Consider the following 115,343-nt stretch of genomic DNA (forward strand, 5'->3'; position numbering starts at 1 on the left):
TCAAGCGGCGCAAGCGCCGGGCCTGGCGGGCCGCGGTCGTCCTGCTGCCGGCCGGCGCCGTGTCGCAGTTCGTCTACCGGCACTCCGTCATCGGCGTGCTCATCTCGCTGGCGCTCTTCGTGCCCCTCGTGATCCACCGCGACGAGTTCAGGGCGCTGCCCGACCCGCGCAGCCGGTGGCGGGCGCTCGCCAACTTCGTCCTGATGGGCGCGGGCTCGCTCGCGCTCGGCCTGGTCATCGTCAGCGCCCACCCCAAGCGCACGATCGGTGACCCGAGCCTGGCCGACCGCCTCACGCACGTCCTGTACGGCCTGTTCGGCTTCGAGGGCCCCGTCGACTACGAGGGCTCCACCTCCTGGACGGTCGCCTTCTCGCTCGGCGCGCTCGGCCTGATCACCGCGGTCACCACCATCTACCTGGCGTTCCGCCCCGAACACCCGGCCGCACACCTCACCGAGCAGGACGAGACCCAGCTGCGCGCCCTCCTGGAGAAGCACGGCGCCCGCGACTCCCTCGGCCACTTCGCGCTCCGCCGCGACAAGGCGGTCGTCTTCTCGCCCAGCGGCAAGGCGGCGGTCACCTACCGCGTGGTCTCCGGCGTGATGCTCGCCAGTGGCGACCCGATCGGCGACGTCGAGGCCTGGCCCGGCGCCATCGAACGCTTCATGGACGAGGCCAAGGCCCACTCCTGGACCCCCGCCGTCATGGGCTGCTCGGAGACGGGCGGCGAGGTGTGGACCCGCGAGACCGGCCTTGACGCCCTCGAACTGGGCGACGAGGCGGTGGTCGACGTGGCGGATTTCTCACTCGCCGGACGCGCGATGCGCAACGTGCGCCAGATGGTCAAGCGCATCGAGCGAGCCGGCTACGAAACCCGGGTACGGCGTATCCGTGACCTCGGCGACGCCGAACTGGAGCGCATCCGCCGGGCCGCGGAGGACTGGCGGGGCACCGACACCGAACGCGGCTTCTCGATGGCCCTCGGACGCATCGGCGACCCCTCCGACGGCGACTGCCTGATCGCCACCGCCCACAAGACCGACGAGGAGCCCGGCCCCTACGGCGACCTCAAGGCGATCCTGCACTTCGTCCCCTGGGGCACCGACGGCGTCTCCCTCGACCTGATGCGCCGCGACCGCTCGGCCGACCCCGGCATGAACGAACTGCTCATCGTGGCCGCCCTCCAGGCGGCCCCGAAACTCGGCGTCACCCGGATCTCGCTCAACTTCGCGATGTTCCGCTCGGCGCTCGCCCGCGGCGAGAAGATCGGCGCGGGACCGGTGCTGCGCGCCTGGCGGGGCCTGCTGGTCTTCCTCTCCCGCTGGTTCCAGATCGAGTCGCTGTACAAGTTCAACGCGAAGTTCCAGCCGCGCTGGGAGCCGCGCTTCGTGGTCTACCGGGCCCCCGGCGACCTCCCGCGCATCGGCTTCGCCGCCATGCAGGCCGAGGGCTTCGTCAACCTCGCCCTCCCGCTCCCGCGTTTCCTGCGCCGCACCACCGCGCCGGCCCGCCCGTGCACGCACCAGGCCACCGAACGCGACGTCCGCGCGGCCTGACCCCGTGACCGGCCCGACCCCGTGACCGGCCCGACCCCGTGACCGGCCCGTGCGGAGCCCCTCCCCCTCCAGCCCGGAGGGGCTCCGCCCGGGCCACCGGGGCTGCCGGGCCCGGCCTGGGCCTACGCTGAACGTATGAACAACCACAGCGGACGTGGCCAGGTGACAGGGCTTCCGGCATGGGACCGGTGCGCGGTCATGGGTGTCGTGAACGTGACCCCCGACTCCTTCTCCGACGGCGGCCGCTGGTTCGACACGACGGCCGCCGTCAAGCACGGCCTCGCCCTCGTGGACGAGGGCGCCGACCTGGTCGACGTCGGCGGCGAGTCCACCCGCCCCGGAGCCACCCGGGTCGACGAGGACGAGGAACTGCGCCGGGTCGTCCCCGTCGTCCGCGGCCTCGCCGCCGAAGGCGTCGTCGTGTCCGTCGACACCATGCGCGCCTCCGTCGCCCGGCAGGCCCTGGCCGTCGGCGCCGCCCTCGTCAACGACGTCAGCGGCGGGCTCGCCGACCCCGGCATGATCCCCGTCGTCGCCGAGTCCGGCGCCCCCTTCGTCGTCATGCACTGGCGCGGCTTCCTGGAGGGCGGCAACGTCAAGGGGGTGTACGACGACGTCGTCATCGAGGTCCTCGACGAACTGCACGCGCGCGTGGACGCCGTGCTCGCCGGCGGCGTCTCCCCGGACCGGATCGTCGTCGACCCGGGTCTGGGCTTCTCCAAGGACTCCGAGCACGACCTGGTCCTGCTCGCCCACCTCGACCGGCTGCACGCCCTGGGCCACCCCCTGCTCGTCGCCGCCTCCCGCAAGCGGTTCCTCGGCCGGGTCCTCGCCGGACCCGAGGGGGCGCCCCCGCCGGCCCGGGAGCGCGACGCGGCCACGGCCGCCGTCTCCGCGCTCGCGGCGCAGGCCGGCGCGTGGGCGGTGCGCGTGCACGAGGTCCGTGCCACGGCCGACGCGGTACGCGTCACACGCGCCATAGAGGGAGCGCGCGCGGCAACCTCCGCGCCCGGCGTGCAGAACCCTCCCCACCGCGCAGAGGGAGCCCGGTGAGCGCCCCCCACACCGACGTCGAGCACGTCGAGGCCGCCAACACCGCCTTCTACGAGGCACTGGAGCGCGGTGACTTCGAGACCGTCTCCGGCCTCTGGCTCACCCCCGCCGACCTGGGCGTCGACGAGGAGTACCACGACCCCGCCGACACCGGCGTGATCTCCTGCGTACACCCCGGCTGGCCGGTGCTGACCGGCCGCGGCGAGGTCCTGCGGTCGTACGCGCTGATCATGGCGAACACCGACTACATCCAGTTCTTCCTCACCGACGTGCACGTCTCCGTCACCGGCGACACCGCCCTGGTCACCTGCACCGAGAACATCCTCAGCGGCGGCCCGGCGCCCGAGGGCAGCCACGAACTCGGACCCCTGGTCGGTCAGCTGGTCGTCGCCACGAACGTGTTCCGGCGCACCGACGACGGCTGGAAGCTCTGGTCCCACCACGCCTCCCCGGTGCTCTCCGAGACCGACGAGGACGAGGAGGAGGACACGCCCTCCTGACCCCGGCGCGCCCGGCGACGCGCCCGTGGACCGACCCCTGCGGCCCATCCGCGCCGAGAAGTGGCTGGAATCACGAACTCGCCGGTAGCCACGGCGACCGGCCCGTGAGCCGCCGGGTTCTCCAGGGAGAACACCCGGTGAACCCTGCCCCACCCGGCGCACGCGCCCGCTCCGTACCCCGGTGCTGACGGTGCCCGCAGGTAGATTCGTGTGTGGCCGGTCCGTCGCCCGCACGCGACGCGACCTCGCCGTCACCGACGATTGCAGGAGTGATTCGCGTGGATCGTGTCGCGCTGCGCGGCCTGAGGGCCCGTGGGCACCACGGTGTCTTCCCCAAGGAGCGCGAGGAGGGCCAGACCTTCCTCGTGGACCTCGTCCTGGGCCTGGACACCCGGCCCGCGGCGGCCGACGACGACCTGGCGAAGACCGTGCACTACGGCATCGTGGCCGAGGAGGTCGTCGCCGTGGTCGAGGGGGAGCCGGTGAACCTGATCGAGACGCTCGCCGAGCGGATCGCCCAGGCCTGCCTGAAGCACGAAGGGGTAAGAGAGGTCGAGGTCTGCGTCCACAAGCCCGACGCGCCCATCACCGTCCCCTTCGACGACGTCACCGTCACCATCACCCGGAGCCGAGTATGACCGCATCCTCCCTGCGCGGGCCCAGCGACCCGACCGTACAGCCGGTGCCCGCCTCCGTCGTCGAACAGGTCGACGCCGCCGACACCACCCTGTCCAACCCCAAACGCGCCGTGGTCGCCCTCGGCTCCAACCTCGGCAACCGCCTGGAGACCCTCCAGGGCGCCGTCGACGCCCTGGAGGACACCCCGGGCGTCCGCATCAAGGCGGTGTCCCCGGTGTACGAGACGGAGCCGTGGGGCGTCGCGCCCGGCAGCCAGCCGTCGTACTACAACGCGGTCGTCATGCTGAAGACCACCCTCCCGCCGTCCTCCCTGCTGGAGCGGGCGCACGCGATCGAGGAGGCGTTCAACCGGGTGCGGGACGAGCACTGGGGTCCGCGCACCCTCGACGTCGACATCGTCGCGTACGCCGACGTCGTCTCCGACGACCCGCGGCTCACCCTCCCCCACCCGCGCGCCCACGAACGCGCCTTCGTGCTCGCGCCCTGGTTCGACGTGGACCCCGAGGCCCAGCTGCCCGGCCGCGGCTCGGTCGCCGACCTCCTGACGGCGGTCACCCGGCACGGCGTGGCAGCGCGCGAGGACCTGGAACTCCGACTGCCCGAGTAGTCGTTAAGGTCGAGACGACCACATCGCTGCGGGGGAGCTGAAGGAAAACAGTGAAAGAGCTGCGGATCAGGGTGCTGGCCGGCGTCTTCGTCGTGGCGGCGGTGCTGTCCTGGGCGGGCGCCCGCCTGTGGAACTCGGTGGGGACCCTGCCCAGCGTGCCGGTGGCCGCCCCGATCGTGCTGGCGCTGATCGCGGTGGTCCTGCTCTCCACGGCGCTCTCGCTGCGCGCCCGGCTCAGGGCCCAGCGCGAGCGCCGCCCCGGCGCCAAGGGCGTCGACCCCCTGATGGCCGCCCGCGCGGTCGTCTTCGGCCAGGCCAGCGCCCTGGTCGCGGCCCTGGTCGCCGGCATGTACGGCGGCACGGGCCTCTTCCTCCTGGAACTCCTGGACATCCCCACCCGCCGCGACCAGGCCCTCTACGCCGCCTTCTCGGTCGTCGCGGGCATCGCCGTCATAGCGTCGGCCCTCTTCCTGGAGCGCGTCTGCAGACTCCCGGAGGACGACGACAACCACCACGGCGGAGCCGAGCCGGTGGCCTGACCCGGCCCGGGGTCAGCGGGCCATGATGAGGCTCATCGCCTCGTTGCGCGTGGCCGCGTCCCGGAGCTGGCCGCGCACGGCCGACGTTATGGTCTTCGCGCCGGGCTTGCGGATCCCCCGCATCGACATGCACATGTGCTCGCACTCGATGACCACGATCACGCCTCGCGGCTCGAGGATCTTCATGAGGGAGTCGGCGATCTGCGTGGTGAGACGTTCCTGCACCTGAGGACGGCGCGCGTAGACGTCGACCAGCCGGGCCAGCTTGGACAGCCCCGTGATCTTCCCGCTCTCCGCCGGGATGTACCCCACATGGGCGACGCCCCGGAACGGGACCAGGTGATGCTCGCAGGTGCTGTAGACCTCGATGTCCTTCACCAGCACCATTTCGTCGTGGCCGATGTCGAACGTGGTGGTCAGGACGTCCTCGGGCTTCTGCCACAGCCCCGCGAAGATCTCCCGGTACGCCCGAGCCACCCGCGTCGGCGTCTCCCTCAGACCCTCTCGGTCCGGGTCCTCGCCGACCGCGATCAGGAGTTCGCGTACGGCGTTCTCGGCGCGTTTCTCGTCGAACTCGCCGATGGTTCCCTCGCCGTCCAGCGTCACGGGGTCGGTCATCTGATGCCTCGTTCCTCAACCGTACGCGTGTGGATCACGCGCCTCATGTGCAGGCATTACCGAAATGCCGCGCCCCCAGGCTAGATCCTGGGGGGCGCGGCATCCATTCCGGGCCGGGTGGGCCGGTGGGGTCAGCTCTCGGGCCGGTCCTCCGGCGCCTGCTCGGTCGCCGGGGCGGACTCGGCCGCCGTGGACTTCACCGTGCTGATCGCCGGCGTCGAGCCGTTCGCCCCGTTGGTCAGTGCGAGCTCCTTGGGGGAGAGCACCGGCGGGCGGGTGGACGGCGTACGGCGGGAGGAACCGGTCCAGGCGGGCCGGGCCGGGCGCTTGACGATGGCGGAGAAGATCTCGGCGATCTCCTCCTTGCCCAGGGTCTCCTTCTCCAGGAGCTGGAGAACGAGGTTGTCGAGGACGTCGCGGTTCTCGACCAGGATCTCCCAGGCCTCGTTGTGCGCGTTCTCGATGAGCTTCTTGACTTCCTCGTCCACCAGGGCGGCGACCTCTTCCGAGTAGTCGCGCTGGTGGGACATCTCACGTCCGAGGAAGGGCTCGGTGTTGTCGCCGCCGAACTTGATCGCGCCGAGGCGCTCGGTCATGCCGTACTGCGTGACCATCGCGCGAGCGGTGGACGTGGCCTTCTCGATGTCGTTCGCGGCGCCCGTGGTCGGGTCGTGGAAGACCAGTTCCTCGGCCGCGCGGCCGCCCAGCATGTAGGCGAGCTGGTCGAGCATCTCGTTGCGCGTGGTCGAGTACTTGTCCTCGTCCGGCAGGACCATCGTGTAGCCGAGGGCGCGCCCGCGGGACAGGATGGTGATCTTGTGGACCGGGTCGGAGTTGGGGGAGGCCGCCGCGACCAGGGCGTGTCCGCCCTCGTGGTACGCGGTGATCTTCTTCTCCTTGTCCGACATGATCCGGGTCCGCTTCTGCGGGCCCGCGACCACCCGGTCGATCGCCTCGTCGAGCATCTGGTTGTCGATGAGCTTGCGGTCGCTGCGGGCCGTGAGCAGGGCCGCCTCGTTCAGCACGTTCGACAGGTCCGCGCCGGTGAAGCCCGGCGTGCGGCGGGCGACCGCCGCGAGGTCGACGTCGGGCGCGACCGGCTTGCCCTTCTGGTGGACCTTGAGGATCTCCAGACGGCCCTGCAGGTCCGGCGGGTCGACCGCGATCTGGCGGTCGAAGCGGCCCGGGCGCAGCAGCGCCGGGTCGAGGATGTCGGGCCGGTTCGTCGCGGCGATGAGGATCACACCGCCCTTGACGTCGAAGCCGTCCATCTCGACGAGCAGCTGGTTCAGGGTCTGCTCGCGCTCGTCGTGACCACCGCCGAGGCCGGCGCCGCGGTGGCGGCCGACCGCGTCGATCTCGTCGACGAAGACGATCGCCGGGGCGTTCGCCTTGGCCTGCTCGAAGAGGTCACGCACTCGGGAGGCACCGACACCGACGAACATCTCGACGAAGTCGGAACCGGAGATCGAGTAGAAGGGCACTCCGGCCTCGCCGGCGACGGCACGCGCGAGCAGCGTCTTGCCGGTGCCGGGGCGGCCGTAGAGGAGTACGCCCTTGGGGATCTTGGCGCCGACGGCCTGGAACTTGGCCGGCTCCTGGAGGAACTCCTTGATCTCGTGGAGTTCCTCGACGGCCTCGTCGCAGCCCGCGACGTCCGCGAAGGTCGTCTTCGGGGTGTCCTTGGTGATGAGCTTCGCCTTGGACTTGCCGAAGTTCATGACCCGGGAGCCGCCGCCCTGCATCTGGTTCATCAGGAACAGGAAGACGACCACGATGAGGACGAAGGGGAGCAGGGAGAGCAGGACGCCGACGAAGGCGTTCTGCTTGGTCGGCGAGACGGTGTAACCGTCGGGGATCTGCTTGTCCTGGTACTTGGTCTGCAGCGTGTTGGCGATGGTCACGCCCTGGTCGCCGATGTAGCTCGCCTGGATCTTCGAGCTGCCGTCGACCTTCTCGCCGTTCTTGAGCGTGACCTTGACGGTCTGCTCGTCACCGGTGGTCAGCTTCGCCGATGCCACCCTGTTGTCGTTGATCGCCGCCACGACCTGGCCGGTGTCCACCGTCTTGTAGCCGCCGGACGAGCCGACGACCTGCATCAACACGACCACGGCAAGGACGGCCAGCACGATCCACATGACCGGCCCACGGAAGTATCGCTTCACGTCCATCCATACGGAGCGGTGTCGCCCCGTCCCTCCTGCCATAGTGAGTTTGATAAGACAGTTCTTCTGACGGTACCCCAGCATGGTGGCCCGAAGCCGCACGAAGCTGCTTCCGACGGCTGGTGAACCCGTCTCTGCATGCTCCAACGGCGCGAAACCCGCTGGGGTTCCCGATCGTCTTACGCAAGTGGACCCTCCGGCGTATCAGCCGGGGTTCAGCCGCCGTAGACGTGGGGCGCGAGCGTACCGACGAACGGGAGGTTGCGGTACTTCTCGGCGTAGTCGAGGCCGTAGCCGACGACGAACTCGTTGGGGATGTCGAAGCCGACCCACTCGACGTCGATGGCGACCTTGGCCGCGTCGGGCTTGCGCAGCAGGGTGCAGATCTTCAGGGTCTCGGGCTCCCGGGAGCCGAGGTTGTTGATCAGCCAGGAGAGGGTCAGCCCGGAGTCGATGATGTCCTCGACGATCAGGACGTGCTTGCCCTTGATGTCGGTGTCGAGGTCCTTGAGGATCCGCACCACGCCGGAGGACTGGGTGCCCGCGCCGTACGAGGACACGGCCATCCAGTCCATGGTGACGGGGGTGGACAGCGCCCGGGCGAGGTCCGCCATGACCATCACGGCGCCCTTGAGGACGCCGACGATGAGCAGGTCCTTGCCCGCGTACTCCGCGTCGATCTTCGCGGCCAGCTCGGCCAGCTTCGCGTCGATCTCTTCTTTGGTGATGAGCACCTGCTGGAGGTCGGCACCCATGTCTTTCGCGTCCACCCGCATCACTTTCGGTCGGTCGTCCCACCGGCCTACCCACCCGCCGGAGGAGCTCTCCGGGAGGTCGGGATTCAGCCTTGCCGAATCACCAGTCTGCCACCCTGCCGCCGGGCGACGACTTTGCCGGGGAGATTGATGGCCCCCTGGCCGCGCCAGCCGGTGATGAGGCGGTCGACTTCCTCGATGTGCCGGGCGAACAGGGAACCGGCCGGGGCGCCCGCCTCGATGGCCGCGCGGCGCAGGATGCGGCGCCGGACGGCGGGCGGCAGGGCGTAGAGCTTCGCGCACTCCAGCATGCCCGTGGCGTCCCGTACGGAGGCCTCGGCCTGGCTGGCCCAGGTGTCGAGGGCGTCGGCGTCGTCGCGGGAGAGCTGGGCGGTGCGGGCGAGGGCCTCGACGACTCCCTTGCCGAGCGCCTTCTCCAGCGCGGGAAGCCCCTCGTGGCGGAGCCGGGAGCGGGTGTACGCCGGGTCCGCGTTGTGAGGATCGTCCCAGACGGGCAGGGCCTGGACCATGCAGGCCTTGCGGGCGGTCTGCCGGTCCAGCTGGAGGAAGGGGCGCCGGTAACGGCCGTCGGCCCCCGAGACCGCGGCCATCCCGGACAGCGAGCGGATGCCGGAGCCGCGGGCGAGGCCCAGCAGGACGGTCTCGGCCTGGTCGTCCCTGGTGTGGCCGAGCAGGATCGCGGTGCCGCCGTGGCGCTCCAGGGCGGCGTCCAGGGCCGCGTAGCGGGCGTCGCGGGCGGCGGCCTCGGGTCCGCCGTCGCGGCCGACGGTCACGGTGATGGCCTCGACCGGGTCGAGGCCCAGCTCGCGCAGTCTCAGGACGACTTCCTCGGCCCGCAGGTCGGAGCCGGGCTGCAGCCCGTGGTCGACGGTGATGCCGCCCGCGCGGACGCCGAGTTTGGGGGCCTCGAAGGCGAGGGCGGAGGCGAGCGCCATGGAGTCGGCCCCGCCGGAACATGCCACGAGGACGAGCGGGGAGGGGGTCCGCTCGTTCGGTGTCTGCTCCGGGATGTCGCCGTAGGGGCGGGCGAGGCGCGCGGTGATGCGCCCGCCGGTGCGTTCGCCGGCGGTACGGCTGAGGCGGCTCTGGTCGGTGAGGATGTCGTGGAGGACGCGGCGGACCGCCAGGCGTATCGCCGCGACCGCAGGATGGGGACCCATGTCCGGTTCCCTTCATGAAGTTTTCGGGGGGTGAGCCCGAGATCGGTCACTCAGAGTGTGTAGATGGTGACAGAAACAGGGCGTTCCCCGAGCATCGCACGCCTACCCATCGCTCACGGTCCCTCGGACGGGTGATTGAAGGGGCGTTCGCCTGCCGGATCCGGCTCACCGGACGCCCCCCGGTTCACGAGTCGGCCTTGCGGTGCACCCGCGCGACCCAGTCCGCCGGTTTGGCGATCTCCGCCTTGGTCGGCAGCGTGTTCGGGGAGGTCCACACCCGGTTGAAGCCGTCCATGCCGACCTGGTCGACGACGCCCCGCACGAAGCGCTCGCCGTCCCGGTACTGGCGGAGCTTGGCGTCCAGGCCGAGCAGCTTGCGCAGGGTCATGTCGAGCCGGGAGGCGCCCTTGGCGCGCCGCTGCTGGAACTTCTCGCGGATCTCCGCGACGGTCGGCACGACGGCCGGTCCGACGCCGTCCATGACGAAGTCGGCGTGCCCTTCGAGCAGGGACATGACGGCGGTGAGCCGGCCGAGGATCTCACGCTGGGCCGGGGTCTGCACCAGTTCGACGAACGACCGTCCGCCGTCGTCCTCCTCGGCCTCGGGCCGCCCGCCCGCCAGCGACTGGGCGGCGTCCCGGACGCGTTCGAGGACGGTCATCGGGTCGACGTCGGTCTCCGACAGGAACGCCTGGATCTCACCTTCCAGGTGGGCCCGCAGCCAGGGCACGGCCGTGAACTGGGTGCGGTGGGTCTCCTCGTGCAGGCACACCCACAGGCGGAAGTCGTGGGGCTGGACGTCGAGTTCGCGCTCCACGTGGACGATGTTCGGGGCGACGAGCAGCAGCCGGCCGCCGCCGTTCTCGTCCGCCGGGAGGTCGCGGGAGGCGGGGGCGAAGGTCTCGTACTGGCCGAGGACCCGGGAGGACAGGAACGACAGCAGCATGCCGAGTTCCACGCCGGTGACCTTGCCGCCGACGGCGCCGAGGACCGCGCCGCCCGGGGTGCCGGAGCGGCGCTCCTGCATCTTGTCGAGCAGGGGTTTGAGCAGTTCGCGGAAGCCGGCGACGTTCGCCTTGACCCAGCCGGGCCGGTCCACCACCAGGACGGGGGTGTCGTGGACGTCGTCGGTCCCCATACGAGTGAAGCCCCGGACGTGTTCCTCCGAGGCTTTCGCGTGTCGTCGCAGCTCCGCGACGATGGCCCGGGCCTCGTCGCGGCTCACCTCGGGTCCCGGCCGCACGAGCCGGGTCGCGGTCGCCACCGCGAGATTCCAGTCGACCATCCCAGAAGAAGCAGCGCCACCGATGCTCGTCATGCGTCAACCGTACGTTAGCGCTCCCCCTTGGGGCAGGCCGTGCGACCGCCGGGACCGGAGCCGGCGGTGCGGGGGCCCTACAGCCCGGCCAGGGCGGTGGCCGTGCGGTCCAGGGCCGCCTGGGCCTCGTGCGGATTCGTCGTGTCCGCGGTCAGGAAGGCGAAGGCCAGCAGCCGGCCGTCCCGGTCGACGAGGGTGCCCGCCAGCGTGTTGACGCCGGTCAGGGTGCCGGTCTTGGCGCGTACGACGCCTGCCGCGCCGTCCGTGTAGCGGCTGGTCAGGGTGCCCGTGAAGTGGGCCACGGGCAGGCCGGTGAGGACCGCGCGCAAGCCCGGCTGGTCGGCGTCGGCGGCCTTGGCGAGCAGCGCGGTGAGGAGGTCCGCGGTCAGCCGGTCGTCCCGGTTCAGGCCGCTGCCGTCGTGGAAGGAGGCGCCGGTCATCGGCAGGCCCAGCCGGGTCAGCCGGGCTTCGACGGCCGCCGCTCCGCCGTCGAAGCCGGCCGGTTTGCCGACGGCCAGGGCGGTCTGGCGGGCCAGGGCCTCGGCGATGTCGTTGTCGCTGTAGGTGAGCATGCGCTCGACGACCGCGGACAGCGGCGGCGAGGCGACGGTGGCGAGGGTGGCGGCCCGGCGGCTCGCCTTGGCCGTGCCGGGGCCCGAGGTCCTGATACCGGCGTCGGCCAGGAATCCGGCGAACTTCTGTGCCGCGTCGGCCGCCGGGTCGGCCGCCCGGCGCGCGGGGCCGCTGGTGGAGCCGTCGGTGCGGGCCTGGTCGGCCATGAGGGGGCTCACGCGCGCGAGGTTCTCGTTGACGCCGATGGGGTGCAGGTCGGGGCCGGTGTAGAGCGAGGTGTCGTAGGACAGCGTGACCTGTTCGATGCCTCGCGCGGACAGGGATTTCGCCGTCTCGGTGGCGAGGGTGCGCAGGCTGGCCCAGTCGCCGGGGTCCCGGCGGGCGGTGAGGGTCGGGTCGCCGCCGCCGATCAGGACGACCTGCCTGGTGCCGGGTTCGAGGACCGCGCGGGTGGTGAAGCGGTGGTCGGGGCCGAGGGCGGACAGGGCGGCGACCGCCGTGGCGATCTTCGTGGTGGAGGCGGGGGTCATCCCCGTGTCGGCGCCTTCGGCGTAGAGGCGTTTCCCAGTGGCCACGTCGAGGACGACGGCGGTGCGGGTGCTGCCGAGCTCAGGGGCGTCCAGGAGGGGCCCCAGGACGCCCTTGAGGGCCGCCGGGGAGATCCCGGCGGGGTTCTGGGTGGAGCCCGCGGTGGGCGCCGACTTCACGGTGTCGGTGCCGCCGCCCAGTCCCGTCAGGACGGGACCGGCACTCGGGGCGGCCCCGGGGTCCGAGCCGGCGGTGCCGGATCCGGTGCCGTGATCTGCGCCACCCGGCCGCTGGAGGGCGGCCGCCCGGTCCCGCTCGGCCGTACGCTGACCGTTGGCGTCCCAGGGGCCCGCCGCGGTCGCCACACCGGCGGCCAGCGCGAGCCCGGCCGTGGTGGCGCCCGCGGTGTACTGCCAGGTCCTGAGGGTCCGAGGACGAGGGGGGCGGACCAGACCGGCCGGCCGGGGTCCGGTCGCGCGCTTGAGCCGGGCGAGCTGTGGTTCCACGGCCTGCCTCAGGCGTGTGACCTGCGGCTTCGTGGCGGCCGTCCAGCGTTGCAGACCCGGTCGCACAGCGGCCGCGAGCCTGCGCACCCGCGGTTTCGCGGCCTGCCAAGGCCTCAGCTCTGGCACGACCACCAGCCCCTTTCGCGATCACACACCAGCGTGAGGGACACTTAATCACCAGAACTATGTGTTGATCATGGAGGAGCCACCGGTGGAGTTCGACGTCACGATCGAGATCCCGAAGGGTTCGCGGAACAAGTACGAGGTGGACCACGAGACCGGTCGGATCCGCCTGGACCGTCGTCTCTTCACCTCGACCGCCTACCCGACCGACTACGGCTTCGTCGAGAACACCCTCGGCGAGGACGGCGACCCGCTGGACGCGCTGGTCATCCTGGACGAGCCCACGTTCCCGGGCTGCCTCATCAAGTGCCGCACGATCGGCATGTTCCGGATGACGGACGAGGCCGGCGGCGACGACAAGCTGCTGTGCGTCCCGGCCACCGACCCGCGTGTGGAGCACCTGCGCGACATCCACCACGTGTCGGAGTTCGACCGCCTGGAGATCCAGCACTTCTTCGAGGTCTACAAGGACCTGGAGCCCGGCAAGTCCGTCGAGGGCGCCAACTGGGTCGGCCGCGCCGACGCCGAGGTCGAGATCGAGCGGTCCTACAAGCGCTTCAAGGAGCAGGGCGGTCACTGAGACTCCCCCGCATCCCAGCTGGGAGAACGGGCCGCACACGCGCGTGTGCGGCCCGTTTTTCGTGCCTCCTGGGGGGCAGTGCGCATACTGAGGCGTAGGTAGCGATGTCGTTCAGGGAGCAATACGGCAGTGACGGAGGCGGAGGACCGCAAGCCCAGGTCGGACGAGGCGCGGTACGACCCGGAGATCACGTCGGAGTTCGCCGTCCCGGCGGGCATCGCGGTCCCGGAAACCGGCACCGAGCCGGAGACGACGTCCGAGTTCGCGGTGCCGGAGGGCTTCCAGGCGCCGCATCCTGCGGCCGGCGAGCCGGAGGGCTCGGCGTTCAGCGTGCCGAGCACCTACAGCGCCTACGACGCCCCGGCCGCCTTCACCCCCGCCTCCGGTTTTCCCGCGGTCAGCCTGGTGAAGGACGCGCCCTGGCAGGACCGGATGCGCACGATGCTGCGCATGCCGGTGGCCGAGCGGCCGGCGCCGGAGCCGGTGCAGAAGGTCGAGGACGGCGGTCCCGCCGTCCCGCGCGTGCTCGACCTGACGCTGCGTATCGGGGAGCTGCTGCTGGCGGGCGGTGAGGGCGCGGAGGACGTGGAGGCGGCGATGTTCGCGGTCTGCCGCTCCTACGGCCTCGACCGGTGCGAGCCGAACGTGACGTTCACCCTGCTGGCGATCTCCTACCAGCCCTCGCTCGTCGACGACCCGGTGACCGCCTCCCGGACCGTACGGCGGCGCGGGACGGACTACACGCGCCTGGCGGCCGTCTTCCGGCTCGTGGACGACCTCACCGACCCCGAGACCCATGTGTCCCTGGAGGAGGCCTACCGGCGGCTCGCGGAGATCCGCCGCAACCGGCACCCGTACCCCGGCTGGGCACTGACCGGCGCGAGCGGGCTGCTCGCCGGGGCCGCCTCCGTGCTGGTCGGCGGCGACCTCCTGGTGTTCGTGGCCGCCGCGGTGGGCGCGATGCTCGGCGACCGGCTGGCGTGGCTGTGCGCGGGGCGGGGGCTGCCGGAGTTCTACCAGTTCATGATCGCGGCGATGCCGCCGGCCGCGATCGGGATCGCGTTCTCGCTCGCCCACGTGGACGTCGCGGCGTCCGCGGTGGTCACCGGTGGGCTGTTCGCGCTGCTGCCCGGGCGGGCGCTGGTCGCGGGCGTCCAGGACGGGCTGACCGGCTTCTACATCACCGCCTCGGCGCGGCTGCTGGAGGTCATGTACTTCTTCGTCGGCATCGTCACCGGGGTGCTGACCGTGCTGTACTTCGGCGTGAAGCTGGGCGGCCGGCTCAATCCGGACGCGACGCTGATCGGCTCCGAACGGCCGTACGTGCAGATCGCCGCGTCGATGGTGCTGTCGCTGACCTTCGCCGTCCTGCTCCAGCAGGAACGGTCCACCGTGCTGGCGGTGACCCTCAACGGCGGTGTGGCCTGGTCCGTCTACGGCGCGATGCACGACACCGGCAAGATCTCGCCGGTCGCCTCCACGGCCGTCGCGGCCGGGCTCGTGGGCCTGTTCGGGCAATTGCTGTCGCGGTACCGGTTCGCGTCCGCGCTGCCGTACACGACGGCGGCGATCGGGCCGCTGCTGCCGGGGTCGGCCACGTACTTCGGGCTGCTGTCGATGGCCCAGAACCACGTCGACAAGGGGCTGGTGTCGCTGGCCAAGGCGGCGTCGCTCGCCATGGCCATCGCCATCGGGGTCAATCTGGGGTCGGAGATCTCGCGGCTGGGGCTGCGGCTGGGGTTCGCGGGGAAGCGGCGGGCCGCCAAGCGGACCAGGGGGTTCTGACGCCGTCGGTGGGGTCGATGGGGTGCGTCGGCGGTGGGCGGGTACGGGTGCGGGTGCGTCGTGGCTTGTCGCGCAGTTCCCAGCGCCTCTACGGGGCGCTTCAGCTCACGGGGCCCGGTACTGCTGTTCCTCGGTGTACGGGTACTGCTGCTGCTCGTTGTAGTAGCCGTTCTGGTCGTAGTACTGCTGCTGCCCGTACTGGGGCTGCTGCTGCGGCCGGCCGTACTGCGGCTGCTCGTACGTCGGCTCGATCCTGCGGAGGCGGGTGGTGGCGTCGTCCATCACCGGGGCCTGCGGGTACTGCTGCTGGAAGGGCTGGAACTGGTGCTCCGGCGGAGCGGGCGGGGCCGCCGCCTCCTTCTTCCCCTTGGAGCGGGCCCGCAGGAACTCGATGACGATCGGGACCACCGAGATGAGGACGATCAGGATCAGGATCGCCTCGATGTTGTTCTTGACGACGTCGATCTTGCCGAGCCAGGAGCCGAGCAGGGTGACGCCGGCGCCCCACAGGACGCCACCGATGACGTTGAACGTCAGGAACGAGCGGTACGCCATGCCGCTGACGCCGGCGATGATCGGCGTGAACGTGCGGATCACCGGCACGAAGCGGGCCAGGATCAGGGACTTCGGGCCGTGCTTCTCGAAGAACTCGTGCGCCTTCGCGACGTTCTCCTGCTTGAACAGGCGGGAGTCAGGGCGGTTGAAGAGCGACGGGCCGACCTTCTTGCCGAACATGTAACCCGCCTGGTCACCGAGGACGGCGGCCAGGCAGATCAGCGCGATGGCACCCCACAGCGGGAAGTGCAGCTGGTGCGAGGTGATCAGCAGGCCGCAGGTGAACAGCAGGGAGTCGCCCGGCAGGAAGAAACCGATCAGCAGCCCGGACTCGGCGAAGACGACCAGGAGCAGGCCCCAGATGCCGAACGAGTCGAGCAGGGTGTTCGGATCCAGCCAACTCGGGCCGAGGGCGAGCGTCATAACGTTCCGGGCTCCTGTGGGATGAGGACACGTCGAGATCCGTGTGCGGGCGCACAAACCTATCAACGTAATGTGTCCGCCCCAGGTTCCACCGGTGGAACCTGGATGCACTGTGCGCCGACCAGCAAGAAGCTGTGGGCCGCCGTCGGCGGCCCCCGGGATCACGCCGCGTGCCGGGTCGCGTTCGCCTCGATCGCCTCCTTCAGGTGTGCGGCGAGGCCCGGGGCCATCGCGTCGTAGAACGCCTTGAAGCGTTCGTCGGCGACGTACATCCCGGCCAGGCAGCGGTGCATGGCGTACGGGCAGTCGTAGAACCACCGCGAGATGTGCAGGCGGTGTTCCTCGGCCATGTCCATGGCCCGTTCGCCGGCCGCCGGCTCGGCCGCGGTCACCAGGGCGGCGTAACGCGCGCCCCAGTCGTCGGCCTCGGCCTTCATCCGCTGCCAGTCGGCCTTGGTGTAGCGGGCCGCGCGGCGCTGCGACTCGGCGTAGGCCTCGGTGCCGCCCCAGCGCTGTTCGGCCTCCTCGGCGTACTGCCCGGGGTCCTTGTCGCCGAAGACCTCGAAGCGTTCCTCGGGGGTGAGGTTGATGCCCATTCTGCGTGCCTCCATGGCGTGTTCCACGGCCTCGGCCATCTTCCGCAGCTTCTCGATCCGGGCGGTCAGCAGGTCGTGCTGGCGGCGCAGCTGCGCGCGCGGGTCCGTGTCCGGGTCGTCGAGCAGGGCCGCGACCTCGTCGAGCGGGAAGCCGAGCTCCCGGTAGAACAGGATCCGCTGCAGCCGGTCGAGGTCGGCGTCGCCGTAGCGCCGGTGTCCGGCGGGGCTGCGTTCGCCCGGGACCAGCAGGCCGATCTCGTCGTAGTGGTGCAGGGTGCGCACGGTGACGCCGGTGAACCCGGCGACCTGTCCGACGGAGTAGCTCACGTCCGCTCCTTTCCGTGCTCCACCCTGGATCCTCACGCCACGTGAGGTGCAAGCCCGTTTCCGTTCCGGATGTTGTGTCGGTTTTGCCCGCTTATGGTGGGCGCGTGGCCCAGGACACCGCGCAGCAGGCGCTCCCCACCCCGCCCTCGGCCCCCGCGCGCGCCCTGCTGCCGCTGATCCTGCCCTCACTCGCCGTCGGGGTCGGCAGCAGCCTGCTGTTCCTGCTGGTGAGCTCACTGGCCGACCGGCTGCAGCACGTGCTGTGGAACAACCTCCCGGACGCGCTCGGCATCGGACGGTACTCGGTGCTGTGGGTGCTGGTGATGCTGACCGCCACCGGGATCGCGGTGGGACTGGTGGTGTGGAAAGTGCCCGGGCACGCGGGGCCCGATCCGGCCACCCTCGGCCTGGAGGCGGTGGCGCTGCCGCCCGCCGTGCTGCCGGGGCTGGTGCTGGCGACCGCGCTGATGCTGGCGGGCGGGCCGAGCCTCGGTCCGGAGAACCCGCTCATCGCCGTCAACGTCGGGCTCGCGCTGTGGCTGGGGCGGCTCGCGATGCCCCGGCTGCCGGGGTCCCTGTGGCCCGCGCTGGCCGACGCGGCGACGCTCGGCGCGCTGTTCGGGACACCGGTGGGGGCGGCCCTGGTGATCTCCGAGGCGCTGGCCGGCAGGCCCCTGAAGGGCGCGCTGTGGGACAACCTCTTCGGGCCGCTGCTGGCCGCCGCGGCGGGCGCGATGACGACCGACCTGCTGGCCCGTCCGACCCTGGACCTCGGGCTGCCCGCGCTCGGCAGGACGCGCTGGCCCGATCTGCTGGCGGCCCTGGTGATCGCCCCCGCGGCGGCGCTGCTCGGCATGTGCGCCGTCCGCGCCTTCCCGTACGTCCACGGCGCCTTCCGGCGCCTCGGGCACCCCATGGTGGCGCTCCCGGCCGGCGGGCTCGTACTGGGCCTGCTGGGGGCGCTGGGCGGTCAGCTGACGCTCTTCAAGGGGCTGGACCAGGTGGCGGTGCTGGCGAAGGACCCGGAGGGCTGGTCGGCGGGGCAGTTCGCCGTGATGACGGTCGTCAAGCTGGCCGCGCTGACCGTGGCCGCCTCCTGCGGTTTCCGCGGTGGCCGGATCTTCCCGTCGGTGTTCATCGGCTCGGCCCTCGGGCTGTGCGCCCACGCCCTGGTGTCCGCCGTCCAGCCGTCGGTGGGCGTGGCGGCGGGTGTCCTGGGCATGCTGTTGGCGATCACCCGGCAGGGCTGGGTGAGTCTGTTCACGGCCGCGGTACTCGTGGCCTCGCCGAGCATCATCGTGTTGCTCTGCATCGCGTCGCTGCCCGCGTGGCTGCTGGTGACCGGGCGGCCGAGAATGCAGTTGCGGGCGGACGGCACCGCCCTGCGCTGATCACGCGCAGCGAACCCAAGTGAACTCTCCCAGGAGGCACCACTCATGCCGCTCCACAAAGGCCCCGAGAAGCACCAAGAGCGAGCGATGTCCGTCAACCCGTTCTTCGGGGAGGCGAACCCGGTCGGCGGCATGACCGAGGCCCCACCCACACACCGGCTGCCGGACGCCCCGCTGCCGCCGAACACGGCGTACCAGCTGGTCCACGACGAGCTGATGCTGGACGGCAACGCCCGGCTGAACCTGGCCACTTTCGTGACCACCTGGATGGAACCCCAGGCCGGCGTCCTGATGCAGGAGTGCCGGGACAAGAACATGATCGACAAGGACGAGTACCCGCGCACCGCCGAACTGGAGCGGCGCTGTGTGGCGATGCTCGCCGACCTGTGGAACGCGCCGGACCCGTCGGCCGCCGTCGGCTGTTCGACGACCGGGTCGAGCGAGGCCTGCATGCTGGCCGGGATGGCGCTCAAGCGCCGCTGGATGCAGCGCAACGCCGACCGCTACCCGGGCAGCGCCCGGCCGAACCTGATCATGGGCATCAACGTCCAGGTCTGCTGGGAGAAGTTCTGCAACTTCTGGGAGGTGGAGGCCCGGTACGTGCCCATGGACGGCGACCGCTACCACCTGGACCCGCAGGCCGCCGCAGACCTCTGCGACGAGAACACCATCGGGGTCGTCGCCGTCCTCGGCTCCACCTTCGACGGGTCCTACGAGCCGGTCGCCGACCTGTGCGCCGCCCTGGACGCCCTCCAGGAGCGCACCGGGTTCGACGTCCCGGTGCACGTGGACGGCGCCTCCGGCGGGATGGTCGCGCCCTTCCTCGACGAGGACCTGGTGTGGGACTTCCGGCTTCCGCGCGTGGCCTCGATCAACACCTCGGGCCACAAGTACGGCCTGGTCTACCCGGGCGTCGGCTGGGCGCTGTGGCGGGACAAGGAGGCGCTGCCCGAGGAGCTGGTCTTCCGCGTCAACTACCTGGGCGGCGACATGCCGACCTTCGCCCTCAACTTCTCCCGCCCCGGCGCCCAGGTGGTGGCGCAGTACTACACGTTCCTGCGGCTCGGCCGGGAGGGCTACCGCGCGGTGCAGCAGACATCCCGGGACGTGGCCACGGGGCTGGCCCGGCGGATCGGGGAGCTGGGCGACTTCCGGCTGCTGACCCACGGCGACGAACTGCCCGTGTTCGCCTTCACCACCGCCGACCACGTGACGGCGTACGACGTCTTCGACGTGTCCCGGCGGATGCGCGAGGGCGGCTGGCTGGTGCCGGCCTACACCTTCCCGGCGAACCGGGAGGACCTGTCGGTGCTGCGGGTGGTGTGCCGCAACGGCTTCTCCAAGGACCTGGCCGACCTGTTCGTCGAGGACCTGACCCGGCTGCTGCCGGAACTGCGCCGCCAGCCGCATCCGTCGACCAGGGACAAGGACGCGGCCACCAGCTTCCACCACTAGCCGCTACGAGCCCTGTCCCTGCCCCTGTTCCAGTGCCACGAGCTCGAAGGCCGTCTTCCCGTCCAGGGACTCGCGGACGAGGTCCGCGTGGCCCGCGTGGCGGGCGGTCTCGCGGATCAGGTGGAGGCAGACCCAGCGCATGGAGACGCTGCCCTTCGGGAACCAGGGGGCCTCGGGGAGCGGGAAGGTGTCGTCGAGGCTGGGGACGGAACGGATGAACTTCTCGGTCTCGGCGGCGACCTGCTCCCAGTACGCCAGCTGCGAGGCCACCGTCTCCTCGCCGACCAGCTGGAAGGTCTCGTGCCAGTTGGACTCGTCGCGCTGGATCGCCGGCGGCTCCTGCTTCGCACGGGCGATCCAGCTCTGCTCGACCTCGGCACAGTGCTTGAGCAGGCCCGCGAGGGACAGCTCGCTCACGCTGGGCTTGCTCGCCGCCTGCTCGTCCGTGAGTCCGAGCAGCGCCCGGCGGATGCCGCCGCGCTGTTCCTCGATGAAGGAGAGCAGTGCTCCGCGCTCGTCGCCCTGTGCTTCCGCGGGAACGTGGGTGACCATGGCCGGCCGCCTTTCCTCGGTGGTGTTTCCCCGACACGACCGAAGCTACGGGCCCTCTAGGACAGATCGCGTCCTAAAGGGCCCGGGTGGCCGGACTCCGGGACCGGAACCGGCTAGAAGGGGAAGCCGCTGCGGCCGTGCTGCACCGAGATCCACTTCAGGGTGGTGAAGGCCTCCAGCGTCGTCTCGCCGTTCAGGCGCCCGATGCCGGAGTTCTTCTCGCCGCCGAAGGGGACCAGCGGCTCGTCGTGCACGGTGCCGTCGTTCACGTGGAACATCCCGGTGTCGATCTTCCGGGCGAAGGCCACGCCCCGCTCGACGTCCCCGGTGTGCACGGCGCCGCTGAGGCCGTAGGGGGTGTCGTTGACGAGCCGTACCGCCTCCTCCTCGCCGTCGAAGGGGATGAGGAAGGCGACCGGGCCGAAGACCTCCTGGCGCAGCAGCGCGGAGTCGGCGGGCACGTCGGTGAGGACCGAGGGTTCGACCAGGTTGTCGGTGGTCGCGCCGCGCACCAGGGCGGTGGCGCCCTCCGCGATCGCCTGCTCGACGGTGGCCGAGATCGACTCCGCCTGCCGCGAGTTGATCACCGGGCCGATGACGGTCCCCGGGTCGCGCGGGTCGCCGGCCTTGAGGGACTTCACCTTGGCGACGAACTTCTCGGTGAACACGTCCGCGATCGAGCGGTCGACCAGCACACGGTTGGCGGCCATGCAGACCTGGCCCTGGTGGACGTACCGGCTGAAGACCGCCGCGTCGACCGCGTAGTCCACGTCGGCGTCGTCGAGGATCACGATGGCGCTGTTGCCGCCCAGTTCGAGCACCGAGCGCTTGAAGAGCCCGGCGCAGACGGTGGCCACGTGCCGGCCGACCTTGTCGGAGCCGGTGAACGAGATGACCTTGGGGATCGGGTGCTCGATGAAGGCGTCGCCGATCTCGGCGATGTCGGTCACGACGACGTTGAGCAGGCCGCCCGGCAGGCCGGCGTCCTCGAAGATCTTCGCGACCAGGGTGCCGCCGACGATCGGGGTGTTCTGGTGCGGCTTGAGCACCACGCCGTTGCCCAGCGCGAGCGCCGGCGCGACCGACTTGAGGGCCAGCAGGAAGGGGAAGTTGAAGGGGCTGATCACGCCCACGACGCCGACCGGTTCGCGGTAGAGGCGGTTCTCCTTGCCGTCCACCGGGGAGGGCAGGATCTTGCCCTCGGGGCGCAGCGCCAGGTGGACCGACTCGCGCAGGAACTCCTTGGCGAGGTGGAGTTCGAAGCCGGCCTTCAGGTGCGTGCCGCCGAGTTCGGCGATGATCGCCTCGGTGATCTCGCCCTCGCGCTCCTCGACGAGGCGCAGCGCCTTCTCGAAGACCGCGCGCCGGGCGTAGGGGTTGAGAACGGCCCACTGCTGCTGGGCGCGCGCGGCGGCCCGGTAGGCCTGATCGATCTCGTCGACCGCGGCTATCGTGATCGAGGCGAGCTTCTCCCCGTCGTACGGGTTGAAGTCGATGATGTCCCAGGAACCGGTCCCCGGGCGCCACTCACCGTCGATGTACTGCTGTGCCAGGTCGGTGAAGTACGACGACATGTGATCCCCAAATCACTAGCAGACGCATGAGCGACATCACGGTCTGATCACGCGTCATCGTACTTGCGTGACCTGCCAGTTGGGGACGGAGAGCGAACTTCTGGGGAGAGCCCTAGGAGAGCTGGAGGAGGCCCCGCAGCAGGTCCCGGCTCTCGTCCGGGCCCGGGCTGTCCTGCTGGAGTTCCTTCAGGGCCAGCTCGTACTGGGCGACGTCCTCGCGTTTGTCGAGGTAGAGGGCGCTGGTGAGCTGTTCCAGGTAGACCACGTCGGACAGGTCCGATTCGGGGAAGCTCAGGATCGTGAAGGAGCCGCCCTCCCCGGAGTGCCCGCCGAAGCTGAACGGCATGATCTGGAGCCGGACGTTGGGGTGCTCGGAGATCTCGACCAGGTGCTGGAGCTGGCCGCGCATCACCTCGCGGCTGCCGTAGGGCCGGCGCAGGGCGGCCTCGTCGAGGACGATGTGGAAGTCGGGGGCGTTCTCGGCCACCAGGTACTTCTGCCGCTCCAGGCGCAGGGTGACCCGCCGTTCGACGTCCGCCTCGCTCGCGCCCTTCATGCCGCGCCGCACCACCGCGCGCGCGTAGTCCTCCGTCTGCAGCAGACCGTGGACGAACTGCACCTCGTACGCCCGGATCAGGTGCGCGGCGCCCTCCAGGCCGACGTAGGTGGGGAACCAGGACGGCAGGACGTCGGAGTAACTGTGCCACCAGCCGGCCACGTTGGCCTCCCGGGCGAGGGAGACGAGCTGCTCGCGCTCGGCCTCGTCCGTGATGCCGTACAGCGTCAGCAGGTCTTCCACGTCCCTGGTCTTGAAGCTCACCCGACCCAGCTCCATACGGCTGATCTTCGACTCGGAGGCGCGGATCGAGTAGCCCGCGGCCTCCCGTGTGATCCCCCGGGCCTCGCGCAGCCGCCTGAGTTGCGAGCCGAGCAGCATTCGCCGCACCACCGATCCGGGCTCTCCCGCGCTCACGTTCGCCAGCCTCCCCAACCGTCCTCAGGGCCCGCAGTCTGCCACTAAAACACTTCGAGCAGTACTCGTCCGGTTACGGAAACGGAAAGAGTCCGCAGTCTAAGCACAGGAAGTGGCAAGCAGGTAGTGAGCCATCGAGGCCAAGTTGGCGGAAAAAATGGCCAAGAAGCGGTACGGGAGGGTCCAATTCGGTCTCGTGCACGTGCATCTGCCCTTGCATCTGCTGTACGCATCCGAAACCATGGTCCCGCGCCACCGCTGCATCGCAACGACCGCGAATTCCCGGGAGTGCCTCGCATGGGGACGAATGGATCGACCATGCTCAAGCCGTTACGGCAGGGCCTTCCGCCGCTTGATCCCGCGGCCGTGTCCGACGCCGCCTCCTGTGCCCTGCCCGCCCGCTACGAAGCGGTGCGCGAGGCCCGGTCGTTCACCCGCACCACCCTCGGCCAGTGGGATGTCGGCGACCGCTTCGACGACGTCTGCCTCGTCGTCTCGGAGCTCGTCACCAACGCGCTGCGGCACGCGGTCCCCGGCGAGAGCGAGCGGTCCGCCGGACCGCAGGCGCCGGCCGTGCGGCTGCACCTGATGCGGTGGTCCGAGCGGCTGGTGTGCGCGGTGCGCGACCCCAGTCACGCGACCCCGGTCCCCGGCGACTCCGACGACTCCTCGGCCGAGTCGGGCCGCGGGCTGTTCCTGGTCGACTCGTTCAGCGACAGCTGGGGCTGGCATCCGCTGGCCGGCACCCTGAACGGCAAGGTCGTGTGGGCGCTGTTCCGGCTCCGGGCGGCGGCCGGGTGACGGGACCCGGCGTCTTCCGACGCCGGGTCTCTACGCGCGTCGCCCGCCACGGCGCCCGCCCTCTGCCCGGGTGCGCCCCGGGCGGGAGCGCGGTCAGCTCACGATCAGGTGGTCGAACTCGCCGTCCTTGACACCGAGGAGCATCGCCTCGATCTCCGCGCGCGTGTAGACGAGGGCCGGGCCGTCCGGGAAGCGTGAGTTGCGGACCGCCACGTCACCGCCCGGCAACCGGGCGAACTCGACGCAGGAGCCCTGCGAGTTGCTGTGCCTGCTCTTCTGCCAGGCCACTCCGTCCAGCTGCGTCGCAGCCATGCCGTTGTACACGTCAAACCCCTCGTACACGCCGTCAACGTCGAGGTCCACAGGTCGCTCCCCGGTGGTGCACTAACTGGCTGATGTGACCAGTGATGCCGTGGTCAACTGACCCGGATCATAACCTTGTTCATGTGCAGATGCATGAGCAAATGCACGTGCACGAGGGGTGGCCCTGCGGTTACAGCTTTGACGCCCGCTTTACCCGACCCGTTCCAGCGTCTGCCCCCGAGCACGCATGACATGCGATCGTCCAAATCGAAACCATCGTGTACATGGAACAGACGCATACGACGGCCCGGGTGTTCCACCGTCCGTGTGTGGGTCCGGTGAGCGAGACCGGCCGCCGCGGCCACAGCGGATCCCTACCCGGCGTACACGAGTCCTCCGGGGAGTGCTGGTAGCTTGCCGCTGTCGCCCGGGCAGCCGGGCGGCCGACCCCCTAGAGCTCGGGAGCGTTGCGGTGACTACGGCTACGGCTACGGCGAGTACGCCCATGGCGCACACGGCTACGACGCGCACGCGAGCGGCTTCGGCCGTACGGCTCGCGGCGGCCGCCGCCGGACTGGCGGGCGCGCTCACGCTGACCGCGTGCAGCGGCGGTGACTCCGGCGGCTCCTCCGCCACCCCCTCCGGGACGTCGTCCGCGACCGCAACCGCCTCCACGGGCTCCGGCAGCGCCACGGCCTCGTCCGACGTGCTGCAGGGCAGCTGGATCACCACCAGCGGCGGCAAGATCGTCGCCCTCGTGGTCACCGGCAGGCAGGCCGGGCTCTTCGAGACCGGCGGGGCGGTGTGCAGCGGGACCGCCGGCGAGGAGGCCGGGATGCGGATGATCCACCTCAGCTGCACGGACGGCAGCAAGGACCGGGTCACCGGAATGGTCGACACGGTCAGCAAGGGCAGCATGAAAGTCACCTGGTCAGGAAAATCCGGTGCGGAGACCTACACCAGGGCGGAGGGCGGCAAGCTGCCGTCCGGGCTGCCCACGGCGAACCTCGGGCGATAAGGCCCTCTCCGGCGGCCCGGGCCCGCTCCCGCCGGGCCGCGCGGGCCGGCGGGAGCACGCCGGGGAACGCTCGACGACGGGGCCGGGCGAGCGGCACCGGGCCGCGGGCGTGATGATGCTGGGACACCGTCACGACCTCGATGGGGATCTGCTCATGCGCGCCATTCCGCTCACCGTCACCGCCCTCGCCGCCGCCCTGGCCCTGACCGCCTGCGGCAGCGGCGGCTCAGGGAGCAACAGCAAGAACGGCTCGGCCTGTGAGATCGGCAAGGTCTCCGTCCAGGTCGGCCCCGCGAGCGTCGCGCCGGCCGCGGGGGACACCGGCGAGGTGCCCGTGAGCCTCACCAACCAGAGCGCGCCGTGCACCCTGGACGGGTTTCCCGGCGTCACGCTGAAGGCGGGCGGCACGTCCGCGACGGTCCCGGCGCAGTCGGGCGCGAAGACCGACAAGCTGAAGCTCGCCAAGGGCGACTCCGCGACCTTCTCGATCAGCTACGTGCGCGGCAAGGACGGCGACAGCGCGAGCCTCGCGGCCACCTCCGTCACGGTGTCCCTGCCGGGGAGCGACGCGACGCAGAGCTTCCCGTGGAAGTACGGCGCGGTCGCGGGCAAGGGCGGCGCGGCGGAGAAGCCGAACGCGACGGTGAGCACCTTCCAGCAGGCAGGAGACTGACGAACGGGCCGCCCGCGCGACGGGGGCGAGCAGACCAGCCCGCCGAACGGTGCACGGACGGCACCCGGGGCCGCCCGCGCCGGGGGCGAGCGGGTGCGGCGCGCGACGGGGGGCAGCGCTTGCGGCGCGCGACGGCGTACGAGCGGGTGCGGGTGTGACGAGGGCGAGCGGGTGCCGCGCGTGGACCGGCAGGGGTTCGCTGGGTGGGCGCCCGCCGCGGGAGTCCCGGGCGGCCGGGGCGGCCGGCGTGCGGGTTCTGGGGGTTCGCCAGGTGTGGGGGGCGGCCGAGGGGGTGCTCCGGGTTCGCACGGGCGGCTGCCGGTGCGGGGGCGGCCTGCGGTCTCCGGAGGCCGGTTACTGCGGGAGTCGGGGGTGGGCGCCGACCTGGGCTCGGTCGGCGGCTCTCGTGCCCTCCGTCCAGCCCGCCTCGTCGGTCACCCCGCGCAGGCGGGACGTGGTCGTCTCGGGGAACATCTGCTCCAGGCGGTCGGTCACGGCCAGCTCCCTGCTCGCCAGGACCGGGAGCAGGTCCGCCGTCGCTGCGGCCCCGGTCACGGCCGACTCCGCGACGGCGGCCAGCCGGTCGCCGACCCGGTGGGCGTAGGCCGCCAGGAAGGACTGCCGGAAGGTCTTCGTGCGCCTGCGGCCGCCCGCCCGCTGTGCCGCCTCCGCCTTCGTCATGGCGTGGGTGGCCTGCACCAGCAGGGAGGTGTAGAGCAGTTCGACCGCCTCCAGGTCCGCCTCGAACCCGACGACCGTGGAGAAGGCCAGCGGCTCGTTCCACACCGCACGGCAGTGGTTGGCGGTGGCGACCGCGTCCAGCAGCACCGCCTTGGCCTGCTCGTACGGCGGCTCGACCGCTATCCGGCAGGCGCCGGGCGCGTGCGGTGCGGGTGCCCCCGCGGCGAGCAGCGCCTCGTCGACGCTGTGCCGGGCCATCAGCTCCTGCGCCTTGGCGCTGAGCGCCTCCGCCTCCTCCGGGTACCCGGTCGCCTCGGCCTTGGCGAGCAGCGCCCGGATCCGGCTGAGCATGCGCGACTCCGGCCGGTGCGGGTCCGCGCGGGTGCCCGGCTCGTCGAGCGGCTCCAGGGCGGGCAGCCGCAGCAGCAGCCGGTACAGCTCCAGGACGGCGGTGGCGTGCGAGAAACGGTCGCCCACGCGCGCGGTGCCGTCGGGCAGCGCGTCGAGCTGGGCCTTCCAGCGGGGGCCGCGCGGGCGGTCGTCCGGCACCTGCGCCCTGATGAGTGCGGCGGCGAGGCGGACGTGCGGGTCGTTCAGCTCGCGCCGTACCAGTCGTACGACGTCGGCGGGCTGCCAGCCGCGCCGCCAGGCCGCCGCGACGAACTCACGGCCCCGGCGCTCGAGTTCCGCGTCCGCGGCGGAGTCGGCCGCGAGGAGGGACGCGCCCGTGTCGAGGCCGGAGTCGGTGCCATCGTACAGGGCGGTCTGGAAGGCTCGGTCGACGGTGCTGGGCTCGCTGCTGGTCACCCGTCGATCGTGCCATGCCGCACGGACAGCGGGCGGCGGCCGTCCACACCCTGTGGACAACGACGGCCGTACGGTTTTCCACCCCCCGTTCCACTTCCACCGCACAGGATGTCAACTTCGGGTTGACACTCGACTGCTGTCAACTTACGGTTGACACATGGCGACCAACCCGAACATCACGGCATCCGTACGCCTCGACGACCTCATCGCGGCGATCAAGAAGGTCCACCCCGAACCCCTCGACCAGCTAGAGGACGCGGTGATCGCCGCCGACCACCTGGGCGACGTGGCCGACCACCTGATCGGCCACTTCGTCGACCAGGCCCGGCGCTCGGGCGCGTCCTGGACCGAGATCGGCAAGAGCATGGGCGTGACCCGGCAGGCGGCCCAGAAGCGCTTCGTCCCCAAGGAGTCGGCCGACCTCGACCCCAACCAGGGCTTCAACCGCTACACCCCCCGCGCGCGGAACGTGGTCATGGCGGCGCACAACGAGGCGCTCGCGGCCCGCAACCCGGAGGGCCGCCCCGAGCACCTGGTCCTCGGCCTGCTCGCCGAGCCGGACGGCCTCGCGGCCAAGGCGATCCTCGCGCAGGGCGTCCTGCTGGACACCGTGCGCCAGACGGCGGCGGCCGCTCTCCCACCGGCCGCGGACGAGGTCCCCGACCTCGTCCCGTACGGCCCCGAGGCCAAGAAGGCCCTCGAACTCACCTTCCGCGAGGCACTGCGCCTCGGCCACAACTACATCGGCACCGAACACCTGCTGCTGGCCCTCCTGGAGCACGAGAACGGCGACGGCGTCCTCAGCGGCCTCGGCATCACCAAGCAGGCGACCGAGGCGTACGTCGCCCAGGCGCTGGCCCTGCTGGTGGAGCAGCGCGGTGGGGCGGCGGAGGCGACGGACGCGGCCGGGCCGGAGGCGGGAGAAACCGGCTGAGAGCAGGTCGAAGACGATCGAAACCGCAGGTCAGGGCCGTTGTCAGTGCCGCCTGCCACACTCTCGGCATGACCGACCGGTGGGCTCTCGCTCCGGCCGAGGACGGTGGCGTGCAGCTCGCCCCCCTCGGCCCGGACGGGCTGCCCGCCGGCCCGGTGCGGCGGGAGCCCGATCTCGCCGCGGCGGTCAGGGACCGCCCGGAGGTCACACGCTGGGTGTGGCGGTCGACCGCCGAGGTCTACCCGCGCCTGCTCGCCACGGGGGTGCGAGTGGAGCGGTGCTACGACATCGAGGACGCCGAGACACTTCTGCTGGGCCACGAGGGACGGTCGGGTGAGCCCCGCTCGGCCGCCGCCGCCCTGGCCCGCCTCCGCGGCGGTCCGGTACCGCCCGATCCGCCCCCGCGCGCGGCCGAGCCCGGGGCCCAGTCCCCGCTGTTCGAGCCGCACGGCACCACGACCCCGCTGACGCTCACCGACCTCCTCGCCGTCTACGCCGAGCAGCAGCGGCGGCACGACCGGGCCGAACACCCGGACCGGATGCGGCTGCTGACCGCCGCCGAGTCGGCGGGGATGCTCGTCGCCGCGGAGATGAACCGCGCGGGCGTGCCCTGGAGCGCCGAGGTCCACCGCGCGGTGCTGCGCGAACTGCTCGGCGAGCGGTACGCGGGCGGCGGCGAACCGCGTCGGCTCGCCGAGCTGGCGGCCGAGGTGTCGGCCGCGTTCGGCAGGCGGGTCCGCCCCGACCAGCCCGCCGATGTGATCAAGGCCTTCGCCCAGGCCGGGATCAAGGTGAGGTCGACCCGCCGCTGGGAGATCTCGTCCGTGGACCATCCGGCGGTGGAACCGCTGCTGGAGTACAAGAAGCTGTACCGGATCTGGGTGGCGCACGGCTGGTCCTGGCTGCAGGACTGGGTGCGCGACGGCCGGTTCCGCCCGGAGTTCCACGCGGGCGGCACCGTCACCGGACGCTGGGTGACCAACGGCGGGGGCGCGTTGCAGATCCCGAAGGTGATCCGGCGGGCCGCGGTCGCCGACCCCGGCTGGCGGCTGGTCGTCGCCGACGCCGACCAGATGGAACCGCGGGTGCTGGCGGCGATCTCCCGCGACCCGGGGCTGATGGAGGTCGCGGGCCGGGAGGCCGACCTCTACCAGGCCGTCTCCGACCGCGCGTTCTCCGGCGACCGCCAGCAGGCCAAGATCGCCGTCCTCGGCGCGGTCTACGGCCAGACCTCGGGCGACGGCCTGAAGAACCTGGCCGCGCTCAGACGCCGCTTCCCCAGGGCGGTGGCCTACGTCGACGACGCGGCGCGCGCGGGCGAGGAGGGCCGGCTGGTGCGCACCTGGCTGGGCCGGACCTGCCCGCCCGCGGCCGGTGCGGGCGACGGCACCGAAGAGGGCGGTATGCCCCAGGAGGAGACGGAGGAAGCCTCGGCCGACGGCTGGGTGCCCGGCTACGCCTCCACCAACGCCCGTGCCAGGGGCCGTTTCGCACGTAACTTCGTCGTCCAGGGCAGCGCCGCCGACTGGGCCCTGCTGATGCTGGCGGCGCTGCGCCGGACCTGCGCGGACATGGCAGCCGAGCTGGTCTTCTTCCAGCACGACGAGGTGATGGTGCACTGCCCGCAGGAGGAGGCCGAGGCGGTCGTCGCGGCCATCCGCGAGGCGGCGGACCTGGCGGGACGGCTGACGTTCGGTCCGACGCCGGTCAGGTTCCCGTTCACGACGGCGGTGGTGGAGTGCTATGCCGACGCCAAGTGATCAGTCCCGCGCGGCCAGCAGCGCCCTCAGCTCGGCGAGGACTCCGGCTTCGTCCGTGCCGTCCAGGGCCGTGAGGGCCTCGCGCCACACCTCGTACGCCTCGTCCGCACGCCCCTGCTCCCGCAGGAGCAGACCGAGTTGGTGGCGGGCGAGACCTCCGGTGTAGCGGTCGGCACGGACGTCGGCGCGCCGCAGGAGCTCGGTGCACTCGCGGTGGGCGCGGTCCGCACGGCCCAGCCCGCGCAGCGCGCGGACCAGGCCGAGCCGGCTCTGGGACTCGCCGTGCCAGTCGCCGTGCCCGCCGAGGATCCGCAGGCTCTCCTCGAAGTGGACGGCGGCCGCGGCCGGTTCGCCGAGGGTGAGATGGGCGAAGCCGATGTTGCAGTGCGCCGAGTGCTGCACGATGACGGCGCCGATCGCGTCCCCGATCGCCAGTGAACGCCGGTGCTGCTCGATGGCGGCCCGCGGGTCGGTGTGCTCGTAGAGGTTGCCGAGGTGGCTGCGGGTGACGGCCTCGCCGTAGGGGTCGTTCAGCCGCCGGGAGTGGTCGAGGCTCTGCCGCAGCGCCTCGCCCGACTCCTCGTACCGGCCCAGCCCTTCGAGGAGCAGTCCCCGGTTGTTCAGGCAGCGGCGGATCCAGGACGACACGTCCAGCCGCCGCCAGATGGCGAGCGCCCGGTCGGTCAGGGCCAGCGCCTCCCGCTGGCGGCCGGTCAGGAAGCGCAGCCCGGCGAGGTCGCCCAGGGCGTAGGCCTCGGCGGGTTCGTCCCCGAGGCGGCGGGCGGCGGCCAGGGCGGCCGTGCCGAGCACCTCCGTCTCGGCGACCCGGCCGCTGCGCAGGACGTACGGGAAGAGCAGCCGGACGAGCGTGGAGAGGTGGGCGCTGATCCGCGTGTCCGGCGTGTCGGCGTACCGGGCCACCAGGGCGACGATGTTCTCCAGCTCCAGATCGCCCCAGGCGAAGGCGTGCTCGGCGCGTTCGAAGGGCGGCAGGGAGGCGGCGTACGGCTGGTGTTCGGGCGGCTGGGAGGTGGTGGGGCGGCGGCGGTCGCCCAGGTCGAGGCCGGGTTCGAGGATGGCGACGAGGACGAGTTCGGCGACGGCGGCGAACCAGCGCAGGGCGCGGAGCGCGGTCTCGGTGCGGTCGGTGTCCTCGGCCAGTTCCCTGGCGAAGTCCCGCACCAGGTCGTGCGGGGTGTACCGGCCGTACGCGGTCTCCTCCAGGAGTGCCACGTCGACCAGCCGGTCCAGGGCGGCCTCGGCCCGGCGCTCGTCGGTGCCGGTGAGCTGGGCGATCAGGGGGGCGCCGTAGGTGGGCAGGTCGAGGGCGCCGATGTGGCGCAGGGCGTCGGCGGCGTCCCGGTCAGGCACCCGGTCGGCGGCGGCGAGGGCGTCATGGGCGACGGCGAGGGACCGCCGGACGCTCAGGTCGTCGTACTCCAGGTGGTGCAACCTGTCCTCGGTGGCCGCCAGTTGCCCGGCGAGCACGTCCGGGGTGAGGGCGCGGCGGGCGGCCAGCCGGGCGGCGACCACCCGCAGGGCGAGCGGCAGCCGGCCGGTGAGCCCGACGAGCGGGTGACCGGCGCCGATCTCGTCCCGTCCGCTGACCGCGCGCAGCAGCGCCGCACTGTCCTCGCCGGTCAGCGGCCCGAGCGGGAAACGGCGGGCGCCGTCGAGCGTGGTGAGCGGCGACCGGCTGGTGACGATCACCGCGCAGCCGGGACCGCCCGGCAGCAGCGGCCGTACCTGCGCGGCGCTCGCCGCGTCGTCGAGCAGCAACAGGGTGCGGGTGGGTGCCAGCAGGGAGCGCAGCAGGGCGGCGGCCGCGTCGGGGTGCTCGGGGATGTGCCTTGGGTCGGCGCCGAGGTCCCGCAACAGCGCGGCGAGCGCCTGACCGGGGGTGAGCGGGGGCACGCCCGGGGTGGCGCCGTGCAGGTGGAGGTGGAGCTGGCCGTCGGGGAAACGTTCCCTCAGCTGATGGGCCACGTACAGGGCGAGCGCGCTCTTCCCGACCCCGGCCATACCGCTGACGACGGCGAGGGCGGGGCCGGGCGGCGAGGCGAGGGCGGCGCACAGCTCCGCACGGACGCCGGTACGCCCGGTGAAGTGGGCGGGTGGCGGCGGGAGTTGGGCGGGCGGGGGCGCCGGGGAGTCGCCGCGCGTAGAACCGGGGCCGGAGTCCGCGGGGGCATCGGGGTCCGCGCCCTCCGGCCGACTGTGCACGGACGCGGCCCAAGGGGGTGCGGGGAGCCGTCCGGCCGACCACGACGCATCCGCGCCCGCACCGGCCCCACGTTCGGCACCCGCGCCCGCGCCACCGTCGGCACCGGCACGGCCACCGGCGCCTGCACCGGCGTCACGGTCACTACGGTCACGGTCACCGCGGCTGTCGTAGTCGTGGCCGCCGTAGCCGTGTCCGCCGTCACTGCGACTGCCGTCACTGCGGCCGCCGTCGCGGTGGTCACCGTCACCGTGGCCGCCGTCACCGCGACTGGCGTCACTGCGGCCGCCGTCGCGATGGTCACCGTCACCGTGACCGCCGTCACCGCGACCGCCGGAGCCGATGCTGCCTTCGCCGTGGCTGCCGTCACCGCGGCCGCCGCCACCGCGGTCACCGTCGCCGCGGCCACCGTCGCCGCGACCGCCGGAGCCGATGCTGCCTTCGCCGTGGCTGCCGTCACCGCGGCCGCCGTCGCCGATGCTGCTTTCGCCGTGGCTGCCGGCGCCGTGGCTGCCGGCGCCGGTCGTGGGCTTCGGTGCGCCGCCGTACGGCGCGGCCTCCCCCGCCGTCCCGCTCCCCCGCAACACCTCCACGTGGGCCTCCCGGACCGCCGCCCCCGGTTCGATGCCCAGCTCGTCCCGCAGGCGGTTGCGCAGGTCGCGGTGGACGGCGAGCGCCTCCGCCTGCCGACCCGTCCGGTGCAGGGCGAGCATCAGCTGACGGTGGTAGGCCTCGCGGAGCGGATACTCGGCGACGAGCGCCGCCAACTCGGGCACCAGGCCCGCCGGTCGGTCCTCGCCGAGGGCGAGCTCCGCGTCGTAGCGCCACTCCAGCAGGAGCAGCCGGGCCGCCTCCAGACGCTGCACGAAGGCGTAGCCGCCGAAGTCCGCGGGAAGTCCGCTGAGCGGGGTGCCGCGCCAGAGCGCGAGCGCGTCGGCGCAGGCGCGCAGCACCGGCGCCCACTCCTGTCGCCCGTGCGCCGCACGCGCCTGTACGACCAGGGCGTCGAACACGTCGACGTCCAGCTCCCCCTCCTCCAGCCGCAGCAGGTACCCGGGCGGTACGGCACGCAGCCGCTCCGGGTCGTCGAGGAGCCGGCGCAACCGGGTGACGTGGTTGTGCAGCGAGGCCTGAGCGGACACCGGGGGCGCCCCGCCCCACAGCGCCTCCTTGAGCGACTCGACGGAGACCACCCGCCCGGCGTCGAGGAGCAGCGCGGCGAGCAGCGCACGCACCTTGGGACTGCCGATGGGTCGAACACCGTCCGCGTCGACCAGAACAGGAGGCCCCAGCAGTCCGAACCGCAGCTCGTACCGCCGCATCGCTCCGCCCCATCGCCTTCCCGCGCGGTCATGGGGGACCGCGCCGCACGGCGGAACCGCCCGCCGGTCCCTGGATCCTGCCCGTGGATCGTGGCGGAATCCCATCCAGGCGGGGTCGGATTCCCGCCATCTTCTCTGTGCCGGTCGAGCCGGAATCCGCAGGGATTCCGGCCTGCCCGCCGGAGTTCTACGGCGGCTTCGCGCCAACAGGCCGGCGACCTCCGGAAGAACCGCTGGCCACATGTTAGCGATCCGTTGGCGAGCCTTGATGTGATCTTCGTATCGGATCGGGCCCGACGGCGCGAGCGCCTGGCGCGCTGACTCGGGGGAGTGTCGCCGCAGGCCTGGATCCGGGAACGCGAGAGGGTTCCGGTCGGCGGAGGTGAACGACCGGGGCCCTCGTCGCGCTTTCCGATTCCGTTGCCCGATTCCCTTGCCCGATTCCGATGTCCGTTCCGATGTCCGAGTCGGATTTTTCGTTTTCGGAAGCGTTTCTCAGATGATCGGTGGGCGTCCGAGTCGCGTGAGGTGCCAGACCGTGCGCCAGCGCATGGGGCGCCGCTCCCCCGCGGGCTCGCGCAGGCCCTCCGCGAAACCCGCGAACCATGCCTTCAGCCCGCCCGCCGAACGGGTGCGCAGCAGAGTGATGAGGGTCCACACCCCCAGGTGGACCGGGATCAGGAGAAGCGGCAGCCGGCGGCGGGTCAGCCAGACCCGGTTGCGGGCGGTCACCCGGAAGTAGACGGCGTGCCGGGCGGGCGAGGTACGGGGGTGCTGGAGCAGCAGTTCGGGCGCGTAGAGGATCCGCCAGCCGGCGTCGGCGGCCCGCCATGCGAGGTCGGTCTCCTCGTGCGCGAAGAAGAACTCCGCGGGCCAGTCGCCGATCTCGGCCAACATGCTCATGCTCAGGGCATGACCGCCGCCGAGGAACCCGGTGACGTACCCGCCGCGCAAGGGGTCGGCGTTGCCGACGCGCGGCACGTGCCGCCGTTGGGTGACTCCGTGTTCGTCGGCGATCCGGAAACCGACGATGCCGAGGCGGGGGTCGGCCGCGAACAGGGCGCGGACGTGCCGGAACACCTCGACGTCGACGAGCAGGCCGTCGTCGTCCAGTTCGACGACGACGTCCACGTCGCCGAAGGCGCGCAGCCGGGCGAGGGCGACGTTGCGGCCGCCCGGGCAGCCGAGGTTGTCCTCGACCTCGACGAGGGTCACCTCGCCGGGCAGGTCGAGGCGACGGGCGACATCGGGGAGCCGGCAGCCGTTGCCGACGATCACGATCCGGGAGGGTGCGAGATCCTGCTTGGCGACGGACCTGAGCAGGGCGTCGAGTTCGTCGGGCCGGTTCCCCATGGTCACCACGGTCACCCCGAGCCTCGGCTCCTGCATGCCCTCACCCCATCCGGCCGACGGCGGCAGCCGCACCTGTCCTCAGGATGGCCGTCGTTCACCACGATGTCACCACGGGTAGGTCGATACTCCACAAACAACGCCGTGTTGTGGCGCCGCGCGGATGTCCGCCCGCACCGGCCGCGAAAGAGGGCCGTCCGCGCTCCCGAGCAGGACCGCGGAAGGTCGTGGACACGCCAGGGAGCGCCTCGGAGGGGGGCGAAGTGCCGCTGTAGGTTTCCGAGTCATGCTCTGTGTTCAGGTCCTGGGGCCGATCGGTGCCGACATCGACGGTGCGCCGGTCCACCTGGGAAGCCCCCGGCAACGCGCGGTCCTCGCCCTGTTGCTGGCCGGCCGCGGCCGGGTGGTGTCCGTCGACCGGCTCGTCGACCGGCTGTGGCGGGGCCGGCCCCCGCGGAAGGCGGCGGCCTCCCTGCACGTCTACGTGTCCAACCTGCGCCGCGTGCTCGAACCCGGCCGGGCGCCCCGCACCCCCGCCGGTGTCCTGGTCAGCGTCGCGCCCGGGTACGCGCTGCGGCTGCCCGAGGAGGCGGTCGACGCCTGGCGGTTCGAGGCGGCCGTGCGGCGGGCCCGTACCGCCCCACCGGCGGAGGCCCGGCGTCTGCTGGAGGAGGCCATGGGGTGGTGGCACGGGACGGCTTACGGCGAGTGGGCCGACGAGGAGTGGGCGGCCGACGAGGCGGCCCGGCTGGACGACCTGCACCTCACGGCGCGGGAGCTGGCGATCGGCGCGACCCTCGCGTCCGGGGCGCCCGCGGAGGCGGTGCCGGCGGCCGAGGCGCTGGTGCGCGAGCAGCCGCTGCGCGAGGAGGGCTGGCGGCTGCTGGCCCTCGGGCTGTGGGCCGGCGGACGCCGCGCCGAAGCGCTGGCCGAGCTGCGGCGCGCCGCCGCCGTCATGGCCGACGAACTCGGCCTGGGTCTGGGAGAGGCCCTGACCGAGCTGGAGCGTGCCCTGCTGGCGGGGCGGACCGAGGTGCTGCGCGCGTCGGTGCCGCCGGCTGCCGCGCCGGTACCGGTCGTCCTTCCGCCCCCGCCTTCGGCCGGGCTCTCGCCTTCGGCGTCGCCGCGCGTGGGGTCCGGGACGGTGGATCCGGGGGCTCCGGCGGCTCCGGATCCCGTGGCGCCGGTGGCCCCGGTTCCCGTGGCTCCGGTGGCTCCGCCCGGGCCGTCCGCCGTGCCTGTCCCGCCCGTCACGGGCGCCGGGGCGGAGGTGGCCGGGGGCGGGGGCACAGCCGCGGTCGAGGGTGGCGGCGGGACGGTCGCAGTCGGGGGTGACGGGACGGTCGAGGAGTTGTTCGTCGGCCGGGACGGGGAGTTGCGGGCTCTGGCCGACGTCGCGCGCGAGGCCCGGCGGGGCGGCGGGGTCGTCCTGGTGACCGGGGAGGCCGGGGCCGGCAAGTCGGCGCTGCTCGGACGGTACCGGCAGCGGTTGCGGGAGCAGGGCTGGACCGTGGTGGTCGGCCGCTGCCCCGAGTTCGACGGCGCCCCCTCCGCCTGGGCCTGGGTGGAGGCGCTCGGCGAGCTCGCCCGTCGCGTGCCGCCCACCGACCCGGACGCCCTCGGCGCCCTGCTCCAGGAGGCGGGTTACGGCGGACAGGGAGCGGGCGGCCAGGGCGGCACCGGGGTTCCGGTCCCCGACGGCGGGGTGGCCTCCGCCGGGCGGTTCCGGCTGCACCGGGCGTTCGGCGCCTGGCTGCGGGAGGCCGCCGCCGACGCCCCGCTGGCCGTCCTCGTCGACGACCTGCACCGGGCGGACGGCGAGACCCTGGCCCTGCTGGAGCGCGCCGCCGAACTGGTCGGCTCGCCGGTGCTGCTGATCGTCGCCTACCGCCCGGCCGACGCGGCGGACCGGCTGACCAAGACGCTCGCCGAACTCGCCCACCGCTCGCCGTACCGGCTGGCGCTCGGCGGCCTGCCGTTGCCGGACGTGGCGACCCTGGTCGGCGCGGTGTGCGGGGAGCCGGTCGACCCGGCCATCGTCGGCGCGCTCGCCGAACGCACCGGCGGCAACCCCTTCTACGTGCGCGAGAGCGCCCGGCTGCTCGCCAGCGAGGGCGCCCTGGTGGCGGTCTCCGAGGTGCCGCAGGGCGTCCGGGACGTGCTGCGGCGACGGCTGCGGCAGCTGCCCGAGGGGGCGCCGGCCGTCCTCCAGCTCGCTTCCGTGGTGGGCCGCGAGACCGAGGTCGGTGTCCTCGTGGAGGCCGCGGACCCGGCGCGGCACAGCGAACCCGAGGTGCTCGACGCCGTCGAGGCGGCGGTGGTGGCCGGGCTGCTGACCGAACCGGCGCCGGGCGTGGTCCGGTTCGCGCACGCGCTGGTCCGCGACACCCTCTACACCGACCTGGTCGGCGTACGACGTGCCCGCCTGCACGCCCGCCTGGCGGAGGTCCTGCGGCGGCGCCGGCCGGACGACCTCGCGGCTCTCGCCCACCATTTCGCGCGGGCGGCGAACGCGCGGACGGCGGCCCTCGCCGTCGAGTACTCCTTGGGCGCCGCCGACCTGGCCGAGCGGCGCTACGCCCACGACACGGCCGTCGAACTGCTCACCCAGGCGATCGAGTCCTTCGCCCTGATACCGGCCGACGCAGACGGCCACCTGGACGGGGGCGGTCGCGACGGTGCGGGCGGCCACGGCGGCAGGGACAGCCACCTGGACGCGGGCGGCTACGGCGGTGCAGGCGTCGACGGCGGGGGTGTCGGCGGCGGGGGGCGGGCCGGGCGGCTGGTCGCTTTGCTCGGGCGGTTGTTGCGGGCCGAGATACGGGCCGGGGCGATCGTGGCGGCGCGGCACACCCGGCGGCGCGCGCTCGCCGCGGCCGAGGGCGTCGGGCACGCGGAACTGGCGGCGGTGGCACTCGGCGCGTGGATCAGCCCGGAGCCGGTCCTGAGCGGGTCCCTCAGCGGGCCCCTCGTCGGGTCCCTCAGCGGGCCGTGGGGGCTCGTCGAACCGGCGGCGCTCGACGCGTTCGTGGACCGGCTGATCGCCCGCGCCGACCTGGACCCAGCCGTCCTGGGCGCCCTGCCGGCCGCCCCCGACGACGGAACAGCCGGTGCGGGCGCCGTCCGGCGGGCGGAGCGGGTGGCGGAGGCGGCGCGGCGACTGGCCGTCGCCCGTGCGGTCGGGGACCCGCTGCTGCTCTCCTGCGCCCTGACCGTCGCGTCCGGCGTCACGCCCGACGGCTTCCCGGACCGCCGCGAGGCGCTGGCGACCGAACTGCGGATGCTCGGGTACGCACACGACCTGCCCGCCAACAGCTGGGTGCGCGAGCACATCGGGGCGATGGCCGCCGGCGCCCGCAACGACGTCGCGCAGGTCCGCCGGCACACCGGCGAGGGACGGACCGTCGCCCGGCGGTACCGGCTGGTGGAGGCCGAGACCATCAACCAGACCACCCTCGCCATGCTGGCCCACGTCGAGGGCCGCTTCGCCGAGTCCGAGGCCGGCTACGCACAGGTGCGGGAGCGGCTGCGGTCCCGCGGCTCGCCGTCCGCCGAGTTCGTGCGCGTCCTGGGGCTGACGACCGTACGGCTCGGACAGGGCCGCCCGCGGGAGGCCGAACCGCTGCTGCGGGGCCTACTCGCCGATCCCGAGCCCCAGGAACCCACCGCCGAACTCGCCCTCGGGGTGGTGCTCGCCCGGCTGGGCGAGCACGAAGAGGCGTACGCGCTCGGCCGGCGCACCGAGGCGGCCGTCCCCCTGGTGCCCGACCACCTGTACGGCATCACCCTGTCCTTCCGGGCCGAACTGGCGTTCCTGCTGGGTGACGTGACCACCGCGCTGGAACTGGTCCCGCTGCTGCTGCCGCTGCGCGGTCAGCTCGCCGGTGCCGCCAGTGTCTCCTTCGCCACCCGACCGTTCGCCCACTCACTGGGCGAGTTGCACCGGCTGCTCGGCGACGAGGCGCAGGCGCGGCGGCAGTTCGGGCTCGCCGAGGACGTGGCGCGGCAGTGGGGTTCCCGGCACCTGGTCGAGGCGGCCCGCGCCGCCGCGGAGGACCGCCCCCGCCGGCTCTGAGGTGCGGCGACGGCCGGGGTCAGGCCAGGTGCCACTTCTGGTTGGACGTCCCGGCGCAGTCCCACAGCTGCAGGCGGGTGCCGTTGGCGGTGCCGGCGTCCTTGGCGTCCACGCACTTGCCGATCACGGAGTTGACCAGGTCGTGGGAGCTGTTCAGGTTGAACTTCTGGGCCCAGCCGCCGTTGCAGACCGCCAGCTGGACGGCCGCGCCGTTGTCCTGGGAGGCGTTGGCGATGTCGAGGCACAGGCCCATGGAGCGCACGCTGCCGTCGGACGCGAAGACCCACTTCTGCCAGGCGTCGCCGTCACAGCCCCACAGCCGCAGCGGCGAGCCGTCCTTGCCGGCGTGCGCGGACACCTCGATGCACTTGGACGAGGCGTAGCCGGCGATCGCACGACCGGGCACGGTGGCCGGGGCGGCGGCGTGCGGGGCGGCCGGACGGGACGCGGCCTTGCCCGTCGTCGCGCCGCCGCTGCTGCTGCTGCTGCTGCTGCCGGTGCCGACGGCCTGGCTGGTGGGCTTGGTTGCGGACGCCTCGTCCGGGTGGGCGGGGTCCGCCGCCGTGACCGCGTCCCCCGTGGTGCCCGCGCCGTCGCCCTTGCCGGGCTTGCCGCCCTTCGGATCGTGCGCCGGGCGGCCGGTGCCGGACGCGGATGCGGACGCGGACCCCGTGCCGGTGGGCGGCGCGGAGAGGCCGGCGGTGAGCCGGGGGACGGTGCCGTCCCCGACGGCGGCGGCGTGCGGGGCGGAGTCGTCGTGGTGCGGCAGTGCCATGAACGCGACGCTGCCGAGGCCGAGGACCAGCAGGACGCAGGTGGCGACCACGGCCCCGACGACGCGCGCGCCACGCTCCGGCCGGGTTTCCGAGGTGCCCTGCTCGCCCCGTGCGGCGGGCTGCTCCGGTCGCGGCACGGGCGCCCGGAACAACTGCCCCGCCCCCTCGGCACCCTGACCACCGGCACCCCCGCCGCCACGGCCAGTACCGCTCCCGGCACCGTCGCCGCCGCTGCCAGTACCGCTCCCGGCGTCGTCTCCGCCGCCGGTGCCGCCGCCGGTGGCGGCCTGGGCCGCAGGTTCCGCGGCCGGTGGTTCGGCGGTGGGCTCCACCGGGGCCGTGGACGTGGACGCGGACGCCGGCCCCGACTCGTCTGCGGCTTCCCGGACCCACGGCAGCGGCCGTTCCCAGACGGCCGGTTCCTCCGGCGTCTCCGGCTGCCCTGCGGTGTGCTCCATGTCTGCCGCCCGTCTCCGCGTCTGGCGCGTCTCTGCGTGGATGTTCCCGGCGCGCGAATCTAGGGCCGTGGCGACGAACGCCCCTCCGACCGGGCCGAGTTCTGCCCCGCAGGACCGAAAACCCTTCCCCTCCGCGCGGCTTCCCCGCCGCAACCCGGTCCGGCGGCCGGCCCTACAGCGTTCCCGAGCGCAGGGCGAAGGCGACCGCGTGGGTGCGGTTGCGCAGGCCGAGGCGGTTCATCATGACGCTGACGATGCTCTTGATGGTGCGCTCGGAGTAGTTCAGCTTCTGGGCGATCTCCGTGGTCTCCAAACCCTCGGCCAGCAGCCGCAGCACGTCGACCTCCCGGGTCTCCAGGCCGGACGCGGTGAGCCCGAGCGGCCCCAGTACGTCGCGCTGCACCGTCCGCAGGTGGTCGACGAGCCGGCCCTGGACCGGCAGCGGCAGGGCGGCCCCGCCGTCGGCCACCGCGCGGACCGCCTCCACCACCTTGTCGTACGTGGTGTCCTGGCGCCACATCACCCCCCGCAGGCCATGGCGCATCGCCCGCAGCAGGTGGGCGTCGCCGATGTGCCCGGTGACCAGCACGATCCCCATGCCCGGCCGGGTCGAGCGGGCGGCCACCGACTCCATCAGGAGGACCGTCTCCTCGGTGACGTCCGGCATGATCATGAGGACCACGTCCGCGTGCCGGTGCTCCTCCTGGGGCACCACCTTCAGCCCCGGGTATCTGCGCAGGCACGAGACGGCCCCCTCGCCGGTCATCGGGTCGCCGGCGAGGACTGCGATCGAGATCGTTCCCAACGTTCTTGCTTTCCTTCCGGGTGTGGACCGTCGTGGCCGTGCGGGGCACACGGATCCTCACCGGACCGGCTTAACACCGACTTGGCGTGTACTTGGCGAAGCTGCCCCTCCGGCCAGGCTTCACTGTCCGCGGGGGCGGACATCGGCGCCCGCCGGGTGGACGGCCGCGGCCGTCTGCCTACTGTCCGCGGAGCGGGAGCAACGCGGGATCACGCGCGGAACCGGCACCGCTCCCGCTCCGCGGACGCCAGGAACTGCAGAAGAGAAGAGAGCACGTTGAGCACCGTCGTCGCCAAGCGCTCGCCGCGTGCCGAGGGCCCTCCGATGCCGGAGGGCCAGGTGGAACTGGCCGAGCCCCCGGTCCTCGGCGAACCGGCCACCGCCGACTTCGGTTCGGTGATGACGTACCTCCCGATGGGCCTGGGTGCCGGGGCCATGGTGCTGATGTACTCGGTCGGCAGCGGCGGTACGTCCATGTACATGATGACCGGGATGATGGGCGTCGCCATGGTCAGCATGACGCTGACCCAGATCGGCCGGCCCGGCGCCGAGCGGCGCCGCCGGATGCGCGCCGAACGCCGGGACTATCTGCGGTACCTGGCCCAGAAGCGCGTACAGGCCCGGCAGGCGGCCGACGGGCAGCGGGCCGCGCTGCTGTGGGACAACCCCGAGGCGTCCGAGCTGTGGGCGCTCGCCGGTGGCCCCCGGCTGTGGGAACGGCGCCCCGGACACGAGGACTTCGGCCGGGTCCGCATCGGCCTCGCGACCCGGCGCGCCGCGCTGGAGTTCCTGCCGCCGCAGACCCGGCCGGTGGAGGACCTGGAGCCGCTGTGCGCGATCTCGCTGCGCCGGTTCACCAAGGCCCACCAGACCGTGCCGCTGCTGCCCGTGCCGGTCTCGCTGCGGCGCTTCACCAGCGTCGAGTTCACCGGGGAGACCACGGAGGCGGTGGCCCTCGCGCGGGCGGTGCTCGGGCAGCTGGCGGTCTTCCACTCCCCGGACGAGCTGCGGGTGGCGGTGCTGGGCGACGAGGCCGCGCGCCGCGCATGGGACTGGCTCAAGTGGCTGCCGCACAACGCCCACCCGGTGGCCGAGGACGCGGCGGGCGCGGTGCGGCTGGCCGCCGGGGACCACGACGAGCTGATGGACCTGCTCGGACCGGACCTCCGCGACCGCCCCGACCACGACGCCGCCTCCTCCCCCAGCGTGGCCGAGCCGTTCACGGTGATCGTCGCCCAGGGCGTCCGGATCCCCGCCGGTTCCCGGCTGCTGGGGGCCGGGATCCGCGGGGTGGTGCTGCTGGACCTCACCGGTGCGGTGCCCGGCGGCCCCAAGGTGCTGCGGCTCACGGTGCGCGACGGCCGGGTCGACTTCCCGAGCGGCGCCGAGCACGTCAGCGGCCGGGCCGACCGGCTGGGCCCCGTCGAGGCCGAGCACCTGGCACGCGCGCTCGCTCCCCTGCGCACCGGCGGCGGCGTCGACCTGGTGGACCAGCCGCTGGAGTCCGACTTCGACCTGGCCACCATGCTCGGCATCCGCGACGTGCGCGGCTTCGACGTCGCGGCCAAGTGGCGGCCCCGGCTGGCCCAGGAGGCCCGGCTCAAGGTGCCGATCGGGGTCACCGAGGACGGCGAGATCGTCGAGCTGGACCTGAAGGAGTCCGCACAGGGCGGCATGGGCCCGCACGGACTGCTGATCGGCGCCACCGGATCCGGCAAGAGCGAACTGCTGCGCACCCTGGTGACCGGCCTGGCCGCCACCCACTCCTCCGAGATCCTCAACCTGGTCCTGGTGGACTTCAAGGGCGGCGCCACCTTCCTCAACATGGACCGGCTGCCGCACACCTCGGCCGTCATCACCAACCTCGCCGACGAGCTGCACCTCGTGGACCGCATGCGGGACTCCATCAACGGCGAGATGATCCGCCGCCAGGAGCTGCTGCGGGAGGCCGGTCACGCCTCGCTCTACGAGTACGAGAAGGCGCGCGCCGCCGGGGCGACCACCCTGGCGCCGCTGCCCTCGCTGCTGGTGATCGTGGACGAGTTCTCCGAACTGCTCGCCAGCAAACCGGAGTTCGTGGAGCTGTTCGTCTCCATCGGGCGGCTCGGGCGCAGCCTCGGCGTCCATCTGCTGCTGGCCTCCCAGCGGCTGGACGAGTCCCGTATCCACCGGGTCGAGGGCCATCTGTCGTACCGGCTCGCGCTGCGCACCTTCTCCTCGATGGAGTCGCGCAGCGTGATCGGCACCTCCAGCGCCTACGAGCTGCCGTCCGCGCCCGGCAACGGCTACCTCAAGGTCGACACCACCAACCTGGTCCGCTTCAAGGCCGCGTACGTCTCCGGCCCCGCGCCCGCCGCGCCGGGCCCGGAGGAGACGGGCGGGGGGCAGGGCGTCGTACGGGAGGTGACCGCGTTCGGGCTGGACCGGCACGGGCCGCCCGCCGGGACCCCGGAGGCCGCGGAGGCCGCCCGGCTGGTCTCGCTCGCCGAGGAGAACCTGCGCGACCCGGAGCCGGGGGCGGCGGCGGAGGAACCGGAGGGCGGCGAGGACAGCCTGCTGGAGGTGTTCGTCGGCCGGCTGGAGGACAGCGGCCCGCCCGCCCGGCAGGTCTGGCTCTCCCCGCTGGCGGAGTCGCCCGGCCTGGACCAGCTGCTGCCGGGCATCGTCCCCGACCCCGAGCGCGGCATGGGCGCCGCCGACCCGGGCGTCCAGGGCGCGCTGCGGGTCCCGTTGGGCATGGTGGACCGTCCGTTCGAGCAGCTGCGCGAGCTGCTGACCGCCGACCTGTCCGGCGCCGACGGCCACCTCGGCCTGGTGGGCGCGCCGCAGACCGGCAAGTCGACCCTGCTGCGCACCCTGATGCTGTCCCTCGCCCTGACCCACACGCCCCGCGAGGTCCAGTTCTACTGCCTGGACTTCGGCGGCGGCGGTCTGGTCTCCACCGCCGGGCTGCCGCACGTGGGGTCGGTGGCCACCCGCCTGGAGCGCGACCGGGTGCTGCGCACGGTCGAGGAGCTGAGCCAACTCCTGGAGCAGCGTGAGCAGTTGTTCACCTCCCGGGGACTGGAGTCGATGACCGCCTACCGGGCGCTGCGCGCGGACGGCTCGGTCGACGACCCGTTCGGGGACGTCTTCCTGGTGGTCGACGGCTGGGCCACGCTCCGCCAGGACTTCGACGACCTGGAACAGCGGATCATGGAACTCGCCGCGCGCGGCCTGTCGTTCGGCCTGCACGTGGTCGCCTCGGCGGTCCGCTGGTCCGAAGTACGGCCCCGGCTGCGGGACATGCTCGGCACCAAACTCGAACTGCGGCTCGGCGACGCGATGGAGTCCGAGGTCGGCTCCCGCGCGGCGGCCGGTGTCCCGCACCGGCCGGGGCGCGGCCTGACCAGCTCCGGACACCACTTCCTGTCCGCGCTGCCCCGGCTCGACAGCTCCTCGCGCACCGACGACCTGACGGCCGCCACCAAGGCCGCGGTCGCCGAGATCGACACGTTCTGGACGGGCCCCCGGGCGCCGGGCGTACGGCTGCTGCCGACCCGCCTCGACGCCCGCCGGCTGCCCGCCCCCGCCGACACCCGCGACCTCCGGTTCTGCCTCGGCTGGGACGAGCAGCGGCTCGCCCCCGTCTGGCACGACTTCGGCGCCACCCCGCACCTGCTGGTCTACGGCGACGGCGAGACCGGCAAGACCAACGCGCTGCGCCTCGCCATCCGCGCCATCACCGCCCGCTACCGCCCGGAGGAGGCCCGGATCCTGCTGGCCGACCCCGGTCGCGGGCTCCTCAAGGACGTGCCCGAGGAGTACCGGGTCGGCTACGTCGTCGACAGCGACGCGCTCGGCAAGCTGGCCGACAGCGCCGCCGTGTCGGTGGCCAAGCGGGCTCCCGGCCCCGACGTCACCCCGGAGCAGCTGGAGAAGCGGGACTGGTGGACCGGCCCGCTGCTGTTCGTCCTCGTCGACGACTACGACCTCTTCGCCGGCGCGCCCGGCACGCCCTCGCCGATGACACCGCTGGTGCCGCTGCTCGCGCAGGGCGCCCAGATCGGGCTGCACCTGGTGGTGGCCCGCTCCACCTCGGGCGCCATGCGGTCCGTGATGGACCCGCTGGTGCGCCGGATGTGGGAGCTCGGCAACCCGGCGCTGCTGTTCTCCTACCCGAAGGAGGAGGGCAAGTTCATCGGCGAGGCCAAGCCCCGCACTCTGCCCGCCGGGCGCGCCCAGCTCGTCACCCGGCGCACCGTCCAGCTCGTCCAGACCGGCCTGGTGTCGGCGGCGCCCGTCCCCACAGGAGCACGATGACCACCGCACCGGCCACGCCCGCCGCGCCGGCGGGCCCGTCCGCCGCACCGGCCTCACCTGCCGCATCCGTCACTCCGGCCGGCGCCCTCACCGGCGCGCCGCCGTCCGGCCGGGCCACCGAGGTCTGCCGGCTCACCGTCGAGGCGCCGGCCGGGCGGGCCGACCTCGCCGTCCCGGTCACCACCCCGGTCTCCGCCCTGCTGCCGGTGCTGCTGCGACAGGGCGTCGGCCCCGACCTCCAGGGCACGCCCTGGATCCTGCAACGGCTCGGCGCCGCCCCCCTCGACGCGGAGGCGACGCCCGAGAGCGCGGGACTGCTGGACGGTGACGTGCTGCACCTGCGGCCGGCCGACGCGGCCCTTCCCGCCGTCCACTTCGACGACGTCTCCGACGGTGTCGCGCACACCGTCGGCGCCGGGTCCGGCCGCTGGCGCCCCGCACTCACCCGTGACCTCGGGCTCGCGCTGTCCTGCCTGGCGCTCGCCGCGCTCGCCGCCACGCTGCTCCAGGCGGGTCCCGGCCCGCTCACCGCCGCGGCGGCGGGGGCGGTCGCCCTGGTGCTGGCCGCGGGCTGCGTGGTGGCGGCCCGCGCTCAGGCGGGCGGTGCACAGGCGGGCCGCGCTCAGGGGGGCGGTGCACAAACGGGCCGTGCGCAGGCAGCGGGCCACGGGCTGGGTGACCGCGGTGGCGTCCTGGTCGCCGGGGTCGGCGCGTTCGGCTTCGCCGCGCTGGCCGGGGCGGCCCTGCGGGAGGGGCCGTCCGGCGGGTTCGCCCCCGGCCCGACGGGCGTGCTGCTGGCCGCCGGATACGTGGTGGCGCTGGCCGGTGCCCTGCTCGCGCTGGGCGCGCTGCCCCTCGTCGTACCCGGCACCGTACTGCTCACGGCGGTCGCCGCCGCGACCGGCGCGGCCCTCGCCGAAGCCGCCGGGCTGCACGGCGTCCAGGCCGCCGCGCTGGTCGCGGTGGGCCTGTTCGTGCTGGGACACCTGGCCCCGCGGCTGGCCCTGCGCACCGCCCGGCTCCGGGTGCCCCAGCTCCCGCACGACGCCGAGGAACTCCAGCTCGACATCGAGCCCGAGTCCGGCGAGACCGTGGCGAACCGGGTCGCCGTCGCCACCGCCTGCCTGGACGCGATCAGCATCTCCTCGGCGCTGGTGTGGGCGGTCGCGCTCTGGCTGCTCGCCGACCGCGAGCACGGCTGGGCCGGCTGGCTGCTCCCGCTCTCCCTCAGCCTGGCCGTCCTGCTCCGTGCACGCGGCACCAACGGCACCCTGCAGCGGGTCCCCGCCGTCCTGGCCGGCGCCTACGGCCTCGGTCTCGTCCTCATCGTCCGGGTCGCGCCCACCGGGCCGGGCGGCCGGGCCGCCGTGCTCGCGGTGCTGCTGGCCGCGGCCCTGCTGCTGCTCGTCGGCGCCCGGCGGCTGCCACGGGCCCGGCTGCTGCCGGTGTGGGGGCACCTCGGCGACCTGCTGGAGACCGTCACAGCTGTCGCGCTGCTGCCGCTGCTGCTCCAGGTGCTGCACGCGTACGGCTACTTCCGCGGTCTCGCGGGCTAGGGGCGGCGGCAGCCATGCAGACGCGACGCGATCACGTGCAGGCCTACCAGTTCGCCATGGGCCGGCTCGCCTCCGCCCTGGTCAGCGGCGACCCCGGGCGCGGCGACAGCCCGACCCGGCGGTCCGCGCTCGGCTCGGTCTTCGGGGTGGGCGTGGCGGTGCTGCTGTGCGCCGGGTTCGGGGTGTACGGGCTGATCTCGCCCGCCGCGAAGGACGACTGGCGCAAGAACGGGGCGATCGTGCTGGAGGAGGACACCGGCAACCGGTACGTGTACGCGAACGGCGAGCTGCGCCCCGTACGCAACTACGCCTCCGCGCTGCTCATCGCGGGCGAGCGCACCGCGCCGGAGACGGTGTCCGCGAAGTCCCTGGCCGGGACCCCGCACGGCACCCCGGTCGGCGTCCCGGGCGCCCCGGACACCGTGCCGACCGCATCGGCCCTGGCGACGGGCCCCTGGGCACGCTGCCTGCCGGGGCAGGGGGCGACGGGCGCGGGCACGGGGACCGCGCCGTCAGCCGCCGGGAAGTCGGGCGGCGGCACCTCGGGCGGTGGCATCGCCAACACGTCGGGCGGCGGGAAGTCGGGCGGCGGGAAGTCGACCGGTGACACGTCGGGCGGCAAGGGGACGGCCGACAAGGAGGCCGGCCGCAAAGGGACGGCCGGCGAGGAGGCGGCCGGCAAGGGGCAGGCGCTGGTCTTCGGGGCACCCGCCGCCGCGCTCGCCGCCCTGCCCGCCGACCGTCAGGTGCTGCTCAGCGGGCCCGGGGGCGCCCGGTACCTGCTGCTGCGCGGCGTCAAGTACCCGGTCCCCGGCGACGCCACGCTGATCGCCCTCGGCCTGGACGACCAGGCGGCCCTGCCCGCCACCGCCGACTGGCTGGCCGCCGTGCCCACGGGTGCCGCGCTCGCCGCGCCCGTGCCGGCCGGCGCCGGGAAGCCGGCCGCCCCGGTCGCCGCCCGGAGCACCCAGGTCGGCCAGGTCTTCCGCACCGGCGCCGACGGCACCCCCGGGACGGCGCACTACTACGTGATGCGGTCCGACGGAGTCGCCCGTGTCAACGCCACCGAGTACGCCCTGCTCGCCGCCCGCCCCGGTGCTCCGGCACCTCGGCAGGTCGGCCAGTCGGACATCGCGGCCGCCCCGGTCTCGGCGGACGACGCCACGACCGGCCGCGTCCCCGACCTGACCGGTGTGCGCGCCCTGACCGCCACCGGCACCGTCTGCCTGACGGAACCGGCGGCCGGCCCCGCCCGGATCACCGTGGGCACCCCCGGTGCGGGCGGGATCGTCCTGCCGGCCGGCGGGGGCGTGCTGGCCGTACCGGACGGCCCCTCGACGACCTCCCCGCCCGTCTACCTGATCACCGAGCAGGGCCTGAAGTACCGGATCGCCGACACCGACGCCGAGCGGGCCCTCGGGTTCGGCGACGGCAAGCACCGGCTCACGCTGCCCGCGGGCGTCCTCGCCCTCGTCCCCGACGGTCCGGTGCTCAGCCGCGCCGCCGCGGCGAAGGGCTGAGACCGTTGACCCGGCTGCGCCTGCGCTCGACCCTGACGGGCGAGACCCTGCTCATCCACCCCCGGGGCAGGTTCGACGACCGCGCGGCCGCGTTCGCCGCGGGGATCGCCCCGGACCCCCTCCACACCCTCGCCGTGGTGGACCTCCCCGCCGACGCCCTGGCCACGGCGTGGGAGGCGGTGGCCCGGCTGCTGTCGGCCGCCCGGTACGGCAGCCCCCGGCTGATCTTCGGCCGGGGCAGGCCGGAGGACATCCGTACGGCGTGCCGGCACATCGCCGACCGGCTGGGACGCGAGGTGCTCGCGCCCGACGGCGACCTGGTGCCCACCGTCGGCGGCGGCCTGTTCGTGCCCGGCGACGACGGCGCCGCCTGGCTGCGCTTCCGGCCCGGCCACGACCCCGAGCCCGTGGCGCAGCGCTTCCCCAAACCGCACTGGGAGTTCTCCGCGCCTGCCGTCGCCCGGCCGGCCGGGCCCCGCACCGTCGCCCAGCCCCTGCCCGCGGGCGTGTGGCTGCGCCACACCGACCGGGATCCCCTGGCCGCCCACCACCGGCGCGCGGTCGAGGCCACGCCCATCGATCCGCACCGCTACCTGGTCGTCCTCGGCAGCCCCGGCACCCCGCCGCTGCCCACCGAGGACGTGGTCCGCTTCTGGGACACCGTGCTCCCCGGCGCCCGCCCGGCGGTCCGCTTCGTCCGGTACGGCACCCTGGACGTCCCCGACGGCCAGGTACTCGCCGACGCCTTGTCCCACCCGGTCGTCCTGTACGACGGCCTGCCCGCCGACGACGGGACCGCCGCGGCCGAGACGACATACCTCCCCACCGGCCGCCCACTGCCGCCGACACCGGCACCGGACTCCGGCGACACCTCCGTACCGCCCCTGCCCGCCGCGCCCCCCGTCCGCACGGAGTCCGGCACCGCCGCCGGCCATGACGCCGAGGACACGACGGACCTCTCGGAGGCACCGACCGTACGCAACGAGAGCAGCACCGACGCCGACTCCGTCAGCGACGGCGGTGACGGCAGCGGTGACGGCGATCCGGTTGCGGAGCCCCGTCCGGGGCCCGGCGGCGGTGCGGCGAACATCGGCGAGGCACCCACCGTGCGCAGCAGGTCCCGCGCCACCCGGCAGGCCGCCCCCGCCCAAGCCCCGGAGACACAAGCGACAGCGGCCCCGGCACCACAACCGACGCCCGTCCGCCCCCACCTCTCCCCCACACCCCAACCCCCGACCGCACCCACACCTCCGACCGCACCCCAACCCTCGCCCGCACCCGCACCTCCGGCCGGACCCGTGCCTCCGGCCGAGCCCACACCTCCGACCGAACCCCAACCACCGACCGAACCCCAGCCCTCGCCCGCACCCGCACCTCCGCCCGCACCCGTGCCTCCGGCCGAACCCCAACCACCGACCGCACCCGCATCTCCGGCCGAGCCTCAGCACTCGGTCCAACCCCCGCCCCTCACCGCCCCCCGACCCTCGACCTCATCCGAGCACCCCGCCGACCCCCAGCCCCCGACCTCACCCGAGCCCCCCGCCAACTCCCACCCCTCGGCCGTCCCGATGCCCCGCGCGGAGCCCACGGTCGGCGCCGAGCGCGTCGTATCCGTCGGTGCCGCCGCGGCCACCCCTTCCCCCGTCCGCACCCAGCCGCCCCCACCGCCCGCCTCGCCACGGTTCCGTCTGGAGTCCGCCGCACCCGAGCCGGAACCGGAGATCGGCGCCCTGCGCGCCGTGGACGGCACGGAGGGCCACCTCGACGTCACCCCGCCGACCGCCGAGCGGACCTCTGTCGTCGGCCCCGCCCCGGGTCACCCCGCCGGTGGGCCGTCGGCCTCCGCGCGGGCGGGTGCCGTGCGGGTGCAGCCGGTGCCGCGGGCCGCGGCCCGCGCGCTGCCGCCGGAGCGGGGGGTCGCGCAGGAGCGGGACTGGCTGCGCCGGACCTTCAGCGAGCAGTACAACGCCCTGGCCGGCTCCGTCTCCCGCGTGATGTCGGAGTCGCCCGGACTGCGCGGCCGGTCCCGGACGGAGGCGGCGGACGCGCTGACCGACCTGGTGGCCGTACGCCTCTACCTGTCCGGCGACCCCCGTCCGGCCGACGCCGCCGTGCGCGAGGCCGTACCGGGACCGCACGTGCCGCTGGCGCGCTGCGTGACGGCCGGGCTGCGGCGGCTGCCCTCCTACCGGGGCCCGGCGCTGCTGCGCACCCTCCTCGGTGACGCGGAACGTGCCTGGTACCGCGAGGGCGGGCTGGTGACCGAGTGGGCGTTCTGTCACGCCCGTACGACGCTGCACCCCGGCCCGCGCGGCAGCGGCGCCACCGATGTCCTGATCTGGTCGATGACGGCCCGGCGGACCACGTCGCTGGACGCGGCCGTCCCCGACCGGGTGGTGTTCCTGCCCGGCACCGTCTTCAAGGTGCTGCGCGCCGGGGGCCCCGTCGTGCTGATGCGGGAGCTGTCGCCGTCGGAAGCCACCCGGAACGGCCAGAGCAGCCAGGACGACCGGGACGACGGCGTGGCGGCGAAGCTCGACGAGATCGCCGTCAAGGGCCTGGAGAAGATCCTGGACGCGCTGGAGCGGACCGGCACCGACGCCGCGGCCGAGAGCGCCGATCCGCCCGGCCTGATCGTGACCCCCCGTGCGGTCCGCACAGAAGGAGCCCAGCCGTGAGCAGGCAGGTGTTGCCGGTCGCCCCGGACCGTCCGGGCGCCCACCGTACGATCGGCCAGGCGCTGGCCGAGGCGGCGGAGGGAGCGCTGATCACGGTCGCGCCGGGCCGGTACGAGGAGCAGTTGGACATCGTCCGTGCGGTGACCCTGGCGGCGGAGGGCGGCGCCGGGACCGTACAGGTGCACGCCCCCACCGGGAGCACGGTCGTGGTGCGGGCCGAGGCGGTGCAGCTGTCCGGGCTCGTCCTGTCGGGCGCCGACCGGGAGGCCCCGGTCCTCGACCTGCGGCGCGGGCAGTCGGCGCTGGACGGCTGCCGCATCGAGGGCGCGGCGTGGACGGCCGTCCTGGTCTGGGACGAGGGGACGCTCGCCGCCCGCGGCTGCCGGGTGACCAACCCGCACGGCGCGGGCGTGGTGGTCACCTCGCGCGGCGGCAACGTGCTGGCCGACACCGAGATCGCCGAGGTGGGCTCGTCGGCGGTGGTGGTCGCCGAGCACGGCCGCCTCGACGTGCGGGACTGCCGGCTGGACCGCCCGCGGGGCAACGGTGTCTGCGTCAACGGCAACGCCTCCGCGACCGTCGAGGCCACCGTGGTCAGGGGCAGCGGCAAGCCCGCCGTCGCCGTCGAGCAGGAGGCGCGCGCCACGCTGGTCCGGGTCGCCGTGACCGGCAGCACCGCGCTGGACGCGTACCTGACCAGCCGGGGCGAGACCACGCTCACCGACTGCGCCTTCTCCGGTTCGGCCGGCCAGTCCGTGCACATCGCCGACGGCGCCGCGCCGCACCTGCGGGGCTGTGCGGTCACCGGCGCGGCCCGCAGCGGGGTCCAGGTCACCGGGGGCGCCCGGCCCCGCCTGGAGGACTGCGAGATCACCGGGACGCCGGTCGGCCTCCACGTCACCGGCGCGGCGACCGCCGTCACGGCGACGGGGCTCGTCGTCCGGGACGCCGCGACGGCCGCCGTGCAGGCCACCGACGCGTGCACCGTCGAGCTGGAACGGCTCTCCGTCACCGGCGGCGCGGGTACCGGAGTCCGGGCGCAGGGCGGTGCCCGGGTGACGCTGCGGGGCGCCGAGATCGCGATGAGCGGCGGCGGCCACGGGGTGACGGGGCTGGGGCTCGCCGGGTCGGCGAGCGCCTTCCTGGCCGGGTCCGTGCTGCGCGGGTGCGGTGCGGTGGTCGGGGAGGACGCGGAACTGACCGCGCACGACACCGAGTTCACCGGTGCGCCGGGGGACGCGGTGCGGGTCCTCGCGGGCGGTTCGTTCACCGCCGTGGGGTGCCGGATGACCGGTGCGCGCGGCCAGGGCGTCAACGCCCATGCCGACGCCCGTACCGACCTCGGCAACTGCGCGGTCGAGGACAACGCCGGCGACGGACCTGCCGACCGGGCGGGCGACGGCTCCGGCGGCGGCCGTGCGGGGAGCGGCGGCTCGCAACCGTCCGGCTCGGCGATCCCCGTCTCCCCGCCGACGGCGGGCTCGGACGTCTCCCGTTCGGCCACCGGCCCGCTGGCCGAACTGGACGCGCTGGTGGGCCTGGAGAGCGTCAAGCTGGAGGTCACCGGGCTGATCAACCTCAACAAGATGACCAAGCGGCGTACCGAGATGGGCCTGCCCATGCCGCCGATGAGCCGCCACCTCGTCTTCGCGGGACCGCCCGGCACCGGCAAGACGACTGTGGCCCGGCTGTACGGGGCGGTCCTCGCCGAACTCGGCATCCTCGGCCAGGGGCACATCGTCGAGGTGGCCCGCGCCGACCTGGTCGCCCAGATCATCGGCGGCACCGCGATCAAGACCACGGAGGTCTTCAACCGGGCGCTGGGCGGGGTGCTCTTCATCGACGAGGCGTACACCCTGACCAACCAGTCCCGGGGTACCGGCCCCGACTTCGGGCAGGAGGCCGTCGAGACGCTGATGAAGCTGATGGAGGACCACCGGGACGAGATCGTCGTCATCGCGGCCGGCTACTCGGAGCACATGGACCGGTTCCTCGCCTCCAACCCCGGTATGGCCTCCCGGTTCGCCCGGACGATCGAGTTCCCGAACTACTCCCCGGCGGAACTGGTCACCATCGTCCGAGGCCTGTGCGGCAAGCACCTCTACGAACTCTCCGACGACGCCCTCGACGCGCTGTCCCGCTATTTCGAGGACGTTCCCAAGGGCCCCACCTTCGGCAACGGCCGGGTCGCCCGTCAGGTCTTCGAAACGATGATCGGCTCCCAGGCGTCCCGGCTGGCCATCCACCCCCCGGTCCACGACAGCGAACTCAGCCTCCTGACCGCCGCCGACACCCCGACCACCCCCACCGCCCCCGCACGAGCAGCCACCGCTCCCCCCACACCGAGCGACACCCCCACCCTCACCCCCGCACCCGCACCCGCACCCGCACCCGCACCCGCACCCGCACCCGCACCCGGCGACGGTGCTTCCGCCCCGCAGGGACAACCCGCGCCCGACCCCGAAACCGTCACGGACGGTGCGCGCCGGAGCACGGCGGCCGTCGGCGGAGCCGAGGCCACGGCCCCCGGCGACACCGCCACCCGCCACCTCACCGCCCTCACCGGTCTCACCCCCGTCACCGACGCGCTGACCGCCCGCCTGGACACGCTCGTCCGGCTCGGGCAGGGCACCGCGGGCCTCGCGGACGTCGTGCTGGAGGGCCCCCCGGGCAGCGGGCGCCGGGCCGTGGCAGCCGCGTACGGGCGGGCCCTCGGCGAGCTCGGGGTCGTACCGTCCGGCGCGTTCACGCACGTACCGCTGTCGGACGTGCCCGCCCGCTGGGCCCCCCAGCCGCGCGCGTTCCTCGCCGACGTGTTCGGGCGGGCCGCCGGCGGCCTGCTGGCGGTCACGGTGGACCCCGCCTTCGAGTCCCGGCCGGAACCCGAACAGCAGGCGGTCGTCGACGCGTTGACCGCGGAGACGGCGGCCCGCGGCCCGTACGGCGCGGTCCTGGTGCTCTGCGGGGGCGCCCCGCGCCTGATGGAGCTGCTGCGCACCCGGACCGACCTGGCCGGGGCGTTCGCCGAGTACCTGCGGCTGCCCGCCTGGACCGGCGAGGCCCTCGCCGAGCTGACCCGGCGGCGGCTCACGGTGCTGGGTCTGGACGTACCCGAGGACGTCCTCGCGGCGCTCGCCGCGCAGGACCCGGCGCACGGCGCGTACGGCGCCCACCGGCTGGCGGACCGGATCGCCGCCCGCGCGGCCGCCCCCGCACTGGTCCTCGCCGATCTGGCGGACGAACTCCCGCTCACCGACACGCTGGTGGCCGGCTGACGGGTCGCAGGGACAGAAAATCACGGCCGGTGGGGCAGCGAGCCCGGCATCCGGCCCCTGACCGGTGCCGAACCGGACCACCATCACGAACGACGACTTCCACGTCCCCGTACGAGAGGAGCGGCCATGGCCGCCAACACGAGCACCTCGGTCGACACGTCGGGCATGCGGGCCGCCCAGGGCAGTTTCCAGACCGCCCTGGACGAGGCCAACAGCACGTACACCCAGATGCAGAGCCAGATCGAGGCGCTGCGCTCCAGCTGGACCGGTGACGCCTCGACCACCTTCCAGACCGCCATGGACACCTGGCTCACCGACTTCAGCACGGTCAGGCAGCAGCTGGAACTGATGCTGCAGAAGCTCCAGGCCAACACCGGCAGCTACGACACCACTCACCACAGCACCAGCGACATGGCGAACCAGCTGCACAAGAGCATGTCCACGCCGCTGCCCGGCTTCTGACCGACCGTCGTCCCACGACACGCCCGACACACGAGGAGCGAGCCATGCCCACATACACGGTCAACATGAACCAGGTCGAGTACGTCATCGGCGAGATGACCGCGATCAGCGGGAAGATCCAGGCGGCGCTGACCGATCTCGACGACAGCGCCAAGGTGCACCTGAGCGAGTGGACCAGCGACGCCCGCGCCACCTACGACGCCGCAAAGGCCAAGTGGGACGCCGCCGCCGACGACATGGTGACCCAGGCCCAGAACGCCACCAACGCCCTCGGCCAGATCAACGAGTCCTACTACGCGGGCGAGCGGCACGGCGTGAGCCTCTGGGACCAGTGACATGACCGACGGCTACAGCGCCATGAGCAACACCGGTGGCAACAACAACAGCAGCAGCACCGGATCGACCGGCGACCACCACTACCACGGCGGCACCGACGTCCTGCACGTCCCGGGGATCCTCTCCGACCTGCACCCCTTCGTGCCCCCTCCGGTGCCGGGCGGCGACGGCCACAACGGGACCTCGGTCAGCACACCCTCGCTGGACCTGTTCGCCCACAACATCGACCTGCTGATCCAGCCGGTGCGCGACGTCGCCACCGCTCTGAGCGACGTCTCGATCGCGCCGGGCGCCTTCTACCACGCCAACGTGATGCGGACCACGGTCAACGGTCCGAACGCGGACGCCGGCCTCAAGAAGAGCTACGGCGACGCGCTGTCGGCGCTGGTGCGGGGTCTGACGGACCTGCGGGACGGCGTGCAGGGGCTGAGCCGGAGGTACACCACGACCGAGGACGCCAACACCATGTCGGCCCAGGACCTCGCGGACGCCTTCACGACCACCACCGCCGACTTCAACACGATGATGACGGCCAACGGCGGCAGCGGCATGACCACCGGCACGGGCACGGGCAATTCGAACAGCAACAGCGGCCACGGCAACACCGGTCACGGCAACACCGGCAGCGGCAACTCGAACACCACCACCTAGGCGCGCTCCGCGGGAGGGCGAAAGTGCCGGACTACAACAGCGGCGGCTTCCACCAGGGCGACGACGGGACGATCTTCGGGAATCCCGACGGCTCGTCCAACGGAAGCATCACGGACTACGACAACTGGGACTGGAAGCAGATCAAGGCCGCCGTCTACGGCATGTCGTCCGGTGTCTCCACCGACGCCAACCTGGCCCACGCCCGCGCCATCGCGAACCCGCAGTCACTGCTGGACGCGGCCAACGCCTTCTTCCACGTCCAGCGGACCCTGGAGGGCGTCACCCAGAGCCTGGTCGACCAGGCCAAGGCGCTGGCCGGCGACAACGGTCCGTGGGGCGGCAGCGCCGCCGACTCGTTCCTCGACATGATGACCAACTTCTCCCGACAGGTGAAGGCCAACGCCGACGTCCTGTCCGGGGGGTCGACGGGTGACCACTCCATCCCGCACCAGCTCGCCAACAACGCGATCTCCTTCCAGAGCGCGCAGAACATCCTCGCGGACATCGACAGCTGGTACGCGGACCAGGCCGTCGCGATGGGCGTCACACCGATGTCCGACGGGCTGATCCCGATCAGCCAGAAGCCCGAACTCGTCAGGATGATGACCGACGACATGCGGGCGGTCCTGAAGAGCCTCGCGCACTCCTACCAGGTCACCACCGACGCCATCGTGAACCCGACCCCGGTGACCTCACCGACCGGCGACCCGAACGACTCCGGCGGCGACAACGGCCTCCCGAACCCGAACGCCGGCCTGAACACCGACCCGGGCGGCGGGCCCGACAGCGGCATCGGCGGCCTCGGCGACACGGGGAACCTGTCGGACCTCTCCGGCTACCCCGGCCTCGGTACCGGCCTGGACAGCGGTCTCGGCACCGGTGACGGCATCGGCGGCGTCGGGGACCTGGCCGGTCCCGACGGTTCCGGCGGCGATCCCGCCTCCTTCTCCGGCGACCTGGGCCTGGACGGCTCGGGCCTCGGCGGCGCCGACGGCCTGGGCGGCCTTGGTGACCTGGGCGGCCTTGGTGACCTGGGCGGCCTTGGTGACCTGGGCGGTCTGGGTGACCCGGGTGGCCTGAGCGGCCTCGATCCGTCGGCCATCGACAACGCGCTCAACCCCCTCTCCTTCCCCGGCCTCGGCGGTCTGGCGGGACTGGGCGGCCGTGGCCTCGGGGCCGAGGGGGAGAGCTCGCTGGGCGGCCTGTCCACGGCCGACCCGGCCGCCTTCGGTGACACCGGTCTGGACAACGGTCTGGGCGACGGCCTCACCGGCGGTCTGGGCGGTGACCTCGCCGACGGCCTGGCCTCCGACGCCCTCGCCCCGTCCCCGTTGGCCACGTCCTCCGGGATGCCGTACATGCCGGGAATGGGCGGCACCGGGGCGAACGGCGCCGGTCTCACCTCCGAGCCCACGGACGCCTCGGGGCTGCTCGACTCCAGCGCGGATCCCTGGGAGGGCGAGGAGGTCCCCGGCGACGAGGTCGGCTCGGAGCTGGGCGCGGCGGCCGGCGGCGAGGGCCTCGGCACGGGCGGGATGCCGTACCTGCCGGGGATGGGCGGGATGGGCGGCGCGTCCGGCGCGGGCCGGGACGGTTCCGGCGAACGCACCGACGCCTCCGGGCTGCTCGACGGGAGCGCCGAGCCCTGGGAGGGCGCGGAGGAGTCCGGCGACGACGAGGCCGGCTCCCCGACGGGCGCCCTTCCGGGGGTGCCGTACCTGCCCGGCTTCGGTACGACCGCCCGCTCCCGCACGAGCCGTGCGGAGGCCGAAGGGGCCGAAGGGGCCGAAGGGGCCGAAGGGGCCGAGGAAGGCGTTGCCGAGTCGACGGCACCGGCGGCGGAGGGTGTGCCTCCGGCGGAAACGGCCTCCGTCCCCGAGACCGCCTCCGCCCCGCTCGCGGCACCGGTCGCCGTCGGATCCGACGGAGTGCCCCTGTCCACGGACCCGGAAGGAGACGACGGCGAGGAGGACTTCTCCGCCTGGGAGGCCGGAGCCGGGGCGGGCGCGTTCGTCCCCCTGCTGTGGGCGCTGCGCGGCGACGGCGAGCGGGAGACGGACCCCGGACCGGCCGAGTCCACCGAGCCGCGCACCACCTGGCAGCCGGAGCGCACCGCCGCCACTGCACCGGCCGGTGCCTCCGCCGCCGGCCTCGGCCCGGCGATGTGCGGGGACGGCGGCCCCGAAGCGGAGGAACCCGAGGAGCCGGCAAAGGCCGAGGCGGAGCCCGACGAGGAAGCGCCCGCCCGGGGCATCGCGGACCTGCTGGTCCAGCACCAGAGCACCTGGGGCGCCCTGCCCGACGACTCCACCGCCGCCTACTGAAGCACCCGAGAGGACCGTCCGTGCCCAGCCCGTACGACCGGCAGATCGAGGATCTGCTGGAGCAGTACCGCCGTCAGCGCGACGAGGCGGCCGAGACCCGGCGCCGGATCAACGAGACGACGGCGACCGTGACCGCCCCGCGGCAGACGGTGAAGATCACCGTCGGCGCCCAGGGGGACGTCACCGCCATCGAGTTCCCCACCGGCGCCTACCGCCGGATGGCGCCCAAGGAACTCGCCGACGTCCTGCTCACCACCCTGCGGCAGGCCAGGGCCGAGGCACTGGAAGGCGTCACGGGCGTGCTGTCGGGGCAGTTGCCGCCAGGGGTGACCGTGCCCGACCTGCTCCAGGGCCGGGTCGACCCGGCCGCCGTACTGCCCGAGGACCCGGCGATGCCGGACTCCGTACGCGACTACGTGGACCACGGCTTCCGGGGAGAGACCCATGAGTGACGGCACCTTCTCCGTCGACACCGCCGCGCTCGACCGGTCCGCTCCCCAGATGCTGGAGCTGGCCGGGCGGATCCGGTCCATCGCCACCAAGCTGGACGGCCGGCTGGAGGCGCTCGGCGCGTGCTGGGGCGACGACGAGAGCGGACGGCAGTTCCTGGAGCAGTACGCCGAGCCCAGGCGGCAGCTCAGCGAGGGCATCACGGGCCTGGGCAACGTGCTCGACAGCACGGTGGACGGCATCCGCACCATGGCCAGGGGGTTCGCCCGGACCGAGGAGGGGAACGTGGAGGCGCTGCGCGCCATCACCCCGTCCACGTCCACGGCCGCGGGCTCCGGGGCGGCGGGCGACGGCCACGCCACACCGCACGGCACCCGGCGGTGAACGTCCCGGTATGAGCGTCGACATGCCCCCTGAGCTGGCCTGGGTCGCCCGGCTGGCGGTCGGTCAGGCCTGGCCCAGGGGCAACGAGGACCACCTGCACGCCCTCGGCCAGGCGTGGCAGGACGCCGCACAGGAGCTCAAGGGCATCAGCGGGCAGATCGGCGCGACCGGCAACGGGGTCCTGGAGAGCGTGGGCGGCCAGGTCGCCGACGAGTTCCACTCCTTCGTCACCCAGCTGGAGTCGAGCCTGCCGGAGATGGCGGAGTCCGCGAACCAGCTGGGCAAGCTCGGCAAGCACACCGCCGTCCAGGTCGAGTACTCCAAGTACATGATCCTCGGTCAGCTCATCCTGCTGGCCGCGCAGATCGCGGAGTGGATCTTCTTCGCGCCCGAGGTCATCCCGGTGGCCATCACCGCGGCCCGGGTCGCGGTGAAGATGATCCTGCGCCGGCTGCTCATCTCGGTGGCGACCGGTGTGGCCATGAACGTCGGCCTCGACGTCGCCGTCCAGACCATCCAGTTCCTCAAGGGCGACCGCACCGAGTGGTCCACGGACAACACCGTCTCCGCCGTGGTCTCGGGGGCCATCGGCGGCGCGGTGGGCGGCCTCTTCTTCGGCGCGGGCAGCGTCCTCGCGCCGAGGTTCGCGCACTCGCTGCTCGGCAAGGGCATCCTCGGCGCGGCCACCGGCATCGGCACCGCCGGGATCATGTACGGCATCTACCACAGCGGGCAGGACGAGTTCGGCTCGTCCATCAGCGCCGGTGCGCTGGGCGCCCTGGGCGGTGGCGGCAAGCGGCGGTTCGGCGGCAAGGGCGACACGGTCAAGATCGACCCCGTGCACGTGAACGTCCCGGGGGCGCTCACCTTCGATACGGCGACCCTGCCCGCCACGGTCTCGGCCGAGAAACCGGAACTGTCCGGTACGAACACCTTCAAGGAGACGGCGGGCGGCACGACGACGGCCGTCACGAACGGGACCGCGCACACCACCGGTGCGGCGCCCACGGCCCAACCGGGCACCACCGCCCGCACCGCGACCGCCACCGGCACGAACACCGCCGAGGCGGGGCACGGAGCCTCCCGCACCGGGAACTCCGCCGTCGTGCACGAGACGACCCACGGCGTGTCCTCTCCCGGCACCGCCGAGCACGAGACCGGGCTGCCCGGATTCACGACCACCGTCACCACCGCGTCGCACACCGCGGCGTCCACCACCGGCGCTCCGCCCACCACCGGCGCTCCGTCCACCACCCGCGCCGGGACGGCGGCCACCGCGCCCACGCCGACCCGCGCCACGACGGGCGGCGGCACCACCGGCACCGGGCCCACCACCACGAGCGTGAGCCGCCCCACGACCACCGCCGGCCCCGGTGCGACCAGTACGACCGCCACCTCCACCCCGACCGCCACGGGCGGCGCGCGTCCGTCCACGGTGAGCACGGGCCCGGGGAGCACGGCCACCGGCCACGGCAGCACAGCCGCCACCGGTCCTGCGCCGTCGCCCGTCCGCGCGGAGTCCACCGGCGTGACGGAGACCGGAGCGGGCGTCACGGAGACCGGCACCGAGGCCGGGATCACCCCGCACGAGACGGCTGCCGCACCGGAGCAGGGAACCGCGGCCACCTCGGCCACCTCGGCCACCGCCGCCACCGCCGCCACCGCACACGGGACCGGCGCCGCACCGGAGCGGGGAACCGGAACAGTCGTCGGCCGACCCCGTGACGAGGCCGCCGCGCCGGTCCCGGACCCGCCTCCGCCCCCGGGCGGCCACCCGGCCGGTTCGGCCCCGCCCCCTCGTATGCGGCTCGACCGCACGCCGCGCATCGTCGTCCGGTCCGCTTTCGAGGCCCGGCGTTTCACGTACCGCGACGAGGGGGTCACCGACCTGACCGTCAAGGTGGCGTTCCGCGACGGCGGCCGGGGACACGACACGGACGCCGTCTGGGCCAAGGTGACGGCCGGCGTCGAGACGTACCTCAACGCCCCCGGGTACCGCCTGCCCGGCCCGGACCACACCCCCGGTGCCGGTGACCGGCTGCACGTCACCGTGGTGCGGGCGAAACCCGGCGAGGAGGCACACCTGACGGTCGACCTCGTCGACGGTGACGGGGTCATGGACCAGCGGAGGTGGCGGGCGGACGCGGAACCCGTCGAATTCGCCCATGAGCTGACGCACCAGGTGCTCAACCTGCGGGACGAGTACCGTGACGACGCCGTTCCGCACCGCCCCCAGGTCGAGGGCAGCCTGCTGGGCGACTTCCACACCGACTCGCCCGACGGGCTGAGCAGGGGCGGTCTGCGCGAGCGTCATCTGCAACTGGTCGCGGCTGTCGTCGGCGACCTGCACCGCGAGGAGCCGGGGCTCGGGCACGACGCGGAGTGGGAGCAGACGCGCCTCGCGGCGACACCCCACAAGCGCAGTCACACCTGGGTCGACCCGGTCTCCGACCCCACGCGCTACGAGCCGCTCGACGGCTCCGGGCAGAAGGCGTCGGCGGTCACGGAGCCCCGCATGCATGCGACCTTGCTGGCACGCCGGCGGCAGATGGCCGCCGACTCCGACGAGGAGCCGGACGCGGACGCGGAGTGGGACGACACGCCGAGTGCCCCTGCGACCGGACACGCCACCACCGCCGCGCCGGGCCCGGCGCGTTACATGGGGCCCGCGCCCACCCCTGTCACGGCACAGCACGACCACGGAACGGGTGCCGGGGAACAGAACCCGGACCGTCCCAGGACGCCGGAGAGCGGGGACCGTACCGGGCACACCGCCGCCGCCGACCACCGTACGGCCGTGGCAGAGGCGGCCGTGCCCCCGCCGGTGTCGTTGCCGGACGGCCCGTTCACGGCGCACACCCTGTGGGGCGAGGAAACCCCCGTGCAGTTCGGTCTTGTCGTCACCAAGGGCCGCTACGGCCGCAGCGACGAGCTGACCCCGGTCGCGTACTCCGACGGCCCGGAGACGGAAGCTCTCCCGGTGGAGGACCCGGACGGCCTCTACAACCTCTGGGTCGGCAGGAGCCTGGCGTACCAGGGCATGGCGGAAGCGGCCGCGCACCGGCTGCGACTGATCACCGAGCGGGCACAGGGGACCGTCGACACGAAGCAGGCGGGCGATCCGGAACGGCGACGCGCCGAACGATTGCTGCGGACGAACGCGTCGATGGAGAGGGACGGCTGGCGGCCCGAGTATCGCAGTGAGTTCCTGCGCATGCAGATGCTGATGGGAGACAGCGACTTCCTGAAGGATCTGCCGGCGGAGTTGGTCGTGAACAACCGTTGGAGAAGCGGGACCGAAAGCGGTGCGCACCCGGAGACGCCGTGGGCTCTGGTCTCCCCCGACGATCCGGACGGACCGATCGGCGGTTCGCTGCACGGACCCGACGGGGTGTCGGAGCGGTTCCACGCCTGGCTGGACCAGAACGGCGGCCAGAGCGAACATCTGGCGAACTGGGGTGCGGACCAGTCAGCCGGCTCCACCACCGGCCTGGCGCTGCGCTTCAAGATGATGACGAGCCACTTCCGTCCGGCGAGACATGAGGACGGCTTCCACCTGCCTCGTCTCGAGGTCTCGGATCTCCACGACGACACCTTCCCGCCCATGGGCCATGACGATGCCAAGCTGGTGACGCGCTTCGACCCGGTGTACATGCGGAGCATGGTGGCCCAGCACGTCTTCACCCACGAGATCCTGACCCGGGTGAAGATGCCCAACGTGGACGCCGGGAGGGGTGTCGTCCAGCTCCTGCGTCTGGACAAGCGGGATCTGGTGAAGGAGGCCAACGACGGCACAACCCCCGGCATCGGCGACCGGATACGCATGCGGCGCGGGCCCGCGGACTCGTTCAGTCTGCTGACGCAGTACAAGGACGCGACGCAAGAAGACCACACCCTGGGGCCGTTCTGGGTCACCGCGCAGGAGATCCCGCTGCACCAGGTCTTCGGAACGTACCTGCAGAGCAGACCCGGGGACCCTGAGCACACCCTCTTCCTTTACCACTCCGAGAACGAGTTCCTCGCGCTGTCCGACGGGGTGGAATCCGTCTTCCACGGCACGGACACACCCCCGGTGCTTTCCGTGGTCCGGGAAAGCTCCGCAACGCACCCCGACGAGTACGCCCCCCGCGCCCCCGTCAGCAGCGGTGACAACCGGCGTACGGCCTCCTCGGACGACGCCTCCGCGCACCAGGCGTCGTCCGCCGCGCAGGAGCAGCCGGACACGGACGTTCCCGCCGAGTCCTCGTCCTCCCGGGTGGTGACCCCGGCTGTGGCACGGTCGCGCTACGGGATCCCGGAGAAGAACTTCGACAAGTTCAACCGGCTGGCGCGGGCGCGCGAGCTCGTGATCGACGTCCGCCCGACCAACCCGACCTCCGTCCACTGGCTCGAAGCGGGGAGGCTGCCCAAGCCCAAGGACATCAAGGCCAAGTCCATCAACGACCTGGACATCCAGCTGGGGGCCAAGCCCGAGAAACGCGGTCTGGTCGGTTACTTCGATCCGGTGCTGCCGGAGCGCGGCGACCTCGACGAGCCGACCTGGAACCGGATCGAAGCGCGGTACGCGCAGCGCGCCGAGGAGTTCAAGGCCCTGGCGCCGGTCATGGCCCGGCTCCGCTCCGAGGACCGGTTCCGGGTCGAGGACGGGGTGGTGCTCGGCCGGGACGACCAGGGCGAGTGGCGGGAGATCACCGGCGACCACGACGTGTTCGACATCAGCACGCCGGGCGGCACCCGGCTGAGGGGCGAGCGGTACGACGAGGTCGTCGGCGCCATGCTGACCAACGACATGGGCGTCATGCACGGGGCGCACATGGCCTGGGAGCCGGCCACGCCCTTCAGCAAGGGCATCTTCAGCAAGATCGTGGACTCCCACCGGGAGGGCGGCGAACCTCTCCTCCGCTTCGGCCCCGGACACGCCAACCCGGAACTCGTCCACGTTCCCTCGGAGTTCCTCACCAAGGACGGGCAGCCGGCACCACCACCGGCATCCACAGGCCACGCGCAGCACCACTCGCCCCCAGAGCCGGAGCCACAGCCGAAGCCCCGAGACCCGGAGCCGCAGCCGAAGCCGCAGCCGAAGCCGAAGCCGCAGCCTGAACCGAAGTCGGCCGGAGGCTCCCTGCGCTCCTCGTCGGCGTCCGAGGACGTGGTGGTCGGGGGGCGGCCCGAGGAACCCCGGGTGTCACCGGTCACGGCGCCCGCGGCGGCCGTCGGGGAGGTGGTCGGGGGCGCCGAGCCGGAGCCCGTGACCCCGGCGCCGGAGGGCCACCCCGCGCCCCCGCGACCGCCGGGCGACGCCCCCCACCTGGCGGAGGCACCCGCCGGCGACCACCCCGCGCCGGCCCCCGAACCCCCCGAAGCCGCCGAACCCCCCGCCCCCGCCGATTCACCCGCCCGGCTCGGCGGCCGGCACCTGCGGTCGCTGGCCGGTATCCGGATCACCGACGCCCCGGGCCCGGAGGCGCTGCGCGCCCGGGTGCTGGCCACCCTGCCCGAGGCGCACCGCGCCGACCGCCGACTCGTCCAGCGGCTGGACACGGAGTTCGACCCGGCCACCTTCCGCACCCGGCACGAGCAGATGGTCAACGGCGGCTGGCGCTTCCAGATCCGGGTGGCCGGCGCCCCGCACGAGGTGCTGCTCACGGCGACCCCCGGGAACTGGGCGCGGCGCGCGGAACAGGCGACGGCCGAGGAGAGGGACGGCAAGAGCTACGACCGGTCCGCCGAGGCCAAGCGCGCGGCCGATCCCAAGAAGACCTCGCTCACCACCACGGAGGCCGGGCTGGACCTGGCCCCGAACCTGATCGTCCAGGCCGGTGGCCGGGGGGACCGGATGGGTCTGATCACCCCGTCGGTCAAGGCGGGCGGCGCCACCCACGCGACCGACACCTCGGTGAGGACCGGCGCCGAGACGGGCACCAAGACCTCCCTCACCGGCCCCACCGACACCTACGTCTCCCGCTTCCACTACGAGGCGACCGTCACCGGCCCCGACGGCCACCCCCTCCCCCGGGCCGCCGGCGACCCGGTCACCGGCGACGTGACCGCGGAGATCACCCGCACGGCACCGGACCCGGCGGACGACCGCGCCGCCGAGTGGAACGGCTGGGAGAGCGACCGCCCGGGCCCGCCGGAGGGCCGTCCGCTCGACGTCACCGGCCTGAGCGCGCTGCACGAGGACGTCTTCCGGCGCCTTCCGCGCGAGGGCCGTCCCGACGGCGTCGCGCACCGGGCCATCCTGGAGTTCCTGTCCCCGAAGAACGTCGTCGACGGCTTCGAGCACGCCGCCGGCTGGGGACTGACCTCCGAACGGCTCGACCTCACCGACGGCGGCCACGCCTGGCTCCGGCTCACCCTGGAACCCGAGACATCGGTGCGCGAGGGAACCGTCGCGGGCAAGTCCACCGTGACCAGCAAGGAGACCGGCGAGCACGCGACGGGCCGCAGCGACACCTCCACCTGGGGCGCGGGCCTGAACGGCGGCGGCGCGCAGCGGCTGTGGAAGAGCGGCACGACCAAGGAGTCGTCCTGGCTGTCGGTGACCGGCGGCTACACCTACGCGGCCAGCCACGCGCACCAGGAGAAGGGCAAGCAGACCTTCTCGCTGGAGCGGAGCCTGGAGCGCAAGGACGCCGGTGACCTGGTCAGGACCGGTGCCCGGTTCCGGCTGGAGGTGCTGCGCGAGCGGCTGTCCCCCGGCCCGGACGGCCTGCACGCGGTGCGCGCCGAGCCCGAGCCCGCTCCCGCGCGCGGCGAGCCCGGACACGACGAGGAGAACCCGGCCGCCGTGCGCACCGGCGAGGTGATCCGTGTCAGTGACCGCCCGGCCGCACCGCCCACGGGTTCCGACGCCGGCGCCGGTGCCGTGCCCCGTGACCTCCGTGCGCCGCTGGTCGCCCAGCGCACCGCCTTCGTCGACGTGCCCGGCTCCCGCGAGTTGGAGCGGCACATCACCGAGCGGCTGCGCGAGCTGGCCCCCGGCATCCTGCCGCCGCCCGACGGCACCGCCGGCCGGGTCACCCCGCAGGCCATGGAGAACCAGCGCCTGCTGCGCGAACGCGTGTCGCGGTCCGGGCTGCGCGCCGACGGGGAGGATCTCCTCGACGGCACCTTCCGGATCACCCTGGACGCCTCCCATCTGCCAGGGCTGCCGGGTCGTACGTACGAGGTGGTGGTCCGGGCCGACACCGGGGCGGGCCGCCACGACGGGGCGGCGGCGGGCACCGCGAAGACGACGGTGGCGCGCGGGCACGCCGCCGACAAGGGGGTGACCCGGGGCAGCAAGCACACCCTCGGTGTCAGCGGCTTCCTGCGCAGGGCGCTGAACCCACCGGACACCGTCAGGGCGTTCGGGAACGCCGGTGTCGACGGCTCCTACGGCCCGTCCCGGGCGACCGTGGCGTCCAGCGAGACGCAGGCCAAGCGGACGTTCCAGTACAAGGGCCCCGGGGACGCGTTCAGTTACCCGGTGACGTACCGCGTCCTGGTCGCCCCGCACCGGGAGGGGGCGCCACCGAGCCGCCTGCCGGCCGCACGCGCCGCCGACGGGCACGGGCCGGACGGGGTGCGGGAGGTGGCCCTCGCGGCCGACGACCGGCTGCGGGTCGAGGTGCGCCGGGCGGAGCACTCCCCGTCCGCGCCCGCGTATCTGCCGAACCCCCGGCTGCCCCTGGCGCACGCCGTCCTGCGCGTCACCGACGAGGCGGGTTTCCAGCGGCAGGCGCGGTCCGCGCTGGAGGCGGCGTACCGGTCCCGCGAGCCCGACGTCGAACCGCCCCGCATCCCCGACGATCTCGACGAGGCGGTGGCGGCCCTGGCCGGCCGCGCCCAGCTGCCCGGTCTGGTGTCCGCCTCGCACACCGGCTGGGCCAACACCCTGGACCGGCACGTCGGCGACGGCCGGGCCCCCGACACCGTGGGCCTGTCCGTGCGCACCCGGCTGATCGGCCTGCGGTACCAGGAGACGCTGTCCGGGGACGCCACGCTCGACCTGGAGCTGAAGGCGAGCGGCGCCACCGCCCTCGCCGACCAGTCGTCGTGGTCCGTCAAGGGCAGCCTCGGCCCGGACTTCGGGCTGTTCCCCGAGACCGCGACCGGCGCGCTGACCACCACGTTCCAGGTGCGCGGCGGTGGCAAGGCCAAGGTCGGCGGCCAGTGGGACGACGTGGACACGCTCAAGCAGCAGACCGGCACCACCCGCAAGGTCAGCCACACCGGCACCTGGCACGTCTACCGCGCCACGGCCGAGGTGCGGGTGGCCGGCCGCCTCACCGAGGCGTCCGGCGCCTCGCACGTGGGCCGCCCGGTCCCGTACTTCCACGACATCGACGTCCTCCTCTCCGACGAGGACGTGGTCCGCATGGGGAGCGCCGTCGCCACGGCCCCGCCCCGGGAGCTCCGCGCCACCCTGCTGGACCAGGGCATCTCAGGGGGTGCCCTGGTCCACCTGCCCGACACCGACCCCGTGCTGCACGAGATCGACCGGCAGCTGCGCGGGCCGGACGCCGGCGCCCACCCGGTGGCGGCCCTCCCGTTCGCCGACACCTTCTCGGCAGACGCCCTCGCCGCCCGCTACGACGAGCTCGTCGGCCCAGGCGTCCTGGACCGGCACGTCGAGATGACGCGGGCCGGACACGTCGTCACCGAGGTGCTGGTACGCGGGATCAGCGACGGCTGGCACGACGACGGCTCCCGCTCGGACCGCCCCCTGACCCGTGACGTCACCGCCGCGCACACCGTCAAGGGCAAGGCGGGCGCCAAGGGGACCTTCGGCGTCGAAGGCAATCTGAGGGGTTCCGTCGATCCTCCGGTGCCACACGTCAACGCGTTGTCCGCGGCACCCGCCGGCGCCCTCGAAGGCGGCCGGGGCAGCAGCGCCGAGTCCGGCGTGAGCACCACCGTCGGTCACAAGACGTCCGGGTTCGGCGACACGAACGCCCGCTTCACCACGGACCTGCGGTACGAGGTGACGGTCACCCGGCGCACCGAGATCGGCCGCTTCATGCGCCTGCCGGCCGAGCCGGATCCGGTGGGCCCGCACCAGGCCACCGCCTGGGTGCCGCTGTCCCTCACCGAGGACGCGGCCGCCGCTCCCCATCCCGGCGCACCGGCCGCCCCCGACGACCCCGCCCACCCGGCCGCCCAGCCGTTCGGCATCGAACTCGGCCGGGTCCGCGACCCCGCCCAGTGGGCCGCCTGGCAGAACACCCTGCACGAGGCGCACGACCTGGTGGGCTTCGACAACAGCAAGGCCCTGCACGACACCGCCGTCCAGCTCCAGGCCGCCCCGCGTCCCTGGGGCGACGGCGTGCTGGGGCAGACCGGCGCGTACTACTCCTGGGCCCTCGCCAAGGGCGCCGACGCGGCCGGCTGGGCGGCCCACACCGTGCTGCCCTCGTCCGTGACCGAACACGCCTCCCGGTTCCTGGCCACCTTCACCGCCGACTCCCGGCTCGGCGCGGGCCACGACCTGAGCCAGGAACAACGCCTCACGCTGGAGGAGCAGTTCGCGATCCGTCAGATGTTCTCCGGCCAGTCGCTGCCCGCCCTCTTCCACGAACTGGCCTCCCCGGCGCTCCCCTACCGGGTGCCGGGCACCTCGCTCGCCGTGTCGATGGAGGCCATCGGCCCCGCCGAGGAGCTGAGCCGTCGCGCCGCCGCCGACGACGAACTCTCCGTCGCCGTCAAGGACGAGTCGGCCACGGCCGCCACCCACTCCTACAACTGGAGCGTCTCCCCCGCCGACCTGGCGGTCCTCACCCAGGACCCGGTCCTCGGCATCCCCCTCAACACCACCCGCCTCACCCGCGACCGGACCTTCGACTCCGACCGCCCCGTCACCCGCACCCCCGGCGCCCCGAGCCGCCCCACCCCGGCCCCCGCCCCGTCCCTCCCGCACGACCTGCCCCCCACCGAACCGGGCAAGGCCGCGCGCAGCGGCGCCACCGCCCTGATGCGCCAGCCCGTCCGCATCACCCTCCACCCCCATGACGACACCGGCCCCCACGGCACTCCCCGCTCGGTGACCGGCCACGTCTTCCACTGGACCACACCCGCCGAGCCGGCCCCGCCCGCCCCGGCGCACACCCACGACATCACCTTCACCGCCGAGGAGACCCCCACCCTCGACCCCGCCCAGACCGCCCACCTCGACGCGCTGGCAGGCGACGTCGCCCGGCACGCCGGCCCCCCGGCGACCCGCCCCACCGTCCTGATCACCGGACACGCCTCCGTGACCGTCTCCGGCCAGCCCCACTTCGGCAGATCGATCCAGCTGGCCGCGGCACGCGCCGCCCACGTCCGCGCACTCTTCGCCGCCCGCCTCGACACCCACCTGCGCGCCCTCGGCTCCCCCCTCACCTCGGACGCCTTCACCATCACCACCGCCCCCCAGGAGGCACCACAGCACACCACAACCATCACCATCACCCGCCCGTGAACGAGAAAACCCAGCTCAGACACCGTCTGAGCTGGGTTTCAGTGGAGCCGCTTTCGGGATTCGAACCCGAGACCTACGCATTACGAGTGCGTTGCTCTGGCCATCTGAGCTAAAGCGGCGCGTCGCCCGCACCATGGTGCGATCAGCGACGTCGGTAAGTCTACACAGTTTCCGGGGGTGCTCCGTACACACCCCGGAGTGGGTGCTCCGGGGCCGGCCGTGGCCGCTATGAGCAGCGCTTTCCCTTCGCCGGCGGGGTGCCCTTGAGCAGGTAGGTGTCGATCGCCGAGTCGATGCAGGCGCTGCCCCGGCCGTAGGCGGTGTGGCCGTCGCCGACGTAGGTGAGGAGGTGGGCCGAGGTCAGCTGGCCGGCCAGGGACCGGGCCCAGGGGTAGGGGGTCGCCGGGTCCCGGGTGGTGCCGACCACGACGATCGGCGCGGCGCCCTTCGCCTCGATCCGGTGCGGCTCCCCCGTGGCCTTCACCGGCCAGTACGCGCAGTTCAGCGAGGCCCACGCCAGGTTCGGCCCGAACACCGGGGAGGCCTTCTCGAACTCGGGCAGCGCCTTCTCGACCTGCTCGGGGGTGGTGAAGGCGGGCGGCAGGTCCAGGCAGTTCACCGCCGCGTTGGCGGACATCAGGTTCGAGTAGTGGCCGTCGGAGTCCCGCTCGTAGTAGCTGTCGGAGAGGGCGAGCAGACCCGCGCCGTCGTTCTCCTTCATCGCCGCGTGCAGCGCGTCCCGCAGCTGCTCCCACTCCGCCTGGTCGTACATCGCCGCGATCACGCCGGTCGTGGCGAGGGACTCGGTGAGCTTGCGGCCGTCCGCGTCGCCGGTCGGGACGGGGTGCGCGTCGAGCTTCTGGAAGAACGTCCTCATGGTGTCGGCGATCTGCTCCGGCGTGCTCCCCTTGGCGCCGAGCGGGCAGTCGGTGCGCTTCGCGCAGTCCTTCGCGAAGGACTGGAACGCCGTCTCGAACCCCGCCGTCTGCTCCAGATTCAGCCGGCGCGCGGTCAGCGAGGGGTCCATCGCACCGTCCAGCACCATCCGCCCCACCCGGTCCGGGAAGAGCCCCGCGTAGGTGGCGCCGAGGAACGTGCCGTACGACGCCCCCACGTAGTTCAGCTTCTGGTCGCCCAGCACCGCCCGCAGGATGTCCATGTCGCGTGCCGAGTTGACGGTGGAGACGTGCCGCAGCAGCTGCGCCGCATGCGTCCCGCAGGCCTCCGCGAACTTCTTGTACGCCCCGACCAGCTGGTTCGTCTCCTGCTGGTCGTCCGGCGTCATGTCGGTCTCGGTGAACGCGTCCATCTGCCGCCCGTTCAGGCACTGCACGGGCTCGCTGCGGGCGACTCCCCGCGGGTCGACCGCGACCATGTCGTAGCGGGCCCGGACCTCGGCGGGGTAGCCGATGCCCGCGTACTGCTGGAGGTAGTCGACCGCCGAGCCGCCCGGCCCGCCCGGGTTGACCAGCAGCGAACCGAGCGGCTTCGCCTTGCCGGTCGCCCTCTTCCGGGCCACCGCCAGCCGGACGTCGCCCGCGCCGGGCCTGGCGTAGTCCAGCGGGGCCTTCATCGTGGCGCACTGGAAGCCGGGGACACCGCAGTCGCGCCAGCTGAGCTTCTGGTCGTAGTACGGCGCCAGCGGGGACGGCGTCGCACGCGGCAGCGCGGCCAGCTCGGCGGTACCGGCCGGGGTCGCCGCCGACGACGCCGCCGCCGTCGCCGCGCTCCCCGGGGAGGAGCACCCGGAGACGAGCAGGGCGGCGGCGGCGAGCAGAGCGGCCGCCATGGTCCGGGTGCGGGGGGTCCGGGGCCGATTTGGGTTCTGGCGGGGCATTCGCCTGATGTGCATCAATCGAGCGTAACGCTGAGGAATGATCTCCGTGCAGTGCGAGCCGCGCGTGGCTCGTACGGGTGACCCCGGTCAACGACGGGCCAGAGGTCCGTACGGTGTTCAGCCCGCTCTCAGGGCCATCGTCATCGCCTCCACCGCCAGCAGCGGCGCCACGTTGCGGTCCAGGGCGTCCCGGCAGGCGGCGATCGCCTCGATCCGGCGCAGCGTCGCCTCGGGCGAGCCGGCCCGTGCCAGCCGCTCCAGGGCGTCCTCGGCGTCCACGTTGGCGATCGCGGCCCGGGAGCCGAGCTGGAGGGCGAGGACGTCCCGGTAGAAGCCGGTCAGGTCGGTGAGGGCGACGTCGAGGCTGTCGCGCTGGGTTCTGGTGCGGCGGCGTTTCTGCATGTCCTCCAGGTCTTTCAGCACACCTGCCGTGCCGCGCGGCAGCCGACCGCCCTGGGCCGCGCCGAGCGCCGCCTTCAGCTCCTCGGTCTCCTTGCCGTCCATCTCCTCCGCGAGTTGCTTGGCGTCCTCGGCCGCCGCGTCCACCAGCTCCTGGGCGGCCTTCAGGCACGCGCCGACCTCGTCCAGCCGCAGCGGCAGCTTCAGCACGGCCGCGCGGCGCTCCCGGGCCGCCGGGTCGGTGGCCAGGCGGCGGGCCCGGTCGACGTGTCCCTGGGTGGCGCGGGCCGCGTTCGCCGCGGTCTCCGGGTCGACGCCCTCGCGCCGGACGAGCATGTCGGCGACCGCCTGGACCGACGGCGTGCTCAGGTTCAGGTGGCGGCAGCGGGAGCGGATCGTGGGCAGCACGTCCTCGATCGAGGGGGCGCACAGCAGCCACACCGTGCGGGGGGCCGGCTCCTCGACGGCCTTGAGGACGGCGTTGGCCGATTTCTCGTTCAGCCGCTCGGCGTCCTCGACCAGGATGATCTGCCAGCGGCCGTTCGCCGGGGACGTGTAGGACTTGCGGACCGTGTCGCGCATGTCCTTGACCAGGATCTCGGTGCCGACGGCGGCGACGGTCGTGACGTCCGCGTGGGTGCCGACCAGCGCGGTGTGGCAGCCGTCGCAGAAGCCGCAGCCGGGGGCGCCGCCGAGGGCGCGGTCGGGGCTGACGCACTGCAGGGCGGCGGCGAAGGCCCGCGCCGTCTGGTTGCGGCCGGCGCCGGGCGGGCCCGTGAACAGCCAGGCGTGGGTCATCTTCGACGACTCCGGCAGCGGCTGGTCGGCCGCCGCGGCGGTGACGAGGGCGTCGGCGTCCCGGGCGGCGGCGGTGAGCACCTCGCTCACCCGCTCCTGCCCGACGATGTCGTCCCATACGGTCATGGGTCACGCCGCCCTTTCCCCACACATTCCCGGCACGGCCGTACGCCGTCCCGGCCCGGCACCCGCGTCCCGGCCCGGCTTCCATTGTGCGGGCGCCCACTGACAACGGGGGCGGCACCGGTCGGCGCCGCCCCCCGTTTCAGCCGCGTCGCCCGCGACCCCGGCGGCCACGCTCGTCGTCGGGCCCCTGCTCCTCGTACGAGCCGAGCAGCTCGTCCGCCAGCGACGGCAGGTCGTCCAGCGGGGTCTCCTCCGCCCAGTCGGGCCGGGGGCGCCGTCGCCGGGCGGAAACGTCGGCACCGGCACCGGTTTCGGCGTCGGCGTCGGCGTCGGCGTCGGCGTCGATCTGCGGCAGCTCGCGCGTGCGGTCCTCGGAACCGTCGGGGCTCCCGCCCGTCCGCTCGTCCCGGAAGAAGCCGCGCGGCATCCGGTCCGCCGGGCCGCCCCCGGCCGCCGGGGCGTCGTCGCGCACCGGCGGCAGTACGGCGGTCTCGTCGGCCGCGTCGGACCGCACCGGCGGCAGCACAGCCGTCTCGTCGGCGGCTCCTCCCGGCGTCACCGGGGGCAGCACGGCCGTCTCGTCGGCCGCGCCCGGCGGCACCGGCGGGAGCACCGCCGTCTCGTCAGCGGCGCCCCTCGGCGCGTCGCCCGGTACCGGCGGCTGCGGCAGCTTCGCCGTGACCTCGGACTCCGACTCGGGCTGCCGGGCCCCCGGCGCCGACTCGTCCCGTACCGGACGCAGCACCTTCGTCTCGTCGTCCCGGCCCTCCGGCCGTACCACCGGCGTCGGCATGGTCGTCGCCTCCGGGGTGACGCCGGGCGCCTTCGGCTGCGGGACCGCCGGCCGGTGGGCGGCCGCGTCCGCCGCTGCCGCCGCCTCCGCCGCGGCGCGCCGCGCCTGCTCGGCCTTGACGAGGGCCTCCTCGGCCTTGCGCTGCTTCTCCAGGCGCCGCTCCTCGGCCTCGGCGCGCAGCCGGGCCTCCTCCTCGGCCTGCTTGCGGCGCCGCTCCTCCTCGGCCTTGCGGCGCGCCTCGGCCTCCGCGCGGGCCTTCTCCTCGGCGAGCAGCCTGGCCTGCTCCTCCTCGGCACGCCTGCGCGCCTCCTCGGCCCGCAGCCGGGCCTCCTCCGCCTGCCGTTCGGCCTCGCGGCGCTGCGCCTCCTCCAGTTCGCGGCGCTTGCGCTCCTCCTCCTCGGCGCGCAGCTTGGCGAGCTGCTCCTGGCGCTCGCGCTCCAGGCGCTCCTCCTCGGCCTTGCGGGCGGCCTCCTCCTCGGCCTTGCGGCGGGCTTCTTCCTCGGCCTTCCTGCGCGCCTCCTCGGCGGCCTTGATCTCGGCCTCCGACATCGGCAGCACGGTGTCCAGGCGGGCCCGGACGACGGTGGTGACGGCCTCGGCCTCCTGGCCGGCGTCGACCACCAGGTAGCGGCCGGGGTCGGAGGCGGCCAGGGTGAGGAAACCGGCCCGCACGCGCGCGTGGAACTCGGCGGGCTCCGACTCCAGCCGGTCGGGCGCCTCGGTGAACCGCTCGCGGGCGGTCTCCGGCTCCACGTCCAGCAGGACGGTCAGGTGCGGCACGAGGCCGTCGGTCGCCCAGCGGTTGATGCGGGCCACCTCGGTCGGGGACAGGTCGCGGCCCGCGCCCTGGTAGGCGACGGACGAGTCGATGTACCGGTCGGAGATGACGACCGCGCCGCGCTCCAGGGCGGGCCGGACGACGGTGTCGACGTGCTCCGCGCGGTCGGCGGCGTACAGCAGCGCCTCCGCGCGGTGCGACAGACCGGCCGACGACACGTCGAGGAGGATCGAGCGCAGCCGCTTGCCGACCGGGGTGGCGCCCGGCTCGCGGGTGAGGACGACCTCGTGGCCCTTGGCGCGGATCCACTCGGCGAGGGCCTCGGCCTGGGTGGACTTGCCGGCGCCGTCGCCGCCCTCCAGGGCGATGAAGAAACCCTTGGCGGTGGGCGCCTCGGCCGGATCGTCGCCGCCGAGCAGCGCGTCCCGCAGGTCGTGGCGCAGCGGTACGCCCGCACGGTCGTCGACCTTGGCCAGCACGAGCGCGGCCACCGGCAGCAGCAGCGCGCCGACCAGCATCAGGGTGAACGCGGCGCCGCCGTGCGCGAACACGAACTTGCCGTTCTCCAGCCGGTGCGGCCCGATCAGCGCGGCCACCAGGGGCGCGATCAGCGCGCCGAGCGCTATGGCGACCCGGACCACCGCGTGCAGGTGCTCGGTCGTGCGCGCCCGCCGGAAGTCCTCGGTCTCCTGGTCGAGCAGGGTGTGCCCGGTGTTGGCGGCGACGCCCGCGCCGATCCCGGCCAGGGCGACGACCAGCACGACCGTGGTGACGTCCGGGACCAGGCCCGCGGCCAGCAGCGCGACGCCGGTGAAGGCGATGGCCAGCGACAGCAGCCGGCGGCGCGAGAGCGTCGGCAGCAGCTGGGGCGCGGTGCGGATGCCGACCGCGACGCCACCGGTCAGGGCGAGCACCAGCAGCCCGTACAGGACCGGGCCGCCGCCCAGGTCCCTGGCGTGCAGCACGGAGACGGCGACGGCCGCGGAGATCGCCCCGGCGACGGCCGCGCAGGCCAGCACGAGCAGCGGGATGGCGCCGGTGCGGCCCGTGTCGGTGCCGGAGCCGGTCCTGGGGCGGCGCAGGCCCTCCAGCGGGGACCGCGGGCGCGGGGTGCGGGTGCCGGGCACCTCCAGGTAGACCAGCACGGAGAGCGACCCGGCGAACAGGCCGGCCGCCACGTACGAGCCGAGGGCCGCCTGGTGCTGGGCGAACCAGGCGATGCCCGTGCCCAGGAGGTTGTTGACCAGCGAGGCGGCGACGAGCGTGGCCGCGGCGATCGGGACGGCGAGGAAGGTGGTGCGCAGCGACAGCCGGCGCAGGGCGTCCAGGTGGTCGGGCAGCGGTCGTACCGTCGCGCCCTCCAGGGGCGGGGCGGGCAGCAGCGCGGGGGCCGCGCTCTCCCGGCAGACGGTCCAGAAGCGCTCGGCGATCCCGGTGACGAAGGCGGTCACCAGGAGCAGGGCCGGGGCGTTGCGGGGTGTCCAGTCGATCCACAGGGGAGCGATGATCAGCAGGACGGCGCGCAGTCCGTCGGCGCCGACCATGGTCCAGCGGCGGTCGAGCGGTCCGTCGGTCGCGGTCAGGGTGGTGAGCGGGCCCAGCAGGACCGCGCCGAAGAGGAGAGTGGCGAGAATGCGCACCCCGAAGACGATCGCCACCGCGAACGCCACGCCTCGGTAGCCGCCGCCGAACGACCCGTCGGCGACGGCCGCCTGGAGCGTCAGCACGACCAGCACGAGCAGTGCCAGGCTGTCGCCCACTCCGCTCACCAGCTGGGCGCTCCACAACCGCCTCAGCTCGGGTCGGCGCAGCAGCGAGCGGACGGCGCGCTCGCGGGAATCCGCTACCAGCGCGTCGTCCGGGTCTGTCTGGGGGGCCGTTGGCTGATCGGCTCGCGTCATGCTTTCAGCCTATCGGCAGCCACCGACAGCCCGCGGCGACCGTCCGGACGTACGCGCGCCCCGACACCAAGTTGATGCCGGGGCGTTCGCAATGCGAAGCCGATGTGACTGATGTGACCGTTGTGAGCCGACGGTTCGCGTCGACTCGGTGCCGGGCTCAGTCCTCCGCGGTCGCCGTCCGGGAGGCGGCCGTGGTCTTCTTCGCCGCGGCGGTCGTCTTCTTGGCGGCCGCGGCGGTCGTGGTCTTCTTCGCCGCGGTCTTCTTGACGGCCGTCTTCTTCGCGGGCGCGGCCTTCTTGGCGGTCGTCGTCTTCTTCGCGGTCGCGGTCTTCTTCGCGGTCGCCTTCTTCGCCGTCTTCTTGGCGGGCCCCTTCGCCCGCTTCTCGGCGAGCAGTTCGAAACCGCGCTCAGGGGTGATCGTCTCGACGCTGTCGCCGGAGCGCAGGGTCGCGTTGGTCTCCCCGTCGGTGACGTACGGGCCGAAACGGCCGTCCTTCACCACGACCGGCTTCTCGCTGACCGGGTCGGTGCCCAGCTCCTTCAGCGGCGGCTTGGCGGCGGCCCGGCCGCGCTGCTTGGGCTGGGAGTAGATCTGGAGCGCCTCTTCGAGGGTGATCGTGAAGAGCTGGTCCTCGGAGGTGAGCGAACGCGAGTCCGTGCCCTTCTTCAGGTACGGCCCGTAGCGCCCGTTCTGCGCGGTGATCTCCTGGCCCTCGGCGTCGGTGCCGACGACGCGCGGCAGCGACATCAGCTTCAGTGCGTCCGCCAGCGTGACCGTGTCCAGGGACATGGTCTTGAAGAGCGACGCCGTGCGCGGCTTGACCGCGTTCTTGCCGGTCTTCGGGGTGCCTTCGGGGAGCACCTCGGTGACGTAGGGGCCGTAGCGGCCGTCGCGGGCGATGATCTGGTGGCCGGTCTCCGGGTCGGCGCCCAGCTCGAAGTCGCCGCTCGGCTTGGCGAGCAGTTCCTCCGCGAGTTCGACGGACAGCTCGTCCGGGGCAAGGTCCTCCGGGACGTCGGCGCGCTGGTGGCCCTCGGCGTCCTTCTCGCCGCGCTCGATGTACGGGCCGTAACGCCCGACCCGCAACACGATGCCGTTGCCCACCGGGAACGAGGACACCTCGCGCGCGTCGATCGCGCCGAGGTCGGTCACCAGCTCCTTGAGGCCGCCGAGGTGGTCCCCGTCGCCGTTGCCGGCGTCGGCCGCGCCGCCGACGGCGGTGCCCTCGCCGAAGTAGAAGCGCTTGAGCCACGGCACGGCCTGGGCCTGGCCGGCGGCGATGCGGTCGAGGTCGTCCTCCATGCGGGCGGTGAAGTCGTAGTCGACCAGCCGGCCGAAGTGCTTCTCCAGGAGGTTGACCACGGCGAAGGACAGGAAGGACGGCACGAGGGCCGTGCCCTTCTTGAAGACGTAGCCGCGGTCGAGGATGGTGCCGATGATCGACGCGTACGTCGACGGGCGGCCGATCTCGCGCTCTTCCAGCTCCTTGACCAGCGAGGCCTCGGTGTAGCGGGCCGGGGGCTTGGTGGCGTGCCCGTCGACCGTGATCTCCTCGGCGGACAGCGCGTCGCCCTCGCTGACCTGGGGCAGCCGGCGCTCGCGGTCGTCCAGCTCGGCGTTCGGGTCGTCGGCGCCCTCCACGTAGGCCTTGAGGAAGCCGTGGAAGGTGATGGTCTTGCCGGAGGCGCTGAACTCGGCGTCCCGGCCGTCGGAGGCGGTGCCGCCGATCTTCACGGTGACGGAGTTACCGGTCGCGTCCTTCATCTGGGAGGCGACGGTCCGCTTCCAGATCAGTTCGTAGAGCTTGAACTGGTCGCCGGTCAGGCCGGTCTCCGCCGGGGTGCGGAAACGATCACCCGAGGGGCGGATCGCCTCGTGCGCCTCCTGCGCGTTCTTGACCTTGGCGGCGTACGTCCGCGGTGCCGGGGGCAGGTAGTCGGCGCCGTACAGCTGCGTGACCTGGGCGCGGGCGGCCGCGATCGCGGTGTCGCTCAGCGTCGTGGAGTCGGTACGCATGTAGGTGATGTAGCCGTTCTCGTACAGCTTCTGGGCCACCTGCATGGTGGCCTTCGCGCCGAAGCCGAGCTTGCGCGAGGCCTCCTGCTGGAGGGTCGTCGTACGGAACGGGGCGTACGGCGAGCGGCGGTACGGCTTGGACTCGACCGAGCGGACCGCGAACCGGGTGTTCTCCAGCGCGGCGGCGAGGGCGCGGGCGTTCGCCTCGTCGAGGTGGAGGGTGTTCGCGCTCTTGAGCTGCCCGAGCGAGTCGAAGTCACGGCCCTGGGCGACGCGCCTGCCGTCGACGGCCTGGAGGCGGGCGACCAGCGAGGACGGGTCGGACGGATCGCCCGCGCGGCCGGTCGCGAAGGTGCCCGTCAGGTCCCAGTACTCGGCGGACCGGAACGCGATGCGCTCGCGTTCCCGCTCGACGACGAGCCGGGTGGCCACGGACTGGACGCGGCCGGCCGACAGCCGCGGCATGACCTTCTTCCACAGGACCGGCGAGACCTCGTAGCCGTAGAGGCGGTCGAGGATGCGGCGGGTCTCCTGGGCGTCGACGAGCTTCTGGTTGAGCTGGCGCGGGTTGGCGACGGCGGCCCGGATCGCGTCCTTGGTGATCTCGTGGAAGACCATCCGCTTGACGGGGATCTTCGGCTTGAGGACCTCCTGGAGGTGCCAGGCGATCGCCTCGCCCTCGCGGTCCTCATCGGTGGCGAGGTAGAGCTCGTCGGAGTCCTTCAGCAGGTCCTTGAGCTTCTTGACCTGGGCCCGCTTGTCGGCGTTGACCACGTAGATCGGCTCGAAGTCGTGCTCGACGTCCACGCCGAGGCGACGGACCTCGCCGGTGTACTTCTCGGGCACCTCCGCGGCGCCGTTGGGAAGGTCACGGATGTGCCCGACGCTCGCTTCGACGACGTATCCGGGGCCCAGATAGCCCTTGATCGTCTTCGCCTTGGCAGGCGACTCGACGATGACGAGTCGGCGGCCGCCCTGTGCGGTCTCGCTGGTCGGGGACAACTTCGCTCTTCTCTCCGGTCGACGCTGGGGCCTCCCCAGGCCTTGCTCCCGGGGTCGTGGCACGGACACGGATGCCCGCTCACTTGGTGACGCTGCGGAGTGTGACGGTACATCCCGCCCCCGTGTCAAACGGGAAAAGCCCACAACGGCCACTCGAACGGTAACCCGACTACCGCCATTCCTGCCGCCCGGAGTCCCCGCCCGGCCCCCGGCGCCACCCGGAGCGTGACGCTCCCCTTACTCCCGCGGCATCCTCACGGACGCGTCAGGCAGTACGCCCCGAGGACCAGCGCGACCACCGCGACGAGGCTCGCGAGGGCCGCCGACGCGACCTGACCCACCCCCTGGGCGACGGGTTCGCCGCGCCGGACCCGGGTGCCCGTCCACCCCAGCAGTGCGCCTCCGAACAGGGCGAACACCACCCCCGCGAAGATCGCCGGTCCGCTTTCCATGGCCCGCGCGCCCCTTCCCTGCCGTCCGTGCGTGTCCAGCCTGCGGAGACTGGCACGCGGGGACGGCGAGCGGGCGGCGGGCGGAAGAAATCGAGGTGAACGAGGAGGCGTAACTCACTCGAACATGCGATCGGCTGGCTACCCCGCGAACGCGCGAGCCACATTTTTCCGGCCCTTTTCCATTCCCGGCGTGTCCCGATCCCGCCCCCGGCCGGTACCGATCCCGCCCTCCGGCCGGTGCCGAACGTGCCGGGCCGTGCGAAGGCCGGCGTCAGCCCGTCGGCTCCAGGAACCCCTGCTCCACCAGCAGCCGGATCTGCGCGGGGGTGCGGTCGCGCAGCAGCACGGGGTCCTCGCCGACCAGCTGGGCGATGGCGTCGAGAATCCGCCCCGCACTCAGCGTGCCGTCGCACACCCCTGCGAACCCGGCGCCCACCGTGTCCACCTTGGTCGCGCGGCGCATCCCGCGGTGCTGGCGCAGCACCACGTGCTCCGGGTCCTCGGCACCGGGCAGCCCGACCTGCTCCTGGACCACCTCGACGGCGAGCTTGAAGTGCCCTTCGAGGAGTCCCGCGTCGTCGTGGTCACGGAGGTAGTCGAGCCGTTCGAAGTGGGCGCGGACCGTGTCGCCGAGCGGTTGTTCGATCGAATGCGGCCACTCCTCGACGGTCACGGAGGGCACGGCGGCGTCCGTCCTGCGCAGCGTGATCCAGCCGAATCCCACCCCCTTCACCTTGAGCGCCTCGAACTCGTCGAGCCACGCGTCGTACCGCGCCTGGTACTGCGCCGGGTCGCCGCGGTGGTCGCCGGAGTCCCTGAGCCACAGCTCGGCGTACTGGTTGACGTCCTGCACCTCGCGCTGCACGATCCACGCGTCGCAGCCGCGCGGCACCCACGACCTGACCCTGTCCTGCCAGTCCTCCCCCTCGACGTGCTGCCAGTTGGCGAGGAACTGCGCGAACCCGCCCTCGGCCAGCCGCTCCCCGGCCTGTTGAACGACCGAGCGGCACAGATCGTCCCCGCTCATCCCGCCGTCCCGGTAGGTGAGCCGGGCGCCGGGCGAGATCACGAACGGCGGGTTGGAGACGATGAGGTCGTACGTCTCCCCGTCCTTCACCGGCTCGTAGAGCGAGCCCTCGCGCAGGTCGGCCGCGGGTGCGCCGGACAGCGCCAGGGTGAGCGCCGTGATGTGCAGCGCGCGCGGGTTGAGGTCGGTCGCGGTCACGCGCGTGGCGTGCCGGGCGGCGTGCAGGGCCTGGATCCCGGACCCCGTGCCGAGGTCGAGGGCGGCGGCGACGGGCGTACGGACGGTGATGCCCGCGAGCGTCGTGGACGCGCCGCCGACCCCGAGAACGACCTCCTCGTTCCGCTGTCCGATACCGCCGGCGCCGCCGACCGCGCAGCCGAGGTCCGACACGATGAACCAGTCCTCGCCGTCGGGGCCGCCGTACGGCCGGACGTCCACGGTGGCGGCGACCTCGGCACCGCCCACGGCGGTCAGCCAGCCGGCCTCCAGGAGGTCGTCGACGGGCAGGAAGCGGGCCACGCGCGCGTGCGGCACGGGTTGCTGGAGCAGGAACAGCCGCACGAGCGTCTCCAGCGGCGTGTCCCCGCGGGTCGCCCGGAGTGCGGGCACGGTCTCACTGCGGGCCAGCGCCGCGTACGCGGGCGCGCCGAGCAGTTCCAGGAGCCCGTCGGCGGTGAAGGAGGCGCCCAGCAGGGCGGTGCGCAGCCGGGCGGCGACGTCGGGGCGGTCGGAGGCGGGCAGGGTGGCGAGGCCGGAGTCAGTCACGCCCTCCATTGTGGCCCGCACGCCCCCTGGCACGCGGGCCCACCGCACCGCCACTAATCCGCCGGCCGGTCCACGGCCGACCGGAGGGCCACACCCCCGTCAGCCCGCCGTCGACGAGGCCGACGCGGAGGCTCCCGACGTCGTGGTGACCTTCTTGCAGCTGGCCTGTTCGGCGATCGCGTCCTTGACGTCGCCCTGCTCCAGGGCCTCCAGGGCCTGGGTGCCACTCTTGTTCTGCGTCTCCAGGTCGGCCATCTGGGAGGCGACGTCGTGCAGCCCGGAGGCGAACTTCGCCTGGTCCTTGGTGTTCAGCGCGTCGACCTTCTTCTTCAGGTCGGCGTACGACGCGGAGAGGTTGTCGAGGTTCTTGACGACGTCCTGCTGGCGCTTGGCGCCGTCGTCGACCCCGGGGGGCGCCCCCGCGCCGCTGATGGCCGCCGCGAGCGCCTTGTAGCCGTCGGACATGTCCTGGAAGGCCTGGGAGTCGGTCTTCTGGATGGTCGCGGGCGAACTCGTGGTGTTCGAGGCCGTCTGCGCGATCGCCTCGTTGGCCGCCTTGATCTTCGCGTCCTGCGCCGGCACCGCGTCGCACACGGTCTTGGCCCACGCGATCAGCTTCGGGTCGGGGCCCTTGTCACCGCTGCTGCACCCGGACAGCGCACCTACCAGTACCGCACCGCCGGACAGTGCGGCCGCGAGCTTCTTGTTCACCGGATCGGTCCCTTCCATGGCTCTCGGCCCCCGGAATCTACACGGCGGACGGCCGCCACCCTCACGATCGGCGCCCTTTAGTCCGCTTTTATGCCGATTCACTCAGGGGAGAGAAGGCTCACGACGAAACCACGCACACAGTGCTGTACCTCTATGAATCGGGCGCACGGCCGGAGGGAGGGCAGGGTACGGGCGCGGGAGAGCGAAACGGGCGGACGACGCGTCAACACGCGCCGTCCGCCCGCTCCTTGGCCGGGACCCTTCGCGAGCGCCCCGGTGGGCGTCGTGGGACCGCCTACGAAACCACCGCCGGATCGGCCGACTTGGCCACCCGTTCGGAACTCTCGTCGTCACCGACGGCGATACCGCGCCGCTTGGAGACGTACACCGCGCCGACGATCACGAGCAGGGCGAGCACCGCGATGAGGATGCGGACGCCGATGCTCTTGTCATGACCGTAGGAGAACTTGATCACCGCGGGCGCGATGAGCAGTGACACCAGGTTCATGACCTTGAGCAGCGGGTTGATCGCGGGACCCGCGGTGTCCTTGAAGGGGTCGCCGACCGTGTCGCCGATCACCGTGGCGGCGTGGGCCTCGCTGCCCTTGCCGCCGTGGTGGCCGTCCTCGACGAGCTTCTTCGCGTTGTCCCAGGCGCCACCGGAGTTGGCCAGGAAGACGGCCATCAGGGTGCCCGCGCCGATCGCGCCCGCGAGGTAGGAGCCGAGCGCGCCGACGCCGAGTGTGAACCCGACGAAGATGGGCGCCATCACGGCGAGCAGTCCCGGCGTGGCCAGCTCCCGCAGGGCGTCCTTGGTGCAGATGTCGACGACCTTGCCGTACTCGGGCGTCTCCGTGTAGTCCATGATCCCCGGGTGCTCGCGGAACTGCCGCCGCACCTCGAAGACCACCGAACCGGCCGACCGCGACACCGCGTTGATGGCGAGTCCGGAGAAGAGGAAGACCACCGCCGCGCCCGCGATGAGCCCGACGAGGTTGTTGGGCTGCGAGATGTCCATCGACAGGCTGAGCGGCGCGCCCGCACCGGTCAGTCTCGCCCCCACGTCCTGCACGTTGGTGGTGATCGCGTCCCGGTACGACCCGAAGAGCGCCGACGCCGCGAGGACGGCGGTGGCGATCGCGATGCCCTTGGTGATGGCCTTGGTGGTGTTGCCGACTGCGTCCAGGTTGGTGAGCACCTGCGCGCCCGCGCCCTCGACGTCGCCGGACATCTCGGCGATGCCCTGGGCGTTGTCGGAGACCGGCCCGAAGGTGTCCATGGCGACGATCACACCCACCGTGGTGAGCAGACCGGTGCCGGCCAGCGCCACCGCGAACAGCGCCAGCATGATCGACGTACCGCCGAGCAGGAACGCGCCGTAGACGCTCAGGCCGATCAGCAGTGCGGTGTAGACGGCCGATTCGAGGCCGACCGAGATGCCGGCGAGGACCACGGTGGCCGGGCCGGTCAGCGAGGTCTTGCCGATGTCCCTGACGGGACGCCGGTTGGTCTCGGTGAAGTAGCCGGTCAGCTGCTGGATGACGGCCGCCAGCAGGATGCCGATGGCGACCGCGACGAGCGCGAGGATCCGCGGGTCGCCGTCCTTGGCCCGGATGGCCGCGTCGCTGATCCCGTCCAGGTCGGAGTACTTCCCCGGCAGGTAGACGAAGACCGCGACCGCGACGAGGACCAGCGAGATCACCGCGGAGATGAAGAAGCCGCGGTTGATGGCGCTCATGCCGCTGCGGTCGCTGCGGCGCGGGGCGACCGCGAAGATCCCGACCATGGCGGTGAGCACACCGATCGCCGGCACCAGGAGCGGGAAGGCGAGCCCGGAGTCGCCGAAGGCCGCCTTGCCGAGGATCAGCGCGGCGACCAGGGTCACCGCGTACGACTCGAAGAGGTCGGCCGCCATGCCCGCGCAGTCGCCGACGTTGTCGCCCACGTTGTCGGCGATGGTCGCGGCATTGCGCGGGTCGTCCTCCGGAATGCCCTGTTCGACCTTGCCGACCAGGTCGGCGCCGACGTCGGCGGCCTTGGTGAAGATGCCGCCGCCGACACGCATGAACATGGCGATGAGGGCGGCGCCTAGGCCGAAGCCCTCGAGCACCTTCGGCGCGTCGGCCGCGTAGACCAGCACCACACAGGAGGCGCCGAGCAGGCCGAGCCCCACCGTGAACATGCCGACCACGCCGCCGGTGCGGAAAGCGATCTTCATGGCTTTGTGCGAGACGGCGGTGAGATCCTTTTCCGGTTCGCCTTCCGCCGGGGTTGCTTCGCGGGCCGCCGCGGCGACCCGCACATTGCTGCGCACGGCGAGCCACATGCCGATATAACCGGTGGTCGCCGAGAAGGCCGCGCCGATCAGGAAGAAGATCGACCGGCCCGCGCGCTGATTCCAGTCGTCCGCGGGCAGCAGCAGAAGCAGGAAGAACACCACGACGGCGAATACGCCGAGCGTGCGCAACTGCCGGCCCAGATAGGCGTTCGCGCCTTCCTGGACCGCCGCCGCGATCTTCTTCATGCTGTCGGTGCCCTCGCCGGCCGCGAGTACCTGACGGACCAGGATCCAGGCGACCACGAGCGCGGCCAGCGCCACGGCTGCGATGACCGCCACCAGGACCCGGTTGTCGTCGGTCAGGACCGCGGCCGCGAGGGGTGTGGGGTGGCCCAACTGATGAGGGGTAGAAAGCCCCGCCATTCGTCCTCCTTGACGCTTGGGCTGAGCTCAAGATGTGGACGGATTCTAGGTACCCGGGAGTGATCTAAACAGGGGCCGGTAAACGGAATTGGCCTTCTCGTGCTCTTCAGCAAATGATCGAGGTCAGCCCACCGAACCCGAAAGCGGTAACGCCCTAAAAGCATTGACGATCACCGGTGGAGCAATCGGCTCTTGATCGAATTATCCGGCGATCTGCCGGGCGTCGGTCGTGAATTGGTTCACGAATTCGGCGACCGGGTGACATCCGACGGAAAATAACAAGAAGGGCCCTGCTCGCAGGGCCCTTCTTGTCGTCGATCAGGTGGCTCTCAGGTGAGCGCGACCCCCGGCGGGACGGTCGGCCAGGTCATGCGGATCAACCCGCCGTTCTCCCCGGCGGTGACCTCCACGTCGTCGACGAGACCGCTGATGACCGCGAGGCCCATCTCGTCCTCCTCGGCCTCCACGTCCGCCTCCGCCGAGGCACCGGATGCCCGGTCACCGGGAGCGGAGCGGGGCGCGTCGTCGCCGACCTCGATGGAGAACTGTTTCTCCTCCTCGATCAGCGCGACCCGCACGGGCTCGGTTATGCCGGAGCTCTGGTGCAGACCCACCGCTCGGGAACAGGCCTCGCCGACGGCCAGCCGGACCTCGTCCAGGACGGCCTCGTCCACTCCGGCCCTGCGAGCCACCGCCGCCGCCACCAGTCGGGCGGTGCGGACGTGCTCGGGCAGCGCGCTGAAGCGGAGTTCAACGGTGGCCATACGTCCCCCTCGGAACGGAACTACGGGCGTGCGGTGGGAGGCCGGGCCGCCGAGAACCCGGGCCCCCGATCAATTGCGTCCGTCGTGGGCACTGCGGCCCGTGAACGGCTGCCGGCACGGGCACGCGGGCCCGAACGGGCTGGGGTGGCAGGCGGGCGCGTACGGGACGTACGCGCTCGTGCCGGAGACCGGCCGGACGCCGGGGACCGATGGGCGGTCCGGGGCGCGTCGGCCGGTCCGGGTCAGTCGGTGGCCGCCACCGCTTCCTCGACCGAGGTGTGGATCGGGAACACCTTGGTGAGGCCGGTGATGCGGAAGATCTTCAGAATGCGCTCCTGGTTGCACACCAGGCGCAGCGAACCCTCATGGGCACGCACCCGCTTCAGGCCGCCGACCAGCACGCCGAGCCCGGTGGAGTCGAGGAAGTCGACGCCCTCCATGTCAACGACGAGGTGGAAATTCCCGTCGTTCACCAGCTCGACCAGCTGCTCGCGCAACTTGGGCGCGGTATATACGTCGATTTCGCCACCGACCTCGACGACCGTACGATCGCCGACTGTACGGGTCGACAGGGACAGGTCCACGGATCCTCCAGCACCTTGCTATCGAGCGGTCGCCCCTCGGGACACCTCGGCTTGCGGCCCCTGGGACGTTCGCCAGCCGCGATGGCATTCAATCACTTACCGGCAGGCGTGCACGACGCCTTGGCCCCATTGTCCGTCACGCCGGTGACACACTCGGTCCCGATGGCCATAAATCACCGATCCGATCGACCGCCGGTTCCGGCCGTGTCCGGGTTCTCTCCGGGCACGGTCCTGGACCGGCTCGCCTCCGGGCCGAGCCGGGCTTCGCGCATCACTCATACGGAGCACTTGCCCCCGCGCGCGGGTCGGCATGCCGTCTGGCCTGACCGGATTCGCGCGGAGGTGATCGCGGCCGTGCGGAAGTGCGGCATCGAGCACCCGTGGGAGCACCAGGCGCTGGCCGCCGAGCACGCCCTGGACGGCGACTCCGTGGTGGTCGCCACCGGCACCGCCTCCGGCAAGTCCCTGGCGTACCTCGTGCCCGTCCTGTCCACCCTCCTGGAGGGGTCCGAGGCACCGAACGGCCGCGGGGCCACCGCCCTCTACCTGGCGCCCACCAAGGCTCTGGCGGCCGATCAGTGCAGAGCGGTGAAGGAACTTTCACAACCGCTCGGCAACGCCGTGCGCCCCGCCGTGTACGACGGCGACACGCCGTACGAGGAACGCGAGTGGGTCCGCCAGTACGCGAACTACGTCCTCACCAACCCGGACATGCTGCACCGCGGGGTACTCCCCGGGCACCCGCGCTGGTCCTCCTTCCTGAAGTCGCTGAAGTACGTCGTCATCGACGAGTGCCACACCTACCGGGGGGTCTTCGGCTCGCACGTCGCCCAGGTACTGCGCCGACTGCGCCGGCTGTGCGCCCGCTACGGCGCCTCCCCGGTCTTCCTGCTGGCCTCCGCGACCGCCGCCGAACCCGCCGTCGCCGCCCGCCGGCTCACCGGCCTGCCGGTCGTGGAGGTCGCCGACGACGCCTCCCCGCGCGGCGAACTGGTCTTCGCCCTGTGGGAGCCGCCGCTGACCGAGCTGCACGGCGAGAAGGGCGCCCCCGTCCGCCGTACCGCCACCGCGGAGACCGCCGACCTGCTGACCGACCTCGCCGTGCAGGGTGTGCGCTCCGTCGCCTTCGTGCGCTCCAGACGCGGCGCCGAGCTGATCTCGGTCATCACCCAGGAACGGCTGGCCGAGGTCGACCGTTCCCTCGCCCGGCGTGTCGCGGCCTATCGCGGCGGCTACCTGCCCGAGGAGCGGCGTGCGCTGGAACGCGCGCTGCACTCCGGGGAGCTGCTCGGGCTTGCCGCCACGACGGCCCTGGAGCTGGGTGTGGACGTCTCCGGCCTGGACGCCGTACTGATCGCCGGGTACCCGGGCACGAGGGCCTCTGTGTGGCAGCAGGCGGGTCGCGCGGGCCGCTCCGGCCAGGGCGCCCTCGCCGTGCTGGTCGCCCGCGACGACCCGCTGGACACCTTCCTCGTCCATCATCCCGAGGCGCTGTTCGACCAACCGGTGGAATCGACGGTCCTCGACCCCGACAACCCGTACGTCCTCGCCCCGCACCTGTGCGCCGCCGCGGCCGAGATCCCCCTCACCGACGACGACCTCGACCTCTTCGGGCCCGCCTGCGCGCAGCTGCTGCCGCAGCTGGAGGCCGCGAAGCTGCTGCGCCGGCGCACCAGGGCCTGGCACTGGACCCGGCGGGAGCGGGCCGCCGACCTCACCGACATCCGCGGCGAGGGCGGCCGCCCGGTGCAGATCGTCGAGGCGGGCACCGGACGCCTGCTCGGCACGGTCGACGCGAGCGCCGCGCACTCCACCGTCCACGAGGGCGCCGTCCACCTCCACCAGGGCCGCACGTACCTCGTGCGGTCCCTGGACCTGGAGGACTCGGTGGCCCTGGTCGAACAGGCCGACCCGCCGTACTCCACGGTCGCCCGCGACACCACGGCCATCTCCGTCCTGGAGACCGACGTCGAGGTCCCCTGGGGCGACGGCCGTCTCTGCTACGGCTCCGTCGAGGTCACCAACCAGGTGGTCTCCTTCCTCCGGCGCCGGCTCATCACCGGCGAAGTCCTGGGCGAGACGAAACTCGACCTCCCTCCTCGTACGCTGCGCACCCGCGCGGTGTGGTGGACCGTCACCGAGGACCAGCTCGACGAGGCCCGAATCGCCCCGGAGATCCTCGGCGGCGCCCTGCACGCCGCCGAGCACGCCTCCATCGGCCTGCTCCCGCTCTTCGCGACCTGCGACCGCTGGGACATCGGCGGCGTGTCGATCCCGCTGCACCCGGACACGCTCCTGCCGACGGTCTTCGTCTACGACGGCCACCCGGGCGGCGCGGGCTTCGCGGAGCGCGCCTTCCACACGGCCCGCACCTGGCTCACGGCCACCCGGGAGGCGATCGCCGCGTGCGAGTGCGACGCCGGCTGCCCCTCCTGCATCCAGTCCCCCAAGTGCGGCAACGGGAACGAGCCGTTGCACAAGCGGGGGGCGGTACGGCTCCTCACGGTGCTGCTGAAGGGGGCGCCGGACAACCCCTAGCGCCTCATGGGCGCGTCGCCGGCCGGGCCCGCTCTGGCCCGGACCTCCGCCGCGAACGGTCCCGCTCCCGACGCCGCCGTCACATCCGAGACGTCCCCCGTGAGCACGCACCGCGTCAGCCGGGTGCCCTGTGCCCGTGCCACCCGGTCGGCCCGGGCACAGGCCACCGCCGTCCCCTCGGCCCAGTGGTCCGCCGCGGCGAGCGCGGCCATGTCGGCGCCGCCGGCCGCGCGGTGCCGCGCCACCACGCCCTGCCCGAGTCCGAGCACGACGCCGAACACGACGCACAGGACAGCGATCGCCCCCACGCTCCAGACGGTGGCGGATCCCTGATCCGAGCACCGGCGCTTCACGGTCCCTCCGCCGACGCCACCGCCGACTCCCGCACCTCGAAGGGCAGCGCACCCAGCACCGGCGGCCTCGCCACCACCGTCACCCGGACCCGGTCACCCTCTCTGCCCACGGTCACCGTCGCCCCGTCCGGCGCCGCCTCCTTCGTCACCGCGACCACCGCGTCCTCGGCGTCCTGCCGCGCGGCCGCCCGCGCCCCGGTGCGGGCGGCGTCCACGCACCGGATCTGGGCGGCCACCACCAGCAGCCCCCACACCAGCGCCATCGTGAACGCCACCAGCACCGGCAGCACCACGGCCGCCTCCGCGGTCACGAACCCCCGGTCGGCCCGGCGCCCTCGCTCACATCCGCGCACTGAGGGCTCGCTTCACGATGTCCTGCAGTTCGTGACTGACCTGCCCGCTCGTCACCACCGCGTACAGGACCGCCGCGAACCCGACGGCGGCGATGATCCCCATCGCGTACTCGGACGTGACCATTCCGGCGTCCCGACGCAGCAGCATCCGCATTTTCCGGTACATGTTGACTCCCTTTGATCTGTTGAACCCGACTTGATCCGTTGAACCCGTAGAACCCGCTGAACCCGTTGAGTCCCTTGCACCGTCGAGCCGGCCCGTCGAACGGCGTTGCCTTCCCTGAACTCACGACTCGGTTCCGTCGCCCGCCCGCTCGCGGGGCGTCATCCGCCACCTCCTCGCAGCACTCCGCCCGCCAGCCCGATCACCACGGGCAGCACGCCGACGCAGACGAACGCGGGCAGGAAGCAGAGCCCCACCGGCGCCGAGATCAGCACCGCCGCCCGTCGCGCCCGGGTCGTCGCGGCCCGCGCCCACTCCGCACGGGCGTCCGAGGCGAGCCGGGCGACGGGGACCGCGGCCGGCAGCCCGGACTCGTCGGCCCGCTCCAGCAGCCGGGCCAGGGCGGCGGCACCCGGCAGCGCCGCCAACCGCCGCCAGGCTTCGGCCGGTTCGCCGCCCAGCCGCACCTCGGCCGCGCCCCGCGCGAGCCCGTCCCCGACGGGTCCGCCGAGAGCCTCGCCGACGGCCTGGGCGGCGACCACCGGACCGGCGCCGGCCGCGATGCAGGCCGCCAGGAGGTCTGCGGCGAGCGGGAGTTGACGCGCCGCCTCGGCCGACTCCGCCCGCGCCGCCCGCTCCCCGTCGCCCTCCCGGCGCCGCCACCGCCACAGCACCACGGCGACGCCCAGCCCCAGCAGCGCCCCGGTGACCCCGCCGACCAGCACCCAGCCGCCGCACACCACGCCGGCCACCGGCAGCCACCCGCGGAGGGCGCCGCCCACGTCCGGGTGGGACTCCGCCGTCTCCAGGGCCAGCAGTGCGGCCAACCGGCGCCTTGCCCGGCGCCCGCGCCCGGCCCGCTCCAGCCGCCACGCCGACCAGCCGAGGACCAGTAGTACCGCGACCGTCGCCCCCAGCCTGTGGACAGCCTCAAGCCCACCGGCAACCTCAAGTCCACCGACAGCCTCAAACCTGCCGGCAACTCCCAGCCTGTGGACAACCCCCGGCCTGTGGCCGGCGGTCAGGCTGGGGCCGGCCGCAAGGCTGGGGCCGGTCGTAAGGCTGGGGAAGGCCGTCAACCTGTGGAGGGCTTCCGCGCTCATCCCGCCTCAGCTCCCCGCACGATCCGAACCGCCCACCACATCCCGGCGCCTTCGAAAACGGTGCCTGCGACCAGGCACCCCAGCCCGGCCCCGGTGTGCAGCAGCACCCGCAGCGGCTCGGCACCCATGGCCGAGCCGAGCAACAGGCCGAGGGCCGGCAGGGCGGCGAGCATCAGGGCGGTGGCCCGGGCGCCCGACAACTGGGCCCGCAGGTCGGCCCGCTGGTCCCGGTCGGCGCGCAGGGCCGCGTCCAGGCGGTCCAGGCCCGTGGCCAGTCCCGCACCCTGGTCGACCGCGACCCGCCAGCAGGCCGCGAGCCCCGACAGGCCGTCGGCGCCCGGCTGCCGAGCCGCCACCGCGAGGGCGCCCGGCACGTCCCCGCCGAAGCGCGCCGCCGCCACCACCGCGGCCTGGGCCTCACCCAGTCCGCCGGAGTCCCGCGCGGCCCGCAGCAGCGCCTCGGCGGGCTGCCGTCCGGCACGCACCTCGCCGGCGAGCGCCCCGCACAGCGCGATCACCGCGTCGGCGCGCACGTCCCGGGTACGCCGCGCCTGCCGGGCCAGTCGCAGCCGGCGCAGCACCGGGACCCCGGCCGCCCCCGCGAGGACCGGAAGGACCGAACCGGCGAGGAACGCGAGCGCCAGCCCGACGACGAGGGCCCACCACTCCGCTCGCAGGCGGCCGTGCAGCCTCCGCAGTTCCCCGGCCGCACGCTCCCAGGAGGGCGGTCCGGTGGCCACCACCCCGCCACCGGCGAGCAGCAGCCGTGCCCGCCGCACCTCACGCTGCCGCTCGGCCAGCAGCCAGGCCATGACCCCACCGCAGACCACGACAGCACCCACCGTCGTCTCACCCATCACGGGCACCCCTTCTCGGAATTCCGGTCACCCACGTCACTTCGAAGCAGCTCCCGCAGCCGCTCCCAACCCCGCTCGCGTGCGAACGCGTCCGTGCCCCAGCGCAGGGCCGGTACCGTCCGCACCAGACCCGAGGGATCCCGTTCCAGCACGTGCACCTCGGTGATCCGGCGTCGCCCCGCCCGGTCCCGTGCGAGGTGCAGCACCACCGACAGGGCGGCCGCCAACTGGCTGTGCAGGGCCGCCCGGTCGAGTCCCGCGGCCGTACCGAGCGCCTCCAGGCGGGCCGGTACGTCGGCCGCCGCGTTGGCGTGCACGGTGCCGCAGCCGCCCTCGTGGCCGGTGTTGAGCGCGGCCAGCAGGTGCACCACCTCGGGTCCGCGCACCTCGCCGACCACGAGCCGGTCGGGGCGCATCCGCAGGGCCTGCCGGACCAGGTCCTCCAGGGTGACCAGGCCGGCGCCCTCCTGGTTGGCGGGTCTGGTCTCCAGCCGTACGACATGGGGGTGTTCGGGCCGCAGCTCCGCCGAGTCTTCGGCGAGCACGATCCGCTCCCCCGGACCGACCAGCCCGAGCAGGGCGCTGAGCAGGGTCGTCTTGCCGGTGCCGGTGCCGCCGCTGACCAGGAAGGACAGCCGGGCCGCCAGCAGGGCGCGCAGGATCCGGTCGCCGCCGGGCGGAACGGTGCCCGCCGCGACCAGTTCGTCCAGCGTGAACGCCCGGGGCCGTACCACCCGCAGGGACAGGCAGGTGCAGCCGACCGCCACCGGGGGCAGGACCGCGTGCAGGCGGGTGCCGTCGGGCAGCCGGGCGTCCGCCCAGGGACGCGCGTCGTCCAGGCGCCGGCCGGCCACCGCGGCCAGTCGCTGCGCCAGGCGTCGTACCGCCGCCGCGTCCGGGAAGGCGACCTGGGTCAGTTCCAGGCCCCCGCCGCGGTCCACCCAGACCCGGTCGGGTGCGGTCACCAGGACGTCGGTGACCGTGGGATCGGCCAGCAGCGGCTCCAGAGGGCCGCTGCCGACGAGTTCGGAGCGGAGTCGTTCGGCCGCGCCGAGCACTTCGGCGTCGCCGAGCACCCGGCCCTGTGCGCGCAGCGCCTGCGCCACCCGCGCGGGCGTGGGTTCGGCGCCGCTCTCGGCGAGCCAGCGCCGCACCCCGTCGAGCAGGGCCGGGCCGTCACCGCCCGGGGCGCCGGGCCTCATACGCCACCTGCCTCGACCAGCGTCCGCTCCCAGAAGTCCTTGCAGAAGCGGGCCAGCGGCCCGCGTGCGACGGCGCCCGGGGGTTTGCGGTCGGCACGGGACAGGCCGGGTTCGGCGGGCACTTCGCCGGCCAGGGGCAGGCCGAGCAGGTGGGCCACCTCCCGGTCGTCCAGACCCGGCGGGTACGGCCCCCGCACCGCCACCCGCAGGTCGCGCACGACCATGCCGACGGTGGCCGCCACCCGTCCGGCGGCGGCGATCGCGCGCAGTTCGGCCGGGACCACCAGGACGGCGAGATCGAGCTGGGTGAGGACTTCGGCGATCCCGTCGTCCAGGCGGCGCGGCAGGTCGACGACGACCGTGCCGCCGCGTCGCCGGGCGGCCGCGAGCACCGCGCGGACGGCGGGCGGCGGGATCGCCACGCAGTCGCCGCGGTCCCAGCTGAGGATGCGCAGCGAGTGCAGTTCGGGCAGCGACTCCTCCAGGGCACCGCTGCCGAGCCGGCCGCGCGAGGCGGCGAAGGCAGGCCAGCGCAGGCCCTCGGCCGTCTCGCCGCCGAGAAGTACGTCGATTCCGCCGCCCAGTGGGTCCGCGTCCACGAGGAGGGTGCGCAGGCCCTCACGCGCGGAGGTGACGGCGAGCGCGCAGGCGAGCGTGGAGGCACCGGCCCCGCCCCGGCCGCCGATCACTCCGACGGTGAGGGCCGGGCGGCCCACACCCTCGACGACGTCGGCGATCCGGTCCACGAGCCACTGCTCGCCGTCCGGCAGCATCAGGACGTGGTCGGCGCCGATCTCCACGGCCCGTTTCCACACGTCGGGGTCGTCCTGGTCCTGTCCGACCAGCACCACCCCGCGTCGGCGGGTGGCCCCGCGCACCCGCCGTGCCGCGTCGTCGCCGACCAGGACGAGCGGGGCGGACTCCCAGCCGCCGCCGCGTTCCGGCACGCCGGGGTGGACCTCTGGTTTGGCGCCGGCCGCCGCGCACAGCCGCAAGAGGTCGTCGAGGAGTTCGGCGTTCTCGGTGACGATCATCGGGCGTCCGGGCCGTCCCGCGGCGGCGGGCGGTGGATCCTGCGTGACGGTTTTGGCCATGTGAGCTTCCCCCTTGGCTGAGTGGTCGCTGAGTGGTGTCGCGTGGCCACTGCGGCCCCGCGATTCCCAAACGTGTGAAGAACCGGCAATCGGCCTTCATATGCACGGCCGGTAGAAACCGGCCATTGGCACCCGGCAATGGGAACCGGCCATGAAGTGGTCGCCGCCGGGTCGCGCTGGAATCACGGTGCAACGAACCGGGAAATCGTGTGGATCTTGGTCGAAAACCGTGGACAGGCCGGGGGTTGTGAATATCTCCGTCACCCATACCGGTGAGCCCCGTTCTGGGCTCCGTGCGACTTCCACAGCGCAGCGCCTCGACTACTCCGCGTGACGGATCATGGGCATGCGAAAGGGGCGGCCGAAGCCGCCCGACCGGGCCTCGCGGCCCGCGAAAAGAGGGGAGAAACCCACCCGGACATGCGACGACCCCCACCGGGGGGGAGAGTGGGGGTCGTCTCCACGGCCGACTCGGGGGGGGGAGGAGCCGGACCGGGTTAGCACGGTCGCGAACGATCCGTGACTTCCATGGTGTACCCGAGAGCCCTCTCAGGCAAACCCACGCGCCCCACCTTACGCCGAATGGTGGGCGCCTATGCTCGGGGTCGTGGAAAACCACTCCTTGCCCCGCACAGCGGCGTTCTTTGACCTGGACAAGACGGTCATTGCGAAGTCGAGCACGCTCACCTTCAGCAAGTCGTTCTACCAAGGCGGCCTGATCAACCGCAGGGCGGCGCTGCGCACCGCGTACTCCCAGTTCGTGTTCCTGGTCGGCGGTATGGACCACGACCAGATGGAGCGCACCCGCGCGTACCTGTCCCGCCTCGTCCGCGGCTGGAACGTCCAGCAGGTCAAGGAGATCGTCGCCGAGACCCTGCACGACCTGATCGACCCGATCATCTACGACGAGGCCGCCTCCCTCATCGAGGAGCACCACCGGGCCGGCCGGGACGTCGTCATCGTCTCCACGTCGGGCGCCGAGGTGGTGGAACCCATCGGCGAACTGCTCGGGGCGGACCGGGTGGTCGCCACCCGGATGGTGGTCGGCGAGGACGGCTGCTACACGGGCGAGGTGGAGTACTACGCGTACGGCCCGACGAAGGCGGAGGCCGTCCGCGAGCTGGCCGCCTCCGAGGGATACGACCTGGAGCGCTGCTACGCGTACAGCGACTCGGCGACCGATGTGCCGATGCTCCGGGCGGTCGGGCACCCGCACGCCGTGAACCCGGACCGCGCGCTGCGGCGCGAGGCCCTCGCGCACGGCTGGCCGATCCTCGACTTCCACCGCCCGGTGCGGCTCAAGCAGCGGCTCTCCACGCCTCCGCGGCCGGCCCTGGTCGCCGCGGCCGCCATAGGCGCGGCAGCCGCCACGGCGGGTCTGGTCTGGTACGCGAGCCGGCGCCGGAGCACGGTCGCCTGAAGGGGCCGGCCCCGGCCCCTTCATTCACCCGTTCGGCCCATCGGCGCCCTTTTAGTGCGTCTTTGAACCTAAAAGTAAAGAACTGCGGGCAGGACTTCCGCTTGCTCCGGGCTTGCAGTACAAAGGGGTTAGCGGCCCGCGAGACCAAAGGACATCCGCGAGGATCACCTTTAAAACGCATTTGGCCCCACGGACCCAGCATGGCCACCGGGCACCCACGCGACGTCGACCCGTCGATTACGGGCCAGCCGCACCAGGTGACGGGCAAAGCACCCGACCTGATGGGCGACACATCGAGGACGCTTGGTAACCCGGTGAACATGCCAGCGGCGGTACGAGTCCTCGTACCGCCGCAACCCTTTTCCGGCCCCTTCGCCCCTACGCCGCCCCGCGCTGCAGCGCCTCGCAGACCGCCGTCGACTCGCGCACGCCCAGTTCGACCGCCCGTCCGCAGTGCGCGATCCAGGCCGCCATCCCCTCCGGGGTGCCCGAGACGTAGCCGTCCAGGGCAGCCAGGTAGGCGGCGCGGCCCAGCTCCGCATGGCCCACCTCGGCGGGGCAGATCGCCTTGGGGTCGAGACCGCTGCCGATCAGCACGATCCGCTCGGCCGCCCGCGCGACCAGTCCGTTGCTGGTGGTGAAGGGCCGCAGAGCGAGCAGTTCGCCGTGCACCACGGCGGCCGTCACCAGTGCGGGCGCCTGGCTCCCCGCGATGACCAGCTGGGCGAGGCCCTCCAGGCGTCCCGCCACCTCGTCCGCGCCCGGCAGCGGCAGCTCGACCAGCGGCTCGTCGACACGCTCGCCGGCCTGCCGGGGCCTGCCCACCTCGTCGCCGCCGGTGGCCGCCGCCACGAGGTGCAGCCGGGCCAGCACCCGCAGCGGGGACTGCCGCCAGATGGACAGCAGCTGTCCCGCCTCCGCGGTCAGCCGCAGCGCCGCTCCGACCACGCGCGCCTCGTCGTCCACCCCGAAGTCGGAGCGCCGCCGCACCTCCTCCAGCGCCCAGTCGGCCCCGGAGAGTGCGGCACTGCCCCGGGCACCGCGCAGCGCGGCCTCGGAGGTGACGGCGTTGCTGCGGCGCCGCATGACCCGGTGCCCGTACACCCGGTCCACGGCCTTGCGCACCGACTCCACGGACTCGGCCACCCCGGGCAGCGCACCCAGGGCCGCGAGCGGATCGGCGGTCGCACCTGTCGTACTCATGAGTACGACCCTACGCACCCCGGCCGGGCACTCCACGAAGGAGTGGTCTTCTTCACTCCACATGACACGGACAGCTACGAGTCGACTACTCTTCGTGAACATGAAAATTGCTTTCGTCGGGAAGGGCGGCAGCGGCAAGACCACGCTCTCCTCCCTGTTCATCAGGTATCTCGCGGCGGCCGGCGCTCCGGTGGTCGCCGTCGACGCCGACATCAACCAGCACCTCGGTCCCGCGCTCGGCCTCGACGAGTCGGAGGCGGCGGCGCTGCCCGCGATGGGCGAGCGGCTGTCCTTGATCAAGGACTACCTGCGCGGCAACAACCCGCGCATCGCCTCCGCCGCGACGATGATCAAGACCACCCCGCCCGGCGCGGGCTCACGGCTGGTCCGGGTGCGGGAGCCCAACCCGGTGTACGACGCGTGCGCACGGCCGGTGGAACTCGACGGCGGCGCCGTCCGTTTGATGGTCACCGGGCCCTTCACGGACGCCGACCTGGGCGTGTCCTGCTACCACTCCAAGACCGGAGCGGTGGAGCTGTTCCTGAACCACCTCGTCGACGGGCCCGACGAGTACGTCGTGGTCGACATGACGGCGGGTTCGGACTCCTTCGCCTCCGGCATGTTCACCCGCTTCGACATCACGTTCCTCGTCGCCGAACCGACCCGGAAGGGGGTCTCCGTCTACCGCCAGTACAAGGAGTACGCCCGGGACTTCGGCGTCGTGCTGAAGGTCGTCGGGAACAAGGTGCAGGGGCAGGACGACATCGACTTCCTCCGCTCGGAGGTCGGGGACGACCTGCTGGTCACGGTCGGGCACTCGGACTGGGTACGCGCCATGGAGAAGGGCCGTCCACCCCGGTTCGAGCTCCTGGAGGACGCCAACCGCGACGCCCTGCGCAGCCTCAAGGCCGCCGCCGACGCGACGCACGCGTTGCGGGACTGGGAGCGCTACACCCGGCAGATGGTCCACTTCCACCTGAAGAACGCCCTGTCGTGGGGCAACGAACGCACCGGGGCCGACCTGGCCGCCCAGATCGACCCCGGCTTCGTGCTCGGTGAGGAAGTGGCGGCTACTGCCTGACCGCCGGCGCCCCGGGCACCCCCTTCGGCGCCGGGGCGGGGTGACCGGACAGGAAGGACGCCCAGCCCTGCCGCGGGGCCTCGCCCACGTTCAGGCTCCGCAGCCGTGCCAGGACCTGCGGGTCCTGGGCGTCCAGCCAGTCGGCCAGCTGATGGAAGGAGACACAGCGCACGTCGGGCTTGTTGCAGACGTTCTGCACCACGTCGTCGAGGGCGCGCATGTACGTGCCGCCGTTCCAGGACTCGAAGTGGTTGCCGATCACGAGCGGCGCGCGGTTGCCGTTGTAGGCCCGGTTGAAGCCCTGGATCAGGCCGTCGCGCATCTGGTCGCCCCAGTAGTCGAACTTGTCGGGGTCCCCCTGGGTCTGGGTGCCGGACTGGTTGACCATGAAGTTGTAGTCCATGGTCAACTGCTCGTAGGAATGGCCGGGGAAGGGCACGAGCTGCATGGACAGGTCCCACAGCCCTTCCCTCTTCTTGGGCCAGACCTGGTCGTTGACCCCGCTGGTGTCGTAGCGGAAGCCCAGCTGGCTCGCCGCCTTCACGAAGTTCTTCTGACCCTCCAGGCAGGGGGTGCGGGCGCCGATGAGCTCCTTGTCGTAGTCGAAGGGCAGTGGTGCGGCGTCCTTCATGCCGGTGTTGGTCTTCCAGGTCTTGACGAACTGCTTGGCCTGGGCGATCTCGCTCTTCCACTCGGCCACCGACCACTGGCCGACACCACCGTCCGGGCCGCAGAAGTGCCCGTTGAAGTGGGTGCCGATCTCGTTGCCCTCCAGCCAGGCCAGCCGTAGTTGCTTGACGGTGTCGGCGATGCCCTGCTCGTCGTTGAAGCCGATCTCCGAGCGGCCGGGCGAGTGCTGCGGGGGGTGATAGAGGTCCTTCTTCTCCTCCGGCAGCATGTAGACGCCGCTGAGGAAGAACGTCATGTTCGCGTGGTTCTCCTTGGCGACCTTGCGGAAGTGCGAGAACAGCTTCTGGCTGTCCTCACCGGCGCCGTCCCAGGAGAACACCACGAACTGCGGGGGCTTCTCACCGGGCTTGAGCTTCTCCGGCCGGGGCAGATGCGGCTGCGCCCCGGTGTACGCGGTGGAGCCGTCGCCGATCAGACGGACCACGCTCTGGGGCGCCGGCGCTCCCTTCGGCGGCCCGGACGTCCCTTTCTCGGGATTGGTGCCGGTCGCGCAACCGGCCAGCGACGCGGCACAGGCCGCGGCGGTCACGGCGCCGACGGCGATCCTCTGGGTGGCGGCCAATTCCGCTCACCTTCTTCCTTCTCTCGGCGAACGCCCATGACGGCGTTTTATGGCGGGGTGCCGGTTATGTGCCGACAGCGCGGCCAAGGTCGCATAGGACCGAGAGAGGGATTAATACGACAAGCCGATGAACTGCTCACTTCACCCAAGAGGGCGAATCGATGCCCCATTTGCACAGAAAATCCGCGCCTGATTTTTACTCCGTATTACGATTCGTTTACTGAGGGCGGGCTGCCGGTCGCCGGGGTCGCGGTGCGCAGTTCGGCGAATGTGCGATCCGGTGCCGTGAGCCGGAACTCCACGATGCTGCACGGCGTTCTCGTAGTAGTCGCCGCGCTGCTGATGGTCCCCGTCCTGGATCTGACCCCGCTCGCCTCGCTCGCCGCCCTGGTGATGGCCGTCGGCATCCAGATGGTGTCCCCGCATCACATCCGCACGGTGACCCGCCACCGAGAAGTGCTGGTGTACGCCGTCACCACTCGGCGTGGTCGCCCCCGGGGTACTGCAGGGAGTGGCCCTCGGAGTCGCCGTGGCCGTCGTCGTCGCCCTGCACCGCCTCGCCCGTACCCGCATCACGCACGTGGAGAAAGGAGGAGTCCATCACGTACACGCACGAGGGCAGTTGACGTTCCTCTCGGTGCCCAGGCTCAGCAGAGTCCTGCATCTCGTACCCCACGGCACCCACGCCGTGGTGGAGTTGGACGGTTCGTTCATGGACCACGCGGCGTACGAGGCACTGCAGGACTGGCGCCGGCCCCACACCGCGCAGGGCGGCTCCGCCGAGCTGACCGGCCGGAGACCGGGCGTCGGCTCACCGGAGCACGGCCACCGGCCGAGGGTCCGGATGCCTCACGGCCCGGGGCGGCAGCCGTCGCAGCTCTTCCACCTGCGCCGACCTCCGGCTCGTCACCTCGATGATCACACCCAGTGACCCGGGTGACCTGTTCGTGGTCCGCAACGTCGGCAACCTGGTCCCCCTTCCGGGTGAGGAGAACGGCGACGACTCGGGTTCCGCCTGAGGCACCCCGCCCGATAGGTCTAAACCAATTGCCGGACGGCTCTTGTCACCGGACCCCTGGGTCTGATGAGCTGTGTGGCTTGGGACACAACGGACACCGGGACACCCTTCGAAAGGGAGATGTCGTGAGCAACGAGAGCCTGGCCAACCTCTTGAGGGAGGAGCGACGCTTCGCGCCGCCCGCCGACCTGGCCGAGAACGCCAATGTCGGGGCCGAGGCGTACGAAGAGGCCAAGGCTGACAGGCTCGGCTTCTGGGCCGCGCAGGCCCGCAGGCTGACCTGGGCCAAGGAGCCGACCGAGACGCTGGACTGGTCCAACCCGCCGTTCGCGAAGTGGTTCAAGGACGGCGAGCTCAACGTCGCCTACAACTGCGTGGACCGGCACGTGGAGGCCGGGCACGGCGACCGGGTCGCCATCCACTTCGAGGGCGAGCCCGGCGACAGCCGCGCGATCACCTACGCCGAGCTCAAGGACGAGGTCTCCAGGGCCGCGAACGCCCTGCTGGAACTGGGCGTCCAGGCAGGCGACCGGGTCGCGATCTACATGCCGATGATCCCCGAGACGGCCGTCGCGATGCTCGCCTGCGCCCGGATCGGCGCCGCGCACTCCGTCGTCTTCGGCGGCTTCTCCGCCGACGCGCTCGCCACCCGCATCCAGGACGCGGACGCCCGGGTCGTCATCACGTCCGACGGCGGTTACCGGCGCGGCAAGCCGTCCGCGCTCAAGCCCGCCGTGGACGAGGCGGTCGGCAAGGCGGGCAACGTCGAGCACGTCCTGGTCGTCCGCCGCACCGGGCAGGAAGTGGCCTGGGACGGCAGCCGGGACGTGTGGTGGCACGAGCTCGTCGACCGGCAGCCGGCCGAGCACACTCCGCAGGCCTTCGGCGCCGAGCATCCGCTGTTCATCCTCTACACGTCCGGCACCACGGGGAAGCCGAAGGGCATCCTGCACACCTCGGGCGGCTACCTCACCCAGACGTCGTACACGCACTGGGCGGTCTTCGACCTCAAGCCGGAGACCGACGTCTACTGGTGCACGGCCGACGTCGGCTGGGTCACGGGCCACTCCTACATCGTCTACGGCCCGCTGGCCAACGGCGCGACCCAGGTGATGTACGAGGGCACCCCGGACACCCCGCACCAGGGCCGGTTCTGGGAGATCGTGCAGAAGTACGGGGTGACGATCCTCTACACGGCGCCCACCGCGATCCGCACGTTCATGAAGTGGGGCGACGACATCCCCGCGAAGTTCGACCTGAGCAGCCTGCGGGTGCTCGGCTCGGTCGGCGAGCCGATCAACCCCGAGGCCTGGATCTGGTACCGCAAGCACATCGGCGCCGACCGCACCCCCGTCGTGGACACCTGGTGGCAGACCGAGACCGGCGCCATGATGATCACGCCGCTGCCGGGCGTCACCGCGACCAAGCCCGGATCCGCGCAGACCCCGCTGCCCGGCATCTCCGCCACCGTCGTCGACGACGAGGCGAACGAGGTCCCGGACGGCGGTGGCGGCTACCTGGTCCTGACCGAGCCGTGGCCCTCGATGCTCCGCACCATCTGGGGCGACGACCAGCGCTTCCTGGACACCTACTGGTCCCGGTTCGAGGGCAGGTACTTCGCGGGCGACGGCGCGAAGAAGGACGACGACGGCGACATCTGGCTGCTCGGCCGCGTCGACGACGTCATGCTCGTCTCCGGTCACAACATCTCCACCACCGAGGTGGAGTCGGCCCTCGTCTCCCACCCGTCGGTCGCCGAGGCGGCCGTGGTCGGCGCGGCCGACGAGACCACCGGACAGGCCATCGTCGCCTTCGTGATCCTGCGCGGCACCGCCGACGCCGAGGACGAGAACCTCATCGCCGACCTGCGCAACCACGTCGGCGCCACCCTCGGCCCGATCGCCAAGCCCAAGCGGGTCCTGCCGGTCGCCGAGCTGCCCAAGACCCGCTCCGGCAAGATCATGCGCCGACTCCTGCGCGACGTCGCCGAGAACCGCCAGCTCGGCGACGTGACCACCCTGACGGACTCCACGGTCATGGACCTCATCCAGGCCAAGCTCCCCGCCGCACCCAGCGAGGACTGACCCGGACAGGGCCCACAGGGGCGCCCGGAGCGCGACGCGCCGGGCGCCCCTTTTGCACCTACCGTGGATCCCACCCGGCATCCACCGCCGCACCTTAGGTAAACTAAGCAAAGAGCGTGACCTCAGGTGTGCCGGGAAGTCTGGTCGGCAGCTGCCCCGTCCTGCCCACCGACCGGAGGTCCCCGTGTCCGCGCCCCGCACCACCCCCGTCCGCAGGTTCCTCGACCGGCTGTCGCTGCCCGAGCGGACCTTCGTGACGGACGCGCTGCGGACCGAGACCGTCGGCGGGGTGGTGCTCCTGCTCGCCGCCACGGCCGCGCTGCTCTGGTCGAACATCCCCGGCCTGCACCACAGCTACGAGACGGTCAGCCACTTCCACCTCGGCCCCACCGCCCTCGGCCTGCACCTGTCCGTCGCCCACTGGGCCGCCGACGGCCTGCTCGCGGTCTTCTTCTTCGTCGCCGGCATCGAACTCAAGCGGGAGCTGGTCGCCGGTGACCTGCGGGATCCCAGGGCGGCCGTGCTGCCGGTGGTCGCCGCCCTGTGCGGAATGGCCGTACCGGCGCTCGTCTACACCGTCACCAACCTGGTCGGCGGCGGCTCCACGCACGGCTGGGCGGTGCCGACGGCCACCGACATCGCGTTCGCGCTGGCCGTGCTGGCGGTCATCGGGACCTCCCTGCCGAGCGCGCTGCGCGCCTTCCTGCTCACCCTCGCCGTCGTCGACGACCTGTTCGCCATCCTGATCATCGCGGTCTTCTTCACGGAGCGGGTCGACTTCGCCGCGCTCGGCGGCGCGGTGCTCGGCCTCGCCGTCTTCTGGCTGCTGCTGCGCAAGGGCGTGCGCGGCTGGTACGTGTACGTCCCGCTCGCGGTGGTGATATGGGCGCTGATGTACCACAGCGGCGTGCACGCGACCATCGCCGGTGTCGCCATGGGCCTGATGCTGCGCTGCACCACCCGCGAGGGTGAGGAGTGCTCCCCCGGCGAGCGCATCGAGCACCTGGTGCGGCCGTGGTCGGCGGGGCTCGCGGTACCGCTCTTCGCGCTCTTCAGCGCCGGCGTGACGGTGTCCAAGGGGGAGCTCGCGGACGTGTTCGGCAGGCCCGAGACGCTGGGTGTCGTCCTCGGGCTGGTCGTCGGCAAGACGGTGGGGATCTTCGGCGGAACCTGGCTGACGGCCCGCTTCACCCGGGCCTCGCTCGGCGGCGGCCTCGCGTGGGCGGACGTCTTCGCGGTCGCCACGCTCGCCGGGATCGGCTTCACGGTGTCGCTGCTCATCGGCGGACTCGCCTTCGAGGGCGACGCCGTGCTGACGGACGAGGTCAAGGCCGCCGTGCTCATCGGATCGCTGATCGCGGCCCTGTGCGCCACCGTGCTGCTGAAGATACGCAACGCCCGCTACCGCAAGCTGGTCGAGGCCGAGGAGCGGGACGAGGACAGCGACGGCATCCCGGACGTCTACGAGGAGGACGACCCGGCGTACCACCTGCGGATGGCGGAGATCCACGACCGGAAGGCGGCCGAACACCGCCGGATCGCCGCCGAGATGGAAGCCGAGAAGGCAGCGGAGGAAGCCTCCCGCTAGCCACCGCGCGGTGCCCGCCGGCCGCCCCGAAGGGTACGACGCGCTTGCCGAAGTGCCGGGCGGGGCAGGCGCGCAGGGCGACCGTCCGGCATGATCTGACGAGACGGTACAAAAGACGATGACACGTACGCAGAGGGAGACCGCGATGAGCGCACCCGACGGCAGCCCGGTCGGTGCCGAACGCAGCATCGGCCAGTTGTTCGCCTCGGCCACGGCCGAGATGTCGGCGCTGGTGCACGACGAGATCGCGCTGGCCAAGGCCCAGCTGAAGCAGGACGTGAAGAAGGGCGCGACGAGCGGCGGCGCGTTCTCCGCGGCCGGTGTGCTGCTGCTGTTCTCCCTGCCGATGCTCAACTTCGCGCTGGCGTACGGCATCCGGACCTGGAGCCACTGGAATCTCGCGGTCTGCTTCCTGCTCTCCTTCGCGGCGAACGTGCTGGTGGCCGTCGTCCTCGCGCTGGTCGGTGTGGTGTTCGCGAAGAAGGCCAAGAGGGGCCAGGGCCCGCAGAAGGTGGCCGCGTCGATGAAGGAGACGGCCGGCGTGCTGCAGAACGCCAAGCCGCATCCGCGTCCGGAACTTCCCCGGGACGACGTGCCGGCCATCGAGGCTGTGGGACGCTCGTCGTCATGACGGAACCCGCTCCCTCGGCCGTGCGGCTGGAGGGCCCCTGGACGCACCGGGACGTCGCCGCGAACGGCGCCCGCTTCCACATCGCCGAGCTCGGCGACGGCCCGCTGGTCATGCTGGTGCACGGGTTCCCCCAGTTCTGGTGGGCCTGGCGGCACCAGATGGCCGCGCTCGCCGACGCGGGTTTCCGGGCCGTCGCCATGGACCTCAGGGGCGTCGGCGGCAGCGACCGCACCCCCCGCGGCTACGACCCGGCCAACCTCGCCCTCGACATCACCGGCGTGATCCGCTCCCTGGGTGAGCCGGATGCCGCGCTGGTCGGCCACGACCTGGGCGGTTACCTGGCGTGGACGGCGGCGGCGATGCGCCCCAAGCTGGTACGCCGGCTCGCGGTGGTGTCCATGCCGCACCCGCGGCGCTGGCGCTCGGCGATGCTGCGGGACCGCCGGCAGTCGGCCGCCGGCTCCTACATCTGGGGTTTCCAGCGCCCCTGGATCCCCGAGCGGCAGCTCACCGCCGACGACGGCGCGCTGGTCGGCCGGCTGATCCGGGACTGGTCCGGGCCGCGGCTGCCCGAGGACAAGGCGGTGGAGACGTACCAGCGGGCGATGTGCATCCCGTCCACCGCGCACTGCTCGATCGAGCCCTACCGCTGGCTGGTGCGGTCGCTGGCCCGCCCCGACGGCATCCAGTTCAATCGGCGGATGAAGCGCCCGGTGCGGGTGCCGACACTGCACCTGCACGGTTCCCTGGACCCGGTGACCCGCACCCGCAGCGCGGCCGGCTCCGGCGAGTACGTCGAAGCGCCGTACCGCTGGCGGCTGTTCGACGGCCTGGGGCACTTCCCGCACGAGGAGGACCCGGCGGCCTTCTCGACCGAGTTGATCAGTTGGCTGAAAGACCCCGAACCCGATCGGTGACCGCGCCGATGCGCCCGGTATCCGGACCTGCACACCTGTTCTACGAACGGCCACATGCCCCGCGCATAGGCCGATTGGGGCGCGCCCGGGAGGTTATCGACCTTGGGGCGGGGGCAGACGTCGGGGTATGGGCTGGACGCACGACTACAGTGACGCACCCCGAAACCGCCGTACGGCAGGCGGTCCGAACCCCTACCGAGGAGCTGTCCCGCAGCTGCCGGGGACGGACCTGAGGGTAGGGATTCCGCATATTCTGCGCCGCCGGGCGCGCTGGGTCTCGGTACGTCTGCGCCACACCCGCGGCTGATCCCTCCGCGGGCCCCCAGGGGTCCTAGAGGGCGCAGCTGTCGGTGTCCACCTGCTGGTTCGCGGTTCGGCCCCGGGCGATGTCCGGCTGGATCTCGTCGGCCGTCAGCGCGTACCCGGTCTCGGCGTCGTCCAGGGACTTCGCGAAGACGACCCCGTACACCCGCCCCTCGGGCGTGAGCAGCGGACCGCCGGAGTTGCCCTGGCGGACGGTCGCGTACAGCGAGTAGACGTCGCGGCGTACGGTGCCGCGGTGGTAGATGTCCGGGCCGTTGGCGGCGATGCGGCCGCGCACCCGGGCGGCGCGCACGTCGTACGACCCGTTCTCCGGGAAGCCGGCGACGATCGCGCTGTCGCTGGTCCGCGCGTCCTTCGCGGAGAACTTCAGCGCCTTCGCGGGCAGGTCCGGCACGTCCAGCACCGCGATGTCGCGCTGCCAGTCGTACAGGACGACCCTGGCGTCGTACCTGCGGCCCTCGCCGCCGATCTGGACGGTGGGCTCGTCGACGCCGCCGACCACGTGCGCGTTGGTCATCACGCGGCGGTCGGCGAAGACGAAGCCGGTGCCCTCCAGGATCTTGCCGCAGCTCTGCGCGGTGCCTGTCACCTTGACGATGGACCGCTGGGCGCCGGTGGCCACCGCGCTGTTCGCGAGGGCGGGGTCGGGCGGCGGGACGTCGGTGATCGGCTCGTTGGCGAAGGGGCTGAAGACCTGTGGGAAGCCGTTCTGCGCGAGGACCTTGGAGAAGTCCGCGAACCAGCTGTCGGCCTGGGTGGGCAGCGCCCTGGACACTCCGAGGAGCACTTTGGAGCTGCGGACCTCCTTGCCGAGCGTCGGCAGGGTGGTGCCCGCGAGGGCGGAACCGATCAACCAGGCGACCAGCAGCATCGCCACCACGTTGACGAGCGCGCCGCCGGTGGCGTCCAGGGCACGGGCCGGGGACCAGGTGATGTACCGGCGCAGCTTGTTGCCCAGGTGGGTGGTGAGGGCCTGGCCGACGGAGGCGCAGACGATGACGACGACCACGGCGACCACCGCGGCGGTGGTGCTCACCTCGGCGTTGTCGGTCACCGCGTCCCAGATGACCGGCAGGGTGTAGACGGCGACGAGTCCGCCCCCCAGGAAGCCGATCACCGACAGGATGCCGACGACGAACCCCTGGCGGTAGCCGACGATCGCGAACCACACGGCGGCGACCAGCAACAGGATGTCCAGCACATTCACGGGATCACCCTGTCATGACCGCCAGTCCAGCGGGACCAGCTTCTCGCGGTCCCAGGAGCGCTCCCATCCGGCGTAGTGCAGCAAGCGGTCGATCACCCCGGCCGTGAACCCCCACACCAGGGTGGATTCGACCAGAAATGCCGGACCGCGGTGCCCGCTGGGATGTACGGCGGTGGCCCGGTTGGCCGGATTCGTGAGATCCGCCACGGGGACCGTGAAGACCCGCGCCGTCTCGTTCGGATCGACCACGCCGACCGGGCTCGGCTCGCGCCACCAGCCCAGCACCGGCGTGACCACGAAGTGGCTCACCGGGATGTAGAGCCGCGGCAGCACCCCGAACAGCTGGACGCCGGCCGGATCCAGCCCGGTCTCCTCCTCGGCCTCGCGGAGAGCGGCCCGCAGCGGCCCGTCGGCCTTCGGGTCGCCGTCCTCGGGGTCGAGGGCGCCGCCGGGGAACGAGGGCTGTCCGGCGTGCGAGCGCAGCGAACCGGCCCGCTCCATCAGCAGCAGCTCGGGGCCGGCCGCGCCGTGTCCGAACAGGATCAGTACGGCCGACTGCCGTCCGGCGCCGTTCTCCGGGGGCAGGAAGCGGCTCAGCTGCAGCGGCTGGACCGTCTCGGCGGCCCGCGCCACCGGCTCCAGCCAGTCCGGCAGGCCCTCCTTGCGGAGTACCGCGCCCGCCCGCGACCCGTCGGCGTCCGCCCTGCTGCCATGTGTCATGCCGTCCCCCGTCCTGCGCTGCTCCCCCGACCTGCCCACCGCTTGCGGCCTGCCCGTTCCAACGCCCCGAGACTCCTTGATCGTTCCGCCCGCCGGCCCGTAGAAAACCCCTGGGTCGTGTCCCTGATCAGTCCGGTCATGATCCGCCCGTTCATGATTCGCCCGGTCATGCCTCCGGTACGGCGCCCAGCGGCGGGGCCGGCCTGCCGCCCGCGTCCAGATACGCCTGCGGAGGCTTCAGACGCTGGCCGGGGAAGCCGCCCTTCTCGTACTTGAGCAGCTTCTTCGCCTTCTCCGGGTCGGTCTCCCCCTCCCCGTAGGCCGGGCAGAGCGGGGCGATGGGGCAGGCGCCGCAGGCGGGCTTGCGGGCGTGGCAGATGCGGCGGCCGTGCCAGATCACGTGGTGCGAGAGGTCGGTCCAGTCGGACTTCGGGAAGAGCGCGCCGACGGCCGCCTCGATCTTGTCGGGTTCGGTCTCCGCGGTCCACCGCCAGCGGCGGACCAGGCGCTGGAAGTGGGTGTCCACGGTGATGCCGGGGCGCCCGAACGCGTTGCCGAGCACGACGAAGGCGGTCTTGCGGCCGACGCCCGGCAGCTTGACCAGGTCTTCGAGCCGGCCCGGGACCTCACCGCCGAACTGCTCCACGAGGCCTTTGGAGAGCCCTGTCACGGACTTCGTCTTGGCCCGGAAGAACCCGCACGGCCGCAGGATCTCCTCGACCTCCTCCGGGTTGGCGGCGGCCAGGTCCTCGGGGGTGGGGTACTTGGCGAAGAGCGCCGGGGTGGTCTGGTTGACCCTGAGGTCGGTGGTCTGGGCGGAGAGCACCGTGGCGACCAGGAGCTGGAAGGGGTTCTCGAAGTCCAGCTCGGGGTGGGCGTAGGGATACACCTCGGCGAGCTCGCGGTTGATCCGGCGGGCCCGGCGGACCAGCGCCGTGCGCGACTCGGCCTTCTCCGGCGAAGCCTTCTTCGGCGCGGCCTTCTCGGGCACGGCCTTGGGCACAGCCTTCTCCGGCACAGCCTTCTTCACGGCTTTTACTGCTTTCGTCGTTTTTTTCGATTCACCCGGGACAGCACCGGACCCTTGTTCGCCCACAGCGGAATCGCGACGTACAACCACCCGCCCAGCCCCCTTGGCCTGTGCTCTCACCGGCGATTTGGACACCCGGCCAGCCTAAAGCCCGGCACCGACATCCACCCCGGACCCGGAAGATCAGCCCCCGATTGGACCCCTGCCGCTTACCTCGGGACACCTGTACGGCATCCTTGTGACAGATCACACTGTTTGGACCGTCCGGCAAAATGGGGAACACGGTCCCCTGGTACCAAGGGGGAGCAAGATCCCCTGAGCAGGTCGACAAGGAGAGAACTCGTGGACGACGTTCTGCGGCGCAACCCGCTCTTCGCGGCGCTCGATGACGAGCAGTCCGCGGAGCTGCGTGCCTCCATGAGTGAGGTGACCCTCGCGCGTGGCGACTCCCTGTTCCACGAGGGCGACCCGGGCGACCGGCTGTACGTGGTCACCGAGGGCAAGGTCAAGCTCCACCGCACCTCCCCCGACGGCCGCGAGAACATGCTCGCCGTCGTCGGCCCCGGCGAGCTGATCGGCGAGCTGTCGCTGTTCGACCCGGGCCCGCGGACGGCGACCGCCACCGCGCTGACCGAGGTCAAGCTGCTCGGCCTCGGCCACGGCGACCTCCAGCCCTGGCTGAACGCGCGCCCCGAGGTGGCCACCGCCCTGCTGCGCGCGGTCGCCCGCCGTCTGCGCAAGACCAACGACGCCATGTCCGACCTGGTCTTCTCCGATGTGCCCGGCCGGGTCGCGCGCGCCCTGCTCGACCTCTCCCGCCGCTTCGGCGTGCAGTCCGAGGAGGGCATCCACGTCGTCCACGACCTCACGCAGGAGGAGCTGGCCCAGCTGGTCGGCGCGTCCCGCGAGACGGTGAACAAGGCCCTGGCCGACTTCGCCCAGCGCGGCTGGCTGCGGCTGGAGGCGCGGGCCGTGATCCTGCTGGACGTCGAGCGGCTGGCCAAGCGCTCGCGCTGACACCCGCACACGACCCCGGCACACGGCTGTATGACGTCAGGGTTCCGCCTCCCCGAGGCGGAACCCTGAGTCATGACCGGACTTGGCACAGTGGCCCCATGGCTGAACCGGCTGTCCCGGCCCGAGGACTCGACTCCCTGGGCTTCATCGACCGCGAGGGCTCGCACGCGCGCGTGCCGCACGTCTTCCGTCCCGTCGTCGCCGCGGCCCGTGACCGCTTGCTGACCGCCTTCGGGGCGCACCTGCACAGCGCGTACCTCTACGGCTCGGTCCCGCGCGGCACCGCGCGCGTGGGCCGCAGCGACCTGGACCTGGTGGCCGTCCTGCACGCGGAGCCGACCGACGCCGACCGGGACGCGGCCCGCGCCCTGGGCGAGGCCCTGGACGAGGATTTCCCCGAGATCGACGGGGTCGGCACCCTGCTGTTCTCCCGCGCGCGGGTGCTCAGCGAACTGGAGCGGTACGACATCGGCTGGTTCGTGGCCTGCCAGTGCACGCCGCTGCTCGGGGAGGACCTCGCCGAGTTCCTGCCCCGCTACCGCCCCGACTCCCTGCTCGCCCGCGAGACCAACGGCGACCTGGCCCGGTTCCTGCCGCGCTGGCGGGAGTGGATCGCGGCCGCCGACGGCACCGAGCAGGCCCTGCGGCCCCTGGTGCGCTCCATGTCCCGGCATCTGGTCCGCACCGGCTTCACCCTCGTCATGCCCCGCTGGAACGGCTGGACCAGCGATCTGCGCGAGATGGCCGAGGCGTTCGCCGGCTACTACCCGGACCGCGCCGAACAGCTGCGCCGGGCGGCGCGGTCGGGGTACGAGCCGGTCGGCGACCCGGCCGTCCTGCGGTCCTACGTCGACGACCTCGGCCCGTGGCTCGCCGACGAGTACGCGCGCGTGCACGGCGTGAAGACACCGAGGCCGCCCGGCTGGGACTGACCGCCGAACCGCCGGTGACCGGAGGACCGCGGGCGTCGGCCCGGGCGTCGGCCCGGCCGCGGCCGTTCGCCTAGATCAGCCCGTGCTCGCTCAGGTAGTCCATCTGGGCCCGTACCGACAGTTCCGCCGCCGGCCACAGGGAGCGGTCCACGTCGGCGTAGACGTGGGCGACGACCGCGGCCGGCTGCCGGTGGCCGTTCTCGACGGCCGTCTCCACCTGGGCGAGCCGGTGGGCGCGGTGGGCCAGGTAGAACTCGACGGCTCCCTGGGCGTCCTCCAGGACCGGCCCGTGGCCCGGCAGGACCGTGTGCACGCCGTCGTCGACCGTCAGCGAGCGCAGCCGTCGCAGCGAGTCCAGGTAGTCGCCGAGGCGGCCGTCGGGGTGTGCCACGACCGTCGTACCGCGGCCGAGGATGGTGTCGCCGGTCAGGATGGCGCGGTCGGCCGGGAGGTGGAAGCTCAGGGAGTCGGCGGTGTGACCGGGGGTGGGGACGACCCGGAGCTCCAGTCCGCCGGTCGTGATCACGTCGCCCGCGGCGAGGCCCTCGTCGCCGAGGCGCAGCGCCGGGTCGAGGGCACGTACGCGCGTGCCGGTCAGTTCCGCGAAGCGTCCGGCGCCCTCGGCGTGGTCCGGGTGGCCGTGGGTGAGCAGGGTGAGCGCGACGCGCTTGCCTGCCTTCTCCGCCGTGTCGACGACCGCGCGCAGGTGGTCGTCGTCCAGGGGGCCCGGGTCGATCACCACGGCCAGGTCGGAGTCGGGCTCGGCGACGATCCAGGTGTTGGTGCCGTCCAGGGTCATCGCGGAGGCGTTGGGCGCCAGCACGTTGACGGACCGCACGGTGGCCGGCCCCGAACGGACCGTTTCGCGGGGCTGGCCGGGCAGGGCCGCTGCGTTCGTCATGCGGGGCCTCCGGCGAGGGGTCCGGCAGTGGGGCCGGCGACGGGTTCGGCGACGGAACCCGTGCCGGGTCCCGTCGTGGGGGCGGTGGCTATGTGCTTGGTGAACTCGTCGTGGCCCGGCCAGGTCAGGACGATCACACCGTCCTCCAGGCGGGCGCGGGCCAGTACCGGGGTCATGTCCCGCGCGGGCGCCGCCGCGAGCGCCTGTGCGGCGGTGGCGTACGGCGTGAGCTGGCGCAGCGTCGCGATGGTGGGCGGCATCATCAGCAGTTCACCCCGGTCGTAGCCGGCGGCGGCCCGCGCGGGGCTGATCCAGACGGTGCGGTCGGCCTCCGTGGAGGCGTTGCGGGTGCGCTGGCCCGAGGGGAGGGCGGCGACGAAGAACCAGGTGTCGTAGCGGCGGGCCTCGAACTCCGGGGTGATCCAGCGGGTCCATGCGCCCAGCAGGTCGGACCGCAGGACCAGGCCCCGCCGGTCCAGGAACTCGGCGAAGGACAGCTCACGGGCGACCAGGGCGGCGCGGTCGGCCTCCCAGTCGTCCCCCGTGGTGTCCCCGACCACCTGGTCGCCGGTCGGGCCCGCGAGCAGGACGCCCGCCTCCTCGTAGGTCTCCCGCACGGCCGCGCAGACGATCGCCTGGGCGCCCGCCTCGTCGGTCCCGAGCCGCTCGGCCCACCACGCGCGCGTGGGCCCCGCCCAGCGGACCTGGTGGTCGTCGTCGCGCGGGTCGACACCTCCGCCCGGATACGCGTACGCGCCTCCGGCGAAAGCCATGGAGGCGCGTCTGCGCAGCATGTGGACGACAGGGCCGTCCGGGGTGTCCTTCAGGAGCAGTACGGTCGCGGCGCGCTTCGGCGGGACCGGCACGAGGGTGCCCTCCGTGTGGGCGCGGATGCGCTCCGGCCACTCCGGGGGATACCACTGTCCATCGGCCATTACCGGAGGCTATCCCGTGGCGCGCGAATGTTCGAGAGGTGGCCTGTGGCGTTCCCGTCATGCCTTACCGCGCGCCCACGGCTCACGGCCTACGGCACCAGCTCGACCTGGACCTCGACCTCGACCGGCGCGTCCAGCGGCAGCACCGCGACGCCCACCGCGCTGCGCGCGTGCACGCCCTTGTCGCCGAGGACCTCGCCGAGCAGTTCGCTGGCGCCGTTGATCACGCCCGGCTGCCCGGTGAAGTCGGCGGCGGAGGCGACGAAGCCGACGACCTTCACGACGCGTGCGATCCGGTCCAGGTCACCGACGACGGACTGCACGGCGGCCAGGGCGTTCAGCGCGCAGGTGCGGGCCAGCTCCTTGGCCTCGTCCGCGGTGACCTCGGCGCCGACCTTGCCGGTGACCGGGAGCTTGCCGTCGACCATCGGCAGCTGGCCGGAGGTGTAGACGTAGGCACCCGACTGCACGGCCGGCTGATAGGCGGCGAGCGGCGGGACGACCGCCGGCAGCGAGAGACCGAGTTCGGCCAGCCTGGCCTCGACGGCGCTCATCACGGCTTCTCCCGCTTCAGGTAGGCCACGAGCTGTTCGGGGTTGTTGGGCCCGGGCACGACCTGGACGAGCTCCCAGCCGTCCTCGCCCCAGGTGTCCAGAATCTGCTTCGTGGCGTGGACGAGCAGCGGCACGGTTGCGTATTCCCACTTGGTCATGCGGCCGACTTTATCCGCTGGCGCGCACGGGGCAGACGTACGACCGTGAGCAGCGTTATCCACAGCCTCCCGCGTGAGTGTCCGGCCGACTGGTTAGGCTCGAAGACGTGAGCAGGCTCCAGGTCGTCAGCGGCAAGGGCGGGACCGGCAAGACGACGGTCGCCGCCGCACTCGCGCTGGCCCTCGCGACCGAGGGGAAGCGGACGCTTCTCGTGGAGGTCGAGGGCCGGCAGGGCATCGCCCAGCTCTTCGAGACGGAGGCGTTGCCTTATGAAGAGCGGAAGATCGCCGTCGCGCCGGGGGGCGGTGAGGTCTTCGCGCTGGCCATCGATCCCGAACTGGCCCTTCTGGACTACCTCCAGATGTTCTACAAGCTCGGCGGGGCGGGACGCGCCCTGAAGAAGCTGGGCGCGATCGACTTCGCCACCACCATCGCGCCCGGTCTGCGGGACGTCCTGCTCACCGGCAAGGCGTGCGAGGCGGTGCGCCGCAAGGACAAGGCGGGCCGGTTCGTCTACGACTACGTGGTGATGGACGCGCCCCCGACCGGCCGCATCACCCGCTTCCTGAACGTGAACGACGAGGTGGCCGGGCTCGCCAAGATCGGCCCGATACACAATCAGGCGCAGGCCGTGATGCGGGTGCTGAAGTCCAAGGAGACGGCTGTGCACCTGGTCACGCTCCTTGAGGAGATGCCGGTCCAGGAGACCGCCGACGGCATCACCGAACTGCGCTCCGCGCGGCTGCCGGTGGGCCGGGTCATCGTGAACATGGTCCGGCCCGAGGTGTTGGACGGAACCGACCTGGAACTCGTGCGGAGCGTGCCGCGCACCGCCGTGGCGCAGGCGCTGTCGGCCGCCGGGCTCGGCGGGGCACGGCGCGGCGGCAAGGCCGAGCAGCTGGTGGACCCGCTACTGGCGCAGGCCGCCGAGTACGCCGAGCGGTACGCGCTGGAGCACGAGCAGCGCGCGGTGCTGGCCGAGCTGGAGCTGCCCCGGCACGAGCTGCCACTGCTCGCCGAGGGGATGGACCTGGCGGGCCTGTACGAACTCGCCACCGAGCTGCGGGAACAGGGGATGTCATGACTCCGGATCCGGACCCGGCCCAGGAGCCGGCACGGGATGCGGCGCAGGAGCCGGCCCAGGACGGCACGCGCCGGCTGGCCCACGCGCCCGTGCTGGACGTCGACGCGCTGCTCGACGACCCGAAGACCCGGATCGTGGTGTGCTGCGGCTCGGGCGGGGTCGGCAAGACGACCACCGCGGCGGCGCTGGGACTGCGAGCGGCCGAGCGGGGCCGCAAGGTGGTCGTGCTGACCATCGACCCGGCCAGGCGGCTGGCACAGTCCATGGGCATCGACTCGCTGGACAACGTGCCGCGGCGGGTGAAGGGCACCGAGGACCGCGGCCCAGTTGCGGACGGCGACGGCGACGGCGCGGGCGACGCTGCCGGTGCGGGCGACGGCGAGGGTGCGGCCGACGGCGGTGCCGGGCGGCCCTCCGGTGGCGAACTGCACGCCATGATGCTGGACATGAAGCGCACCTTCGACGAGGTCGTGGAGGCGCACGCGGACGCCGAGCGGGCGGCCGCCATCCTGGCCAACCCCTTCTACCAGTCCCTGTCGGCGGGCTTCGCGGGCACGCAGGAGTACATGGCGATGGAGAAGCTGGGCCAGCTGCGGGCCCGGGACGAGTGGGACCTGATCGTCGTGGACACCCCGCCGTCGCGCTCGGCGCTGGACTTCCTCGACGCGCCGAAACGCCTCGGTTCCTTCCTGGACGGACGGCTGATCCGGTTGCTGACCGCACCGGCCAAGCTGGGCGGCCGCGCGGGCATGGCCTTCCTGAACGTCGGCATGTCGATGATGACCGGCACGCTCGGCAAGCTGCTGGGGGGCCAGTTGCTGAAGGACGTGCAGACGTTCGTCGCCGCGATGGACACGACGTTCGGCGGGTTCCGTACGCGCGCGGACGCGACCTACAAGCTGCTCCAGGCGCCCGGTACCGCGTTCCTGGTGGTGGCGGCGCCGGAGCGGGACGCGCTGCGCGAGGCCGCGTACTTCGTGGAGCGGCTGGCCGCGGAGGACATGCCGCTGGTCGGTCTGGTCCTCAACCGCGTGCACGGCAGCGGCGCCGACCGGCTCTCCGCCGAGCGTGCGCTCGCCGCCGCGGAAAATCTTGAAGACCCCCGCATTGTGGATCAGGGGGGCGGGAAAGCTGGACTTCGTAACTCTCCCGACACGTACGGCAGTTCTGAATCACCCGCGCCCGCGGCGTCCGAGTCCCGGCCCGACGAATCCCCCTCGTCAGGGCCCGAGGACAGGGCTGTGGAGCCGACTGACGAATCCCCCTCGTCAGAAGGCCCCGAATCGCCGGAAAACTCGGACTCGCCGGAAAGCCCGGACCGCACCGACCGCACCGTCGACCAGGTCACCGCAGGTCTGCTGAGGCTGCACGCCGAGCGCATGCAGCTGATCTCCCGCGAGCAGCGCACGCGTGACCGCTTCACCGCGCGGCACCCCGAGGTGGCCGTGGTGGAAGTGGCCGCGCTGCCCGGCGACGTGCACGACCTCGCGGGACTGCGGGACATCGGCGACCGGCTCGCGGCCGGCCGGGCGGAGCTGCCGGGGACCCGTCCGGTCTAGCTCACGGCCATGTAGTTCTCGTACACCTCGTCGCTGTCGAGGGGGACGATCCCGGTCCCCCGCTCGTACTCCGAACGTGCCGTCTCCAGGAGCCTGCGCCAGGAGGTCACGGTGGGTCGCCTGCGCAGCAGTGCGCGGCGCTCCCGCTCCGTCATGCCTCCCCACACGCCGAAC

The 115,343-nt window shown here is 72.9% G+C and carries 84 protein-coding genes, 1 tRNA gene and 1 pseudogene (2 of these 86 only partly in view); 41 read left to right on the forward strand and 45 right to left on the reverse strand.

Annotated features, from left to right (window positions below; translation table 11 throughout):
* The 6 genes from AB0G52_RS11165 to AB0G52_RS11190 form a co-directional block, all read left to right on the forward strand.
* Positions 1-1,556 carry the 3' portion of a phosphatidylglycerol lysyltransferase domain-containing protein gene (locus AB0G52_RS11165; protein WP_361335898.1) on the forward strand. Its footprint begins 256 nt before the window's first position, so the window shows 1,556 of its 1,812 coding nt (coding positions 257-1,812); its start codon lies beyond the left edge, outside the window; its stop codon occupies positions 1,554-1,556.
* A gap of 135 nt (positions 1,557-1,691) precedes the next feature.
* Positions 1,692-2,609 carry a dihydropteroate synthase gene (folP, locus tag AB0G52_RS11170; protein ID WP_361335901.1) on the forward strand — a complete coding sequence of 306 codons (918 nt, stop codon included), beginning with the start codon at positions 1,692-1,694 and terminating at the stop codon, positions 2,607-2,609.
* Positions 2,606-3,109, forward strand: a complete 504-nt coding sequence (locus AB0G52_RS11175; RefSeq protein WP_132889409.1) for a nuclear transport factor 2 family protein — start codon at positions 2,606-2,608, stop codon at positions 3,107-3,109. Before folP ends, AB0G52_RS11175 begins: the two co-directional genes overlap by 4 nt.
* Positions 3,110-3,387: 278 nt before the next feature.
* Positions 3,388-3,747 (forward strand): dihydroneopterin aldolase, encoded by a 360-nt coding sequence (gene folB / locus AB0G52_RS11180; RefSeq protein ID WP_046730900.1) that lies wholly within the window; start codon positions 3,388-3,390, stop codon positions 3,745-3,747.
* The gene (gene folK, locus AB0G52_RS11185; RefSeq protein ID WP_132889411.1) at positions 3,744-4,355 is read left to right on the forward strand and encodes a 2-amino-4-hydroxy-6-hydroxymethyldihydropteridine diphosphokinase; all 612 of its coding nucleotides are present in this window, start codon (positions 3,744-3,746) and stop codon (positions 4,353-4,355) included. Before folB ends, folK begins: the two co-directional genes overlap by 4 nt.
* A gap of 50 nt (positions 4,356-4,405) precedes the next feature.
* On the forward strand, positions 4,406-4,894 hold the full coding sequence (locus AB0G52_RS11190; protein ID WP_361335904.1) for a DUF3180 domain-containing protein: 489 nt from the start codon (positions 4,406-4,408) through the stop codon (positions 4,892-4,894).
* Between the two features lie 12 nt (positions 4,895-4,906).
* Here AB0G52_RS11190 and folE read toward each other — a convergent pair whose 3' ends face one another.
* The 6 genes from folE to dacB all read right to left on the reverse strand — a co-directional run bounded on the left by folE (position 4,907) and on the right by dacB (position 12,670).
* The gene (gene folE, locus AB0G52_RS11195) at positions 4,907-5,512 is read right to left on the reverse strand and encodes a GTP cyclohydrolase I FolE (protein ID WP_132889415.1); all 606 of its coding nucleotides are present in this window, start codon (positions 5,510-5,512) and stop codon (positions 4,907-4,909) included.
* Between the two features lie 131 nt (positions 5,513-5,643).
* A complete protein-coding gene (gene ftsH / locus AB0G52_RS11200) occupies positions 5,644-7,683 on the reverse strand; it encodes an ATP-dependent zinc metalloprotease FtsH (RefSeq protein ID WP_132889417.1) in 2,040 nt (679 codons plus the stop codon).
* 209 nt (positions 7,684-7,892) lie between these two features.
* On the reverse strand, positions 7,893-8,453 hold the full coding sequence (gene hpt / locus AB0G52_RS11205; RefSeq protein ID WP_046730905.1) for a hypoxanthine phosphoribosyltransferase: 561 nt from the start codon (positions 8,451-8,453) through the stop codon (positions 7,893-7,895).
* A gap of 65 nt (positions 8,454-8,518) precedes the next feature.
* Positions 8,519-9,613 carry a tRNA lysidine(34) synthetase TilS gene (gene tilS, locus AB0G52_RS11210; RefSeq protein WP_132889419.1) on the reverse strand — a complete coding sequence of 365 codons (1,095 nt, stop codon included), beginning with the start codon at positions 9,611-9,613 and terminating at the stop codon, positions 8,519-8,521.
* A 184-nt stretch (positions 9,614-9,797) separates the two neighbouring features.
* A complete protein-coding gene (locus AB0G52_RS11215; RefSeq protein WP_132889421.1) occupies positions 9,798-10,931 on the reverse strand; it encodes a zinc-dependent metalloprotease in 1,134 nt (377 codons plus the stop codon).
* 77 nt (positions 10,932-11,008) lie between these two features.
* Complete coding sequence (gene dacB / locus AB0G52_RS11220) at positions 11,009-12,670, reverse strand: D-alanyl-D-alanine carboxypeptidase/D-alanyl-D-alanine-endopeptidase (protein ID WP_361335909.1); 1,662 nt, start codon at positions 12,668-12,670, stop codon at positions 11,009-11,011.
* A 79-nt stretch (positions 12,671-12,749) separates the two neighbouring features.
* On the opposite strand from dacB, the gene AB0G52_RS11225 reads away from it, so the two are divergent.
* Both AB0G52_RS11225 and AB0G52_RS11230 read left to right on the forward strand, forming a co-directional pair.
* A complete protein-coding gene (locus tag AB0G52_RS11225; RefSeq protein ID WP_361336205.1) occupies positions 12,750-13,241 on the forward strand; it encodes an inorganic diphosphatase in 492 nt (163 codons plus the stop codon).
* A gap of 129 nt (positions 13,242-13,370) precedes the next feature.
* The gene (locus AB0G52_RS11230) at positions 13,371-15,026 is read left to right on the forward strand and encodes a threonine/serine exporter family protein (protein WP_132889422.1); all 1,656 of its coding nucleotides are present in this window, start codon (positions 13,371-13,373) and stop codon (positions 15,024-15,026) included.
* Positions 15,027-15,131: 105 nt separating this feature from the next.
* On the opposite strand, the gene AB0G52_RS11235 is transcribed toward AB0G52_RS11230, so the two are convergent.
* Positions 15,132-16,004 (reverse strand): VTT domain-containing protein, encoded by an 873-nt coding sequence (locus tag AB0G52_RS11235; protein WP_361335913.1) that lies wholly within the window; start codon positions 16,002-16,004, stop codon positions 15,132-15,134.
* A gap of 161 nt (positions 16,005-16,165) precedes the next feature.
* Complete coding sequence (locus AB0G52_RS11240) at positions 16,166-16,927, reverse strand: MerR family transcriptional regulator (RefSeq protein ID WP_132889425.1); 762 nt, start codon at positions 16,925-16,927, stop codon at positions 16,166-16,168.
* Positions 16,928-17,031: 104 nt separating this feature from the next.
* On the opposite strand from AB0G52_RS11240, the gene AB0G52_RS11245 reads away from it, so the two are divergent.
* Both AB0G52_RS11245 and AB0G52_RS11250 read left to right on the forward strand, forming a co-directional pair.
* Positions 17,032-18,318, forward strand: coding sequence for an ion channel protein (locus AB0G52_RS11245; protein WP_132889427.1), 1,287 nt, complete (start codon positions 17,032-17,034; stop codon positions 18,316-18,318).
* Between the two features lie 45 nt (positions 18,319-18,363).
* Positions 18,364-19,773 (forward strand): glutamate decarboxylase, encoded by a 1,410-nt coding sequence (locus tag AB0G52_RS11250; RefSeq protein ID WP_132889429.1) that lies wholly within the window; start codon positions 18,364-18,366, stop codon positions 19,771-19,773.
* Between the two features lie 3 nt (positions 19,774-19,776).
* Here the strand turns inward: AB0G52_RS11250 and AB0G52_RS11255 are convergent, their stop codons facing one another.
* The 3 genes from AB0G52_RS11255 to AB0G52_RS11265 all read right to left on the reverse strand — a co-directional run bounded on the left by AB0G52_RS11255 (position 19,777) and on the right by AB0G52_RS11265 (position 22,836).
* On the reverse strand, positions 19,777-20,325 hold the full coding sequence (locus tag AB0G52_RS11255) for a DinB family protein (RefSeq protein WP_361335917.1): 549 nt from the start codon (positions 20,323-20,325) through the stop codon (positions 19,777-19,779).
* 113 nt (positions 20,326-20,438) lie between these two features.
* Positions 20,439-21,899 (reverse strand): aldehyde dehydrogenase family protein, encoded by a 1,461-nt coding sequence (locus AB0G52_RS11260; RefSeq protein WP_132889433.1) that lies wholly within the window; start codon positions 21,897-21,899, stop codon positions 20,439-20,441.
* Between the two features lie 112 nt (positions 21,900-22,011).
* Positions 22,012-22,836 (reverse strand): Scr1 family TA system antitoxin-like transcriptional regulator, encoded by an 825-nt coding sequence (locus AB0G52_RS11265; RefSeq protein WP_132889646.1) that lies wholly within the window; start codon positions 22,834-22,836, stop codon positions 22,012-22,014.
* A gap of 354 nt (positions 22,837-23,190) precedes the next feature.
* Here AB0G52_RS11265 and AB0G52_RS11270 point away from each other — a divergent pair, with 354 nt between their 5' ends.
* Complete coding sequence (locus AB0G52_RS11270; protein ID WP_132889437.1) at positions 23,191-23,673, forward strand: ATP-binding protein; 483 nt, start codon at positions 23,191-23,193, stop codon at positions 23,671-23,673.
* A gap of 93 nt (positions 23,674-23,766) precedes the next feature.
* Here AB0G52_RS11270 and AB0G52_RS11275 read toward each other — a convergent pair whose 3' ends face one another.
* The gene (locus tag AB0G52_RS11275) at positions 23,767-24,036 is read right to left on the reverse strand and encodes a DUF397 domain-containing protein (protein ID WP_046730917.1); all 270 of its coding nucleotides are present in this window, start codon (positions 24,034-24,036) and stop codon (positions 23,767-23,769) included.
* A gap of 445 nt (positions 24,037-24,481) precedes the next feature.
* On the opposite strand from AB0G52_RS11275, the gene AB0G52_RS11280 reads away from it, so the two are divergent.
* A complete protein-coding gene (locus AB0G52_RS11280; RefSeq protein WP_207921746.1) occupies positions 24,482-24,994 on the forward strand; it encodes a hypothetical protein in 513 nt (170 codons plus the stop codon).
* Between the two features lie 154 nt (positions 24,995-25,148).
* The gene (locus AB0G52_RS11285; protein WP_132889439.1) at positions 25,149-25,667 is read left to right on the forward strand and encodes a DUF4232 domain-containing protein; all 519 of its coding nucleotides are present in this window, start codon (positions 25,149-25,151) and stop codon (positions 25,665-25,667) included.
* A 354-nt stretch (positions 25,668-26,021) separates the two neighbouring features.
* On the opposite strand, the gene AB0G52_RS11290 is transcribed toward AB0G52_RS11285, so the two are convergent.
* Positions 26,022-27,155, reverse strand: a complete 1,134-nt coding sequence (locus AB0G52_RS11290) for a DUF2786 domain-containing protein (RefSeq protein WP_361335923.1) — start codon at positions 27,153-27,155, stop codon at positions 26,022-26,024.
* A 157-nt stretch (positions 27,156-27,312) separates the two neighbouring features.
* On the opposite strand from AB0G52_RS11290, the gene AB0G52_RS11295 reads away from it, so the two are divergent.
* Both AB0G52_RS11295 and AB0G52_RS11300 read left to right on the forward strand, forming a co-directional pair.
* Positions 27,313-28,089, forward strand: coding sequence for a Clp protease N-terminal domain-containing protein (locus tag AB0G52_RS11295; protein WP_361335926.1), 777 nt, complete (start codon positions 27,313-27,315; stop codon positions 28,087-28,089).
* Positions 28,090-28,157: 68 nt separating this feature from the next.
* A complete protein-coding gene (locus tag AB0G52_RS11300; protein ID WP_361335929.1) occupies positions 28,158-29,849 on the forward strand; it encodes a bifunctional 3'-5' exonuclease/DNA polymerase in 1,692 nt (563 codons plus the stop codon).
* Here AB0G52_RS11300 and AB0G52_RS11305 read toward each other — a convergent pair whose 3' ends face one another.
* Together AB0G52_RS11305 and AB0G52_RS11310 are read right to left on the reverse strand one after the other, a co-directional pair.
* A complete protein-coding gene (locus AB0G52_RS11305) occupies positions 29,850-33,392 on the reverse strand; it encodes a BTAD domain-containing putative transcriptional regulator (RefSeq protein ID WP_361335932.1) in 3,543 nt (1,180 codons plus the stop codon).
* A 495-nt stretch (positions 33,393-33,887) separates the two neighbouring features.
* A complete protein-coding gene (locus AB0G52_RS11310) occupies positions 33,888-34,781 on the reverse strand; it encodes a glycosyltransferase (RefSeq protein ID WP_361335935.1) in 894 nt (297 codons plus the stop codon).
* Positions 34,782-35,028: 247 nt separating this feature from the next.
* Between AB0G52_RS11310 and AB0G52_RS11315 the strand changes: the two genes are divergently transcribed.
* Positions 35,029-38,817, forward strand: a complete 3,789-nt coding sequence (locus AB0G52_RS11315; RefSeq protein WP_361335938.1) for an AAA family ATPase — start codon at positions 35,029-35,031, stop codon at positions 38,815-38,817.
* A gap of 19 nt (positions 38,818-38,836) precedes the next feature.
* On the opposite strand, the gene AB0G52_RS11320 is transcribed toward AB0G52_RS11315, so the two are convergent.
* Positions 38,837-40,051 (reverse strand): RICIN domain-containing protein, encoded by a 1,215-nt coding sequence (locus AB0G52_RS11320; protein WP_361335941.1) that lies wholly within the window; start codon positions 40,049-40,051, stop codon positions 38,837-38,839.
* Positions 40,052-40,223: 172 nt separating this feature from the next.
* Entirely contained in the window at positions 40,224-40,856 is a 633-nt protein-coding gene (locus AB0G52_RS11325; protein WP_132889449.1) for a response regulator transcription factor, read from the reverse strand.
* Positions 40,857-41,132: 276 nt separating this feature from the next.
* Between AB0G52_RS11325 and eccCa the strand changes: the two genes are divergently transcribed.
* From eccCa to AB0G52_RS11385, 12 genes are all read left to right on the forward strand, one after another.
* Positions 41,133-45,158: a type VII secretion protein EccCa gene (gene eccCa, locus AB0G52_RS11330; protein ID WP_361335945.1), complete on the forward strand. Its 4,026-nt coding sequence runs from the start codon at positions 41,133-41,135 to the stop codon at positions 45,156-45,158.
* Entirely contained in the window at positions 45,155-46,714 is a 1,560-nt protein-coding gene (gene eccD / locus AB0G52_RS11335) for a type VII secretion integral membrane protein EccD (RefSeq protein ID WP_361335948.1), read from the forward strand. The genes eccCa and eccD overlap by 4 nt, the downstream gene beginning before the upstream one ends.
* Before the next feature lie 14 nt (positions 46,715-46,728).
* Complete coding sequence (locus AB0G52_RS11340) at positions 46,729-48,234, forward strand: type VII secretion protein EccB (protein ID WP_361335950.1); 1,506 nt, start codon at positions 46,729-46,731, stop codon at positions 48,232-48,234.
* 5 nt (positions 48,235-48,239) lie between these two features.
* Entirely contained in the window at positions 48,240-50,912 is a 2,673-nt protein-coding gene (locus AB0G52_RS11345; RefSeq protein ID WP_361335953.1) for a hypothetical protein, read from the forward strand.
* On the forward strand, positions 50,909-54,187 hold the full coding sequence (locus AB0G52_RS11350) for a right-handed parallel beta-helix repeat-containing protein (protein ID WP_361335956.1): 3,279 nt from the start codon (positions 50,909-50,911) through the stop codon (positions 54,185-54,187). Before AB0G52_RS11345 ends, AB0G52_RS11350 begins: the two co-directional genes overlap by 4 nt.
* Before the next feature lie 126 nt (positions 54,188-54,313).
* On the forward strand, positions 54,314-54,649 hold the full coding sequence (locus tag AB0G52_RS11355; RefSeq protein ID WP_132889454.1) for a WXG100 family type VII secretion target: 336 nt from the start codon (positions 54,314-54,316) through the stop codon (positions 54,647-54,649).
* Between the two features lie 44 nt (positions 54,650-54,693).
* Entirely contained in the window at positions 54,694-54,984 is a 291-nt protein-coding gene (locus tag AB0G52_RS11360; RefSeq protein ID WP_361335959.1) for a WXG100 family type VII secretion target, read from the forward strand.
* A 1-nt stretch (position 54,985) separates the two neighbouring features.
* Positions 54,986-55,636: a hypothetical protein gene (locus AB0G52_RS11365; RefSeq protein ID WP_361335962.1), complete on the forward strand. Its 651-nt coding sequence runs from the start codon at positions 54,986-54,988 to the stop codon at positions 55,634-55,636.
* A 23-nt stretch (positions 55,637-55,659) separates the two neighbouring features.
* Complete coding sequence (locus AB0G52_RS11370) at positions 55,660-57,960, forward strand: WXG100 family type VII secretion target (RefSeq protein ID WP_361335964.1); 2,301 nt, start codon at positions 55,660-55,662, stop codon at positions 57,958-57,960.
* Between the two features lie 20 nt (positions 57,961-57,980).
* Positions 57,981-58,412: a YbaB/EbfC family nucleoid-associated protein gene (locus AB0G52_RS11375; protein ID WP_132889458.1), complete on the forward strand. Its 432-nt coding sequence runs from the start codon at positions 57,981-57,983 to the stop codon at positions 58,410-58,412.
* A complete protein-coding gene (locus AB0G52_RS11380; RefSeq protein ID WP_361335967.1) occupies positions 58,405-58,794 on the forward strand; it encodes a WXG100 family type VII secretion target in 390 nt (129 codons plus the stop codon). Before AB0G52_RS11375 ends, AB0G52_RS11380 begins: the two co-directional genes overlap by 8 nt.
* 10 nt (positions 58,795-58,804) lie before the next feature.
* Positions 58,805-69,235 carry a hypothetical protein gene (locus tag AB0G52_RS11385; RefSeq protein ID WP_361335970.1) on the forward strand — a complete coding sequence of 3,477 codons (10,431 nt, stop codon included), beginning with the start codon at positions 58,805-58,807 and terminating at the stop codon, positions 69,233-69,235.
* Between the two features lie 42 nt (positions 69,236-69,277).
* On the opposite strand, the gene AB0G52_RS11390 is transcribed toward AB0G52_RS11385, so the two are convergent.
* The 11 genes from AB0G52_RS11390 to bldG form a co-directional block, all read right to left on the reverse strand.
* Positions 69,278-69,354 (reverse strand) — tRNA-Thr (locus AB0G52_RS11390).
* Between the two features lie 107 nt (positions 69,355-69,461).
* Positions 69,462-71,024 carry an alpha/beta hydrolase gene (locus AB0G52_RS11395; RefSeq protein WP_361336208.1) on the reverse strand — a complete coding sequence of 521 codons (1,563 nt, stop codon included), beginning with the start codon at positions 71,022-71,024 and terminating at the stop codon, positions 69,462-69,464.
* 165 nt (positions 71,025-71,189) lie between these two features.
* Complete coding sequence (locus AB0G52_RS11400; protein ID WP_361335972.1) at positions 71,190-72,395, reverse strand: DNA polymerase III subunit delta'; 1,206 nt, start codon at positions 72,393-72,395, stop codon at positions 71,190-71,192.
* Positions 72,396-72,534: 139 nt separating this feature from the next.
* A complete protein-coding gene (gene tmk, locus AB0G52_RS11405) occupies positions 72,535-75,867 on the reverse strand; it encodes a dTMP kinase (RefSeq protein WP_361335975.1) in 3,333 nt (1,110 codons plus the stop codon).
* A 157-nt stretch (positions 75,868-76,024) separates the two neighbouring features.
* Entirely contained in the window at positions 76,025-78,886 is a 2,862-nt protein-coding gene (gene topA, locus AB0G52_RS11410) for a type I DNA topoisomerase (protein WP_132889464.1), read from the reverse strand.
* A 254-nt stretch (positions 78,887-79,140) separates the two neighbouring features.
* A complete protein-coding gene (locus AB0G52_RS11415; RefSeq protein ID WP_132889465.1) occupies positions 79,141-79,338 on the reverse strand; it encodes a hypothetical protein in 198 nt (65 codons plus the stop codon).
* A 271-nt stretch (positions 79,339-79,609) separates the two neighbouring features.
* The gene (locus AB0G52_RS11420) at positions 79,610-81,130 is read right to left on the reverse strand and encodes a methyltransferase (RefSeq protein ID WP_361335980.1); all 1,521 of its coding nucleotides are present in this window, start codon (positions 81,128-81,130) and stop codon (positions 79,610-79,612) included.
* A 99-nt stretch (positions 81,131-81,229) separates the two neighbouring features.
* Positions 81,230-81,859 (reverse strand): small secreted protein, encoded by a 630-nt coding sequence (locus AB0G52_RS11425; RefSeq protein ID WP_207921747.1) that lies wholly within the window; start codon positions 81,857-81,859, stop codon positions 81,230-81,232.
* Between the two features lie 277 nt (positions 81,860-82,136).
* Positions 82,137-84,542 (reverse strand): sodium-translocating pyrophosphatase, encoded by a 2,406-nt coding sequence (locus tag AB0G52_RS11430; RefSeq protein WP_361335983.1) that lies wholly within the window; start codon positions 84,540-84,542, stop codon positions 82,137-82,139.
* A gap of 329 nt (positions 84,543-84,871) precedes the next feature.
* Positions 84,872-85,306: an ATP-binding protein gene (locus AB0G52_RS11435; protein WP_132889469.1), complete on the reverse strand. Its 435-nt coding sequence runs from the start codon at positions 85,304-85,306 to the stop codon at positions 84,872-84,874.
* Positions 85,307-85,548: 242 nt separating this feature from the next.
* Entirely contained in the window at positions 85,549-85,890 is a 342-nt protein-coding gene (gene bldG, locus AB0G52_RS11440; RefSeq protein ID WP_010986038.1) for an anti-sigma factor antagonist BldG, read from the reverse strand.
* 81 nt (positions 85,891-85,971) lie between these two features.
* Here bldG and AB0G52_RS11445 point away from each other — a divergent pair, with 81 nt between their 5' ends.
* Positions 85,972-88,428 carry a DEAD/DEAH box helicase gene (locus AB0G52_RS11445; protein ID WP_165939391.1) on the forward strand — a complete coding sequence of 819 codons (2,457 nt, stop codon included), beginning with the start codon at positions 85,972-85,974 and terminating at the stop codon, positions 88,426-88,428.
* On the opposite strand, the gene AB0G52_RS11450 is transcribed toward AB0G52_RS11445, so the two are convergent.
* The 7 genes from AB0G52_RS11450 to ssd form a co-directional block, all read right to left on the reverse strand.
* A complete protein-coding gene (locus AB0G52_RS11450; protein WP_361335988.1) occupies positions 88,425-88,781 on the reverse strand; it encodes an Rv3654c family TadE-like protein in 357 nt (118 codons plus the stop codon). The genes AB0G52_RS11445 and AB0G52_RS11450 overlap by 4 nt on opposite strands.
* Positions 88,778-89,092, reverse strand: a complete 315-nt coding sequence (locus AB0G52_RS11455) for a TadE family type IV pilus minor pilin (RefSeq protein ID WP_132889471.1) — start codon at positions 89,090-89,092, stop codon at positions 88,778-88,780. Before AB0G52_RS11455 ends, AB0G52_RS11450 begins: the two co-directional genes overlap by 4 nt.
* A 28-nt stretch (positions 89,093-89,120) precedes the next feature.
* Complete coding sequence (locus AB0G52_RS11460; RefSeq protein WP_132889472.1) at positions 89,121-89,300, reverse strand: DUF4244 domain-containing protein; 180 nt, start codon at positions 89,298-89,300, stop codon at positions 89,121-89,123.
* A 158-nt stretch (positions 89,301-89,458) separates the two neighbouring features.
* The gene (locus tag AB0G52_RS11465) at positions 89,459-90,214 is read right to left on the reverse strand and encodes a type II secretion system F family protein (protein WP_361336210.1); all 756 of its coding nucleotides are present in this window, start codon (positions 90,212-90,214) and stop codon (positions 89,459-89,461) included.
* Positions 90,215-90,396: 182 nt separating this feature from the next.
* A complete protein-coding gene (locus AB0G52_RS11470; protein WP_207921748.1) occupies positions 90,397-91,257 on the reverse strand; it encodes a type II secretion system F family protein in 861 nt (286 codons plus the stop codon).
* Positions 91,257-92,459 carry a TadA family conjugal transfer-associated ATPase gene (locus AB0G52_RS11475; RefSeq protein ID WP_132889475.1) on the reverse strand — a complete coding sequence of 401 codons (1,203 nt, stop codon included), beginning with the start codon at positions 92,457-92,459 and terminating at the stop codon, positions 91,257-91,259. The genes AB0G52_RS11470 and AB0G52_RS11475 overlap by 1 nt, the downstream gene beginning before the upstream one ends.
* Positions 92,456-93,553 carry a septum site-determining protein Ssd gene (gene ssd / locus AB0G52_RS11480; RefSeq protein ID WP_132889476.1) on the reverse strand — a complete coding sequence of 366 codons (1,098 nt, stop codon included), beginning with the start codon at positions 93,551-93,553 and terminating at the stop codon, positions 92,456-92,458. Before ssd ends, AB0G52_RS11475 begins: the two co-directional genes overlap by 4 nt.
* A gap of 595 nt (positions 93,554-94,148) precedes the next feature.
* Between ssd and AB0G52_RS11485 the strand changes: the two genes are divergently transcribed.
* Entirely contained in the window at positions 94,149-94,973 is an 825-nt protein-coding gene (locus tag AB0G52_RS11485) for an HAD family hydrolase (protein ID WP_132889477.1), read from the forward strand.
* Positions 94,974-95,351: 378 nt separating this feature from the next.
* Here the strand turns inward: AB0G52_RS11485 and AB0G52_RS11490 are convergent, their stop codons facing one another.
* A complete protein-coding gene (locus tag AB0G52_RS11490) occupies positions 95,352-96,176 on the reverse strand; it encodes an oxidoreductase (RefSeq protein WP_132889478.1) in 825 nt (274 codons plus the stop codon).
* 100 nt (positions 96,177-96,276) lie between these two features.
* Between AB0G52_RS11490 and AB0G52_RS11495 the strand changes: the two genes are divergently transcribed.
* Positions 96,277-97,257, forward strand: a complete 981-nt coding sequence (locus AB0G52_RS11495; RefSeq protein ID WP_207921749.1) for an ATP-binding protein — start codon at positions 96,277-96,279, stop codon at positions 97,255-97,257.
* On the opposite strand, the gene AB0G52_RS11500 is transcribed toward AB0G52_RS11495, so the two are convergent.
* On the reverse strand, positions 97,247-98,509 hold the full coding sequence (locus AB0G52_RS11500; protein ID WP_132889480.1) for a hypothetical protein: 1,263 nt from the start codon (positions 98,507-98,509) through the stop codon (positions 97,247-97,249). The genes AB0G52_RS11495 and AB0G52_RS11500 overlap by 11 nt on opposite strands.
* Positions 98,510-98,734: 225 nt before the next feature.
* On the opposite strand from AB0G52_RS11500, the pseudogene AB0G52_RS11505 reads away from it, so the two are divergent.
* From AB0G52_RS11505 to AB0G52_RS11530, 6 genes and pseudogenes are all read left to right on the forward strand, one after another.
* Positions 98,735-99,516, forward strand: a pseudogene (locus AB0G52_RS11505) (SulP family inorganic anion transporter); the annotation flags it as partial.
* A 136-nt stretch (positions 99,517-99,652) separates the two neighbouring features.
* Positions 99,653-101,611 (forward strand): acetate--CoA ligase, encoded by a 1,959-nt coding sequence (gene acs / locus AB0G52_RS11510; RefSeq protein ID WP_132889481.1) that lies wholly within the window; start codon positions 99,653-99,655, stop codon positions 101,609-101,611.
* 184 nt (positions 101,612-101,795) lie between these two features.
* Positions 101,796-103,199 carry a Na+/H+ antiporter NhaA gene (nhaA, locus tag AB0G52_RS11515; protein ID WP_132889482.1) on the forward strand — a complete coding sequence of 468 codons (1,404 nt, stop codon included), beginning with the start codon at positions 101,796-101,798 and terminating at the stop codon, positions 103,197-103,199.
* Positions 103,200-103,344: 145 nt separating this feature from the next.
* Positions 103,345-103,830, forward strand: coding sequence for a phage holin family protein (locus tag AB0G52_RS11520; protein ID WP_132889483.1), 486 nt, complete (start codon positions 103,345-103,347; stop codon positions 103,828-103,830).
* The gene (locus tag AB0G52_RS11525; RefSeq protein ID WP_361335998.1) at positions 103,827-104,747 is read left to right on the forward strand and encodes an alpha/beta hydrolase; all 921 of its coding nucleotides are present in this window, start codon (positions 103,827-103,829) and stop codon (positions 104,745-104,747) included. Before AB0G52_RS11520 ends, AB0G52_RS11525 begins: the two co-directional genes overlap by 4 nt.
* Before the next feature lie 127 nt (positions 104,748-104,874).
* Entirely contained in the window at positions 104,875-105,054 is a 180-nt protein-coding gene (locus AB0G52_RS11530; RefSeq protein ID WP_132889485.1) for a hypothetical protein, read from the forward strand.
* Between the two features lie 24 nt (positions 105,055-105,078).
* Here the strand turns inward: AB0G52_RS11530 and AB0G52_RS11535 are convergent, their stop codons facing one another.
* From AB0G52_RS11535 to nth, 3 genes are all read right to left on the reverse strand, one after another.
* Positions 105,079-106,278, reverse strand: a complete 1,200-nt coding sequence (locus tag AB0G52_RS11535; RefSeq protein ID WP_132889486.1) for a MarP family serine protease — start codon at positions 106,276-106,278, stop codon at positions 105,079-105,081.
* Positions 106,279-106,290: 12 nt separating this feature from the next.
* Entirely contained in the window at positions 106,291-106,998 is a 708-nt protein-coding gene (locus AB0G52_RS11540) for a CoA pyrophosphatase (protein WP_361336002.1), read from the reverse strand.
* Positions 106,999-107,164: 166 nt separating this feature from the next.
* Positions 107,165-108,001, reverse strand: coding sequence for an endonuclease III (gene nth, locus AB0G52_RS11545; protein ID WP_361336212.1), 837 nt, complete (start codon positions 107,999-108,001; stop codon positions 107,165-107,167).
* A 369-nt stretch (positions 108,002-108,370) separates the two neighbouring features.
* Between nth and AB0G52_RS11550 the strand changes: the two genes are divergently transcribed.
* Both AB0G52_RS11550 and AB0G52_RS11555 read left to right on the forward strand, forming a co-directional pair.
* The gene (locus AB0G52_RS11550; RefSeq protein WP_018547939.1) at positions 108,371-109,045 is read left to right on the forward strand and encodes a Crp/Fnr family transcriptional regulator; all 675 of its coding nucleotides are present in this window, start codon (positions 108,371-108,373) and stop codon (positions 109,043-109,045) included.
* A gap of 98 nt (positions 109,046-109,143) precedes the next feature.
* A complete protein-coding gene (locus AB0G52_RS11555; protein ID WP_132889488.1) occupies positions 109,144-109,977 on the forward strand; it encodes a nucleotidyltransferase domain-containing protein in 834 nt (277 codons plus the stop codon).
* Between the two features lie 70 nt (positions 109,978-110,047).
* On the opposite strand, the gene AB0G52_RS11560 is transcribed toward AB0G52_RS11555, so the two are convergent.
* From AB0G52_RS11560 to AB0G52_RS11575, 4 genes are all read right to left on the reverse strand, one after another.
* Entirely contained in the window at positions 110,048-110,878 is an 831-nt protein-coding gene (locus tag AB0G52_RS11560; protein WP_132889489.1) for an MBL fold metallo-hydrolase, read from the reverse strand.
* On the reverse strand, positions 110,875-111,813 hold the full coding sequence (locus tag AB0G52_RS11565; RefSeq protein WP_361336006.1) for an NUDIX hydrolase: 939 nt from the start codon (positions 111,811-111,813) through the stop codon (positions 110,875-110,877). Before AB0G52_RS11565 ends, AB0G52_RS11560 begins: the two co-directional genes overlap by 4 nt.
* 89 nt (positions 111,814-111,902) lie before the next feature.
* Complete coding sequence (locus AB0G52_RS11570) at positions 111,903-112,367, reverse strand: RidA family protein (RefSeq protein WP_132889490.1); 465 nt, start codon at positions 112,365-112,367, stop codon at positions 111,903-111,905.
* Complete coding sequence (locus tag AB0G52_RS11575; RefSeq protein WP_019992579.1) at positions 112,367-112,525, reverse strand: DUF4177 domain-containing protein; 159 nt, start codon at positions 112,523-112,525, stop codon at positions 112,367-112,369. Before AB0G52_RS11575 ends, AB0G52_RS11570 begins: the two co-directional genes overlap by 1 nt.
* Before the next feature lie 107 nt (positions 112,526-112,632).
* Between AB0G52_RS11575 and AB0G52_RS11580 the strand changes: the two genes are divergently transcribed.
* Together AB0G52_RS11580 and AB0G52_RS11585 are read left to right on the forward strand one after the other, a co-directional pair.
* Positions 112,633-113,610, forward strand: a complete 978-nt coding sequence (locus tag AB0G52_RS11580) for an ArsA-related P-loop ATPase (protein ID WP_132889491.1) — start codon at positions 112,633-112,635, stop codon at positions 113,608-113,610.
* On the forward strand, positions 113,607-115,169 hold the full coding sequence (locus AB0G52_RS11585) for an ArsA-related P-loop ATPase (protein WP_361336011.1): 1,563 nt from the start codon (positions 113,607-113,609) through the stop codon (positions 115,167-115,169). The genes AB0G52_RS11580 and AB0G52_RS11585 overlap by 4 nt, the downstream gene beginning before the upstream one ends.
* On the opposite strand, the gene wblA is transcribed toward AB0G52_RS11585, so the two are convergent.
* Positions 115,166-115,343, reverse strand: the 3' portion of a protein-coding gene (gene wblA, locus AB0G52_RS11590) for a transcriptional regulator WblA (protein ID WP_207921750.1). 161 nt of this gene lie beyond the right edge of the window; 178 of the gene's 339 nt are visible here — the last part of the coding sequence; the start codon falls outside the window, past its right edge; it ends in the stop codon at positions 115,166-115,168. The genes AB0G52_RS11585 and wblA overlap by 4 nt on opposite strands.

This window comes from Streptomyces sp. NPDC021562, from assembly GCF_040640875.1.
GTDB lineage: Bacteria > Actinomycetota > Actinomycetes > Streptomycetales > Streptomycetaceae > Streptomyces.

What these genes read in the sequence shown, in the direction of transcription:
- folP (WP_361335901.1), top strand. Translation starts at nt 1,692, where the DNA reads ATGAACAACCACAGCGGACGTGGCCAGGTGACAGGGCTTCCGGCATGG.
- folK (WP_132889411.1), top strand. Translation starts at nt 3,744, where the DNA reads ATGACCGCATCCTCCCTGCGCGGGCCCAGCGACCCGACCGTACAGCCG.
- folE (WP_132889415.1), bottom strand. Translation starts at nt 5,512, where the DNA reads ATGACCGACCCCGTGACGCTGGACGGCGAGGGAACCATCGGCGAGTTC.
- ftsH (WP_132889417.1), bottom strand. Translation starts at nt 7,683, where the DNA reads ATGGACGTGAAGCGATACTTCCGTGGGCCGGTCATGTGGATCGTGCTG.
- hpt (WP_046730905.1), bottom strand. Translation starts at nt 8,453, where the DNA reads ATGCGGGTGGACGCGAAAGACATGGGTGCCGACCTCCAGCAGGTGCTC.
- tilS (WP_132889419.1), bottom strand. Translation starts at nt 9,613, where the DNA reads ATGGGTCCCCATCCTGCGGTCGCGGCGATACGCCTGGCGGTCCGCCGC.
- AB0G52_RS11215 (WP_132889421.1), bottom strand. Translation starts at nt 10,931, where the DNA reads ATGACGAGCATCGGTGGCGCTGCTTCTTCTGGGATGGTCGACTGGAAT.
- AB0G52_RS11235 (WP_361335913.1), bottom strand. Translation starts at nt 16,004, where the DNA reads ATGACGCTCGCCCTCGGCCCGAGTTGGCTGGATCCGAACACCCTGCTC.
- AB0G52_RS11250 (WP_132889429.1), top strand. Translation starts at nt 18,364, where the DNA reads ATGCCGCTCCACAAAGGCCCCGAGAAGCACCAAGAGCGAGCGATGTCC.
- AB0G52_RS11255 (WP_361335917.1), bottom strand. Translation starts at nt 20,325, where the DNA reads ATGGTCACCCACGTTCCCGCGGAAGCACAGGGCGACGAGCGCGGAGCA.
- AB0G52_RS11260 (WP_132889433.1), bottom strand. Translation starts at nt 21,899, where the DNA reads ATGTCGTCGTACTTCACCGACCTGGCACAGCAGTACATCGACGGTGAG.
- AB0G52_RS11265 (WP_132889646.1), bottom strand. Translation starts at nt 22,836, where the DNA reads ATGCTGCTCGGCTCGCAACTCAGGCGGCTGCGCGAGGCCCGGGGGATC.
- AB0G52_RS11270 (WP_132889437.1), top strand. Translation starts at nt 23,191, where the DNA reads ATGCTCAAGCCGTTACGGCAGGGCCTTCCGCCGCTTGATCCCGCGGCC.
- AB0G52_RS11280 (WP_207921746.1), top strand. Translation starts at nt 24,482, where the DNA reads ATGGCGCACACGGCTACGACGCGCACGCGAGCGGCTTCGGCCGTACGG.
- AB0G52_RS11285 (WP_132889439.1), top strand. Translation starts at nt 25,149, where the DNA reads ATGCGCGCCATTCCGCTCACCGTCACCGCCCTCGCCGCCGCCCTGGCC.
- AB0G52_RS11295 (WP_361335926.1), top strand. Translation starts at nt 27,313, where the DNA reads ATGGCGACCAACCCGAACATCACGGCATCCGTACGCCTCGACGACCTC.
- AB0G52_RS11300 (WP_361335929.1), top strand. Translation starts at nt 28,158, where the DNA reads ATGACCGACCGGTGGGCTCTCGCTCCGGCCGAGGACGGTGGCGTGCAG.
- AB0G52_RS11305 (WP_361335932.1), bottom strand. Translation starts at nt 33,392, where the DNA reads ATGCGGCGGTACGAGCTGCGGTTCGGACTGCTGGGGCCTCCTGTTCTG.
- AB0G52_RS11310 (WP_361335935.1), bottom strand. Translation starts at nt 34,781, where the DNA reads ATGCAGGAGCCGAGGCTCGGGGTGACCGTGGTGACCATGGGGAACCGG.
- AB0G52_RS11315 (WP_361335938.1), top strand. Translation starts at nt 35,029, where the DNA reads ATGCTCTGTGTTCAGGTCCTGGGGCCGATCGGTGCCGACATCGACGGT.
- AB0G52_RS11320 (WP_361335941.1), bottom strand. Translation starts at nt 40,051, where the DNA reads ATGGAGCACACCGCAGGGCAGCCGGAGACGCCGGAGGAACCGGCCGTC.
- eccD (WP_361335948.1), top strand. Translation starts at nt 45,155, where the DNA reads ATGACCACCGCACCGGCCACGCCCGCCGCGCCGGCGGGCCCGTCCGCC.
- AB0G52_RS11340 (WP_361335950.1), top strand. Translation starts at nt 46,729, where the DNA reads ATGCAGACGCGACGCGATCACGTGCAGGCCTACCAGTTCGCCATGGGC.
- AB0G52_RS11355 (WP_132889454.1), top strand. Translation starts at nt 54,314, where the DNA reads ATGGCCGCCAACACGAGCACCTCGGTCGACACGTCGGGCATGCGGGCC.
- AB0G52_RS11360 (WP_361335959.1), top strand. Translation starts at nt 54,694, where the DNA reads ATGCCCACATACACGGTCAACATGAACCAGGTCGAGTACGTCATCGGC.
- AB0G52_RS11365 (WP_361335962.1), top strand. Translation starts at nt 54,986, where the DNA reads ATGACCGACGGCTACAGCGCCATGAGCAACACCGGTGGCAACAACAAC.
- AB0G52_RS11380 (WP_361335967.1), top strand. Translation starts at nt 58,405, where the DNA reads ATGAGTGACGGCACCTTCTCCGTCGACACCGCCGCGCTCGACCGGTCC.
- AB0G52_RS11385 (WP_361335970.1), top strand. Translation starts at nt 58,805, where the DNA reads ATGAGCGTCGACATGCCCCCTGAGCTGGCCTGGGTCGCCCGGCTGGCG.
- AB0G52_RS11395 (WP_361336208.1), bottom strand. Translation starts at nt 71,024, where the DNA reads ATGGCGGCCGCTCTGCTCGCCGCCGCCGCCCTGCTCGTCTCCGGGTGC.
- AB0G52_RS11400 (WP_361335972.1), bottom strand. Translation starts at nt 72,395, where the DNA reads ATGACCGTATGGGACGACATCGTCGGGCAGGAGCGGGTGAGCGAGGTG.
- tmk (WP_361335975.1), bottom strand. Translation starts at nt 75,867, where the DNA reads ATGACGCGAGCCGATCAGCCAACGGCCCCCCAGACAGACCCGGACGAC.
- AB0G52_RS11415 (WP_132889465.1), bottom strand. Translation starts at nt 79,338, where the DNA reads ATGGAAAGCGGACCGGCGATCTTCGCGGGGGTGGTGTTCGCCCTGTTC.
- AB0G52_RS11425 (WP_207921747.1), bottom strand. Translation starts at nt 81,859, where the DNA reads ATGGAAGGGACCGATCCGGTGAACAAGAAGCTCGCGGCCGCACTGTCC.
- AB0G52_RS11430 (WP_361335983.1), bottom strand. Translation starts at nt 84,542, where the DNA reads ATGGCGGGGCTTTCTACCCCTCATCAGTTGGGCCACCCCACACCCCTC.
- AB0G52_RS11435 (WP_132889469.1), bottom strand. Translation starts at nt 85,306, where the DNA reads ATGGCCACCGTTGAACTCCGCTTCAGCGCGCTGCCCGAGCACGTCCGC.
- AB0G52_RS11445 (WP_165939391.1), top strand. Translation starts at nt 85,972, where the DNA reads ATGGCATTCAATCACTTACCGGCAGGCGTGCACGACGCCTTGGCCCCA.
- AB0G52_RS11460 (WP_132889472.1), bottom strand. Translation starts at nt 89,300, where the DNA reads ATGTACCGGAAAATGCGGATGCTGCTGCGTCGGGACGCCGGAATGGTC.
- AB0G52_RS11470 (WP_207921748.1), bottom strand. Translation starts at nt 91,257, where the DNA reads ATGGGTGAGACGACGGTGGGTGCTGTCGTGGTCTGCGGTGGGGTCATG.
- AB0G52_RS11475 (WP_132889475.1), bottom strand. Translation starts at nt 92,459, where the DNA reads ATGAGGCCCGGCGCCCCGGGCGGTGACGGCCCGGCCCTGCTCGACGGG.
- ssd (WP_132889476.1), bottom strand. Translation starts at nt 93,553, where the DNA reads ATGGCCAAAACCGTCACGCAGGATCCACCGCCCGCCGCCGCGGGACGG.
- AB0G52_RS11485 (WP_132889477.1), top strand. Translation starts at nt 94,149, where the DNA reads ATGCTCGGGGTCGTGGAAAACCACTCCTTGCCCCGCACAGCGGCGTTC.
- AB0G52_RS11490 (WP_132889478.1), bottom strand. Translation starts at nt 96,176, where the DNA reads ATGAGTACGACAGGTGCGACCGCCGATCCGCTCGCGGCCCTGGGTGCG.
- AB0G52_RS11495 (WP_207921749.1), top strand. Translation starts at nt 96,277, where the DNA reads ATGAAAATTGCTTTCGTCGGGAAGGGCGGCAGCGGCAAGACCACGCTC.
- AB0G52_RS11520 (WP_132889483.1), top strand. Translation starts at nt 103,345, where the DNA reads ATGAGCGCACCCGACGGCAGCCCGGTCGGTGCCGAACGCAGCATCGGC.
- AB0G52_RS11525 (WP_361335998.1), top strand. Translation starts at nt 103,827, where the DNA reads ATGACGGAACCCGCTCCCTCGGCCGTGCGGCTGGAGGGCCCCTGGACG.
- AB0G52_RS11530 (WP_132889485.1), top strand. Translation starts at nt 104,875, where the DNA reads ATGGGCTGGACGCACGACTACAGTGACGCACCCCGAAACCGCCGTACG.
- AB0G52_RS11540 (WP_361336002.1), bottom strand. Translation starts at nt 106,998, where the DNA reads ATGACACATGGCAGCAGGGCGGACGCCGACGGGTCGCGGGCGGGCGCG.
- AB0G52_RS11555 (WP_132889488.1), top strand. Translation starts at nt 109,144, where the DNA reads ATGGCTGAACCGGCTGTCCCGGCCCGAGGACTCGACTCCCTGGGCTTC.
- AB0G52_RS11560 (WP_132889489.1), bottom strand. Translation starts at nt 110,878, where the DNA reads ATGACGAACGCAGCGGCCCTGCCCGGCCAGCCCCGCGAAACGGTCCGT.
- AB0G52_RS11565 (WP_361336006.1), bottom strand. Translation starts at nt 111,813, where the DNA reads ATGGCCGATGGACAGTGGTATCCCCCGGAGTGGCCGGAGCGCATCCGC.
- AB0G52_RS11570 (WP_132889490.1), bottom strand. Translation starts at nt 112,367, where the DNA reads ATGAGCGCCGTCGAGGCCAGGCTGGCCGAACTCGGTCTCTCGCTGCCG.
- AB0G52_RS11575 (WP_019992579.1), bottom strand. Translation starts at nt 112,525, where the DNA reads ATGACCAAGTGGGAATACGCAACCGTGCCGCTGCTCGTCCACGCCACG.
- AB0G52_RS11585 (WP_361336011.1), top strand. Translation starts at nt 113,607, where the DNA reads ATGACTCCGGATCCGGACCCGGCCCAGGAGCCGGCACGGGATGCGGCG.